The organism is Nocardia stercoris, assembly GCF_003696265.1.
GTDB classification, from domain to species: Bacteria; Actinomycetota; Actinomycetes; order Mycobacteriales; family Mycobacteriaceae; genus Nocardia; species Nocardia stercoris.
This window is the reverse complement of the sequence record NZ_RFFH01000012.1, coordinates 16,895-130,476: the sequence shown is the minus strand read 5'-3', so window position 1 is coordinate 130,476 and position 113,582 is coordinate 16,895. Positions and strand designations below refer to the sequence as shown.

Sequence of the window (113,582 nt, the reverse complement as noted above, 5' to 3'; positions counted from 1 at the left end):
CGGGCGCGCCCATCCCCCGCTCGCACACCGGAGAACCGTTGAACGACACCGAAACCCGGTCCTGTTCCAGCGTGATGGGCGCGATGCCCATGGCCGCCAGCACCCGGCCCCAGTTCGGGTCGGAGCCGAAGAACGCGCACTTGACCAGGCTGTCGCGGGCGACCGCGCGGGCGGCGGTGAGCGCCTCGTCCTCGTTCACCGCACCGGTGACGGTGATCGTGACCTGCTTGGTGACACCTTCGGCGTCGGCCATCAGCTGGGCGGCCAGATCGTCGCAGACCGCGAGCACGGCGGCGTTCAACTCGTCCTGCGAGGCGGTGAGTTCGCTTGCGCCGCTGGCCATCAGGAGCACGGTGTCGTTGGTGGAGCAGGAACCGTCGACGTCGAGCCGGTCGAAGGTGAGCCTGGTGGCGTTGCGCAGCGCGAGATCGAGCTGTTCGGCGGTGGCGACCAGGTCGGTGGTGAGCACGACCAGCATGGTGGCCAGCGAGGGGGCGAGCATGCCGGCGCCCTTGGCCATGCCGCCGACGTTCCAGCCGTTGTTGTGCACGGCCGCCTGCTTGGACACCGTGTCGGTGGTCATGATCGCCTGCGCCGCCTCCGCGCCGCCGGACAGGCCACCGGCCATCTCGTGCACGATGGCGGTGACGCCGGGCAGCAGCTTGTCCATCGGCAGCCGGTCACCGATGAGACCCGTGGAGCAGACGGCGATTTCGCCGGCGCCGGTCTCGGTTCCCCAGTTGCTCAACGCCTTCGCCAGTTCCTCGGCGGTGGCGTGGGCGTCTTGGAAGCCGCCGGGCCCGGTGCACGCGTTGGCGCCGCCGGAGTTGAGGATCACCGCGCGCAGCCGGCCGCCGGTGAGCACCTGCTGCGACCACAGCACGGGCGCGGCCTTGACCTTGTTGCGGGTGAACACGCCTGCCGCCGCGTATTCGGGCCCCTCGTTGAAGACCAGCGCCAGGTCGGGCTTGCCGCTGACCTTGATGCCCGCGGCGATCCCGGCGGCCCGGAAGCCGAGCGGAGCGGTCACGCCCTGGGTGCGGATCAGTGTCACGGTGCCACTCCTACGGTCGAGAGTCCGGCGGTCTCGTCCAAGCCGAGTGCCAGGTTCATGGATTGCACCGCGGCGCCCGCGGTGCCCTTGGTCAGGTTGTCGATGGCGCCGATCACCACGAGCAGGCCGGCGTCGGCGTCGACGGCCACCTGCAGGGTGACGGCGTTGGAGCCGAGCACCGAACCGGTTTGCGGCAGTTGGCCTTCGGGCAGCAGGTGCACGAACGGCTCGTCGGCGTAGGCCTTTTCGTAGACGGCGCGGGCCTGTGCGGCGTCCACGAGGACGGGGGCGGTGCAGGTGGCGAGGATGCCGCGGGGCATCGGCGCCAGCACCGGAGTGAAGGAGACGGCGATGTCGGCTCCGGCGCAATCGAAGTCGCGGTTCTCCGTGGAGTTCGTCGCGGCGGCCTTCAGATTCTGGACGATCTCCGGGGTGTGCCGGTGCGCGCCGGCGATATTGTAGGCGCGCGCCGAACCCAGCACCTCCGAGGCGAGCAGGCCGACGTCGGGCTTGCGCCCGGCCCCGGAGGTGCCGCTGACGGCGACCACGTGCACGGTCGGTTCGATGATCCCGGCGGCCACCGCCGGCGCGAGCGCGAGGCTGGCGACGGTCGGGTAGCAGCCCGGTACCGCGATGCGGGTCGCGCCCCGCAGCCGGTCCCGGCCGCCCGGCAGTTCGGGCAGCCCGTACGGCCAGCTGCCGGCGTGCGGCGACTTGTAGTATTTCTCCCAGGCGGCGGCGTCGGTGAGCCGGAAGTCGGCACCGCAGTCGATGATGACCGTCGACTCGGGCAGGGCCTGCGCGATGGCGGCGGACTGGCCGTGCGGCAGCCCGAGGAACACCACGTCGTGCCCGGCGAGGATCTCCGGGGTGGTCTCGGTGAGGATCCGGTCGGCCAGCGGCAGCAGATGCGGCTGCAACGAGCCCAGCGCGGTACCCGCGTTCGACCCGCCGGTCAGCGCCCCGATCTCGAGCCGACCGGCACGGTATTCCGGATGCGCCAGCAACAGCCGCAGCACCTCACCGCCCGCGTACCCGCTCGCACCAGCGACCGCGACCCGCAATACGGGTCCACCCGATGTATCCGCCATGTGATGATTATGCACGATGATGCAAGGCCATGCAGAAGCGGGGGACCTTTCCGACCGCCCTCAGGCGCGATAGCGGTCCATGAGCTCGACCAACTCGTCCGGCAGCTCGAAGCCCAGGGCACCGTCGCGCAGCTCGGTCAGGCGCGTGAGGTTGCCGTTTCGCCACCAGTACAGATGGGGGCTCAGCGGGCCGACGGCCGCGCCGAAGCGGTGGACGGTGAAGTCGGCCAGCGCGTACACCGCCGGGGCGAAATGCGATCCGTCGATCGGCCGGAACAGCAGTTCGTGGCGATTCGGCAGCGACACCAGGATGCCGTCCGCGGTGAACGGAATCCGCAGCCGGGTCAGGACCTCGTCGAGGATGAGGACTCGGGTCGCGTGGAAGAAAAGGGGGTCGACCGTCGCGTGAAACCACCCGCCGTCCCGGCCGAAGGTCTCGTGCGCCGGCACCGGGACCGCACGCAGATTGTCCATGGCGCGGGCCCAAACCCGTTCCGGCACACCGAGTTCGGGAATGGTCGCCTCGGGGATCGACACCACGATGTCGGGCCGGTCGAACGCGAGCACGATCCGCAGCCCGTCGACCAGGACTGGCGCGTAGCCGTACGAACCGGCCGCGACCGGGGTCAGCGCCAGCGCCTCCGCCGGCATGATGCGCGGATACACGGTGGCCAGACGTTCCTCGAGCGCGAGTCCGTCCGCGAGGTCGGCCGCCATCACTGTGCGGAAGTGCTTGCGCAGCAAGGTTCGCCAGTTCCGCGGGTCGGCTTCGCGGCAGCGGACCGCGATGTTGTGGAGAATGAACCGATCGCGGTCGATCGTCATGAAATCGGGCCCGACCTCGGACACCCGCCCGCCGAGCTCGACCAGCACCCGATAGGCGGAAGCGCGGAACTGCCGGGCTTCGCCGAGCGAGAAGAACGGGAAGATCAGATCCGGTTGCTCGTCGTCCGGATCCCGCGTCGAATCACCCAAGGCCCATCCCCCGCCGATACCTAGCCGTCGTCAGGACCCTAGCGCGAGCCGCCCACCGCCGCTCACCGTCCGGATGCGACCGACCGACCACCGGTGCGGCGAACGGCGACCTGCGCGCAACACGCCCTCTGCCCCTCCCGAACGAGCCGGGCGGTGCGCCGGGGTCGATAGAGTGGGCCAGATGTCCACCATCGACGAGTCCGCGCGCCGAGTGGCCGCGGTCGCCGTGCGGTCGAAACAGACTGTGGCGATCGCGGAATCGTTGACCTGCGGGCAGTTGTCGTCAGCGTTGGGCGCAGCACCGGACTCGGCGCAGTGGTTGCGGGGTGCGGTGGTCTCCTACAGCGCGGATGTCAAGCGGCAGGTGCTGGGCGTACCCGATGTCCCGGTGGTGTCGGAGACCGCGGCCCGGGCCATGGCGATCGGCGTGCGGAAATTGCTCGGCGCCGACGTGGCTGTGGCTGTGACGGGGGTCGGCGGCCCCGATCCCCAGGACGGTGAACCGGCGGGTTCGGTGTGGCTGGCGGTACACCGTGAGGATCGGACCTGGTCGCGGCACGAGCAGTTCGATGCCGATCCGGAAGAGGTGCTGCGGCGGACGGTCGAAGTCGCGCTCGAGATGGTGCGGGCGGCGATGGACGAAGGCGCGCGCTGACCGAAAGGCGGCGACAACCGGGCAGGCTTGGACACACACAGATAACTGTGCGATAGCTGGGTAGCCCGCCTGTATCCACCGCCGAGCGAGGAGGAGCACCGTGACCCGATTCGGATACACCCTGATGACCGAGCAGAGCGGCCCGCGTGAGCTCGTCCGCTACGCCGTGGCCGCCGAGGAGGCGGGATTCGACTTCCTGGTCTGCAGCGACCACTACGCACCCTGGCTGGCGGAGCAGGGACACGCACCGCATGCGTGGACCACCCTCGGAGCGGTCGCGCACGCGACCCGGCGGATCCCGTTGATGACATACGTGACGTGCCCGACCATGCGCTACCACCCGGCGATCGTCGCCCAGCAGGCGGCGACACTGCAGATCCTCGCCGAAGGCCGGTTCACCCTCGGTCTCGGCAGCGGCGAAAGCCTCAACGAACATGTGATCGGTGCCGGCTGGCCCGGGCTCGAGGAACGGCAGGAGCGACTCGCCGAGGCCATCGAGATCATCCGCGCCCTGCACGCGGGTGGGCCGGTCAGCCGGCTCGGTGACTGGTATCGAGTCGACGCCGCCAAGATCTGGGACCTACCGAACCAGCCGGTGCCGATCGCGGTAGCGGTGTCCGGGCCACGGTCGGTGCAGCGATTCGCCCCGCTCGCCGACGAGATGGTCACCACCGACCCCGATCCCGAACTCGTCCGCTCCTGGCGTCGCGCCCGGCCGGACACGGCACCGTCCCGCGTCACCGGACAATTGCCGATCAGCTGGGACACCAACCGCGACAAAGCAATTCAGCGCGCCCACGAGCAGTTCCGCTGGTCGGCCGGCGGCTGGGACGTGAACTCGAACCTCCCGACGCCGGCAAGTTTCGCCGCCGCGACACAGTTCGTGCGCCCCGACGACGTCGCCGAGCAGATCTCGTGCGGCCCCGACCTCGACGCCGTAGTGTCCGCCGTGCGCCCCTACCAGGACGCCGGCTTCACCGACATCGCACTGATCGAAATCGGCGACGAACAACAAGACCGCTTCCTCGCCGAAGCCGCGGAACCACTCCTGGCGAAACTCCGTGCCGCCGACCCCGATTCCTGAGGCCACGCCACCCATGACCGACCGGATCGACGGCTCGAACCACCCTCGACCCGGTGCGGGCCCGCTTGTCATTCCAAATCGGCTCGCCGACACAGCACGTCGGCGATGGCTTGCGTGGACGCCGGGCTGACGATCGTGTCGTCGTTCGCAACTTCGATAAGGTACCGACCCGCCGCGGAGGCGGGATCCAGCACGTCGATCCAGCTCAAGAACTCGCGTGAGGCAGGATGGCCTTGGTGGATACCCCGTTCGATGCGCAGGTAACCGTCCAGACCACGTGGAGCGCGGAGCAGGTCGCGGATACGTTCCTCGACCGGCCCGTCGCCGAAGTCGTCCTGAAGCCACGAAGTCGGCGACTCCTCGCCACGGACTCGCGGGGTATAACCGTGTAGCGGACCGGCGGCGCCCGGCGCCGCAATCGGCATGGTGGCGGCCATCAGACGTCCGATTCGACGACGCTGTGTCACGACAACTCGGAGGTCCCCGCCGAATTCCACTGCGGCGCCGGGTTTCTGGTGCACCACTACACCGAGGTCACCACTCGCCACCGCGCACGACCGCACCCTTTCCTCGGTGATGTGCGACCACCCGTTGCATACGATTCGCAATTCCGGATTGGCCAACACCTGTAGAGACATAGTCAGGTCGCGGTCGGCGTGTGGTGGATAGCGAACAGCGAGATCGGCTTGAAGGCGGTCGTACTCGCTAGTGGTCAGCGGGGATTCGATGAGGTTGATCGGATGGGGGTAGTCACCGACCAGGCCGGTCTCCGTCGACCACACATGTACGAATTCATCCGGGGTGAACGTCCAAGAAGTCAGCGTCATCGACCGCCGGCGCCCTCGTCTATATCGTCATCCATGACAGGGCCGGTTCCGGTCAAGGTCACCTGTGTGACCGCCTTCTCGCCTGCGGCTGAGCTCGTTCCAGGGTCCTCGGATTCAAGGTCCTTTCCCTGTCCGTCGGCGTGCGGACCCGATGCCGGCTTCTCGGCACTGACCGATGTCATTCTGAGCGAAATCCCCGATTCGGCCAGTTTGGCGGCAATTGCCGTCGGCGACAGAGGCTTCGACGGTGGTGGTGGTGCTGGTTCGATCGACGGGCTGGTATCGACGGCAGTGTCGGTGTTCTCCGGCGGGCCGGCTTCGATCGGCGGCAGATCCAGAAGAGAAGGCCGGCGCTGGGAAGCTGGTGAGGCTGATTCGATCGAAACCGGTTGCGCCCAGTCGTGGCGACCACCGAAGTCCGGGTTGGCGCCCACGACTCCGTTCCACCCTTCCAGACCATCGGTCCAGTCCGATTGGACGCGCTTCAGATAGTCGGGACTGAAATGTTCCTTGTCCTCGTCCTTTTCGCCTTTCCCAGCACCGTGTGGCAGCTGCCCCAGCTGCCCCGGCGCGGACCCTGGACGGCTGGTCCCGAGTCGAGCCTGCGCCGCTGCCGCATCCTCGACTGCTCCCGGAACCGAAAGCCCCGGCGAGGGCAGACGCGGCGACCCCGGCCCACCGGGACCGGTGTCGGTCGGCGAACCCAGATTCGGGCCGAGACCGATCGGAGCACCAAGGTCGGGCTGGGCACCCGGCGCGAGACCCGCCGGTGCGATCCCCGCCGGTGTAGTACTCGCCGGCGATGGCTCCGCCGGATCGGTTCCGGTCGGCGTCCCGGTCGACAGTGGTTGCGTCTGAGTTCCGCTGGGTTGCGAGGCCGGGCTGTCACCAGGGTTGTCGGCACTGGGCGTATCCGGGGACGGAGCGGCTGTATCCGGCGCCCCCGGAGCAGGCGTTCCGGGGCCGACCGAGGAAGGCCCGCCAGGTTGCGCAACCGAGGGCACATCGATATAACTGGGTACCCCCGTACCCGATGGCGGGAACGCCGGCGAATAAATTGCGCGCAGTGCTCGAATTGCGTCTTGCCGTGCCTGTTCCTGCGCGGCAGCCGCCTGATCGGTTACCTGCGGGTTCGCCAAACCCGGCAGTAATGAGGCAGCCAGATTGTCAGGGTGCGGGGTAAGCACGACCGGAGCTGCCGGCGCAGGCACTGCGGCCCGTACCGCCTCCGCCGAATAATGCAGGCCGTTCATCCGATCGGCGAGGTCCATGAACACCTGCCCGATCTGATTTCCCGCTGCGGTGAACGCATCGGAAGCCGCTTTGGCCGCGTTCGCGGCGCCGCCCTCCCAAAGTCCGTGCCCGAAGATGGCATTCAGCCCCATGGGCAACGTGAGTCCAGTGATGGTATCCAGCTTGCCGGCACTGTCCGACCATGTCTGTGCCATGGTCAGCAGGCCCGCTGGGTCCAATCCGGCTGGGCCGTGCACAGCGTCATACAGCTGTTGGTGAGTCATGCTCTCGAACTGATCGGAACCCGAGGAGTAAGGCGGATCAGTGCCCGCCCCCAGAGCAGACAAACTCGTTTCGATCTGCTGCACGTGCATCCACGCCGTCGATGCCTGGTCGACAGAACGGGCAGCGTCGGCGCCGGCGGCTGTCTGCTCCATCCCAGGAAGAACCGCGGAAACCTGCGATGGAAGAACTGTTCCGTTCGGCACGGGGTCATTGGAACTACCCACCGTCAAACCCCCACACGAAATCCGAAACCCCGCCCGCCAGAACGGTTTCCCCTATCGGTTCGGCGCAGCCTAGCACAGCCTGGGCCGCGCCTTCAGGGGCCACACGCCCTGCGCGCGGCTGGCACAATGATCCGCGAAAACGAAGTGTCGGAGGAATCATGCCGACTCGATCCGCCGCCTGACGACGGATCGATCTCGAACAGAAGGGGGGACGGACATGCTGCAGGCAGACCTCGACCAGCTGAGCAAGCTCGCGGACACGCTGACCGATGTGGGCAAGTCCATCGGAGAGATGCAGATCCACGCCTTCAGCGACCAGGTCGCCGATGCGCTGCCCGGCTGCCTAGTCGGACCGGCGTGCAAGCAGGCAGGCAACTCCACCGAGCAGGCGTGGAAGAACATCGCCGAGCGGATCAACAAGCTCGCGAAATTGGTGAAGGATTCATCCACCAACTACCAGATCAGCGACGACGACTTCGCGACGAAACTTCAGGCCTTCAACTTCCGGCCGGAGGGTGCGAACTGATGCCCACCCGCAAGCAAGTCGAACAGTGGGACTTCAGCAAGCTGGATCAGCTTGCCCAGCACCTCGTTTCCGCAGGGGGCGATCTGGAAGCACAGCTCGGGCGGATGGTCACCCAGTTCAGTGACACGACCTGGACCGGAGTCGCCCACGACGCGGCCTGCGACCGGTTCACTCAGGAAAACGACGACGACCGCAGGCTCGGCGCGGACATCAAAGACCTGGGCACCGCCGTCACCGCCGCGAGTTCCGGCCTCGCGAACGAAGTGCGCGTACTGATGGGGAAGGTCGCCGATGCAGAACACGACAAGGACCCGTATCCACTCACGGTCAGCGACAAGTGGGAGGTCCAAGCAACATTCTCAGCCAGCCATCCCACCGAAGCCCAGATCAAGTCAGCTCAGGATCAGATCAATCGCCATCAGGGCTTGATCAACGCCGCATACACATCCCTCGCCCTTGCAATCGTCGTGCAGACGAAAGGAATCAACGATGCTGCCGCGAAGATTGTCGCTCGCGGCGAGCTGATCGCCCGAGGCATCGACGACACACACCTCTCCGACGCCGACATTTCGAAATACGGAATGAATGACGATCCGGCCGGCACCGCGGCACAAGACGTCAAGGCGCTCGAGGACGGAACCGCGACCCCGGAGCAGATCGCACGGCTGCAGGCGCAGAGCACACTGACTCCGGATGAACTCGAAAGCATCAAGGATGGCAAGCCGGCCAACATCACGCCGGCCCAATTCCAGTACCTTCAGGGAGTCATGCAGGCCGAGAACGGCATGTCGCCCAAGGAAATTGCCGATCTCGGATCCAAACTATCACCCGGTGATGCCACCACCGTCCAGTCGTCCATGTCCAATGCCATGCAGATCATGTCGAACCCGAAGATCACTGCCGACGGCGGGCTGACCGGCGGCATGCCTCAACTACCCAAGAACGTGCAGGATATTCTCAAGAATTCGAAGCCACTCATGGACGCGAACGATGGTACTCAGCGGAATGCCTTGGGTGACATTGCACAGCGGGGCGACTCAGCCTTGAGACAGGGCACGGACTTCGACCGCGGTCTGCTCAAACAGGGTTCCATCTTGGCGGACTCGAACAGCTGGCTGGCGGACAGCGATGGCGCGATAGCAAATAAGCTGCTCGACGCTGCCTCGGGTGACCATCAAGCGGACTCCGACTTCATCTCCGGGCACGGCATGGACTCCACACTCGGAACTGGCGAGAAGTGGGGGAAGGACCACATGATGGCCGTCCTCTCCCACCAGTGGACTCCGGAACAACACGGGGCGCAGACAATGTTCAGCTGGATCGGCCCCGACGCGAGCAGCACCGACGACAACGTCAGCAAGCTCGCCGGCCAAACCAGCAACAGCCTTGCCCAATTCCTGAGCGACAACTCCGACAATCTAGCGAAGAACTTGCCAGGCCACGACGGCCAGTCCCTCGGCGCCGTAAACCCTGCCCTCACACAGACATTGGCATCGACGATGGTCCCGTATCTCGGAAACTTCGTCGGCGCGGATCCCCATATGCTGATAAACCAGACAACAGGCGGTCTCCAGCACCCCGACGACCTGTCCAAGATGTTCGCGGTTCTTGACTCGGACCCTGCGGCCGCAAAGTCGCTCAATGCGGCCGGTGCAGAGTGGAACGACTACTTCGCCTACCAGGCCGGAATGGACCCGCCTTCGGCACCTTCCATCGGCATTCATTCCGGCCAACTCTCGGCAGCTATGGGGCAGGGACTGAATCAACAGCTGCAGGACCTGACCGCTCAACAACAGTGGAAGTACACCGAGCAATACAACCACTCTACGGAGATGAGCGACATTACTGCAGCCTGGCCGGCCGCGTTGCCAGGTGTCGGAACGATACTCGGCCCACTGAGCGCTACAGCGGATTCCATATACAAGGCAGATCTGACACCTCCCGGCGATCCGACCCACCCACTGCCACCCGACAAAACTGCCAGCGCACTTCAGAGTCAGGTGCAAACCATGATCCAGCCCGATGCCATGCGAATGGACTGGAATTACACCAACGGATATGCAACCCACGATCAAGATATTCTATCCCGGTTCAATATCACCGATAGCAGCGGGAATACGCAGAACCTACTTCAGAACTGGAATATTGCAACCCAGACGCCGGACCCGGGAATGAAATCAAACGCAGATATATTCATCGACGAAGCAAACAATGCCGGAATACCCGGTTTGAGCAATTACAATTCATTCTTCCAATACGGCATGACCATCCCGATAGGCACAACCCACGGTTCCCAGCCAGCCCCCGGGGCCCCTCGATGAGCAAGGTACATTCGGTTGCGACATCGGTTACCGCTATTGCCATAACAGTACTGACTTCGAGTTGCGGACAAACGACACAGCAACCGGCCACAACAACTCCCGCCGGTCCGCGCGCATCGCAGTCCACACCATCCCCCGGCCCGCTGGAACTTCATTTTTACTGGACAAATCCACCAAGCGAGCTGAATACGCCGGATGCGACCTTCATTCGCGCCTTCACCGAGTCCTTCTATTCACTGGTCAGCACCGGCTCAACCGCATACCCCGGCCTTCGCGCTGCCGATCGAGGAGCCTTCGATATAGATAACTATCAATATGCCACCCACACCAGGCAGGGGCACCAGATCCTGTCGCTGCTCGATATCGAATCGGGAGACAACGGATCACAGACCGCCCACATCTGCCAAAGGGAGACTGTGACGCAAAACTATATGCCACTTGATATGGAGCTCCACTATTACCGGACCGGGGCGCAGCCCCCGGACAGTCAGAGCGGGCCATCGAATCGCCCCGAAAAGAACGTATTCGGCGATTGGTATGCAGTGTCGTACAAGTTATCCGAGGACGGTGGGGCATCCCTGAAGAAGTGTCAGAGCATCAAAATTCCACCGGACACCCCGGAGGACGACACCTCACCATCCGTTCCAGGTTGGCCATCGCCGTAGTCCGCTGCCACTTCCCACCAAGGATTGACAGCGGACCGAACCCCGAGGCGACTATTTCACGGCGAGTGATGCCTGAATTTCCGAGGCAACCGCTTCGATGTTATCGCATGGGCGGTCGTGAGAGTACACACTCATAACCGTCTGGCCGATATCGAGCACGCCTCCACTGGACATGGGCAAAGTTACGTAGCATTCTTCCGCAGATGCATGCAGATACTCGATGCCGTTGTGCCCGTTGATCGTAACGTCCTTGGCTCGGGCGCCTTCGCGTCGGCGAAAGTCATCGATCGAAAGGCCCGCCACTGCGACATCCAGTGAGCGATCAGTGACCGTGACGCCAATGTCAGAACTGATCTTGTGGTCGAAACTACAACCAATGAATGAGTACGTCCCGAACACGGAATCCGAGCGCCTGCGGGTCGCGGGGTCGAACCCTGCCTTTGTGACAGCTGCATCCGGCAGGCTGGTGCACGGATCGAGTCCGATTGCACCGTGGCCTGATGGTGCCGGACTGACCGAGACCATATTGTTGGGCACAGCGGGCAGCGTCGGAGCGGAGGTACCCCCCGCAGACGACACGGAAACTTCGCATCCTGCCAGCAGCAGCGTCGCACCGACCAGGGCGTATGCACAAATCTGCTTCATAAACGCGAACCGTCATTCTGACGCAATGCTATCTGGGCTTGCTGCAGCGCCGCAGCGTGCGCAGCGTCGGCCTCCTCGATCAGACTGCCGGACCTGAGATATGCCTCTTTCAAGGAGAGCGCTCCTTCGATCAGACTGGTGATCGCATCGATTCCGTCTTGGGCCTTGTTGGAGAACCCAGTCGCCAGTTCCTTTCCGGTCGAAAAGTCACCGAAACCGCCCCGTTGGATAAGCTTCTCGAGTCCGGTCCGAACTTGAAGCAAGGTTGTGACCGTTTCCTCGTAGAGATGTGCTGCCCGTAGGGCAACGTCCCTGTCGTACCGAATCTGGCCAGACCGTGCGGCCTCATTGAAAGCGCTGATCTGGGATTGCCCGTAGTCCAGGCTGATCTTGCCCATCATTCCCCCCACTCTGCGTTCTTCAGCGATCTCACACTACCGCTCGACGCGGGTCGCGCCTATCGGTCCTGATGGCCGGCATACGCGGTTTCGGTAATCAGCGTTTCGCGTACAACGCCGGTGCATCCACCAGGATCACCTCGCCCCTCTCCGCTGCCAATTGGGCCTTGTCGTTGAAACCTGCTCCGCTGCAACACATCAGACGCGTCTGCGACACGTCGTAGCGGCCGGCCCGGCCGATCAGGTCGCGCAGGTGGCGTAACCGGTCGATGTGTCCGACGCCCATGGTGTCGTTCCATTTCGCCTCGCCGATAGCCAGCAGCGGCGGCTTTCCGCCGTCGGATGCTCCGATCACGGCGAGGTCCAGTTCGTGGCCGGTGCGGGTCGCGGGGTCGTGCACTGTCCCGTTCGCCACCCTGGCCGGTAGGCCGTCGAACAGTGCGGGGTCTGCATCGTGGAGTGCCCAATCGCGGCACAGTTGTTCGAAGTGCGGGCCGAGGACGTTGCCGGTGAATCGGCGCCGGCTGCCGGCCCATACTCGATGGGCACTGCCGGGCCGCTCCAACTGGTCCCATACCGGGCGCATGATGGTCTGATAGAACCGGATCAGCGGCTCGGTGATCCGGTACGTGGATCGGTTGTCGCGAAACGCATCCGCGTCGCGGCGGAGCAGACCGGCGTCCTCCAGGACGGTGATCGGATGGGCGACATCGGCCGCCTTGCGCTCCAAATAGTTGGCGATGCCACCGCGGGTCGCGTTCCCACAGGCGACCGCGCCCAGCACCGAAAGATACAAGGCGGTGTCGCGCAGGTCCGGCTCCTCGGCCAGCAGGTATCGCGGTTCGCGGAAAAGTGGTGTCTCCGGGTTCAATACGGTTCGGGCAACCCAGTCGTCGAAATCTTCCGGTCCGTTCGGGACGTCGCCGCGGGCGAACTCACGCCGGTATGCCGGCGTGCCACCCACGATCGCATTCACCTGAATCGCGAGCCGCGGGTCGTCGATGCCCCAAAATTCCGCGGCGAGCCGGAAATCCAGCGGTCGCACCACAAGTTCGAGACCGGCACGGCCGCGCAGCGGCGCACTGCCCGACAGCAAGCGACTCATGAACGACAGGGCCGAACCGCACAGCAGTAAGCGGGTCCGGGATCCGGTGCGTTGTTCCCGTAGCGGACGAAAAGCGTTCTGGATGATCGACGGGAGTTCGGGATTCGCCTTGGCCAAGTAAGGGAACTCGTCGATGACTACCGGGATCGGACGTTCGGCGCCCAGCGACAGCAGTGTGTCGACGACCTCGGACCAGTTCTGGAAATGGAACGGGCTCGCAGGTTTACAGTGCGCGGTCAGCGCCCGGCTGATGTGCCGCAACGATTCCGGGTCGGCAGCTTCTATCGCACCGAAATAGAAGCCGCCCGCAGCTCGGCAGACAGCCTCGAGCAGGAAGGTCTTGCCCTGCCGCCGACGGCCGGAAACCACTCCGAGTGTGGCTCCGGGCTGCTCGTCGGACACGAACCTGGTCAGCGCCGCCCACTCGTGATCACGATCGAACATGTCAGGGGGTTTACGCACGCCGCCTCCGGCTTATAGGGGTGCAGTTATCATAACTGTACCCCTATAAGCCACAGCCGCTCGGCGGTCAGCTGGCTGACAGGATGCCGAGCGCCCCTTCACCCAGGTAGAACGGCTCGAGGCGCTCGCGGATCAGCTTGGCCAGTACTCCGTCGGCCTTGGCGGCCTCGATGACGGCCGGGCCGAAGCGCAGGATCTCCTCGGCGATGTCGTCGCGGTCGGCGCCGAGTTCGGTGACCAGTTCGCCGAGGGTGTGGTCGCCGTAGCGGGCGAAAAAGACGTCGACGGCGTCGTCGAGGAGGATGCCGGTGAATTCCTTGTTGCGGGTGGAGACGATCAGGTCCTGAATCATGACCGCGAAGTCGCGGACGTCGGCCTGGGTGAGGTAGGCGCGCAGGCCGGCGACGGGTTCGGCGGCGTGGACGTCCCAGACCTGCATGGCGGCGACATGGACCGGGGCCACACGCAGGGTTTCGCGCAGGGCGTTGGTGACGCGCTTGAGGCCGTACATAGTGCCCTTGCCGGCGGCGTCGCCGAGGAAACTGTTGTCGGCGGCCTTCTTCGCGGTCTTGACGGCGCTCTGCCCCAGCGACATCAGCGAACCCACGCCGGGGACCTTGCCGGCGATCTTCTTGTTCGCCTCCAGGATGTCGTCCACGAGACGGTCGACGAAAGTGGAGGCGACCGGACCGGCTTCGGCGGCCTCGCTGAGGCGGTCGAGCAGGCGTTCGTGCGCGGTGTGCAGGCCGAGCAGCTTCTGGACCAGGACGTCGACCTTGGCGCGGTCGACGACGGTGCTGAGCAGGCGGTCCTGGGTGGCGGCCACGCGGTCGTAGAGCGATTCGGCCAGGGCCGGGGTGAGCACGCCGACGATCGGCGCGGCACCGGCCCGGTCCACGGCCTTGCGCAGGGCGGCCTTGGCCTGGTCGGGGGTGACCACGTCGCGGAAGACGATGCCGTCGGCGACGGCGAGCACCGCCGGGACGTCGCGTGCGACGACCTCGGCGAACCGGTCGCCCGACAGTTCGCCGATCAGGTATTCCACCTGGGCGTCGAGCAGCTTTTCGGCGATCTCCCGGGATCGGTCCATTGTCGTCCACCTCGTCCGTCATGGAACGTCGGCGCCGGAGCCGTTGTCGTGCAACAATTTCCGCGTACCGCCGCAGCGCTCCCACGCGGCGGGCGCCGCGCATGCCAGCTGTTGTCCGCGTCGCGGGCCGGCCGGACCGGCACGACGACACGGGTTCGACCCTATATCGCGAACTGACTCGAAAGTAAGTACCGGCGGCGAACAAGTTACCGCGGCACGCCGCGGCCCCGGCCGCAGATCAGTCGGTTTTATTGTCGCGCAAGGACTTCCGGATCTGCTCCAGACGATCCCGGGCGGCCTGCTCGCGCGCCTCCCACTGCTCCTCGGTGCTGCGCCCGGCCGGAGTCTGCCGGTCCAGCTCCTCCATGCCCTGGGCGGTTCCGAAGCGGCGCTCCACCTTCTCGCGCACCGAATCGAAGGTCGGGACGCCGCCGGAGGTGTAGCCGCCGAACACCGGAGCCGAACCGGCGAAGCCGCCCGGAGCGACCGGCGTGCCGATGCTGGGTGCGATCGTGTCGGGCACCGGAATTCGACCGGACTCGGGCGCGTCCATCGGTGACGGCTCGGGTGCATCCGGCACCACATCGGCGTCGATGGCATCTCCTTGGCGCAGGATCTCGGTCGCGACGACCTGCAGCGCATCCAGTCCGGGGCGGCCGCGCACCGCGGACGCGACGACGGTCGCCAGTTCCTTGTCGGGCAGGCTCGCCAACAGTGCCGCCAGCTCGTCGAGTTCACTCATCGCCGCCCCGCCCGTCCGCAACAGTCACGGACCCCAGGCTACGCGGGCCGGCCGACATCCGGCCGGAGCGTTCCGGCACGCCGGTCAGGGCGCCGCCGTGCCGCGGGCCGGGGTCCCGTCGACCGCGGCGAGCACCTCGCGCGCCCAGTCCGCCACCGCCGTGTTCCAGCCCGGCTGCAGCGGCACGGTGTTGTGCATGGCGCGCGGATAGATGTGCAGCCGTTTGGGTTCCGGTGCGGCCGCGAACAAGTCGCGGCCCATGCCGACCGGGACCAGCTCGTCGCGCTCGCCGTGCATGATGAGCACCGGCGACCGCAGGGTGCGCACCCGCCGCAGGCTCGGGAACGCGTCGGGCATGGTGAACGCCGGCAACAGTGGATACAGCGAGCGCACCACATCCCGCAGACCGGTGAACGTGGACACCAGGATCAGGCCCGCGGGCGGATGGGCCTGCGCCAACTCCAGCAGCACACCGCCGCCGAGCGACTTCCCGAAGTACAACACCCGTTCCGGGTCCACCTCCGGCTGGGCGAGCAGCGCCGCCCGGGCCGCCCGCGCGTCGAGGTACATGCCCTGCTCGCTGGGCCGGCCGGTGCTGCGGCCGTAGCCGCGGTAGTCGAAGACCAGGACGTCGAATCCGGCGTCGGCCAGCAGCGCGAGGACCGGCATCCGGCCGCTGATGTTCCCCGCGTTGCCGTGCGCGTAGAGGATGTGTCCCAGCGGTGCGCGCCCGCCCCGGGCCCGCACGAACCACGCCGACAGTTCGCACCCGTCGGCGGTCACGACCGGGACATCGGTGTAGTCGAGGCCGTAATCGGCCGGCGTACCGGTGCCGCCGGCTTCCGGCCGGAACACCAACAGTTCCAGCACCGGACGTACGGGGTGGATCAGGTCCATGTCGTCACCCTGTTCCTTCCGGCCCGCGGTCTCGGGCCGCGCTCACCTCGTCCTCGGTGAGATTACGCGCCGGTAGGGCACTTCGGCCATACCGGACCGTCGTTTCCGACATGATCGAGGCGGCGCGGGTCCTTCGACCGCCGCCTCGAACGACCGCCGGACGTGCCGCGTCTCCGGCACCTGGAGTCACGATGTACCTGCGCACCTCGGCCCTGGTCCTGCTCGCCGCCGTCTGCACGATCGCGGCCGGTCCCGCCGCCGCCGACCCGATCTTGCCGACTGGGAACGGGCTGCCCGACCCGGTCGCACCGCCGGGCACGGTCACTGTGGCCGACGGCGTCGTACCGCCCGCCCAGGCCGCACCCGTCCTGCTGCCCGGCACGATCGACCTGCCGTGTGCCGGTTCGACCCTGCGGCAACACGCGACCTGGTACCTGCCCGAGGGCCGCCCGCGCGGCCTGGTCTGGGTGCAGCACGGGTTCGCGCGCGCCGACGGCAATGTCGCGGAACTGGCCGAATCCCTCTCCGCTGCTGGGTATCTCGTGTTCGCGCCGAGCCTGCCGTTCCTGAATCTCGACGGCTGCACCCTGCAGAACCTCGGCGACAACACCGCATTCCTCGACGGCGTGGCCGAACTGTTCGCCACCGCGGACGATCCGGCGGGCCCGCTGGCCGCCGATCTCGCCGCGGCGGCCGCCGCGGCCGGGCGGATCGCGCCGCCACTGCCCCGGCAGTTCGTCTTCGTCGGGCACTCGGCGGGCGCGGAGGCTGTCGAATACGTTGCCCACCACCTGCACACCGACTCCCCCACCGGCTGGACGGGACTGCGCGGCCTGATCCTGCTCGACCCGGTGAAGTCCTTCCTGGGCAACAACACCGACGTCGCGCTGACCGACCTCGATTCCACCGCCCTGCCCATCCACGCAGTCGCGGGGCCGCCCGGGCTGTGCAATAACTTCGGCAGCGGCACCACCGCCCTGCAGACCCTGTTGCACCGCGATATCGTCGGCGTCCGGCTGCCCGCCGGGGAACACACCGACGCCGAAGGGGCCAGCTCGGACCTGGTCGGCGAACTGGCCTGCGGGGCACCGACGCCCATGAATACCGTTGCCGTGCGGTCGTTGACGACCGAATGGGCCGGCGACTACTTCGCCGGCACAGCGTCCGCACCGAACGATGCCGCCGCAGCCGCCGGCGCACAGGTACTCACCGGCGCTAAGTGACTTGCACGCCCACAAGAACTTTCACCGTCGAGCGTTGAAAATGAATGGACGGCAACGACACCGGGGACCGTCGATATCGGCCAGGTCGCCTGAGCGCTCGGTAGGCGTCGGCGCGGCCGGACAAGGCCGCTATCGGTAAGCATCGGCACGGCCGAACAACGCCGCTCTCGGTAGGTGTCGGCGCGCCGAACGACGCCGCACCTGCGCGACCGGAACACAAGCTCACCGGCACACCGTCGTGACGAGAGCCCGGGAGGTTACTCCCGGGCTCTCCGAACCGCTACGCCCGCAGGCACCCTCGTCGCGGCACTACACCGAAACGACCTAATCGCTCACGCGCGCAGCACTGCTCCCACCGCCCCGGCGGCCGCCGCCACCGCCGCGTCACGGGCGGCGCTGGCCTCGTCCTCGGTCAGGGTGCGGTCGGCGGCCCGGAAACGCAGCGCATAGGTCAACGATTTGCGGCCCTCACCGGCCTGGGCACCCTCGTACACGTCGAACAGCGCGATGTCCTCGAGCAGTTCGCCGGCGCCGCCGCGCAGCGCGGATTCGACGGCGACCGCGGGTACCGCGCGGTCGACACTGATCGACACGTCCTGCAGGACCGCCGGGAACACCGAAACCAGTGGGGCGGGCCGGGATTCGACCAACGGCAGCGCGTCCAGGTTCAGTTCCAGGGCGCAGGTGCGCGGGGGCAGGCCCGAGCGCTCCAGGACCGCCGGGTGCAGTTCGCCGGCGTGACCGACGACGACGTCGTCGACGACGAGTTCGGCGCAGCGGCCCGGATGGAAGGGCAGGTAGGCGGCGGCACGGCGCTCGATCCGGACGCCGGCGGCGGCACCGATGGCGTCGGCCAGGGCGAACGCGTCGGCGGCCTCGGCGGCGCGACCCGGCCCCCACGGTCCGCGCGGCTCCCGCCGGCCCGACAGCACCGCCGCGACGTGCACCGGCTGGTCGGGCAGCGAGCCGATCAGCTGCGCGATCTGCTCCTCGGTGGGCCGACGGTCCACCGGCAGCGGCGCGACCGGGGCGGTCTGCGGCGTGGGCAGCACCACCTGCGCGATGCCGTACACCGCGAGGTCACGGGAACCGCGAGAGATGTTGCGGGCGGCCACTTCCAGCAGCGCGGGCAGCAGAGTGGTGGCCAGCTCGGCACGCTCGACATCGAGCGGGTTCAGCACCCGCATGGTTTTGCGGCGCGGGTCGTCGGCGTCCAGGCCCCAGGTGTCGAACACACCGGCCTGCATGAAGATCGACGCCGGCACCTCGGCGCAGCCGGCGAAGGCCAGCGCCCGGCTGACCGCGCGGCGGCGACGCTGGGTGGCGGTGAGACCGCGACCGGCGGGAGCGGCGGGCAGCACCGACGGAATGGACTCCAAGCCCTCCAGGCGGAGCACCTCTTCCACCAGGTCGGCGGGCTGGGTGAGGTCGGGCCGCCAGCTGGGCGGGGTGACGCTCAGCAGACCCTGGCCGCTCTCGCTGACGTCGATGTCGACCGCGCAACCGACCTGCGCGAGCCGCCGGGCGGAGGTGCCGTTCGGGTAGGTGACGCCCGCGACCCGGTCGGCCAGATCCAGCGGCATCCGGATCGGTTCGACCGCCGGAACCGGCAGCCGCACGTCGGTGAGTACGGGTTCGACTGTGCCACCGGCGATCTCGGCGAGCAGCGTGGCGGCGCGATCGAGCGCGGCGACGTTCAGTTCGGGGTCGACGACCCGCTCGAACCGCTTGCCCGCCTCGGACACCAGCTTGTGCCGGCGGGCGGTGCGGAACACGGCGAGCGGGTTCCAGGTGGCGGCCTCGAGCAGGATGTCGGTGGTGGTCGCGCCGACCTCGGTGCTCGCGCCGCCCATGATGCCGGCCAGCGAGATCACGCCCGACTCGTCGGCGATCACCACGTCCTCGGCGTCGAGGGTGCGCTCGGTGCCGTCGAGGGTGCGCAACGTCTCGCCCGCCGACGCCCGGCGCACGGTGAGCGCACCGGAGACGGTGGCGGTGTCGAAGGCGTGCAGCGGCTGGCCCAGCTCGAGCATCACATAGTTGGTGACGTCGACGGCGGGCGAGATCGGCCGCACCCCGGACAGCAGCAGCCGGCGCTGCAACCACCACGGGCTCATCGCGTTCGGGTCCACACCGGTGACGCGGCGCAGCGCGAACCGGGTGCAGCCCGACGCCGGGTCCAGGTTCACCTGGTGGGCCGGGGTCTCGTGGTCGGGCAGCAGACGCTGCGCCGGGTCGGCGTATTCCAGGTCGAAGCCGCAGGCCAGTTCACGGGCCAGACCGCGCACCGAGAAGCAGTAGCCGCGGTCGGGGGTGACGTTCAGCTCGATCACCGTGTCGGAGGTGCCGAGCAGCGCGTTGGCGTCGGTGCCCGGCTCGGCGGTGCCGGGCTCGAGCACCAGGATCCCGGAGTGGTCCTTGCCGATGCCGAGTTCGGCGACCGAGCAGATCATCCCGTTCGAGGTGTGGCCGTAGGTCTTTCGCGAGGTGATGGTGAACCCGCCGGGCAGGGTGCCGCCCGGCAGCACCACCACGACCAGGTCACCGACCGCGAAATTCCTTGCGCCGCAGACGATCTCCTGCAGCTCGGGCTTGCCGATATCGACCTTGCAGAAACGGATCGGCTTCTTGAACTCGGTGAGCTCGGTGATCTCGGCGACCCGGCCCACCACCAGCGGGGTGCCGTCGCCGGTGATCGGCTGCAGCCGGTCGAGTTCCTCGACCTCCAACCCGACCCGGACGAAACCGGCGTCCAGCTCCTCCGGTGTCACCTCCCAGTCCGGGGTGGTGCGCTGCAGGATTTCCGTCAGCCAGGACTGCGCTACTCGCACTGTGTCGTGTCGCTTTCCGTGTATCGGTACAGGTGATCAGGACTGGATGCCGAAGGGCAGCGTGAACCGCACGTCGCCCTCGACGATGTCGCGCATATCGGGAATGTGGTTGCGGAACTGCACCGTCCGCTCCAAACCCATGCCGAACGCGAAACCGCTGTACACCTCGGGGTCGATTCCGCTGGCGATCAACACCTTCGGGTTGACCATGCCGCAGCCGCCCCACTCGACCCAGCCCGGGCCGCCCTTCTTGCCGGGGAACCAGACGTCCACCTCGGCCGACGGCTCGGTGAAGGGGAAGTAGTTGGGGCGCATACGGGTTCGGGTCTCGGGACCGAACAGCGCGCGCGCGAACGCGTCCAGGGTGCCGCGCAGGTTCGCCATGGTCAGGCCCTTGTCGACGGCCAGACCCTCGACCTGGGAGAACACCGGGGTGTGCGTGGCGTCCAGCTCGTCCGTGCGGAAGGTGCGCCCCGGGCACACCACATAGATCGGGAGCTCGCGCGACAGCATGGACCGCACCTGCACCGGGGAGGTGTGGGTGCGCAGCACCTGCCGGCTCGGGCCCGCACCGCTCATCGGCGCCACGTGGAAGGTGTCCTGCATGGTGCGCGCGGGGTGGTCGGGCAGGAAGTTGAGCGCGTCGAAGTTGAAGTGCTCGGTCTCGACCTCGGGGCCCTCGGCGACCTCCCAGCCCATGGCCACGAACACATCGGCGATCTGCTCGGAGATCACCGTGATCGGGTGGCGGGCGCCGACCGGCTGCCGCTGCGCCGGCAGCGTGACGTCGATCGCCTCGGCGACCAGCACGGCGGCGTCGCGCTCGGCGAGCAGGGTGGCGCGGCGGGACTCGAAGGCCTCGGTGACCCGGCCACGCGCCACGTTGACCCGCTTACCGGCCTCGGACTTCTCCTCCTTGGGCAGCGCGCCCAGCGAGCGCTGCGCCAGCGAGATCGGCGATTTCCCGCCCATGTGGTCGACCTTGGCGGCGGCGAGCGCGTCCAGGTCGGCGGCCGCGGCGAACGCTTTCTCCGCGGCGGCGGCTGCGGCGGCGAGGGATTCCTCGGTCAGCGCCTGGGTGTCGGCTCGTCCGGTGTCGTCGGCCACGATCGCTCGTTTCTCCCCTGTATCCGGTTGCGGCTGGTCTGTCGGCACTATTCTCGCTGGTCGCATCGTAGGCGATGCACCCAGCCCGACTCATCCGCATTTCGGCAGGTCGCGGTTGCCAGGGACGCCCGCGCGGCCCGTGACATCTGTCATGGCCGAATCATGATGAACGGCAAAGGTTCCGCGCGCTCGAGCGCCGTAGCGTCGTAGACAGCAACGGCACACCGAGTCAGGAGCCCTCCGATGAGCACCGACACCCGCACCCCGCAGACCACCGATCTCACCGGCCCGGCGGCCACCACCGGCGTCACCCTCCGCGGGTACGGCGCGCCCGAGAGCGGCATCACGTCCGGCGCGGCGGCCACCGGTACCGAGCACACCACCGGCGGCACGCCCAGCGCGGACACCGCCGGCACCTCCGCGGCCGGGTTCGACCGCCGCCGGATGCTGCTGACCACGGCCCGCGACGTCGCACTGCCCACGCTGGCCTACTACGGCCTGCACGCGCTCGGCGTCGGCGACGTGCTCGCACTGGCCGCCGGTACGGCGCTGGCCGGTGTGACGCTGGTCGTGGACATGGTCCGCACCCGGCGCGTCGACGTGTTCGCGGGCATCATCCTCGCGGTGTTCGCGTTCGGCCTGGTCACGACGTTCATCAGCGGCGACGCCCGGATGATGATCGTGAAGGACTCGCTGGGCACCGGCCTGGTGGGCCTGGCGTTCCTGATCAGCACCCTCACCGCGAAGCCGCTGTCCTACCTGGCCGCGGTGCGCACCCTGAGCTCGACCGCCCCCGCGCAGGCGGCAGCGTTCCAGGCCCGCTTCGACAGCACTCCGGCCATGCGCCGCACCTTCCGGCGGGTCACCGCCATGTGGGGTGCGGGCATGACCGGTGAGGCGGTGCTGCGGATCGTGCTGGCCTACCAGTTGCCGGTGTCGACCATGGTCTGGTTGAGCCAGGTGCTGATGGTGGTGTGCTTCGGCACCCTGGGCACCATCACCGGCTTGTTCGTCCGCCGCATGCGCCGGGCGCGCTGACCCACACGAAACGCCGCACCGATGACGACCGGACCCGCATCCAGCGACGCGGGTCCGGTGCCGTGCGGGCGCCTTACGGCTTGCGGACGTGGCTGAAGTCGCATCCGCCGGTACATACCGTGACCAGCGCGGTCCAGTTGTATGTGGTGCGACCCTTCTTGTGGCGGAGGGCGATCTTCTTCTCCTGCAACCCGTTCCGGCCGCATTGCGGGCACGGCGTCGGGATCGGGGTCCCCCACGGCTTCGCCGGGTCCAGGCGGAGGAAGACGGGAACCACCAACGCCACGGCCAGCGCCAACACCACGTATCCGAGGATCATCGTGAACTGACCGTCCGAGTGGCCGTTGTGCACCATCTGGTCATAGGAGTAGGTATTGCTGGAGCCGTGGCTCGTGATCACGCAGCGGTCACCGCGCGCCATCACCTGACCGTCGCACTGGGGCGCGGCGGTCGAATTCTGCCTGTCGGGCCCCCAGATGAAGGCGAGGAACGCCCCCACAACCGCAGCTACCGCCAGCCAGACCAGGCCGACGATCCGGGACCTGCCCGTTTCTCGGCGACGACGCAGGTCCGCTGCCCGATGGACCAGGTTCGCGGTCACGTCGCTGTTCTGCATGTACGGCACTTCCCCTCCCGAGCAACAACTCCCGCCCTGGTCGATCGCGTCGGCCCTGGGCGGACCGCGCCCGATGCTAGCCGAGCGATAACGTTGCAGGCCAACCGGTTTGCCTGCGCCGATCCCCGCGTGACGGCCCGTCCGAAGCGAGCCGCCATGGGACCGGGCGGCCCCATCCGCCGCAGGCGATGCTCCCCAGCGCATCGCCGGCCGAACCCCGAACCAGCACTGGATGATCCGGCCGCGGCGCCGATGACCGCACCCGGCGAGCCGGCGGCGGCCCATGCCATGCTCAGGGCGCACTCCCGAGTCCGGCATCCGCCGATCTCGAACCCGCACTGCGCAATCCGCAGGTACCGCTGACCCGGAAGGGCCGACCTGCTCCTATCCAGCGCTCAGCGCGGTGCTCTCGAGTCCGGCATCGGCCGATCCCGAACCTGCACTCGACAATCCGGCCGCTGAGCCGGCGGCCGAGACCGACGAGCCGGCACCCGCCGAACCGGTCGACGTGGTGTCGCCGGTGGCGTGCAGGATCGTGTCGAGGTAAGTGTCGACGGTGGAACGGGCCGTAGTGAGGATGGTTTCGTGGTCGTCGGCGACATAGTTGTGCACGTCGGGGTTCACACCGTGGGCGTACAGCTGGACGACCAGGTTGTAGACCAGTGGCGCGGGGACGTCGGTGTCGGCGTCGCCCTGGGCGATCAGGATCGGCCGGTCGTAGCCGCTGGTGGGAACGTCCATGACCGGCCGGGCGATGGCCTCGAAGTCGCCCTCGGCGAGCGGGCGGGCGAACATGGCGGCGATGTCCACGCCGTCCAAGGCGGTGACGGCGGCGTCGAGGCACAGCGGACGGATCCGCGCGAGCACCTGCTGCCCGTACGGGGTGAGGTAGCTGTTCAGATCGAAATCCGGTCGCGCCGCGGACAATCCGAGCAGCGCGTACACCCCGTAGGCCTTCATGTCCGGCGACAGCACGTCCGGTAGCCCGGGCCGCCCGACCAACAGCATCAGATCGACGACGCTGGCGCCGGGAGCGTAGGTGGCGGTGCCGCGGAAATCGAGTTCCGGGGCCCGGCTCGACGCCTCGGACGCGGTGAACAGCGCGGCCTGACCACCCTGCGAGTGCCCGACGACGGCCCAGCGGGTCGACAGTCCGGGCGTCGTGCCGTGGGCGGCCCGCACGGCGTCGACGGTGGCGTTGCCTTCGGCGTGACCGTCGAGGTAGGCGTGCGGGCCGGGGGTGCCCAGGCCGATGTAGTCGGGTGCCACGACCGCGTATCCGTGGGCCAGCCAGGTGGAGATGAGCGTCGGGTAGGTGTCGTCGCCCAGCCCGGCGAGGGAGGGCGCGCAGTTCTCGGCGACCCCGACGGTGCCGTGTTCCCAGGCGACGACCGGCCAGCCGCCGGCGGGGGCGGCCCCGGGCGGGGTGTACACCAGGGCGCCCGCCGTCGCGGGCTGGTTCAGCGAGTTCTGGGTCCGATAGGTGACGTACTGCACGGTCGCGGCGCCGGTGACGCCCTCGGCGGAAGTGGCGGGCCGCGTGGCCACGACCGTGCCGGGCGGGGCGTCCGCGTGCGCGACGGCCGGGACTACCAGAGCGGCCGCGGCCGCGGCGGACACGAGGGCGTTGCGAAGCGATGGTGCTGACATGGAAAACCTCGGAACGTAGTGGCGACCCGAGCCACGATAACTTACAGAACAGACGTACGTGTTGTTTTCTCCGCGACCCGGCCTCGGGCACAATGGACGCGGTGAGGACCCGATCATGACCAGCACCGAGACCGACGGCCGCCGCATCCGCGGACAGCAGCGCTACGCCCTCGTGCTCGACGCCGCCGTCGAACTGGTGCAGCGCGACGGCCTGCCCGCCCTCACCACCCGCGCGCTCGCCGCGGCCGCCCACGTCTCGCTGGCCTCGATCACCTACCACTTCCCCACCCGCGCCGACCTGGTCCTGGCGACCTGCACCGAGGCCGCCCGCCGCGACATCGCCGCCACCCACGACATCCTCGACCGCCTGCGGACCGTCCTCGACCCCGCCACCGTCACCCCCACCCAGCTGGCCGACGCCTGGCTGCACGAACTCACCGCGCCCGGCGGCCGCATCATGTCGGTGTTCACCCTCTACCTGGAGGTAGCCCGGCAGCCGGAACTGGCCGCGGTCGCCGCCGCCTGGTCCGCGGGCACCCGCGACGCGCTGGCCGCGATGCTCACGGAATTCGGTGTGGCCCAACCGCTCTCGGCGGCCGCCGTGCTGGGCTCGGCACTGGACGGGCTGCGGCTCCCGCTGCTCGCCCACCCGGATACCGCGCCGACCGCACAGGACCGGGCGGACCTGATCCTGCTGTTCTCCTGGGTTCTCGGCCGCGACACCGCGCCGGACCCGCGCTCAGCGCCGAAATAATTCTTGCCGACTCCAGGCAGTAGCCGACCGTTCTCTGCTTTCCGACGGACCTCGGCGCAGGTGCGCGCCGATACCGACCGCGGTGGGTGGCCGCGGGTATTCACTCGTCGGCGACGACCGGGGTGGTGGTAGCGGTCGGCTGGGTCACCGGGCGCAGCCGCTGCAGGAGCAGCAGGACGACAGTGCAGCCGAGCGCGATCGCCAGACCGGCGATGGCGGGCGCGGCCGATCCGGCCGGGGGCGCACCGGTGATGGACCCCCGGTCCGGGTTCAGGTCGTTCGGGCCGAAGACCGGCTGCCGGCCCGCGCGCAGGCCGCTGGTCACCGATGGCAGGTACATGACCGCGAGGGCGATGACGCGAACCGGCCGGAACGTCACCCGGCAGGAGCCGAAGGCGTAGCCGCCGGCCACGGACATCGCCACACCCAGGAGGATGGCGTGCAACCGGTTCTCCGGCGACGCGCTGTAGGTGAGCGCGCTGAACACGGCCACGGCCAGGCCCAGACCCATCGCCAGGTTCGGGTTCTGCCGGCGCAGGGCCAGCAGCACCGCCGCGGCCGCCAGCGCGGCGAGACCGACGGCCACCACGCCCTCCGCCAGCGGTGCCTGCACCGCGTAGGCACACGCCGACATGGCACCCACGACCAGTACCAGGCAGCCGTCGCGGCCCGGAAGGAGCAGGGCCGCAATCGATATCGCGAGTATCTCGGCGAGGACCGCGAGCGCGATCGCCAGGTCCGAGTGGCTGTGCCGGGTCAGCCAGTCGGGCACCGTCGTCGCCTGGGTCACGATCGCCACACCGGCCAGCAGCGGCGCCACCGGCAGCTCGTAGGTCGGCGGGGTCAGATCGGCGCGGAGCCGGTCGAACCAGGCGCAGACCAGGATCAGCACGATAGTCAGCACCATCAGGCTGCGCGGCGGCGACTCACCACCGGCCCAGTCCACGAGTCGCGAGGTGGGGCTCGGGCCGACGAAATGTGTCCCCGGTGGCGTGCCACCGGCCCAGATCGCGCCGATCGCGCCGACCACCCAGCCCGCGAATTGCGCTCGTCCGGGCCGCATTCCGATCGTCACCCCGGCCAGCAGCAGGCCGCCCGCGGTCGAGTCCAGGTAATTCAGGCTCGTGAGCGAGGTGCCGAGCGTTCCGGCCACGAAGACGGTGTGATTGGCCAACATGATCGCGGCCCCGGCGAGCGCCGACCCCCACGAGATCAATGCCCGCCGCAGGTTGGCCAGCACGAGCGCCGCCCCGAGCGCGACACTGATGCCGACCGCCGTGGACTGCGGTAGCGCGAACACCACCACCGTGCGGGTCGCGGCCGTCGAGCGATCGGCCGGCACCCCGACCGGGAAGATGATCGCCAATCCGGCCAGCAGCGTGCCCGCCACCGCGGTGGCGGTCAGGACGACACGGGCGAAGGTGCGGACCATGGCCTGGCCAGGCTACCGAGATATGTCCGATTTCCGGGGAGCGACAGACTTACCCGAGTCAGTATCGCAAGTGAACTTACTCGCGTACGCTGCCCCTATGACCGAACAGTGGCAGCCCTCGGCGTGCATTCTCTGCGAGTGCAACTGCGGCATCCAGATCCAGCTCGGCGCCGACGGCCGCAGCTTCGACAAGATCCGCGGCGACAAGCTGCACCCCACCTCCGCCGGCTACACCTGCAACAAGGCGCTGCGGCTGGACCACTACCAGAACGGCCGCACCGGCCGGCTCACCGCGCCGCTGCGGCGGCGACCCGACGGCACGTTCGAGGAGATCGACTGGGACACCGCGATCGGCGAGATCTCCGCCCGCCTGACCGAGATCGGTGACCGGTACGGCCGGGAGACACTGTTCTACTACGGGGGCGGCGGCCAGGGGAACCATCTCGGCGGCGCCTACGCCCCGGCGACGCTGGCCACCTACGGTGTCCGCTACCGCTCCTCGGCGCTGGCGCAGGAGAAGACCGGCGCGTTCTGGGTGTCGGCCCGCATGCTGGGCACGCCCGTGCGCGCGGAGGTCGAGCATGCCGAGGTCGCGGTGTTCATCGGCAAGAATCCGTATCAGTCGCACGGCTTTCCGCGCGCCCGCACGATTCTCAAGCAGATGGGCCGCGATCCGCGGCGTTCGATCGTGGTGATCGACCCGGTCCGTACCGAGACCGCCGAACTGGCCGACTTCCATCTGCAACTGCGGCCGGGTACCGACGTCTATCTACTTGCCGCGATGGCGGCGATTCTGGTGCGCGACAACCTGATCGCGGCGGACTGGCTCGCCGCCCACACCGACGGCCTCGCCGAGGTGCTCGACGTACTGCGTGCCGTCCCGATCGAGAAGTACTGCGCCACAGCCGATGTCGACCTCGAGCTGGTCACCGCGGCCACGCACCGGATCGCCCGGGCCGCCTCGGTGTCGGTGCTCGAAGACCTCGGCGTGCAGATGAACCGGCACTCGACCCTGGTCAGCTATGTCGGCTCGATGTTGTGGCTGCTCACCGGCCATTTCGCGGAACCCGGTTCGCAGTACGCGTTCTCGGGCCTGGTACCGCTCGGGCACGACCGCGGCCACCCCGCCGACACCGGTCCGCGCAGCCCGGTCGCGGGCGCGCGGATCGTGAGCGGGCTGGTGCCGTGCAACGTGATCAGCGAGGAGATCCTCACCGATCATCCCGCCCGCTACCGGGCGATGCTGATCGAGACCGCGAATCCCGCTCACTCGCTGGCGGATTCGCACCGGATGCGCGCGGCCCTGGCCGCGCTCGACCTGGTCGTGGTGATCGATGTGGCGATGACCGAGACGGCCCGGCTGGCCGACTACGTGCTGCCCGCGCCCACCCAATTCGAGAAGTACGAGGCCACGTTCTTCAATCTCGAGTTCCCTCGCAACATCTTCCACCTGCGCCACCCGGTGGTGCCGGCGCCGGCCGGAGTGCTGCCCGAACCGGAGATCCACGCCCGGCTGGTGGAGGCGGCCGGGCTGCTCGGCGAGGACGACTACGCGCCGCTGCGCGCGGCCCTGGAACAGGGGCGGCAGGCGTTCGCCTTCGCCTTCCTCGGGGTGGTGGCCGACCCGGCGAAGGCGAAACTGGCGCCGGTGCTGCTTTATCGGACCCTGGGACCGACGCTGCCCGGCGACGCGGCCGCGGCGGCCGTGCTGTGGGCCGCGGCGCACAACTGTGTGCGAAAGTACCCGGCCGGCGTCGAAAAGGCCGGATACGGTACCGGTTTCGAGGCCGGCGAGGCACTGTTCGAGGCGATCCTGAGCGGTGCGCATGGCATCGTGATCACCGACGACGAGCACGACGCGTCGTGGGAGCGGGTGCGCGGGGGCACGATCCACCTGGCGCTGCCCGAGCTGCTCGCGCAATTGGCGAACCTGCCCGAACCCGAAACCGATACCACCGCATGGCCGTTCGTGCTGGCCGCCGGTGAGCGCCGCGCCTTCACCGCCAACACGATCATGCGCGACGACGGCTGGCGGACCCGGGACGCGAGCGGTGCCCTGCACATCAGCCGCGCCGACGCCGACGAGCTGGGCGTGAGCGCGGGCGACACCGTGCGGCTGACCACGCAGCGCGGCAGCGCGCAGGTGCGGGTCGAACCCACCGACCGGATGCGGCCGGGCCACCTGTCGCTGCCGAACGGGTTGGGGCTCACCGATTCCGACGGCGGTCCGGCCGCCGGGGTGGCGCCCAACGAGCTCACCTCCTACGACCACCGCGACGAATGGGTGGGCACCCCCTGGCACAAGTTCGTCCCGGCCCGGCTGGAGGTCTGCGATCCGGAACGTGACGGGGCCGCAACGGTCGTGGCGTCGTGAAGCGGACCTCGTTCTCCCGTTGGCCGTGTTCGGTGGCCCGCACCGTCGACCTGATCGGCGATTGGTGGACCCCGCTGGTACTTCGCGAGGCCTATTACGGCACAACCAGATTCGACGACTTCGAACGCACGCTCGGCCTGAGCCGCAACGTCCTGACCCAGCGGCTGGGCCGTCTGGTCGACGAGCAGATGCTCGAACGCGTCCCCTACCAGCAGCGTCCGGTCCGCTACGAGTACCGCCTCACCGCCAAGGGCCGCGACTTCTTCGGTGTCGTGGCCGCGATGATGGCGTGGGGCGACCGCTGGCTCACCGGCCCCGAGGGTCCCCCGATCACGTTGCACCACACCAGCTGTGACCACGACACCCACGCCGAAGTGGTCTGCGCCCACTGCCGCGAGCCGCTGCGCGCGGGTGACTTGCGGGCCACCCTGGGCCCGGGCTTCCCGGCCCATCTGATGAGCGAGACCGTCACCGCCCGATTCGGCGACGGCTGACGACACTCGGCCTGCGCGCCGCACACGCGAACGCACCCCCGGGTCGGCCCGGGGGTGCGTTCGTGGATTTCTCGCTAGGCCCGCGCCTTGCGGCCCGGCAGCAGCAGCGCCACGACCGCACCGACGGCGACGATCACCGCGCCGGTGCGAACGGCCGGAACCAGGCCCGCCACATACGTGGCACCGGTGAAGTACGCACCGTACGAGGCGAATACGGAAGCCAGAACCGCCACACCCATCGCCACACCGACCTCACGGATGGTGTTGCTGGTACCGGACGCGATGCCCTGGTCGGCGCTGCTCGCCGAGTCCATGACCACACTGGAGATGGGGGCGAAGGTCAGGCCCATGCCGACGCCGCCGAGCACGAAGGCCGGTGCGATGGCGAGGTAGTCGGTGGAGACATGGGTGACCGCGGCCATCCAGGCCAGGGCGATCGCGATCAGGGCCTGACCGGCACCGATCAGCACGCGGGGCCCGACCCGGTCGACGACCAGGCCCGCGACCGGCGCCACGAACATCGGCGCGAGCGTCCAGGGCAGGGTCGCGATGCCCGAGCCCAGCGGGGTGTAGTGCTCGACGACCTGGAAGTACTGGGCCAGCAGGAAGATCGCGCCGAAGGTGCCGACCGAGAAGGTGAAGGTCACCAGGTTCACCGCGCTGAAGGAGCGCGAGGAGAACAGCCGCAGCGGGAGCATCGGGTGATCGGTGCGCAGTTCCCAGCCGATGAACAGCGCCAGCAGCACGCCACCCGCGATCAGCGTCGACAGCACCGTCCGCGAGGTCCAGCCGTCACCGGCGCCGTGCACGACGCCGTACACCAGGCTCAGTACTCCGGTCGCCGAGAGGACCAGGCCGACGAGGTCGAGACGCTTCGCGCCACCGAACGATTCGCTCAGCACGGCGGCGGCGAACGGCACCACCAGCAGGCCGATCGGCACGTTCAGCCAGAAGATCCAGTGCCAGTTCAAGCCTTGGACGACGGCACCACCGACGACCGGGCCGACCGCGACGCCGAGGCCGGAGATGCCACCCCAGATGCCGATGGCGGCGCTGCGCATCTTCTCCGGTACCGCCGCCGACAGCAGGGTCAGCGACAGGGGCATGACCGCGGCCGCGCCCGCTCCCTGCACCGCGCGGGCGGCGATGAGCTCGGCGGGCCCGGTGGCCAGCGCGCAGGCGGCCGACGCGAGGGTGAACAGGGTGATCCCGGCCAGGAACACGCGCCGGCGACCGAACCGGTCGCCCAGCGACGACATGGTGAGCAGCAGGGAGGCGAAGGCCAGGGTGTAGGCGTTGACGAACCAGGCCAGGTCGGTGAGCGAGGCATGGAGCTGGGTCTTGATGACGGGTAGCGCGTTGGTGACGACGAGATTGTCGAGCGTGACCATGAAGGTCGGGATGCCGACGGCCGCGATGACCAGGCCGAGCGGGCGCTGTCGCGTCGGAGCCGCATCGGCCGGCGCGTCGAGGACGGGAACGGTGGACGGAGGTTCGAGTGTGGCGCTCATGGCGAAAGTCCTTTTGTTGTTATCGACTGATAACTTGGTATCTCAGAGAGTATGCATTCGCTGATAACATGTCAACAGATACGGTCCCCGAATCCACGGACCGGCGAGGAGGATCCGATGACCACGACGCGCACCCGGCTCACCGCGCAGGAGCGCATCACCCAGGTGGTCTGCGCCGCGATTCACGAGTTCGCCGAAACCGGTTACGCCGCAACGAAAACCGACGACATCGCGCGTCGCGCCGGCGTCTCCCAGCCGTACGTGATCCGGCTCTTCGGCAGCAAACAGCAGCTGTTCATCGCCGCCTCCACCCAGTCCTGCACCCGGATGGAGGAGGTGTTCCGGGCCGCCCACGCCGACATCCCGCCCGACACCGAGCCCGACGAAGCGCTCCGCATCCTCGGCGAGGCCTTCAAGGTGCTGCTGGACGAGCGCGAAGTGCTGCTCATGTTCCTGCACGGCTTCACCGCCAGCTCCGACCCGGCGATCGGCGACGCCGTCCGGGAACGCTTCGGCGAGATCTACCGCCTGGTCCGCGAGCTCACCGGCGCCGACGCGAACCAGGCTCGCCGCTTCATGGCCTCCGGCATGCTGCTGGCCGTCCTGGCCGCCATGCAGGTGGTGGGCGCCGGCGCGCTGCCCACCGACTGGGCCCAGGAACTGATGGACAGCTTCGAGAACGACAGCGTCTGCTGACGCGACAGCACTAGCTACCCGCGGCCAGCGCCACGCCCGGCACCCGCTCGGCCGCCACCCGCACCGCGTTGCGGCCCGAGGTCTTGGCCGCGTACATGGCCCCGTCGGCCGCCGACAGCAGGCCGTCCGCGTCGAGATCACCGCTGTCCGGGAGCGCGGCCACCCCGATACTCACCGTCAGCGGGACCGGCCAGGTCCGGGAGGTCCGCTCGATCACGGACCGCAGCCGCTCGGCGCGCCGGGTCGCTTCCGCCAGCGTTGTCGCGCACAAGACCGCGGCGAACTCCTCACCCCCGGTCCGGGCGACCAGATTGCCGGGGCGCATCCGGCCGCGGAGCAGTTCGGCCAGGCGCTGCAGCGTGTCGTCACCGGCCGCGTGGCCGTGCAGATCGTTGATCTGCTTGAAGTGATCGATGTCGAGAAAGCACAGGGCCAGCGGGGAACGGTCGCGCTCGTAGGCCTCGATCGCCGTGTCGAGCCGGGAGATCAGCGCGCGGCGGTTCGCCAGCCCGGTCAGGGAGTCGGTCTTCGCCTGCGTGCGCAGCGCGGTGAGCAGGCGGTTCACCCGCCGCCGCACGGCCACCGTCAGGACGCAGCTGAGCAGCAACGTCGCCTCGACCTCGACGAACACGGCCACCGACGCGGCACCCCAGGAGCGCAGGGTGGCGAAGCCGAACAGGGCCATGGCCAGGACGGCCGTGGTGTAGGCGACCGCTTCGGGCAGGAGATAGCCGGCGTAGAGGACCGGCCAGATCAGCAGCACCTGACCGGTGGGCGTGGTCTCGCCCGCATACAGCGACGGCAGGGTGATCAGCACGCACATGGCCGCGGGGAGTAGGTAGAGGAACCAGCGCGGGACTCGCGGTCCGGCGACGGCCAGCGCGGCACCCAGCACCATCGACACCCCCGCCGAGCCGAAGACCAGCGGCCCGCCCCGGGAGGCCAGCGCCAGGGGTCCGGTACGGCCCGCTCCTCCGGCCAGCCCGAAGTCCATGGTAACCAAGAGCAGCAGGGTCAGCGAACCACCAGCTACCAACATCCAGCCCGCCGCCCGCCCGGCGAGCCGGTCGGTGGTCGTGTGATGAACGCGCAGATTGTGCTGCATCAGCCCGGCCATTCGACCATTAGAACATCGGGGCCTAGGAGCTTAAATGGGAGCTGGCCAATTACCAGCTATGACCGCTGTTGTTTTGTGGCGGCATACAGGCAGATGGCGGCCGCGGCCGCGAGGTTGAGACTTTCGGCACGCCCGTGGATCGGGATCCGGATCCGATGATCCGCCGCGGCCGCGACCGCCGGATCCAGACCGTGTGCCTCGTTGCCGAACAGCCACGCGATCCCGGTCGAACCGCCCGTCCCGCGCAGGATCTCGTCGGCGTCGTCGAGGTCGACCTCACCGCGCGCCGTCGTCGCCAGCACGGTGATCCCGGCAGCACGCAACGCGGCGAGCACCGCCGCGGTATCGCGGTCGCGCGCGATCGGCACGTGGAACAGGCTCCCGGCGCTGGACCGGACACATTTGCCGTTGTGCGGATCGACCGAATCACCGGCCAGCACCACACCCTGGGCGCCGACCGCGTCCGCCACCCGGATCAAGGTGCCGGCATTACCCGGGTCCGACATCTCCACCGGAACGGCGAGCATGCGCGGCCGCCCGGACAGGATCTCACCCAGCGGCACATCCACCGACCGGCACACGGCCACCAGCCCGGGCGGAGTGACCGTCTCCCCCAGCTGCGCGGCGGTCCGCTCGGACACCAGAGACGTGCGCACGCCCTGCGCCGCGGCACTCGCGACCAGCTCGTGCTCGCGCCCGGCGGCCCGCTCGGAGTAGAACAGCTCCTCGATCCGGCCGGTATCCAGCGCCGCCGCCACCGAATTGGCGCCCTCGGCCAGGAACAGGCCCGAACGCTTGCGAGCCGCGCCGCGATGGAGCTTCACAGCCGAAACGACCCGCGGATTGTGTTCGGACAGCACCGGATTCGACCGGTCGCCGTCCGAACCGCGATCCGCGGGTCGTCCGGAAAACTGCTGCGCCAATTAGGCGGCCGGCGCGTTCACGTCGGCGGGCAGGGCGGCCTTGGCCACCGCCACCAGGCCGGCGAACGCCTCGGCGTCGGAAACCGCGAGCTCGGCGAGGATCTTGCGGTCCACCTCGACACCAGCGGCCTTCAGGCCCTGGATGAAGCGGTTGTAGGTGATGTCGTTCGCGCGGGCCGCCGCGTTGATGCGGGTGATCCACAGCTGACGGAAGTCACCCTTGCGCGCCCGGCGGTCCCGGTAGGCGTAGGTGAGCGAGTGCAGCTGCTGTTCCTTGGCCTTGCGGTACAGCCGCGAGCGCTGCCCGCGGTAGCCCTTGGAGGCCTCGAGAACGGTACGGCGCTTCTTCTGCGCGTTGACGGCCCTTTTGACGCGTGCCACTGGTCAGTCCTTGGTTGATGTAGCGGGCGCGTGATCCGCGCCCGGAAGCGGTTGGGGAAGCCCGGAGGCCGTGCAGCTCAGAGACCGAGCAGCTTCTTGACGCGAGGCACGTCGACGGCGGCCACGTCCGTGGTGCCCTCGAGGCGACGAGTGCGGCGAGACGACTTGTACTCGAGCAGGTGGCGGCGGTTCGCCTTCTCGCGCCGCAGCTTGCCGCTGCCGGTCACCTTGAATCGCTTCGAGGCGCCGCTGTGGCTCTTCATCTTCGGCATGATTTCCTCAACTTTGGTCGTGCCGAAGGCGCGCGTCAGCGCGCCACCGGCGATATCGAATTACTGCGGCGTGGCCGCTTCGGCCGCCGCCTCCGGCTGGGCCGGAGCGGTGGAGGCCGCAGCCTGCGGTGCCCGCTGCGGGGCTTCCTGCGGCTGCTGGGCCTTCGCCCGCGTCTTCGCGCCCTTGTGGGGCGCGAGGACCATGGTCATGTTCCGGCCGTCCTGCTTGGCCGAGGTCTCGACGAAGCCGAACTCGGCCACATCGGACGCCAGCCGCTGCAGCAGCCGGAAACCCAGTTCCGGACGCGACTGCTCACGACCACGGAACATGATCGTGACCTTGACCTTCGAGCCCGCCTGCAGGAACCGCAGGACGTGGCCCTTCTTGGTCTCGTAGTCGTGGTCGTCGATCTTCGGCCGGAGCTTCTGCTCCTTGATCACGGTCTGGACCTGGTTCTTCCGGGACTCGCGCGCCTTCTGCGCGGTCTCGTACTTGAACTTGCCGTAGTCCATGATCTTGCAGACCGGCGGACGCGCGTCCGGTGCGACCTCGACCAGGTCGAGGTCGGCCTCCTGGGCGACGCGCAGTGCATCTTCAACACGCACGATCCCAACCTGCTCGCCGCCAGGTCCGATGAGTCGAACCTCGGGCACGCGGATGCGATCGTTGATGCGGGTCTCAGTGCTGATGGGGCCTCCTAGGTCAAGCGGTGTCGTCCAACGACCGCATAACTGCAACCCCGTAATCCAACACGAAAGCCCCGGTGCGATGCTCGATCGCCACGGGGCCCGATGTCGACCGGTCACGACGCATGCGCAAACACGCCTCGGCTCACCCGGACAGGACCGGGACGAGTTCCACCCATACCATTCGGGCGGATGACCGGACCGTGCAACCTGACCTCCGGCCGGCCGACGGTGGGAGCGGGCTCCACTTATGGCCCCGGACAGTTTCCGGGGCGGTCGTCGCCGGATAGCTTAACACCTGATAGCCACAAGCTCCCAATCGCGGCCCCCCGCACCCGCGACCGGCCCGGACGGTGCGAAGCTGGGGCCGTGACCGAAGAGAACGTGCGCGAGCTTGCCGACGTCCCCGCCATCGAGGTGATCAGCCGGGCCGCCGTGATGCTGATGAGCTCGGCCGCCGAGAAGCTCGGCCTGGCCGACCCGGACCCGGCCGCCAGCCCCCAGCTGGACCTCGACGAGGCCCGCCGCGTCATCACCGCGCTCGCCGGACTGATCACCGCGTCCGTGGAATACCTCGGACCGCACGCCGGACCGTTGCGCGACGGCCTGCAGTCGCTGCAGCGCGCCTTCCGCGAGGTCTCCGCCTACCCGGACGCCCCCGGTCAGGGCCCCGGCGAGAAGTACACCGGCCCCGTCTACTGACCGGCACCACCCGTCCCGCCCTCCTCGGGTGTGCCACATCGGGATTCGGGTAACACCGTCGGCAGACCTACACCGTTAGGATGCGACGGAACACCGGCCAGTGTGTGGCCGATGCGGGCTTGACCGAGGAGACGATGACCGCCAGAAGCGAATTCGAGCGCGAGCTGCACGGGCCGGTGGCGGCGCTCGACCTCCTCACCGAGACGGAGATCGCCGAGTTGCTGCACCTGTTCCGCACCGTCCAGGAACAGGAGCGGGCGGGACTGGCGGCGGCCCTGGACCGCATCGGGCACGCGGTGCCGCGCCCGCTGCGCGGCCTCGGCCGACGGATCATGTTCGGGGACAACGTAACCCGATGACCGATCTGGTGACCCGGGCCCAGCTGGTGCTACTGGCCCGAACCTTGAACGTGGCCCCCGAACGACTCGCGCACCTGGAACGCCTCGGCGCCGCGCCGCTGCACGAACTGCAGCAGCGCATCGCGGCCGCCCTCTACGCGCAGCACGGCGAAACCTACGCCCGAGTGAGCCGGGCCGTCCCGAGAGTGCCGCTCTCCCTGGTGATGCCGATCGTCCAGCGCAATGTGCCGCCCGCGCTCACCGGCCGGGTGGCCGGTGCCGTCGGATCAGAGCACCCGGTGCGCGCCGCCGAGGCGATCGCGATCCTCGACACCCGCTACGCCGCCGACTGCGCGCCCTACCTCGACCCGCGGACCGTCGGGCGCCTCGCCGACGTCGCCCCACCGGGACCGGTCGTCCGGGTGGTCAACGAACTTCTGCGCCGCCGCGACTACGTCACGGCCGGGCCGCTGCTCGACTACGCGACGCCGGCCCTGATCAGCGCCATCGAAGAGGGCGTCGCCGACGACCAGGGCCTGATCTATTCGGCCGCCTACGCCTATTCGGCGCAGAGCGTGAGCACCGTCATGCGGCACCTGCTGACCAGTTCGCCGTACCGGATCCCGCGCATGGTGCACACGGTGCTCACCGGCACCCGGGAACTGCAGCTCGCGACCCTGTCGATGCTGTCGCGCTGTGCCGCCGACGTTGTGGAGCCGGTGTGCGACGTCCTGGTCGAGGTCGGATCACCGCCCGCCATAGGACATCTCGTCGGCTCCGGGCTGCGCGGTGGCGCGATCCACGACCTGCTGATCCTGGCCGGGCACATGTCCGCCCGCGCGCTCGCCGTCTTCGGGGAGAACCCGGTGTTCGCCGAGCCGCCGACGATCCCGGCCATCATCGGCACGCTCGACGCCGACACCCCGGCCGGTGCCTGGCGCGGCCTGTTCGCCCTGATCCCCGCGCTCGGTACCGAACTCGGGGTCAAGGTGGTGGAACAGATTGCGACACTGCCGGATTCGACCCTGACCGTGGTGCCGGCGCGAGCCACCGAAACCGATCAGTGGCCCGCGCTGCTGTGGCTGCTGGCCGCGGCCTCCCCCGAGGCACAGATCCGGGTCGCCGCCACCTGGCACACGCTGCCGCCGGAGCGGCGGGCCACGCTGCAGTGGCACCTGCGCGAGCACCCGATGCGCGACCAGCTCACCGCCCTCGCCGAGGAATCGCAGCCACTGCACCTGGACAAGCTGTTCTTCGAACGTCGCCACCGGGCCCGCCGCCGCGGCAGCGACGACGGGTGGGGCTGACCCCGGCTCGGTGATTCAGCGCCCGACGGCCCCGGTGGTCAGCGCAGCGCGGCGGCCTTGCGCCGGGCAGCGGCCGCCCGTTTCGGATCCGCTTCGGCCGCCTTGGCGACCGTCTTCTTCGCGGTCGCGGCCTTCTTCACCGCCTTGCGCGGCGCCGGCGCCGAATCCCGCTGCGTCGCAGCCGGTTCGGAGGCCGGCGGCGCGTCCAGCACCGCGCTGAGGAACTGACCGGTGTAGCTGCCGGACACCGCGGCGACGTCCTCCGGGGTGCCCTCGGCCACCACCGTGCCGCCGCCCGAACCACCTTCCGGACCCATGTCGATCACCCAGTCGGCGGTCTTGATGACATCCAGGTTGTGCTCGATCACGACGACCGAATTGCCCTTGTCCACCAGGCCGTTGATCACAGCGAGCAGCTTGCGGATGTCCTCGAAGTGCAGGCCGGTGGTGGGTTCGTCGAGGATGTAGATCGTGCGGCCGGTCGAGCGTTTCTGCAGTTCGGCGGCCAACTTCACGCGCTGCGCCTCACCGCCGGACAGGGTCGGCGCGCTCTGGCCCAGCCGCACATAGCCCAGGCCCACGTCGACGAGGGTCTTGAGATAGCGGTGGATCGAGGTGACCGGCTCGAAGAACTCGGCCGCCTCCTCGATCGGCATGTCCAGCACCTCGGCGATGGTCTTGCCCTTGTAGTGCACCTCGAGTGTTTCCCGGTTGTAGCGCGCGCCGTGGCAGACCTCGCACGGGACGTACACGTCGGGCAGGAAGTTCATCTCGATCTTCAGCGTGCCGTCACCCGAGCACGCCTCGCAGCGGCCGCCCTTGACGTTGAACGAGAACCGCCCCGGCTGGTAGCCGCGGACCTTCGCCTCGGTGGTGGCGGCGAACAGGGTCCGGATCTTGTCGAAGACGCCAGTGTAGGTGGCCGGATTCGACCGCGGGGTGCGGCCGATCGGCGACTGGTCCACCTGCACCAGCTTGTCGAGCTGATCCAGGCCGTTGATCCGGGTGTGCCGGCCGGGCACCTGCCGGGCGCCGTTGAGCTTGTTCGCCAGGACCGTGGCCAGGATGTCGTTGACCAGGGTCGACTTGCCGGAACCCGAGACGCCGGTGACCGCGGTCAGCACGCCGAGCGGGAACGCGACGTCGATGCCGCGCAGATTGTGCTCGGTGGCCCCGACCACGGTGAGGCGGCGCTTGCGGTCCACCGGGCGACGGACCAGCGGGACCTCGATCCGCTCCCGGCCCGACAGGTAGGCGCCGGTGAGCGAGCGGCGGTCCTGCAGCAGACCCGGGTACGGGCCGCTGTAGACGACGTGGCCGCCGTGCTCGCCGGCCAGCGGGCCGATGTCGACCACCCAGTCGCTGGCGTGGATGGTGTCCTCGTCGTGTTCGACCACGATCAGGGTATTGCCGAGATCCCGTAGCCGCGTGAGGGTTTCGATCAGGCGACGGTTGTCGCGCTGGTGCAGGCCGATGGACGGCTCGTCGAGCACGTACAGCACGCCGACCAGCCCGGAACCGATCTGGGTGGCCAGCCGGATGCGTTGCGCCTCACCACCGGACAGCGTGGCCGCGGCGCGCGACAGCGTGAGGTATTCCAGGCCGACGTCGAGCAGGAAGCCGAGCCGGGCCTGGATCTCCTTGAGTACCTGGGCGGCGATCGCGGCCTCACGCTCTCCCAGCCGCAGGCCGTTCAGGAAGTCGGCGCAGTCGCGGATGGACAGGTCGCTGATCTCGGCGATCGAGCGGTGCCCGCCCGCCGAAGGCAGTGTGACGGCGAGGATTTCGGGCCGCAGCCGGGCGCCCTGACAGACCGGGCACGGTACGTCGCGCATATAGCCGTCGTAATGCTCCTTCATCTGCTCGGATTCGGTGTTCTCCATGCGCCGCTGCAGGAACGGCATCACGCCCTCGAAATCGGCGTAGTAGGAACGCTTGCGGCCGTAGCGGTTGGTGTAGGAGACGTGCACCTGCTCGGAGCTGCCCTCCAGCACCGCGGTACGAGCCTTGGCGGGCAGGCGATTCCACGGTGTGTCCATCGAGAAGCCCAGGGCGTCGGCCAATCCCGACAGCAACCGGGTGAAGTACTCGGCGGTCTGCCCGCGCGACCAGGGTGCGATGGCACCGTCGTTCAGGCTGAGTTCCGGATCGGGCACCACCAGGTCGACGTCGACCTCCTTGCGGATACCGAGGCCGGTGCAGTCCGGGCAGGCGCCGTAGGGCGAGTTGAACGAGAACGAGCGCGGCTCGAGATCTTCGATGTCGAGCGGGTGGCCGTTGGGGCAGGCGAGCTTCTCGGAGAAACGGCGCTCGCGGTCGTGCGCGTGCTCGTCGCGGTCGACGAAGTCGAGAACGACGATGCCGTCGGCCAGCCGCAGTGCGGTCTCGATCGAATCCGTCAGGCGCTGTTTGGCACTCGGCTTGGCGGTGAGTCGGTCGACGACCACCTCGATGTCGTGCTTCTCCTGCTTCTTGAGCTTCGGCGGGTCGGTGAGCGGGTGGACCACGCCGTCGACCCGGACGCGGGCATAGCCCTGCGAGTTCAGCTGGTCGAACAGGTCGACGAATTCGCCCTTGCGGGTGCGCACCACCGGCGCGAGCACCTGGAACTTGGTGCCCTCGGGCATCTCCAGGACCTGGTCGACGATCTGCTGCGGGGTCTGCTTCTCGATCAGGTGACCACAGACCGGGCAGTGCGGTGTGCCGGCGCGCGCGTACAGCAGCCGCAGATAGTCGTAGACCTCGGTGATGGTGCCGACCGTCGAGCGCGGGTTGCGGTTGGTGGACTTCTGGTCGATGGAGACCGCCGGGGACAGCCCCTCGATGAAGTCGACGTCGGGCTTGTCCATCTGCCCGAGGAACTGGCGCGCGTAGGCCGACAGCGACTCGACGTAGCGGCGCTGGCCCTCGGCGAAGATCGTGTCGAAGGCCAGGCTCGATTTACCCGAGCCGGACAGCCCGGTGAACACGATGAGGCTGTCGCGGGGTAGGTCGAGATCCACTCCCTTCAGGTTGTGCTCCCGCGCTCCGCGCACCGTGAGGCGATCCGCCACCAGCCGTCCTTTCCCTGTGTCCCGTCCCCCGCATGACCGTCCGCCACGATGGAAACCCCCGACGCCATGCTAGGCACACCCACCGACAAGTTCCGGCGACGACGGTGGACCACCCCGCCCGGGCGGCCCCGGACCTTGCCGCCGGGACGCCGCCGATCCCGGTCCGCACCCGAAGAACCGGCCGGACGGTATGGCACCGGATCGGGCGTTCCGAGCCGGTAGCGACGACCGGCAGTGCCGCTCACCTGCGGAAACGAAAGTGCGCCCGCTACCTGTCGGTATGGCGGCCTATGATTGTGAGACACGATCGCCGGCCCGGTGACCCACGATCGAGTTCTTCGCCACACGAGTTGTTCTGCACGGCTAGTTCTGCCCAGCGCACCCAGACGCCAGGACCGACCGACGTGAGCAAGGGGGTAGCAGTGGTTGACGACACACCCGGCACACGGACCGACCCCACCCCGCTCGACGGACGCCCTGCCGCACCCGGCGACCGCCCCGCCCGCCTCGGCGACCGCTTCCCCGGTCGCGGCGACCATTCCGCCGGACTCGGCGACCATTCGACCGCATTCGGCGAGTACGCGGCCACCCTCGCCGACCATCCCACCCGCGAGCGCCACCGGCCGGAGGACCGCTACGCCACGCTGCTGGACCACCATCCCGACGGCGTCGCCGTCCACGTCAACGGCCTGATCGCCTACGCCAACCCGGCCATGCTCCGCCTCGCGGGCGGCCAGGCGGGGCACAGCCTGATCGGCACACCCCTGGTCAGCTACCTCGACCTGGGCTCGGTCCCCGAGCTGGCCGAGGGCATCGCCGGCCTGGCCGAACCCGGCGACAGCTGCGGGCCGATCGGCGTCACCATGCAGCGGCTCGACTACCGCACCGTCGACGTCGAAGTAGTCGTGGTGCGTACCCGCTGGGGCGACAGCCCGGCCTACGAGATCATCGTGCACGACCTGACCGCGCTGCGGACTGCCCAGGCCGCCCAGCGGCAGGCCGAGCAGTACTTCACCTCGGTGGTGTCGCAGCTCGAGGAGGCGGTGGTCGTCTTCGACCGGCGCGGCATCATCCAGTCGGCCAACGCGGCGGCCAGCCGGATCTTCGGCCGCACCAGCCTCAACGAGACGCTGATGGGCATGTCGATCTTCGACGTCCCGATCGGCCTGCTCGACGCCAACGGCTACCCGGTGCCGGTGTCGCGGCATCCGGTGGCACGCACCCTCGCCACCGGAGAAACCTACTCCCGCTACGTCTTCGGCATCGACCGGCCCGACGGGCAGCGCCGCTGGCTCACCGGCACCAGCCGATTGCTCACCCCCGGCGACCCGCAGTCACCGGCCGTGTCGTCGTTCATCGACATCACCGAATACCGGGCCAGCCGCACCCAACTGGAGTTCCAGGCCACCCACGACCCGCTCACCGGGCTGGCCAACCGGGCGCTGGTGCTGTCGCGGCTGTCGGCGGCGCTCAGCAGCGAGGACCAGTCGGTCTTCACCGTGCTGTTCATCGACCTCGACGGCTTCAAACAGATCAACGACACCCTCGGGCACGCGATCGGCGACACCGTGCTGCAGATCGTGGCACAGCGGCTCGAGCGCGGGCTGCGCGAGGACGACGTGGTCGGGCGGATCGGCGGCGACGAGTTCCTGGTGTTGCTCAGCGGCCCGGAGACCCCCGCCGACGTGGACGCACTGATCTCCCGGCTGCGCCAGACCATGGCCGAGCCGATCATCGCGCGCGGGCACCGCATCCACGTGAACGCCTCGATCGGCGCCACCCCGCTGATCCGCGGCGACCGGCGCAGCCCCGCCGCCGTACTGCACGACGCCGACGAAGCGATGTACCGTGCGAAACCGGCTGGTCGCCGCGAAAGTGCCACGCGCGGACGACGATCGGATACGACCCACGCTTCCTGAAAGACCGCCCGCACATGATTCTCGAGCACGCGCTGCTCCCCGTCCGTCCCGAGCTGACCGCGGAGTTCGAGCACGCGTTCGAGCAGGCCCGCCACATCATCGCCGCGATGCCCGGGTTCGGGTCGCTGACACTGTCGCGGTGTGTCGAACGGCCGGGCGGATACCTGCTGCTCGTGGAATGGGATACCCTCGCCGACCACACCGAGGGATTTCGCGGTTCGCCGGAATACCTGCGATGGAAGGCGCTGTTACATCACTTCTACGAGCCCTTCCCCGTGGTCGAGCACTACACGACGGTGATCCGGGCCGACAAGCCCGTGGGCCCGGCGGAGCCGACGGTGTCGCACTAGACTCGACAACCCTGTTCTTTCTGTGCCGCCGTGTGACAAGGAGCCAGTTTTGCCCGACCGCCTGACCGAGGACCGCGCCCGTACCGAGGACGCCACCGAAATCGGTCGTGAGCAGCAGCATCTGACCCGGCTGTACCAGCGTCTGGACGAGATGCGCAGCTATGCGCAGCACCGGCTGCGCACAGTGCTGCTGGAGACCGGCGGCACACCGCAGGCACGCAGCGAACGCGAGTCGTTCACCACGCTGTACCACGAGGACCTGGCCAAATACGACGCCGCCGAACACGGCCTGTGTTTCGGCCGGATCGATCTGGCCGACACGGCCGACGGCGACGGCAGCGAACCGCACCGCTACATCGGGCGCCTGGGCATTCTCGACGAGGACGACGACTACGCCACGCTGCTGCTGGACTGGCGGGCGCCGCTGGCCCGGCCGTTCTATCTCGCCACCACAGCCGCGCCCGACGGCGTGACCCGCCGCCGACACATCCGGTCCCGGAACCGGGCCGTCACCGCGGTCACCGACGAATACCTCGACCTGGACGCCGCCCGGGCGGCCGGCGCGGTCACCGACGACGGCGGCGTGGGCAGCGAGAGCGCCCTGCTGACCGCGCTGAACGCCGCCCGCACCGGCCACATGAGCGACATCGTGGAGACGATCCAGAGCGAGCAGGACGCGATCATCCGCTCGGACCACAAGAGCGTGCTGGTGGTGCAGGGCGGGCCGGGAACCGGAAAGACCGCGGTGGCGTTGCACCGCGCCGCCTACCTGCTGTACACCTACCGCCAGCAGCTGGACAAGGCCGGTGTGCTGATCATCGGCCCGAACAGCACGTTCCTCGACTACATCGGGCAGGTGCTGCCGTCGCTGGGTGAGACCGGGGTGCTGCTGTCGACCATCGGCGACCTGTATCCGGGCGTGCGCGCGACCCGCACCGATTCGCTGCGCGCCGGCGAGATCAAGGGCGCGCTGAGCATCCTCGACGTGCTCAAGAGCGGGGTACGCGACTGGCAGCAGGTGCCGCCGGAACCGATTCCGCTGCGGTTCGACGGCTACGACCTGACCCTGGACCGCAAGATCGTCACCCGCGCGCGCGGCCGGGCCCGCTCGTCGCGCCGGCCGCACAACCTGGCCCGGCCGATCTTCGCCGCGTCGGTCGTCGACGCGCTCACCGACCAGTTCGCCCAGGTGATGGGCCGGGACCTGGCCGGCAACCGAAACCTGCTCAGCCAGGCCGATCTCACCGAGATCCGCGACGAGATGCGGGCCGACGCCGGGATCCAGCGGGCCATCGCGCGGCTGTGGCCGATCCTCACACCCGAGGAGGTGCTGGCCGGACTGTGGGCCGACCCGGACCGGCTGGCCCGCGCGGCGGGCAGCCTGTCGCCGGCCGACCGGGCCGAACTGTATCGCCCGGACGACGGCACCTTCAGCCCGGCGGACGCGCCGCTGCTCGACGAACTGGCCGAACTGCTCGGCGTCGACGACTCCGAGGAACGCGACCGCGCCAAGCGGCGCTGGCGGGCCCAGCTGGCCGAGGCGCAGGACGCCCTCGACATCCTGACCGGGTCGGCACCCCAGGATCTGGAGGACGATCTGGATCCGGAGATCCTGATGGCCTACGACCTGATCGACGCCGGGCAGCTGGCCGAACGACAGCAGGTCCGGACCCGGCAGACCACGGCCGAGCGGGCCGCGGGCGACCGCACCTGGACCTACGGGCACGTGATCGTCGACGAGGCGCAGGAGCTCTCGGAGATGGCCTGGCGCATGGTGATGCGGCGGATCCCGAACCGCTGGGTGACCGTGGTCGGCGATGTGGCGCAGACCGGTGATCCGGCGGGCGCCTCGTCGTGGCAGGCGATGCTCGAACCGTATGTGGCCAACCGCTGGAAGCGCACCGAACTCAGCGTCAACTACCGCACCCCGGCCGAGATCATGGCGGTGGCCGCGGATGTGCTGGCGGTGCTCGATCCGCTGGCACCGGCGCCACGGTCGGTGCGGGAGTCGGGGTTCCCGCCGGAGGCGGTCCGGGTCGAGCCCGGTGCCGGACCGGCGGCGGTGAAGGAGCTGGTCGACCGGGAGGCCGACCGGCCCGGCCTGACCGCGGTGCTGGTGCCGCAGGCGGTGCTCGACGACTACCGGGATCTGGCCGCCGACGACGTCCGGGTGCTGACCGTCCGCGACGCCAAGGGGCTGGAATTCGACACCGTGGTCCTGGTCGATCCGCAGTCGGTGCTGGACGAATCACCGCGCGGGATGAACGACTTGTACGTGGCGCTCACCCGGGCGACGCAGCGGCTGGCTGTCGTGTTCTCCGGGGAGCTTCCGCCGGTGCTGCGCGCACTGGACAGGGCCTAGCCAAGGGCGCGGGAGCCGTCCGCGAGCCGTCATAGAGCCGCGAGTCCTGACTGCCGCGCACCGGGTTCGCTCAGCCGCGCCGCAGGTTCGGCGTCCCGCAGGTTCGGCGTGCCACGCCGCAGGTTCGGCGTCCCGCGCCGCAGATTCGGCGTCCCGCGCCGCAGATTCGGCGTCCCGCGCCGCAGATTCCGCGTGCCACGCCGCAGATTCCGCGTGCCACGCCGCAGATTCACGCTGCTGCACAACGGGTTCCCTCCGCCGCGGGCGGGTTCCGGATACAGCACAGCCCCGGCGTCGGGGACGACGCCGGGGCTGTTGCGATCGGGACGAATCAGCGCACGGTGTGCACGATCAGCACGTCCGAGGTCGACTTGCGGGCCACGTCGGAGGGGACCGAGCCGAGCAGACGGCCGGCCAGCGTGTTCAGACCCCGGTTACCGACGACCAGCAGGTCGGCTTCGACCTCCTGGACCAGGGCGAGCAGGGAGTCGACGGGCTCGCCGACGATGGCCCGGTCCACGATGTCGGTCGCGCCCGCGGCGGTCGCGCGCTCGGTGGCGGTGCGCAGGATGTCGGTGGTCGGCGCGGAGCCGCGCACCTGGTAGGCGTCCTCCTTGAGGACGTCGGCGGCGGCCGCGACGTCGCGGTCGTCGGTCGGGTAGTAGGCGCAGGCGATGTACAGCGTCGCACCGGCGGCGGCCGCGAGAGCCGCGGCCTTCGCCACGGCGACATACGACGAGTCCGAGCCATCGGTACCGACGACTACAGTCCGGTAGGCGGTCATCTCTCCTCCAAGCGTGCAGTAGGGGTTACCCGGCGCGGCAGCTGGACACCGCACGGCGCCGGACGGCAACTGCGAACGACCATATATCCACTCAGCCCGGAAAAATCTGAAACTGCAACACATCACAACTTCCCGGCGACTGCTTCGTGGTGAAATACACCGCATTTTCACGCGGGGTTCGCAGGTCATCCGCTGCCTCACCCTCGGCGCAGGTCCGGGCGCGATGTTCACCACAGCGCTAACCATATTGCCGCCCTGGGATTTTCGTCACAGGGCCGACGACGCCGAGCCACCCGCACTACCGGACGCGGCGCTCTCGGCGGTCCGAGCATATTCCAGCGGCGCGGTACCGATCTCGCGGGCGAACTCCCGCGAAAAATGCGCCTGATCGAAATAACCGAGTTCCAGCGCCAGCGTCGCGAGATCCGCGGTCCGCCCGGCGGCCAGCAACTGAGCGCCGTCGAGCAGGCGATATCGGCGCAGCACCCATTTCGGGCCGACGCCGACATAACGGCGGAACAGCCGCTGCAGGGTACGGATCGGGATGCCGAACCGTTCGGTGACCTGGTCGACCCGGGTGAGATCCCGGTCGTCGGCCATCGCCGCGACCACGGACAACACCGAACGGTAGGCCTCGTCGTCGGCGGCGGCCCGGGCCGGTCCCGCCAGCCGGGCCTCCACCAGCTCCCGCCGCTGTACGTCGGTGTCCGCCGCCAGCACCCGATCGGTGAGATCCGCTGCCTCCGGCAGGATTTCGGCGAGCGGCAGCACCCGGTCGCGCAACGCCCCGACATCCACGCCGGTGAACGCGCCGAATCCGCCCGGCCGGAACTTCACCCCGAAGGTCTCGCCCTCCCCCGCCAGCTCCCGCGAGAATTTCCGGGTGACCACGCCGGTCACGAAACCACCTGTGCGCGTGTGGCTTCGCTCGAAGGTGAGATGAACTGCGGGAAACGGCAACACCTCCGCGACATAGGCCGGGCGGCCGCGCAGGTCCCAGCGCACGATCCAGTACCAGTCGACGAACCGCTCGACGTCCGGCCCGGCCGGCAGCCGGGACAGAGTGCGGTGACGAGCCTGCTCGACCGGGTTCAGGACCCCCTTGGCCACCTCCGGTGGCACCCGGATCGGTTGTGCCGCTGCCGCTTTCGACCGGTCATCCGCCTGCGTCACCGCCGCCACCCCTTCCCCGTCCCGCACTGTCGCGTTCTTCCAAGACCCCGCCGCCGCGGTTCGGCAGGGTGAGAGCCATGACATCCACCGTGAACCCGATCCCCGACGGCTACCACTCGATCACCTGTTTCCTCGCGGTCCCCGACGCCAACGCCGCCATCGATTTCTATGCCGCGGTCTTCGGCGCGAAGGTGCTCAGCCGCAACGACGGCCCCGACGGGCAGGCCGTGCACGCCGAACTCGCGATCGGCGACTCCACCATCCAACTCGGCATGCCGCTGCCCGACCACGGTGTGCTGGCTCCCGCCGACGACTGGGTACATACCAGCATCGTGCACTACTGCACTGACACCGACGCCGTCGTCGCGGCCGCCCGCGCCCACGGCGCCCGCCGCACCGAGGAACCGCAGACCTTCGTGACCGGCGACCGCTACGGCCTGGTCATGGACCCGTTCGGGCACCGGTGGGTGGTGATGACGCGGGTCGAGGACGTCTCACGCGAGGAGGCCGAACGCCGGGTGAACGAATGGATGGTGAGCCAGGCGTCGTGAACGCGCGTGGGCGCTACCGGCGGGGTACCGGTAGCGCCCACAGGTCGATCACCCGATTACGGTAGCGCGCACATCGCGCTGTGGATGCCGGTCACGAGGGCGTTGGCACCGGGCAGATCCCCCGTACCGTGATACTCGTTCGACGTGTAGACGACAGACTTGTGACCGTCCTCGCTGACCATCCAGCGGGAGTTGTAGCCCAGGGTGTCACCGCCCATACCCCAGACCCACTTCGTGGTGCCCGAGCAGTTCAACGGGTAGTGCACGACGCCCAGGCCGAAGCGGTTGCCGGTGGTCTGACCGCTGGGGTCGATGGGGACGGTGGTCTCGAGTTCGGTCATCTGCGCCGCGGGCAGCAGCCGGCCCTGGATCAGCGATTGAGTGAAGGTCATCAGGTCCTGCAGCGTGGACACCATCGCACCGGCCGTCCACAGCATCGACGGCGCCTGAACCGACACTTCCACGGTCCCGAGGTTGAAGCCCGCGACGACGGTGAAGTAGTACCCGTGGATGTAGTTGCCGTACAGGTTGGGATCGGTGGTGGGGAAACTGGTTCCGGTCAGGTTGAGCGCAGTGATGATCCGGTTCTTGATCTCCAGGCCCGGGTCGTTGCCGGTGATCTTCTGGATCACCATGCCCAGCAGGATGTAGCCGGTGTTGATATAGCGATAGGGCGCCGGCGGATCGGCGGTAGTCGGCGTGTTCTCCCCCGGCTGCACGGTTCCCGGATGGGTGAGCAGCGCGGAGTTGACCAGGTCCTGCGGCGCCATCACCCGGGTGGCGTTCGCGCCGGTCACATCCGGATACCCGAAGGCGTAGTCCGGCAGGCCGGATGTCTGGTTGGCCAGCTCCCGCAGGGTGACCTTGCTGCCGTCGTAACCGGTCGAGGCCGGGATGGCGTTCGGCAGCCACTTGGCGACGGTGTCGTCCATCGACAGCTTGCCCTCGGCCTCCAACTGCAGCACGACCGTGATGGTGAACTGCTTGGTGATACTGCCGATCCGGAACTGCGCGGTCGGATCGATCGGAGCATGCGTGCCGAGGTTGCCGGTGCCGGCGATCGTGTACTGGCCACTGACACCGTCGGTGACGAGCGCGGCGACGCCGGGGTAACCGGCACTGAGACCCTGCTGTTCCGCGCCCTGCATGATCTGGGCGGCGCCGGCGACATCCCCGTGCGCGGCGGTCGTCGCACCGGGAATCAGGGCCATCGCCACGGCAGCCAGGGTCATTGTGCGAAGGGTTCGCATGTACATCCTCGAAATCGGAACCGGCGCTGACAGCCGCCGGATAAGCCCCCCGGGCGAAAAATGTTCGCGCCGAAACGGTTCCGATCCTAAAATGCGAAATGCTTGAACTTCACTTTACCGATGATTAACCACCGGTCAGGGTGCGATGCGGGGTGAGCCGCTGCGGAGAGTTCGCGCCGGGCACGACTCGCTCACGTCGAGGCTCACCCCACCCGTGCCGAACCGGCTACAGCGCACACATCGCATTCATGGTGTTGTCCAAGAGGTTCTTCTGACCCGTCGTCCCTCCGATGTTGTGGAACTCGTTGGAGACGTAGGCGATGGTCTTGCGTCCGTCCTCGCTGGTCATCCAGCGGGAGTTGTAGCCGGGAACGTCACCGCCGAAGCTCCAGACCCATTTCGTGGTGCCCGAGCAGGTCAGCTTCAGGTGGGTAATGCTCAGGCCGTACTGGTTGGCGGTAGCCGAGCTGATCGGGACGGTTGTCTCGAGTTCGGCCATCTGCGCCGGGGGGAGCAACGTGCCCCGGACGAGTGACTGCGTGAAGGTCATCAAGTCCTGCAGGGTGGACACCATCGCACCCGCCGTCCAGAACATCGACGGGGCCTGGACGGTCGCATCCGTCGTCCCGAGGTACACGTTGATGATGGGGATGAGGTTGTACCAGTATCCGTGCAGGTAGTTCCCGGTCAGATTGGGATCCGTGGTCGGGAAGCTCGTATTGCTCAGATTGAGCGGATTGATGATGCGGTTGGTGATCTCGACGGCCGGGTCGTTACCGGTGATCTTCTGGATGACCATCCCCAACAGGATGTAGCCGGTGTTGATGTAGTTCCAGGTCGCCGGGGGATTCGCGGAGGTGGCCGCATCCGCGCCCGGCTGTGTGGTGCCGGGCGGAGTCAGCAGGGCGGAATTGACCAGGTCCTGCGGCGCCATGACCCGGGTGGCGTTGCTCCCGGTCATATCCGACAGCTGGGCGAAGTAGTTCGGCAGCCCGGAGGTGTGGTTCATCAGCTCACGCAGCGTGACCTTGCTGCCGTCGTAGCCGGACGATGTGGGGATCGCGTTCGGCAACCACTTGGCGACCGTGTCGTTGATCGACAGCTTGCCCTCGGCCTCCAGCTGCAGGATGACCGTGGCGGTGAAGTTCTTGGTGTTGCTGCCGATCCGGAACTTCGCGGTCGGATCGATCGGCGTCTTGGTGCCGAGGTTGCCGGTACCCGCGCTGACGTACTGACCACTGACACCATCGCTGATCAGGGCGATGACCCCCGGGTAACCATCCGAGACGCCCTGCTGGGCAGCGCTCTGCATGGTCTGGGCCGCGCTGGCGGTATCCGCGTGCGCGGTGGTTGCCACACTCTGCACTGCGGCCACCGCCAGAGCCACGGCCATGGTCAGCTTGCGAACGGTTCTCATCCCATCCCCCTCACTAGACGCCCAGGACGTAATCGCTTCTGGGCGTACACAATTCGACCGAGGTCGGTCCCCCCGGATCAGCCTCGAGCCTACTGTGAGAAACGTGTGAATTTCACTATTACAGCAAGATCGCCGAATGACGGCCCGGCCCGAGCCGGCTGAACGCCCACCGCATCGGGCGGGCATTCAGATCCGGCCACCGACCTCAGCTCAGCCCGGCCGCGTCCATCCCCCGCAGCTCCTTCTTGAGGTCGGCGATCTCGTCGCGGAGGCGGCCGGCCAGCTCGAACTGCAGCTCGCGGGCCGCGTTCATCATCTGATCGGTCATCTCCTTGATCAGGTCGGCCAGCTCGGCCCGCGGCATGTTCTTCACGTCGCGACCCTCGTAGACACCGGCGCTGACCGCGCGGCCCGGCTCACCTTGGGCGCGGCGGCCGCGGCTGGCGTTGCGGCCCGAGCCGCCGACCTCGACCTCGGTCTCCTCGGCCTCGCGATAGACCTGGTCGAGGATGTCGGCAATCTTCTTGCGGAGCGGCTGCGGATCGATGCCCCGCTCCTCGTTGTAGGCGATCTGCTTGGCGCGACGGCGTTCGGTCTCGTCGATGGCCTGCTGCATCGAGTCGGTGATCTTGTCGGCGTACATATGCACCTCGCCCGAGACGTTGCGGGCGGCGCGGCCGATGGTCTGGATGAGACTCTTCGACGAGCGGAGGAAGCCCTCCTTGTCGGCGTCGAGGATCGCCACCAGCGAGACCTCCGGCAGGTCGAGACCCTCACGCAGCAGGTTGATGCCGACCAGCACGTCGTACTCGCCCAGGCGTAGCTGGCGCAGCAACTCCACCCGGCGCAGGGTGTCGATCTCGGAGTGCAGGTAGCGCACCCGCACACCGAGGCCGAGCAGATAGTCGGTGAGGTCCTCGGCCATCTTCTTGGTGAGGGTGGTGACCAGGACGCGCTCGTCGCGCTCGACGCGGCCGCGGATCTCGTGGACCAGGTCGTCGATCTGGCCCTTGGTGGGCTTCACGATCACCTTCGGGTCGACCAGGCCGGTGGGCCGGATGACCTGCTCGACCACCTCACCGCCGGCCTGACCCAGCTCGTAGTCGCCCGGGGTGGCCGACATGTAGACGGTCTGGCCGATCCGCTCGGCGAACTCCTCCCAGGTGAGCGGGCGGTTGTCGACCGCGGACGGCAACCGGAAGCCGAACTCGACCAGATTGCGCTTGCGCGACATGTCGCCTTCGAACATGCCGCCGATCTGCGGGACGGTCACGTGCGACTCGTCGACGATCAGCAGGAAGTCGTCGGGGAAGTAGTCGAGCAGCGTGGCCGGCGCCGACCCGGCCGGGCGGCCGTCGATGTGGCGGGAGTAGTTCTCGATTCCCGAACAGAACCCGACCTGCTTGATCATCTCCAGGTCGTACTGGGTGCGCATGCGCAGCCGCTGGGCCTCCAGCAGCTTGCCCTGCTTCTCCAGCTCGGCCAGCCGCTGTTCCAGCTCGACCTCGATATCGGCGACCGCGCGCGCCATGCGCTCCGGGCCGGCCACGTAGTGCGTGGCCGGGAAGATGCGTACCACGTCGACCTGGCGGACCACGTCGCCGGTGAGCGGGTGCAGGTAGTACAGCGCCTCGATCTCGTCACCGAAGAACTCGATCCGGACGGCCAGCTCCTCGTAGGAGGGAATGATCTCCACGGTGTCGCCGCGGACCCGGAACGAGCCGCGGGTGAACGCCATGTCGTTGCGGGTGTACTGCACGTCGACCAGCAGGCGCAGCAGCCGGTCGCGGTCGACCTCGGTACCGACCTCGAGCTGGACCGAACGATCCAGATACGACTGCGGCGTGCCCAGGCCGTAGATGCATGACACCGACGCCACCACCACGACGTCGCGCCGCGAGAGCAGGCTCGAGGTGGCCGAGTGCCGCAGCCGCTCGACATCGTCGTTGATCGAGGAGTCCTTCTCGATGTAGGTATCGGTCTGCGCGATGTACGCCTCGGGCTGGTAGTAGTCGTAGTACGAGACGAAGTACTCGACCGCGTTGTTGGGCAACATCTCTCGCAGCTCGTTGGCCAGCTGCGCGGCCAGCGTCTTGTTCGGCGCCATCACCAGGGTGGGGCGCTGCAGCTTCTCGATCAGCCAGGCCGCGGTGGCCGACTTACCGGTACCGGTGGCACCCAGGAGTACGACGTCGCGCTCGCCGCCGCGGATGCGGCGTTCCAGCTCGGCGATGGCGGCGGGCTGGTCGCCGGCGGGCTTGTGCTCGCTGACCACCTCGAACCGCGCATCGGACCGCTCGATCGCGCCGATCGGCCGGTGCTCGGAATGCGCCAGCGGCGGTTTGCCCTGCCCGCGGTCCTCGTAGCCTTCCGCCGGGATTTCGGTTGCGAATGCCATATGCCCAGAGTAGGACGGGGCACCGACAAGTTCCGGCGCGCCGAGCGGCGGGCCCGAACACCCGGACACGCGGGAAAGATGTGCATTGTCCGAAAAGTTCTTTCCCGCAGCGTAGTTCGCGAGATGGCGAACCGATCACGGGACGAATTCTCTCTGTTCACAACCTGCCCATAGCAGATGTCCGGGTGTACTCTCGATCCGGTCCGGCGGGTGCGTGCCGGCCGAAGCCGGAACGGAATGTGACGACGACGACACAGGCCCGCGCACGTCGCTACGACACGGATTCCAGAAGGGCAGTGCGGTGACCATATTCCATCCATTGCGCAGCACCACGGCCCAGCCTCCCGCGGCCGCCTCTGCCACGCAGACCACGGCAATCGACGGGAAGACGCCGATCACGGCCCACCGGCCCCGTGTCGAATACTTCGACACCGCCGATCTGACCGGGACCGACGCCCACGGCTATGTCCACTCGGTCGAGGACTGTCACGCCACGCCGTGGGGTCTCAAGGTGACCCTGCGCACGCCGGCCCCACCGCACCGGTACACCGAGTCGTGGCTGCTACCCGCGCTGTCGCTGCGGGTGACCGTGCAGCACGCCGGCGCCGCGCACGAACGTGACCAGGCCCATCACCTGGAGATCGGCGAGATCACCCAGGTCGAGCCGCATCGCTGGCGTGCGGTCGACCACTATCTGCGCATCGAGGCCCGCAACGGCCGGGCACCGCGGATGAGCGGTGTGGACGAGCTGCTGGCCGCGCACGCCGCCGGCTACGTCGACAGCGCCCAGACGCAGCGGATCATCGAGCATGGCAATGCCGTGGTCGCCGGGATCGCGGCCCACGGGCACAATCTGGACCGCTGGCTGGCGGGTCACAAGGTCGCGCTCACCTGGCTGTAACCACGGCCCGACCGGCCGCTCGTCCGTCGTCTCGGTGGAGGCCCGGGCGGGCGGCCGCTACATTCGGTACATGACGCGCGCAGCGGCCGTGGACCTGCACAAGCCGAAGGTCGAGTACTTCGACCTCGCGGCACTCACCAATACCGACCCGAAGGGCAACGTCCGGCAGGTCGAGGAGTACCGACTGGAACCGTTCGGCCTGTACATGGCCCGCCCGGCACCCGGCCACCCGAACTTCCACTACCTCGAGTCCTGGTTCCTGCCCGGACTGTCCTTGCGCGCCACCATCTTCCACTTCACCCAGCAGGAACGATGGGACCAGGACTACTACCTCGACATCGGCGAGTTCGGCCCGGACGGTGACGGCCACTGGCGCTCGGTCGACCACTACCTCGACATCCTGGTGCGTACCGGCCGCACGTCGGTGCTGCTCGACGTCGACGAGCTGCTCGCCGCGCACGCCGCCGGCTATCTCGACGCGGCGGCCGCGGAACGGGCGGTGAACGTGGCCACCACCGCGATCGAGGGCATCGCGAGCCATGGGCACAGTTTCGAGAACTGGCTGGCCGCCCAGGGCATCACCCTGGACTGGAAGCAACCGCCGAAGCCGGTCTCGAACTAGCGCGTGTCAGCCCAGGCCAGGACCCGCGGGTACACCTCGTCGAACCAGGGTCCCTCGACGGCCAGATACTCCGCGATCGCCGCGGACCCGGTCAGCCCGGCCGCCGCGGCCTCGGCCTTGCGCTCGACGGCCGAATACTCCTCGCGGGCCGCCGGATCCACGCGCAGCCAGTCCCGGAACTCGAGCGCGAAGCGCTGGCCCGGCGAACCCTCCACGCGCACATGCACATTCACCGCACGGCCCGGGTCGGCGTTGACGTGCACGCGCTTCTCCCACGCCGCCGGGTCGGTGCCGGGCTTCGGGTCGTCGGCGCGGATGTCGTCGAGCCGCGGGAATCCGGCGGCGGCCAGCGCGTCCGCGATCCCGTCGGCGGCGGCCCAGTCGGCGACGGTGATCTGCAGGTCGATGACGTCCTCGGCCGCCAGCCCGGGCACCGCGGTCGACCCGATGTGGTCGATGCGCCGGGCCTCGGCGCCGCACACCAGCGCGATCCGCCCGCGCAGCCGCTCGGCCGCGTCCGGCCAGGCCGGGTCCGACGCCACCAGCCGGATCGCGCCGCGGGGCGCCCGCTCCCGGTTGCGCAGGTTGCGTTCGAACGGCACCAGCCGCTCGTGCCACAGCGCGTCCACCTGCGGCAACAGGTCGTCCGCGCCGGCGTTGTTGTCCAGCAGCACGTCGGCGGCGGCGCGGCGCTGGTCGTCGGTGGCCTGGACGTCGATGCGGGCCATGGCGTCGGCGGGGCTGATCCCCCGGAACTCCTCCAGGCGCCGCAGGCGCAGCGGCAGGTCCGCCTGCACGATCACCACCAGGTTCATCAGCGCGCCCAGCCGGTTCTCCACCAGCAGCGGAATGTCCTGCACCACAATCGCGTCCGCGGGGGCGGCGGCGATCAGCTCGGCGGTCCGCTGCCCGACCAGCGGATGGGTGATCCCGTTGAGCGTGGCGCGCGCCTCGTCGTCGGCGAAGGCGACCGCGGCCAGCGCGGGCCGGTTCAGGCTGCCGTCCGCGGCGAGGATACCGGCACCGAACGCGGACACCAGGGCGGCCAGCCCGGGCGTGCCGGGGGCGACCACCTCGCGGGCGATGGCGTCGCCGTCGACGAGGATCGCGCCTCGTTCGACGAGGGCCCGCGCCACGGTCGATTTGCCCGCTCCCATGCCTCCGCTGAGGCCGATTCGCAACATGCGGTCCAGTCTCGCATCCGACCGCCGGGCCGAAAACCGTGGGCGGTTTGCCCGAAGGTTCCGGATTATCAGACCGACGGTCGGAATACACTCCGACACGCCCATAGAACAGTTGCCCAATATGCGCTGAGTCGCACTTTTGTTCCGCTAGTGTTCGCGGCAGGCGATCCTTGCCCAACCACAAGCAAAGGAACACCATTGCGTACCAAAAACATCCAGACGGGTCGCCACCGACTGGGCTACCCCGGAACCAGGCACTGCATCGAAATCCCTTTCGTCGCGGCACTGTTGGCCGCGAGCCGCGGTCGACTACACCTACGCACCCTGCTCAACCGGTCCCGGCATCGGGTCGTCAACCGGCGCATCGCCTTCCCGGTGCGCCGCTGGGTTCCGCACCCGGCTGGATGAGCGAAAACCCGCCTCGAGCATTCGAGGCGGGTTTCGCTTTTTTCGACGGTCGATCGCTCAGGCCCGGCCGAGTCCGCTCGGGCGGCGGCGGGTCCCCGGGTCCTGGATCGGCATCTGGTTCGGCGGAACCGGATACGGCGCACCGGCACCCGCGGTACCCAAGGCGATGTTCGGACCGCACTGCGCCCACGCGTCGTTCGCCTTCGGTCCCGGATCGGTGATCACCGGCTTGGCGGCATCGGGCGCCGAACCGAAGTCGAAGGCCGAGGTCATATCGCCGGTGACGCTGCGACGCCAGGCGGTCAGGTTCGGAACATCCACGCCGAAGCGGGTTTCCAGCAGCCGCAGCTGCGAGGTGTGGTCGAAGGTCTCCGAAGCCACCAGGCCGCCACGGGAATAGGGCGAGATCACCATGCACGGCACCCGGTAGCCCAGGCCGATCGGGCCCGGGTTGCCCTTGGCGGCCGGGACCCGGCCCAGGTCGACGGTGAGGAACTCGCCCGGGGTACCCGGCGGCGGGGTCGGCGGGGTGACGTGGTCGAAGAAGCCGCCGTGTTCGTCGTAGCTGACGATCAGCGCGGTCTTCTCCCACACCGCCGGGTTCGAGGTGAGGATGTCGAGGACCTGCATGATGCCGACCGCGCCCAGCGCCGAGGGCAGTGCCGGGTGCTCGCAGTTCAGCAGCGACGGGATCACCCACGACACCGACGGCAGCGTGCCGGCGGCGACGTCGGCGGCGAAGTCGCTCGGGTACACCGGCGCCTTGCCGCGGCGAGCCAGCTCGGAGGCCGGGTCGGCGGCCTGCTTGAAGCAGCCCATCATGCCGTCCATGATCACCGACGAGATCGGGCCGGCGTCGCGGTTGTTGTAGATCTTCCAGCTCACGCCGGCGTCGGAGAGGTTCTCCGGCATGGTCCGCCAGCTGTAGGCGTTCTGCGGGATGAGCGCGGGGGTCTCGACCAGCGGGCCACCGGCCAGGCCGTCGGGGTCGATGGTGCCCGACATCCAGTACAGGCGGTTCGGGTCGGTGGGGCCGAGCACCGAGCAGTGGTAACCGTCGAGCAGGGTGAAGGCGTTGGCGAGGTCCCAGTGCACCGGGATGTCGGCCTGGGTGTGGTAGCCCATCAGCGCGGGCGCGTTGCCGGCGCCGACGCTCTCGATGGACATCGGCATCCAGCCGTCGTTGGCGCCGTTGTTCCAAGCGGCGTGGGTACCGGCCCAGCTGTGGTCGGGGTCGTTGATGCATTCGCCGTCGAGGGTGGCACCGCGGGTGGTGTCGAGGCGGAAGGGCATCACGTAACCGTCGGCGGTCGGGCCGACGCCGGGCGCCCAGCCGCGCTGCTGCCACGACGGCGACGGGTCGTCGAAGCCACGCACACCGGACATGGTGCCGAAATAGTGGTCGAAGGAACGGTTCTCGTTCATCAGCAGCACGAAGTGCTCGATGTCGCCGAGACCGCCCATGCCGGCCGGATCGGCGGCGTAGGCGCGCTCGATGATCGGGCCCGCGAGCGAGTACAGCGAGGCAGCCCCGCCGGCCACCATGGCCTTGGCCAAGAAATCGCGCCGGTTGATGCCGTCGAAGACGCCCATGTTCGCGCTCGAATCCTTCCGGGAAAAGTGGTGGAAGTCCGGAACATTCCACAGAGTCGCGGCAGACGCTACCGGACGGTTCGTCGAGTAGCCACTGCTTGCGGCACGATTCGGCAGAATTTGGTCAGCCGTCCACTTTCCCGAGACTTTTTGGTTCGCAACGACAAAGAGCCCCGGTCCGTTCGGACCGGGGCCTTCGTCGAAGCTATGCGATCAGGCGATCACGCGAATTACGCGTTGCCCGACAGCTTCTCGCGCAGGGCGGCGAGCTGCGCGTCGCTGGCCAGCGAACCGCCGGTCGACTCCGCGGCACCCGACGACGCCGCCGGGGCGCCGCTCTCGGAGGAGTAGTTGCCACCGGTGGGACCACCGTTGGCCGCCTCGGCAGCCGCGTCGGCCGCCATCTTCTCCATCTGAGCGGTGTGCATCTTGTGGCGACGCTCCGCCTCGGCGTAGCGGCCTTCCCACTCTTCGCGCTGCTTGTCGAAGCCCTCGAGCCACTCGTTGGTGTCGGGGTCGAAGCCCTCGGGGAAGATGTAGTTGCCCTGGTCGTCGTAGCTGTCGGCCATGCCGTACTTCGACGGGTCGAACTCGGCGTGGTAGTCCTCGTTCGCCTGCTTCAGCGACAGCGAGATCCGGCGACGCTCGAGGTCGATGTCGATGACCTTGACCATGGCGTCGTCGCCGACGGCCACGACCTGGTCCGGCACCTCGACGTGGCGCTCGGCCAGCTCGGAGATGTGGACCAGACCCTCGATGCCCTCCTCGACGCGCACGAACGCACCGAACGGAACGAGCTTGGTGACCTTACCCGGGACGATCTGGCCGATCGCGTGGGTCCGGGCGAACTGACGCCACGGGTCTTCCTGAGTCGCCTTGAGCGACAGCGAGACACGCTCGCGGTCCAGGTCGACGTCGAGCACCTCGACGGTGACCTCCATGCCGACCTCGACGACCTCGGACGGGTGGTCGATGTGCTTCCAGGACAGCTCGGAGACGTGCACCAGACCGTCCACGCCACCCAGGTCCACGAAGGCACCGAAGTTGACGATGGAGGAGACCACACCCTTGCGGACCTGGCCCTTCTGCAGCTGGTGCAGGAACTCGCTGCGGACCTCGGACTGGGTCTGCTCGAGCCAGGCGCGGCGGGACAGGACCACGTTGTTGCGGTTCTTGTCCAGCTCGATGATCTTGGCCTCGATCTCCTTGCCGACGTACGGCTGGAGGTCGCGGACCCGGCGCATCTCGACCAGCGAGGCCGGGAGGAAGCCACGAAGGCCGATGTCGAGGATCAGACCGCCCTTGACGACCTCGATGACGGTGCCCTTGACGGCTTCGTCCTTCTCCTTGAGCTCCTCGATGGTGCCCCACGCACGCTCGTACTGCGCCCGCTTCTTCGAGAGGATCAGGCGGCCTTCCTTGTCCTCCTTGGTGAGAACGAGGGCCTCGACCTCATCACCCACGGAAACGACCTCGGACGGGTCGACATCGTGCTTGATGGAGAGCTCGCGGGACGGGATGACGCCTTCGGTCTTGTAACCGATGTCGAGCAGGACCTCGTCCCGGTCGACCTTGACGATCGTTCCTTCGACGATGTCGCCGTCGTTGAAGTACTTGATGGTCTTGTCGATGGCGGCGAGGAAGTCCTCGGCGGTGCCGATGTCGTTGACGGCTACCTGCGGCGAGGTGACGGTGGTGGGCATATGTGGGGTTGCTCCGGACGGATTGTGGTCGGCAGTGGACATGTGGGCTTTCAGTTTTTGCTGTGATCGCCACAGCGAGGAACTAACGTCGGTCATGCGCAGCGCAACGTTGCGTTAGCCGAACGCAGCTCATGGCATGGGTTCACAGCACGCAGGTGAACTCCAGCGTTCCGATACCAGTACCCAGAAGTACTGAAGACACTCGCGGAATCAGCGTACGCGACGGCCGTTCGACCAAGCAAACACGGGTACCGGCGGGTCGACCGCTAGCCTTTTCGCATGCCGGATGCACAGACACCCCTCACTCCCGAGGACCGCCACGCCGAGGCGAACGCCCTGCTCGGGACCATCGGCGGTGCCCGGGTCCGGGTCGATTCGGACGACAGCCGGCGCGCCAGCCGTCTCTGGTGGGACGCGGACGCGAATGCGTACCACGAGACGCACGCCGAATTCCTGGGCGTGGACTCCCCCGACGGCGAGTTCGTATGGTGCCCCGAGGGCATGCACGAGGGCGACTGGCACCTGCTCGGCGAGGTCGCCGGCCGCCGGGTGCTCGAGATCGGCTGCGGTTCGGCGCCGTGCGCGCGGTGGCTGGCCGCCCAGGGCGCGCATCCGGTCGGTCTGGACCTCTCGCGCGGCATGCTCGACCGGGGACTGCAGGCCATGGCACAGGGCGGCCCGCGGGTGCCGCTGGTCCAGGCCGACGCCGAGGCGCTGCCGTTCGCGAGCGAGAGCTTCGACCTGGCGTGCTCGGCCTTCGGCGCGGTCCCGTTCGTGGCCGACCCCGGGCAGGTGATGCGCGAGGTCGCGCGGGTTCTGAAGCCGGGCGGGCGCTGGGTCTTCTCGGTCAACCATCCGATGCGCTGGATCTTCCGCGACGACCCGGGCCCGGACGGGCTGGTCGCGGAGTTCCCGTACTTCGACCGCACGCCCTACGTCGAGGTCGACGGCGACGGCGTACCGACCTATGTCGAGCACCACCGAACCGTCGGCGACCGGGTGCGCGACATCGTCGGGGCGGGCCTGGTGCTGGTCGATTTGATCGAGCCGGACTGGCCGGAGTGGCTGGACCGGGAATGGGGTCAATGGAGTCCGTTGCGCGGCAAGATCTTTCCCGGCACCGCGATCTTCGTCACCGAGAAGCCGGCCTGACCGGCCGGTCGGTCACTGCAGTGCGGCGGCGGATCGCAGCGTGGGCAGCACGGCGGTCGAGTCGCCGAGTCCCGGCGCCGGTTGCGATTCGGCCGCCGCGTCGTCCTCGGCGTCGGCGGCCACGTTCGCCATCTCCTGGGTGGCGGCCTCTTGCTCCGCGCTCTCGGGCGTGGCGGCGGCCTCCGGGCCGGTGAATCCGGGGAGTGCCGCGAACCACGGGTCGATCTTGACGGTGCGGCTCAATTCGAGAATCCAGGCCCGCGCCCGGGTGAGCGGATGCGTCGGGAACATCGGGTCCCATCGCATGTCGTCGGCGGCATTGAACGGCAGCCGGCCGCGCAGCTCCGGTGCGTAGGGATGCGGCCGGAACATGTTCGCGAAACCGATCCGCGGGACCAGCGCGGCCTCCCGGGTCCCGGAACGACCGGTTTCCAGGCAGCGCAATTTCACGACCGCGCTCGCGGTGGCCTTGGGGATCACCAGACCGGCGGTGAATTGGAGTCCGCCGGGCGCGGGCGACTTCTCCAGGCGGAGCAGTGCCGGCTGGCCGTCGACGGTGATGACGTGCGCTTCGATCAGGCAGCCGGTCTCCGCCTGCTGGTGCGCGAGCGCTCGACGCAGCGCGTCGACGTCGTCCAGCGAGGCTGGGAGATCGGGCGGCAGATCGAAGAATGCGGTCGCGATCAGATCACCGGTGACGGGATTCCGCCAGGTGTCGCGATCGACCTGCTGCAACCCCCCGGTTTGAAACGCAATCGGCACAAGCCCACGGTACCCACTGTCGTGCGGAAAGAAACCGCCGGTTCGACGGGTGGAGAATCACATGTCTTCGCGACTGTGATTCGCGTTAAATTCGTAACTCCCATCCGGCGCCGCGGCTATTTGTGAATTACTTCCATTTCACAAATATCGCCGCATCGGCGCTCGGACGAGACCGTCGCACTGGCGCACGCGAGACGCGGCCCGCGAAACCCTGTCCCAGCCGGTCAGCATGTGAAATACTCCCGTTCCGAACGCGCCGGATGCAGGGAGAGACACCGCACGATGAACAATCAGCACGCCGCCACCCGCCTCCTCGGGCGGAGCGGCGCCACCTCGGCCGTAGCCATCCTGGCCGGGCTGGCCATGAGCGGCGCCCCCGCCGGCGCCTCGCCGCTGGACCCGACCCTCACCGTCGAGGGCACCCCCGAGGTCGGCTGCCCGCTGCTGATCACCGGACACGTCCCCACCGGCCCGTCGGACATGCTCATCGTCTTCGACAACGGCACCGAGACCATCGGCACCGCAACACCACCGATCGCCCGGCTCGTCGGCAGCCCCAACTTCGAGTGGACGCCCACCGAGCCCGGCACCCACGTGCTGACCTCGGTCATCAACGGCTATCTCTTCTCGGCCGCCGAGATCCCGGCGCCGGTGACCCTGGAGATCGCCCCGGCCGGCACCGAACCCTGCGCGGCCGTGCACCCCGGCCTGTCGCTGTCCTGACACAACCGTTTCGACCAGGAGAAGCTCGCCATGACCACCCGTAACACCCGCATCCTCGGCCTCGGCGTGCTCGGTGCCGCTGCCGCGCTGACCTCCGTCGTCGCCGCGCCCGGCGCCGACGCCGCGATGACCATCGGCCTCGCCCCCAACGCCGTCGCCACCTCGGGCTGCGCCACCACGATCGTCGCCTCGGGCGGCACCCCCGGCCAGACGCTCACCGTCACCGACAACGGCACCCCGCTCGGCGGCGTCAGCGCCGGCATCATCAGCCTCACCGGCGGCCTGACCCTCACCTGGCTGCCCGAGGGCGCGGGCGTCCACAACCTGGTCGCGACGTCCAACGGCGTCTCGGTGACCACCCCGATCACTGTGGCCGCCAACACCGGCGCCGGCAGCACCGGCTGCGGCCCGGCCAGCATGCTCAAGACCGGCCTCGCCTTCATCGGCTTCGGCAGCGTCGCCCCGTTCCTGGGCCTCTGATCGAGCACCGCCGGTGGGCCCGACCCACCGGCGGAACATGTTCCGGTACAACAGGTTTCGTGGTGAGCGGGACCGGCCCACTCACCGGATCGTGCGGTTGAACCGGAACAGGCTGGCCGGGTCCAGTTCCGACTTCAGCGCCACCAGGCGATCGTAGGTCCCCGCGTCGTATCCGGCGCGGGTCTGCGCCGGGCTCGCGTGCTCGGCGCCGCCGTAGACGAAGTTCAGGTGGTGGCCCAGAGTCCGCGGCGCCAAGGTCTTTCCGAGCAACTCGCGCCGCGACCACTCATCGGCGCTGGGCGCCGTGATCGCCCGCGCGACATACGCCACCGCCCGATGCCCGACCACGGTCTCGTGCTGCCCGGGCCGGCTCGGTGGGCCGAGTGTCCCTAAATCCACACGCCCCCAAGGAATCCACCGCCGCAGGGTGTGCTCTGGCTCACGCTGGTCAGCCCCAACCACGCAGACCAGAGAGTCCCTTTCGCCCTGTTAGCCTCTCTCCCATGGGCACACCAGGGGGAGCCACCGATCTGTCGATCGTTCCCGCGGAAGTTACGAAGCTCGGCAAGTTCGCGTACGACCTTGCGGACGTCTTGCGGAGTGCGCTGAGCACCGCGGGCCGCAAGGTCGACACCGTAACCACAAACAGCTGGAAGAGTCCTGCCGCCCAGAGTTTTGCCGCTGGATGGAGCGACTGCAGCGATGGTGGACACAAGATCATCGACGCGCTGGCAGACATGGCAGAGGCACTGGGGGTGACAGCGGCAACCTATGGCGCTCAAGATAATCAGTTCGCGGCCGATGTATCCAGCCTGAACCTGCCGCCGATCGAAGGGCCTAGGCTGCGGCCCGCAGCCCCCACGAACGCATCGCTGCTCGATCTTCCGGAGTCCTGATGACCGACAACATCGCCTACGATCTCGACGAACTCGACGATCTGGCTACACAGCTACACAATCTCGCCACATTCATCACCGAACATCTCGACACCCTGGACGCGAACGTTGCCGCCGTCCACACGGGCGGCGCCTGGGACGGCGCCGCAGCCGACGCCCATCACGATGCGCATGCCAAGTGGGCAGTGGCGGCAAGGGAATTCAACACGGGGATCGAGTCGATGCGGGATGCCGTCCGCAACGCACATACCCAGTACGCCGGCGCGCTGACAGCGAATACCTCGATGCTCAAGCTGTAGTCCGATGACCGTACATGTGAACCTACAGATCTATACGGACGCTGCAAATAGTCTGACGAAGATCGGCACCGGACTAGAGACCGCAATCGACAAGCTGTGGAAGGCGCTGCAGAAGACCGACGGAATGGCGGGCACGAGCGATGCGGCCAAAAAATGGGCTACCAGCTACGATTCGCGTGCTGCGAGCGTCCTGGACAACGCCCATAAACTCGCGCAGACCCTTCCTTATTTTGCATCACTGATAGCAACAGCCGGATACAACCATGCTATTTCAGACTATAACTCTACCAACCCGCCCCAAGGAACGGCGCCGACACCGCCACCGACCGTCGACCAACCTGTGCCTCTTTGCTGGACCCCACCACCATCCGCAGGTGGTCCGGGAAACGGGCTGGTCTCGATCTCCCAGCTTATGCAGTATATTCACGTCCACATCCCGGACGGCGATACCGATAAGCTGACGAAGGCTCACGATGCCTGGTACGGGTTCAACCAGGACACTATCGTTTCGAATATCCACTCCGACATACAAAAGATCATAGATTCGTTCAAGACCGTTCAATCACCAGAGATTGAAGATCTGATGGAGGGGCTCAGTCGCCTAGCCGATGCAGGCTGGAAACTGTGCGGAGGCTCGAATCAGCTCCTTAGTGAATGCGCCTCACACAAGAACGCACTGAAAGACCTTCGTGACCGGATCGATCGAGCAGTCCGGCAGTTGGACGAGATGTTGGCAGGCCAGCTCGCAGTCACTATCCTCGCTGCCGTCGTCACCGCCGGCGCTGGCCTGGCTCTGAGCGGTGCGGATGCGGCGCTCTCTGCGGACGAGGTGATCGCTACCGCGGGTCGCGTGACCGAAGCGGTCGCAGCCGTCGACGTGGACTCGCTGATGACTACTGCCGCAGGTACAGAGGACTCCCTAGCCGATGTCGGTGGCAGCCTCGATAAATTAGGCGCTCTCACTCGGACAGAGATCGAAGCAGAAGTCGACGGCACATCGACCGCCGGGTCATTGCTACCCAAGTTGACCGCAGAGGACGAGGCGGTCATTAACAAGTATACTTTGGCAGATAAGACATCGCCTACCGGATATTACCAACTTAATGCCGCACTGAGAGGTGGAACGCTAGATGCGGATCAAGCAGCAATGACAAGCGATCTGAACGCAGCCCTGAGCAAGCTGCCGGACCACAGCGGAGTCGTATTTCGTGGCACCGACCTTCCACAGAGCGCAATCGATAACTACGTCGAAGGACAAGTCGTTACGGAAAAGCAGTTCTTTAGCACGAGCAGTGATCCAAATAAATCCTTCCCAGGGAACACGCAGTTCGAGGTAATCTCCCTTACAGGCAAGGAGATTTCCCCTTATTCGTCTTTCCCGGAAGACGAAGTACTCTTTAGATCGAACACAAACTTCTATGTCGCATCAAATGTAACCGATCCAGTCACCGGAATAACTCACATCAAGCTGATCGAGAGGTAGCCTAGATGAGCAAAGAAATCGCCGGAAAGATATTTTCCACCCCCGAGGAGGCCGGAGTGACACCTCCCACAGCAGAGGAGATGGAGAAATATAATCGCATGTTCCAAGAATCAGAGCGTATTCGAAACAGCACACCCCCGGAGAAGAGGACAATGGCGAGCCCGAAGTTTTGGGAGGAAACTCCCGGGACAGAGTTCGACCCGAACCGCAACAAATAGCAGTAACAACTTCAACCTCACCGCCGAGTCGGCGACGACAATCGGCTGATTACCTCGAGTTCGTCGCGAGCACTCGGTGCGTGAGTCCGATCAGATAGTCTTCGCGGCACCCCGGGTAGCCATGGACGATCTCGCGCCATCGCATCGGAATCGCCGATGCCCCATACCGTGCACCAAGCAGGCCACCGGCAATCGCTGCGGTGGTATCGGTATCGCCGCCGGCTCGAACTGCTGTAGTCAACCCGTCGGGAAGCGAATCTGTGTGTACGATCGCAGACCAGGCAGTTTGCAGGGCATGCACGACCCAACCGTTCTTGGAAAAGTCACTCGGCAAGCCGTTTTCCGCTTCGCTCAGCCGCACGTGCCATTCGTTGCTGACGTAGGCCAAGCCTTGGCGGATTCCATGGTATGTCCCGTCCAACACGGCGGTGCGGATCGCCAACGACCAGAGCACACACCCATCGATCGCGTGCGGGTCGTCATGCGTCAATCGGCTGACTTCACGAGCAGCGACAGCGCACGCACCTGCATCATCGAGGTGAGCCAGGGCCACCGGCGCGGTACGCATGAGTGACCCATTGCCCGCACGCAGCCCTGGGATGGCACCTGCCACCGCCCTCATCTCTCGCGCTGAAGCACTGCGCTCCCGCAGAACCATCCTGGTCTGATTGCCAATGTCCGTGGGGTGACTATCCCACCACTGCACAAACCCTGCTGCCACCGCGTCGAGGCCGGGCTCTCGGTCCAGACGCCCACCGGAAGCAGCACCTTCAGCCACCGCCACCGCCATCGATGTGTCGTCGGTCCATTCGCCAGGAGCCCAGTTGAACACGCCGCCGCCGATCATGTCGATAGCGGCGCTCGTCGTAGGGTAGGTGAATTCGTAGCCAGCTCCCAGAGCATCGCCAACTGCTGTGCCGAGGAGCACTCCCTCAGCCCGATCTAACTGTGCCGCTGTAAGTTTCATCAAGTTCCCTCTCACCGTCCCCAGCTGAGACATCGCTATCCTAGGGACTGAGAGACAGCGCACCCTCAGGCACCGCGTCGAATATTGCGGTTGAACCGGAACAGGCCGGCCGGGTCCAGTTCCGACTTCAGCGCCACCAGGCGATCGTAGGTCCCCGCGTCGTATCCGGCGCGGGTCTGCGCCGGGCTCGCGTGCTCGGCGCCGCCGTAGACGAAGTTCAGGTGGTGGCCCAGGGTCCAGGGGGCGAGGGTCTTGCCGATCAGGTCGTGCTGCGCCCATTCGGCCGCGCCGGGCGCCGTGATCGCCCGCGCGACGTATTGCGCGGCCCGGTGGCCGACCGCGGTGTCGTGCGGTCCGGGCCGGCTCAGCGCACCGCCGAGGTGACGGAAGCCCGCGACCACCGGGACCGGGGCGTCCGGGCCGGTCAGGGTCCGGAATTCCGCTGCCGCCGCACCGGTCAGCTCGCTCAGCATGGCGTTGGTGGCGGTGTAGGCGTGCGGGAAATCCGGGTCGCGGTAGATCGATTCGGTCTCCGCGTACGGCATGGTGCGCAGGGTGTCGGCGAGGCGCGGGCCGACCGCGCGCAGCGGTGCCACCAGCGCCTCCCCCGCCTCGGCCGGGCCGTCGAAGGCGATATTGATCGTGGCCAGGTAGCGGCCGCGCAGCGGTGCGGGGACGCCCGGCACATCGGGCATGGTCATCATGGTGATCGCCGAGGTCAGTTCCTCCGGCAGGTCGATCGTCCACGCCCGCCAGGCCTCCAGCGCGGCGGGCACCAGGGCGGTATCGAAAGTCATTGCGCCGCCGTACACCTCGGTGATCGGGAGCAGGGCGAGTTCGAGCGCGGTGACCACGCCGAAGTTGCCGCCGCTGCCCAGCACCGCGCCGAACAGGTCGTCGCCGGGGACGAGCCGGCGCATGCGGCCGTCCGCGGTCACCAGTTCGATCGCCCGGACGTGATCGGCGGCGTAGCCGTAGGTCCGGCCCAGGATGCCCAGGCCGCCACCCAGGTGATAGCCGACCACGCCCACCGACGGCGACGATCCGTTCAGCGGCGCCAGGCCGTGGGCCACGGCCGCTTCGATCAGGGCGCCGGCCCGCACGCCGGCCCCGACCCGCGCGGTGCGGGTGAGCGGGTCCACCGACACGGTGTCCAGGCGCCGGGTGCTGATCAGCACACCCGACTCGGCCGGAACCGACAGCCCGTGCCCCGTCGCCTGAACCGCGATCGGAAGGCCTTGCCGGGCAGCGTATTCCACGGCCGCACGCACATCCTCGGCGTGCGCGGCGCCGACCACGAGGTCCGGGCGGTGCGGATTGTCGGTCTGGAATCCGGCGACCTCGGCGTCGTAGCCGGCATCACCGGGGACGAAGACCGGGCCGGTGAATGCGGGAAATTCGTTGTGCGTCATGCCTTCACTCTGGGCTCCCCGGACCCAGAAGTAAAACAGATAGATCTTCTGATTGCTAGAATGTTCAGTTATGGAACTGCGGCAGCTGCGCTACTTCGTCACCGTCGTCGAGGAGGCGAGTTTCACCAAGGCCGCCGCCCGTCTGCACCTCGCCCAGCCCGGCCTGTCCGCGCAGATCCGGCAGCTGGAGAAGGAGCTGGGGCAGCCGCTACTGGATCGCTCGGGCCGTACCGTCGTCACCACGCCTGCCGGCGCCGCGGTGCTGCCCCAGGCTCGCGCGGCATTGGCTGCCGCACAACAGATCTCACACACAGTCGACGAATTCAGCGGGTTGCTGCGTGGCCATGTCCGACTCGGCGCCGTCTCGGGTGCGGCCACCGGCGACTACGACATGGCGACCGTGCTCGCCGACTTCCACACCGATCACCCGCAGGTCGGTATCAGCCTCACCGAGGACACCAGCGACCGCATGCTGGACGCGCTGCGCCGCGGCACCCTGGATCTCGCGCTGGTCAGCCTGACCGGCACCGAATCCGACCCCGGCCTGGGCACGGCGGTGATCCTCGAGACCCGGGTGGACGCCGTCGTCGCGCTCGGCGACACCGAACTCGGCCCGACCGCGCCGATCGCCGCACTGCGCGACCGCCCGCTGATCTGCCTGCCACCCGGCACCGGAATCCGATCCCTGCTCGAACAGGCCTGCGCCGCAGCAGGTTTCGAACCACGCGTCGAATTCGAGGCGGCTGCTCCCCCGTTGCTGATCCGGCTCGCCGCCGGTGGTCTCGGCACCGCCGTCGTCCCCGCCCTGACCGCCGCCCAGGCGGCCGCCGCCGGCGTGCGGACCGTCCGGCTCGTCGACCCGGAACTGCACGGCGCACTGGCGCTCGCCTGGCGCACCGACCGGCCCACGGCCCCGGCCACCAAGGTCCTGCTGGGCCAGTTGCGAGTCGGCCTGAGCCACAAGGGCTGACGCCGGTGCACCGATCGACACACCCGCCTCACGAGCGGTGCGTCACAGGATCGCGGAAAGGAATTCGCGGGTCCGCTCGTGTTGCGGATTCTCCAGCATCCGGCGTGGCGCACCGGATTCCACCACCACGCCGCCGTCGAGGAACACCAGCCGGTCGGCGACCTCGCGGGCGAAGCCCATCTCGTGCGTGACCACCACCATGGTCATGCCCGATGCCGCGAGTTCCCGCATGACGGCCAGCACGTCCCCGACCAGCTCGGGGTCCAGGGCCGAGGTCGGCTCGTCGAACAGCATCAGTTTGGGATCCATCGCCAGCGCTCGCGCGATCGCCACCCGCTGCTGCTGGCCGCCGGAGAGCTGCGACGGATAGGCATCGGCCTTGTCCGCCAAACCGACTCGGGCCAGCAGCTCCCGGGCCCGTTCCACCGCAACCGATCTCGCGAGCTTCTTGACCTGGATCGGCGCCTCGACGATGTTCTCCAGCGCGGTCCGGTGCGGGAACAGATTGAAATGCTGGAACACCATGCCGATATCGCGGCGCTGCCGCGCGGCCTGGCGTGGATGCAGCTCGTAGAGCTTGCCGCCGGACTCCCGGTAGCCGATCAGGTCGCCGTCGACGTACAGCCGCCCGGCCGTGACCTGATCCAGGTGGTTGACGCAGCGCAGAAAGGTCGACTTCCCGGACCCGGACGGCCCGATCAGGCACATCACCTCGCCCCGCGCGACCTCGAGCGACACCCCGCGCAGCACCGGCACCGAACCGAAGTTCTTGCACACCTGTTCCGCCCGGATCATCGGCACGGCATCCGTCGCGGTCACTCGAGCTCTCCCCCGTCCGGGATGCGGGCCAGGGCGCGGCGCTGCCGGCCGGTCAGCTGCCGGGTGGCGCCCTTGGCGAAGTAGCGCTCCAGATAGAACTGGCCCACCATGAGCACACTGGTGATCACCAGATACCAGGTCGCCGCCACCAGCAGCAGCGGGATCGGCTTGAAGTTGGCGGCGTAGATGTCGCGGGCGCGGCCGTAGAGATCCGTGGTCAGCGGCAGCGCCGCCACCAGTGAGGTGGTCTTGAGCATGCTGATCACCTCGTTGCCGGTGGGCGGGATGATCACCCGCATCGCCTGCGGCAGTACAGTTCTGGTCATCGTCTGCCCCCACGACATGCCCAGCGCGATCGACGCCTCCCGCTGTCCCTCGCCGACGGAATCGATTCCGGCGCGCATGATCTCGGCCATATAGGCGGCCTCGTTGAGACCCAGGCCGAGCATCGCGAACAGGAACGGCGCCGACAGGTTCTGTACGTCGAGGTGAAAGAACTGGGGCCCGAACGGGATTCCCAGCGCGATCGCCTTGTACAGCGACGGGAACAGCCCCCAGAACACCAGCTGGACGTAGACCGGCGTACCGCGGAACAACCACAGGTAAGCCCAGGACACGATGCGCAGCACCGGATTCGGCGACAGCCGCATCACCGCGAGCAGCACGCCCAGCACCACGCCGATCAGCATGGCCGCCACGGTGAGTTCCAGGGTGACCACCGCGCCCTGCGCGATCCTGGTGTCGCCCAGGTACTGCCGGTAGACGTTCCACTGGTAGTTCGGGTTGGTGGCGGCGCCGTAGAGGAACAGGCCCAGGAGCGCGAGCAGGATCGCCGCGGCGATCCACCGCCCCGGATGCCGCAACGGGACGGCCCGAATCGGTGCGGGCAGTTCCGTTGCGCCGCTGGTGAATTCGGTATCGCTGTCCGGCATCAGCCCGCCGCGCCGTTGATCACCGACTTGGCGATCGCGCCGTCCTGCACGCCCCAGTTCTCCGCGATCTTGCGGTAGTCACCGGAATCCATCAGATGCTGGACCGCGGCCTGCAACACGGGCCCGAGCGGCGACTTCTTCGGCACCGGCCACCCGTAGGGCGCCGAGTCGAATATCGGGCCGGCGAACTCGATCTTGTCCGGCTGCTGCTTGATCGCGTACGCGGTGACCGGCGAGTCCGCCGACATGGCATCGACCTGGCCCAGCACCAGCGCGTTGGCGGCCGCGCTCTGCTCGTCGAAGGCCACGATCGAGATCGCGGGCTTCCCGGCGTCGGTGCAGGCCTTGCTCTTCGCGGGCAGCTCCTTGGTCTCCTCGTCGGTGGTGCGCTGCACCGAGACCTTCTTGCCGCAGGCGTTGTTCGGGTCGACCGGCTTGCCCTTCTGCTGCGCCCAGCGCATCCCCGCCGAGAAGTAGTCGACGAAGTCGACCTCCTGCTGCCGGTCGGCGGAGTCGGTGAACGAGGACATGCCCAGGTCGACGGTCCCGGTCTGGATGCTCGGGATGATCGAGTCGAACGACGCCTCCCGGTAGTCGGCCTGCACGCCGAGCACCGAGGCGACGGCGTTCATCAGGTCGACGTCGAAGCCGACGATCTTGCCCGCGGAATCCTTGAACTCGTTGGGCGCGTATGGAACGTTCACCCCGACGGTCAGTTTGCCCGACTGCTTGATCTTGTCCGGCAACTGGGCGGCGATACTGTCCACCTTGCTCACCGCGACCGTCGTGCCGGACGGCCCGCTGTTCTCGGAATTACTGGTGCAGCCGGCCAGCAGCAGCGCGCCGCATGCCACGACACAGGCAACTCGAACCTTCACGCCATGCCTTCCGTTGTGGGGTACCGGGCCCCGCCGCCCGTTGCAGACATTGTGGGCGATGCGCCGTCACGGCGCCTGCCGGATACCGAAGGTTAACGCTGAGGGTGGACCGCGTCGGCCCGTACACGCCGATTCCGGGCGGGCCCGCGCTACGCCGGGGTGACCGGACACTCGGCACGACTGCAACCCACTCCCACCACCGGCAGGCCCGTTCACCAGCCGGGAAACCGAACCCGCAACCCGCCCTCGGCCGCGCGGATCACCACCGATGCAGCCGGGCCCGCACCTGCTCGGTGAACTCGCCGGTCGACGCCTGACCACCCAGATCCCCGGTAGCGACCCCGGCCCCGATGGTGGCCGCGACCGACCGCTCGATCCGCTCGGCCGCCCGCGCCGGCCCGGAGTCGTTGTGCCGCTGCGATATCCAGCGCAGCAGCATTGCCGCCGACGAGATCGCCGCTACCGGATTCGCCCGGTTGTGCCCGGCCAGCGTGGGCGCCGCGCCGTGCACGGCCTGCGCCATCGCCTGGGTCTGCGAGCAGTTCAGCGACGGCGCCAGACCCAGGGATCCGCTCAGTTCCCCGGCCAGATCCGACAGGATGTCGCCGAACAGGTTCTCGGTGACCAGGACGTCGTAGTCCGCGCCGGCGCGCACCAGATGCGCGGCGGCCGCGTCCACGTGCTCGTCGTCGACCACCACCCCGGGATAGCCGGCGGCGACCTCGTAACAGACGTCCCGGAACAGCCCGGTGGTCAACGGCAGCACGTTCGCCTTGTGCACGATGGTGAGCCGCTTGCGCCGGGTCGCCGCCAGTTCGAGCGCGGTGTGGGCGATCCGCTCGCAGGCGGTGCGCGTGATCAGCCCGACCGCCAGCGCCACATCCGGGGTCGGCTTGAACTCGCCGGAGCCCACCGCCATATTGCGGTCGGCGTAGAAGCCCTCGCTGTTCTCCCGCACGATCACCAGATCCAGTTCCGGTGCCACCGCCCGCACCCCGGCGAACGCGCGGGCCGGACGGATATTGGCGAACAGCCCGAACCGCTTGCGGATCGCGCCACCGGGCGGCGCGCCGGTGCGGTATCGCGGTGCGTAGGAGGCGTTGTCGTGCGGGCCGAGGATCCAGCCCTCGAGTCCGTCGAGTGCCGCGAGCGTGGATTCCGGTAGCGGATCACCGAATTCGTCGATCGCCCGCTGCCCCATGGGCAGCGGCACCCAGTCCACCGGCGGCAGTTGCTCGGCGGCCATGGCGTCGTCGACGACCACCCGCGCCGCCCGCACCACCTCCGGGCCGATGCCGTCACCCTCGATCACACCCAGCCGCAGCGCAGTGGTGGCCTCTGCCATACCGTTATCTCCTCCCGTACCCGCCGAAGCGCCAACCTCGCGTGGCGGCGTCCACGGCAGCGTATGTTGCCAGCATCATGGTTCAGTCCGTCGAATTACTCCTGGACGACACGGCCGACGCGGAGATCCGCCGGCAATGGGATCTGCTGGCCGTGGCCGGCGTCGCCGCCCCCGCCCCCGAACACCGCCCGCACATCACGCTGGCTGTCGCCCGCCAGATCTGGCCGCGGCTCGAACACGCGCTGGCCGCCACCGAGTTCCGGCCGCTGCCGATCACCCTGGGCGGACTGCTGGTGTTCGGGTCGCGCAGCCCGATTCTGGTCCGCTCGGTCGTGCCGAGCGAGGCACTGCTGCAGCTGCACCGCCGGATCCACGCCGTGCTGGCCCAGTGCCCGGGGGTGCCGGCCACCGTCCGGCCGGACGGCTGGTCGCCGCACATCACCCTGGCCCGGCGGCTGCGGCCGCAACAATTGGCCGAGGCGATCCACGCGGTCGCCACCGATCACGACACAACGGCTACCGTGGTAGGAATCCGGCGATGGGACGGCGACCAGCACCGCGCGTGGAACCTCACCCGGCCGAACGGAAGATAACCGCCCTACCCGGCGTTGCACCCGGCAACACATCGACAGGAAGGGGACCCCATGGCCACCCAGACGCTGACTACCGAAAACTTCGACGAGGTCGTCACCAGCAACAACGTCGTCCTGGTGGACTTCTGGGCCGAGTGGTGCGGCCCGTGTAAGTCCTTCGCCCCCACCTTCGAGGCCTCCTCGGAGAAGCACCCCGACGTGGTGTTCGGCAAGGTGGACACCGAGGCGCAGCAGGGCCTGGCTGCCGCCGCGAACATCCGCTCGATCCCGACCATCATGGCCTTCCGCGAGGGCGTGCTCGTCTTCGCGCAGCCCGGCGCCCTGCCGCCGGCGGCCCTGGAAGACCTGGTCACCCAGGTCGAGGCCCTGGACATGGACGACGTCCGCAAGCAGCTCGCCGAGCAGCAGAAGGGCTGACCCGCCACCGACTCACCGCGCACCCGCCCGGACCGCCGGTCCGAACGGGTGCGCAGTGCGTTGTGGTCAGTTCAGGGTGCTCAGGCCGGCGATCATGGCCCGGACGATGGACTCGGCGCCGTCGTCGGCCAGTGCGGCACCCCAGCCCCGGCGGCCGTTGGTCTCGCACTGCACGAACGTAGCGGTGCCGGACTCGGTGCGGCGCTGGTGGAACTGCAGGATCTCGACGGCGTAGCCCTCGTCGTAGAGCGCCGAGGTGATGGCCGCGACCGGGCTGCCGGCCGCGGTCACCGTCCGATGGTGGTCACCGAAGGTGATGGTGGCCGTCGAGGCGGCACCGTCGCGGTGACCGGCCGGGTTCCAGCCGCTCAGTTTCACCGGGCCCGCGTGCTCGCAGTACCGGTCGTAGAATTCGGCCGGCGTCAGGCCGGCGGATTCGGTGCGCAGGCCCTTGGGGGCAGCGTTGATGAAGTCGTGCGTATCGATCGTGATCGTCATTGGACCAGGTCTTCCCGAGGAATGTGGTGTCGTAAGTGACAGGCGCGTCTCCAGCGGAGACGGGGGACCAGCGCAAGCAATCAGTACGGCCGCAGCGAGGGGCCGGCCCGGAATCAGACCCCGCTACGGCGAAGAACTACGTGTACTCGATCGGCGGCTACCGCTGCGGTCAGCGGAAGCGCGGCACGGATCATCGGCGCGCGGGCGGTGGCTCGCGATGCCAGGAGGAACGGCTCGGTGAGCGCCGCCGACAGCACTGCCACACGCTCGAGGTCGGTGACCCGGGGTGCGGTGTGGAAGTCGGCGGGGTTCGGCACGGCATCGAGAATATGGACTCGGACAGAAGATGGCAACCATATTCACTCGTAACCGATGGGTAACTTCGTCACAATCTCCTGTGAACTCCGATGGAATGCCAGATGACCTGCACCGGGCTGCTACCCGACCCGAATTTGCGGGCCGTTCGCGCGCCACGCCGCAAACTTGCAGACAACCCTGCGGGCAACCGCGCTGTGCGCCGAGTCGGCTGTCCGGAGACACCACCCGGAACAGCGAAGATACCGACCGGGCGGACGTATCCTCGGCTGTATGGGCAAGATGACGCGTTTGACCGTAACTCTCGACCCTGCCGTCTACGAATGGGTCACCCGCGCGGCCGCGGCCGAGGGCCGCTCCGTTTCCCAGGTGATCAACCGCGCCGTGCGCAGTGACCTGGTCCGAAACAGCCTCGCACAGCTGCCGATCCAGCCGGAGGAGGATGCCCTGGCCGCCGTCGCCGCCGAAGCCGAGCTGCGCTACAGCGACGGAGGCGGTTCGTGAAACGGGGCGAGGTGTGGACGTGCGCGCCGATGCGCCCCAGCGGTGAGCCGATGCCGGGCCGGCGGCCGGTCATCGTCGTCTCCGACACCTCCGTCATCGACTCGCCCTACCGGTGGCTGCACGTGGTACCGCTACACGACAGCGACCCCGGCCATCTGCTCGCCACCAAGACCGCCCACGGCTGGGCCAACGCGCTGGAGATCCACCCGGTCTACCGACCGTGGCTGACCGAGGCCGTCGGCGCCCTCACCGAACACGAGGCCGAGTCGCTGGACGCCCGGCTGCGGGCCACCGTCGGGCTGTAGCACGCAGCAGCCGGTGATTCCCGCCGCCGCCCGGTGTGTCCGGTGGCCCGCCGGTCGCTCACTCGGGGTTCGTCACCCGGGCCAGCACCACCCCGCCGACGACCATGGCCAGGGCCAGCACTCGGCCGGCGCTGAGCGGATCCTTCTGCACCACCACCCCGAGTCCGATCGCACCGACCGCCCCGATCCCGGTGAACGCCGCGTAGGCGGTACCGACGGGCAGGGTCTGCATGGCCAGCGACAGCAGATAGATCGCGGCGGCCGCCAGCAGGAAGCAGATCAGCGTCGGCAGCGGACGGGTGAATCCCTGGGTCGGTTTCACACTCTGCGACCACGCGATCTCGATCAGGCCGGCGAAAAGCAACAGTAGCCAATTCATTTCGGATTCCTCAGCACTCGGCACCGAGCAGCCCGGCGGTGCGCAGCGCCTGCTCCCATGCGGTCTCGTGCGCGGCGCGCAGGTGAGCCAGGTGCGGATCCAGGCGGGAGTTCGCCAGCTCCGCGTTGACGAACGCGACGTCGGTCACCGCGAAGTGTCCGGCGAAGAAGTCGCGCAGATACCGCTCCTGATAGTCGAAGGCGGCCTTGGGCGCGCCGGGCGAATACGCCCCGCCGCGGGCAGTGACCACGACGAATCTGGTGGACGGCAACGACATTCGCGGGAAGGTCACCTGATCCAGCCAGGCCTTCAACGCGGACGGGATCGAGTAGTTGTACATCGGTGTGCCGATCAGCACCAGGTCGGCGGCCCGCAGTTCGGTCAGCAGGGGTTCCACCACCGCCCAGGCGGCTCGCCGGGCCGGTGTGTCCGCCAGCTCCGGGAGCCGGTCCAGGTCGGTCTGCCCGGCCGCCAGGACCGCATCGCAGAGCTCGGTCCAGCCCTCCTGGATGTGCGGTACCGGCACGGCGGCCAGATCGCGGTAGCGATATGTGCCGTCGATGTGGCGAGCCCGCCAGGACTCGGCGAACGTCGCGCTCAGGGTCCGGCTCAGCGAATCGCGCCGGGCGCTGGCGTCCAGATGCAACAGGGTGGGCATGCGTTCGACCTCCATCGTAAGTGGACAATCTGTCCACTTGTCGACCATAGATCGAACTGGACACGATGTCCATTTGTTTCCGATGTGGGCTAGAGTGACGCCATGGAACCGCACGCCGACCTGCTCGTCCCGGCACCGGCACCGGGCGAACGCGCCGACGCCGCCCGCAACCGCGCGCGGGTACTCGCCGCCGCGGCGGAACTGTTCACGGCCCGGGATCCACGGACCGTCACGATGGACGACATCGCGAAAGCGGCCCAGGTCGGACGGGGCACGCTCTATCGGCGCTATCCGGATGTGCGGTCGATCGCCGTGGCGCTGCTCGACGAACACGAACGCGCACTACAGGAACAATTGCTCCGCGGCGCACCACCGCTGGGCCCCGGTGCCGCGCCGGCGGCACGCCTCGGCGCCTTCTACACCGCGATGGTCGAGCTGCTGGAGACACACGCCGCGCTGGTACTGGGCGCGGAAACCGGCGGCGCCCGATTCGGCACCGGCGCTTACGGATTCTGGGCCGCGCACGTGCGAGCACTCCTGCGCGCGGCGAACGTCCCGGATCCGGACGCGCTGACCGACATCGCACTCGCGCCGCTGGCCGCCGAGGTGTACCTGCACCAGCGCGCCGCCGGGCAGACGCCGGACCGGATCGCGGCAGCACTGCGCCGGCTGGCTACCGGACTGACAGGGCCGATCGGGGACCAGCCCCCCTAGTGTGCCGCGGCATCCCAGCTGCGGCCCACGCCGACCGAAACCTCCAGTGGCACAGACAGTTCGATGGCGGCGGCCATGTGTTCGCGGGCCAGGGCCTCGAGCTGTTCGCGCTCGCCGGGCGCCACCTCGAAGAGCAGTTCGTCGTGGATCTGCAGCAGCATGCGAGATTTCAGGCCCGCGGCAGCGATCGCGCGCTGCACGTCGATCATCGCGACCTTGATGATGTCGGCCGCCGTGCCCTGGATGGGGGCGTTGAGGGCCATGCGTTCGGCGGCCTCACGGCGCTGCCGGTTGCTGGAGTCCAGGTCGGGCAGATAGCGGCGGCGGCCGAAGAGGGTTTCGGTGTAGCCCACCTTGCGCGCGTCGTCGACCGCGTCGGCCAGGTAGTCGCGGATGGCGCCGAAGCGGTCGAAGTAGACCTCCATCTGCGCTTTGGCCTCCTCGGCGCTGATCTTCAGCTGCTGCGACAGGCCGTAGGCGCTCAGCCCGTACGCCAGACCGTAGGACATGGCCTTGATCCGGCGGCGCTGCTCGGGCGTCACCTCGGCGAGCGGGATGTCGAACGCCTTGGACGCCACGAAGGTATGCAGGTCCTCGCCCGAGTTGAACGCCTCGATCAGGCCGGCGTCCTTGGACAGATGGGCCATGATCCGCATCTCGATCTGGCTGTAGTCGGCCGTCATCAGCGACTCGTAACCGGGACCGACCACGAAGGTGTCGCGGATGCGGCGGCCCATGTCGGTGCGGATCGGGATGTTCTGCAGGTTCGGCTCGGTCGAGGAGAGCCGGCCGGTAGCGGCCACGGTCTGGTTGAAGGTGGTGTGGATGCGGCCGTCGTCGGCCACCGCCTTCAGCAGGCCGTCGACGGTCACCTTCAGCCGGGTCGCGTCGCGGTGCGCCAGCAGATGTTCCAGGAACGGGTGCTGGGTCTTCTCGAACAGCGATTCCAGCGCGTCGGCGTCGGTGGTGTAGCCGGTCTTGGTGCGCTTGGTCTTCGGCATGTCGAGCTCGTCGAACAACACCACCTGCAACTGCTTGGGCGAGCCGAGGTTGATCTGCTTGCCGATCACCGCATAGGCCGCCGACGCGGCATCGGTCACCTTGTCGGCGAACTCCTGCTGCAGCTGCCGCAGCTGGTCGATGTCGACGGCGATCCCGGCCGCCTCCAGCTCGGTGAGCACGCCCAGCAGGGGCAGTTCCATCTTCGTCAGCAGGTCGGTCGACTCGATGGTCCGCAGTTCGGCGTCGAACGCGTCGGCCAGGTCGGCTACCGCACGTGCCCGCAGCATCTCGGTCTCGGCCAGCGCGGCGTCGGCCTGGCCCTCCTCGTCGAGCAGCGAGAGCTGCGCGTCGGCGTCGGACTCGACGCGCAGTTCGCGCGACAGATAGCGCAGCGACAGATCGTCGAGATTGAAGGTGCGCTGGCCCGGGCGGACCAGGTAGGCGGCCAGGGCGGTATCGGTGGACAGGCCGGCCAGCGTCCAGCCGCGCCCGCTCAGGGCGTGCTGCGCGGCCTTGGCCTCGTGCACGGCCTTGGGTGTGGCCGGGTCGGCGAGCCAGGCACCGAGCGCCTGTTCGTCGGCCGGGGTGGCACCGACCAGGTCGATGTAGCCGCTCTCCCCGTCACCGGCGGCGATGGCCAGCGCGGTGGCGTCACCGTGGATCGGAGTGCCGGTACCGACGACCGAGACACCGTGCCGCACACCGGCTTTCGCATGGTCAGCGAGCCAGTCGGCGACCGCGCCCGGCTCGATCGCACCACCGGAGATCTCGAAACCGGACTCGGCTTCCGGCTCCGGCGGGGCCAGCGTCTCGAACAGTCGGTCGCGCAGGACCCGGAACTCCAGGTCGTCGAACAAACGGTGGATGCGATCGCGATCCCAGGGCTGCTTGGCCAGTTGGTCGGGCGTGTAGGGCAGCGCGACGTCCTTGACCATCTCGGTCAGCTGCCGGTTGAGCACCACGCTGGACAGGTTCGCGCGCAACGCGTCCCCGACCTTGCCCTTCACCGTGTCGACCCGGTCGACCAGGCTCGCCAGGTCACCGTATTCGCGGATCCACTTGGCGGCGGTCTTCTCCCCCACGCCCGGGATGCCGGGCAGGTTGTCGCTCGGGTCGCCCCGCAGAGCCGCGAAGTCCGGGTACTGCGCCGGGGTCAGGCCGTACTTCTCCTCGACCGCCTCCGGCGTGAACCGCGCGAGGTCGGATACACCCTTCTTCGGGTAGAGCACGGTGACGTCCTCGGTGACCAGCTGCAGCGCGTCCCGGTCACCGGTGACGATGAGCACCCGGAAGCCTTGCGGCACAGCCTGAGTCGTCATGGTGGCGATGAGATCGTCGGCCTCGTAACCGTCGATGGCCAGCACCGGGATGCCCAGCGCGTCGAGCACCTCCTTGGTGACGTCGACCTGGCCGCGGAACTCGTCCGGCGTCTGACTGCGATTCGCCTTGTACTCCGGGTACGCCTCGGTGCGGAACGTCTTGCGGCTGACGTCGAACGCCGCCGCCACATGGGTCGGCTTCTCGTCCCGCAGCAGGTTGATCAGCATGGCGGTGAACCCGTACACCGCGTTCGTGGTCTGACCGGTGACAGTCTTGAAGTTCTCCGCCGGCAGCGCGAAGAACGCGCGATAGGCCAGCGAATGCCCGTCCAACAACAACAGAGTCGGCCGCTCACCCTCGGCGGCGGCGGTGGCGGTGCTCGGACGCTGATCAGTGGTGGCTGGGGTCACCCGACGAGTGTAAGGAGCCACACCGACAGGTTCGAACCGCGGTCTCCCCGGCCCTGCGGAGCCGGGGAGACCGCGCGACTCAGGCGGTGTCGATGGCGCCTGGACCGGGCGGCCTGCGTGGTTACGCTCCGCTGCCGCCTTCGTCCGCTGACCGACTCAGGTCGCGTCTGGCACCGCGAATGCGGCCTCGAGGGGCGGGAGCATCGCTCGGGCGTCCGCGCCGGCGAACCACAGGCCGACGACGAAGGCGGTGGCGGCCTCGAGGTAGCGGGCGTGCCGCAGGCCGCCGGCCGGTACCGCGGCGAGGTCGAGGTCCGCGGCGAGGCCCGCGACCACGGCGACGGCGGCCGGGTCGTCGCCGCAGATCGGGACGAGCAGCCGGCGGTCGTCGAAGACCCGGGCGGGCGCGGCCCATACCTCGGCCGCACACGTGTTGAACGCCTTCACCACTCGAGCGTCCGGCACCGTCGCGGCGACCCGCTCCGCGACCGCGGCCTCGGTCAGCGCGAACGACCCCGCGTCCGGGGCGAAGGCGTTCGTGGGGTCGACGACCACCTTGCCGGCCAGCGGTCCCGCGTCCGCCAGGACTTCGGCCAGCGCCGCCGGCGGTACCGCCAGTAGCACCACGTCACCGAATTCCGCTGCGGCCCGGATACTTCCGCTGACCGCCGCCGACCCGATCCCTTCCGCCGCCGCGGCGCCGCGCGCTGCGGTCCGGGCGCCGACGAAGACCTCGTGCCCGGCTCGGGCCCATCCGGCCCCCAAGGCTCGCGCCATGGCGCCGGCACCGATGATTCCGATTCGCATATCGACTCTCCTGCTCGCCGAGAACCCGCGTCCGATGTGGACCGCGGGGTTCCCGCCGACGGCACCGGATCCGTCCGTCCGCGAGAACGATGACGACGCTAGGGATTCCGTGGGGCACACCGGGGTGCCCTACGGCGGTGGCAAGCTGGATCCGTGACCACACCGGACCTGATCGAACCCGTCGAGTTCCCGCCCTACGGCGACTTCGAGGCCGACTGCCCGGCCCGCCTCGCCGTCGACCTGTTCGCGAACTCCTGGCTGGCGGTGATCGCGTACACCCTTCGTGACGGCCCGATGCGGCACAGCGAACTGCGCACGGCCGTCGGCGGCATCAGTCAGCGGATGCTCACCCGGACGTTGCGCCGGATGACGGCAGCGTCCTTGGTCGAGCGCCGCCGCTACGCGACTGCTCCCCCGACCGTCGAATACGAATTGACCACCGCCGGAAGGGATCTGCTGGTTCCGCTCCAGGCGCTGGGTGCTTGGGTGGACCGGCACGGCGACACCGTGCGCGCAGCCCTCGCCGCCGACGACGGCGACGACGAGGTGTGACCGGTCGGACCCGCGCCTGCATGCCCGGCCGGACCCGCGCCAGCACGCCCAGCCGGACCCGCGCCAGCACGCCCAGCCAGACCCGCGCCAGCACGTCCGGCCGGACGTCTTACGCCACGCCGAGATACGCCGCCTTGACCGCCGGGTCGTGCAGGAGTTCCCGTCCCCCACCGGTTTTGGTGACCGAACCGGTCTCCAGGATGTAGGCGCGATGGCTGCGGGTGAGAGCCTGCTGGGCGTTCTGCTCGACCAGCAGCACCGTGGTGCCCTGGTCGTTGATCTCGCTGATGATGCGGAAGATCTGCTGGATCACCATGGGCGCCAAACCCATCGACGGTTCGTCGAGCAGCAGCAGCTTCGGGCGGGCCATCAGCGCACGACCGATCGCCAGCATCTGCTGCTCGCCACCGGACAGCGTGCCGCCGACCTGCTTGCGGCGCTCCAGCAGGCGCGGGAACAATTCGAACACCCAGTCCAGGGTCTGCGTGTACTCGGCCTTCTTCTTGAAGGGCCGGGCGTGGCAACCCATGTCGAGGTTCTCCTGCACGGTCATGCCGGGGAACACACCGCGACCCTCGGGCGCCTGGATCAGGCCCTGGATCACCCGCTCGGGCGCCTTGATCCGGGTGATGTCGGTGCCCTCGAACAGGACCCGGCCCTGCTGCAGCGGCAGCAGACCCGACAGGGCCCGCATCGTGGTGGTCTTGCCGGCCCCGTTGGCACCCAGCAGGGTCACCAGTTCGCCGTGCGCGACGTGCATCGAGATGCCGTGCAGCGCTTCGATTCTGCCGTAACCGACGATCATGTCCTCGACGACCAGCAGCGGCTCGCCCGCGCCGTCGGGCGCCGTCGCGGCGGGCTCGGGCACCGGTTCGGGTTCCGGTGGCGGCCCGCCCTGCTCGTACACCGGCAGGTAGGTGGTCGCCGCCTCCGCCGCGTGGTTGGTGAACAGCGACGGCTCGTTCGGGTCCAGCTGCGGCGGGCCGTCGGGCGCGACCAGGGCCGCGGCCTCCGCCTCGTCGGGCACACCCAGGTACGCGGCGATCACCGCCGGGTCCTGGCGGATCTGCTCGGGCAGCCCGTCGGCGATCTTGCGGCCGAACTCCAGCACCACGATCCGGTCGGTGACCCCCATGACCAGGCGCATGTCGTGCTCGATGAGCAGCACGGTGTAGCCGTCGTCGCGGATCTTGCGGATCAGGTCCATCAGCGCCGACTTCTCGCTGGGGTTGAACCCCGCGGCCGGCTCGTCCAGGCACAACAGTTTCGGTTCGGTGGCCAGCGCGCGGGCGATCTCCAGCCGGCGCTGATCACCGTAGGAGAGGTTGCGCGCCTTCTCCACCGCGCGCGGCGCGATGCCCACGAACTCGAGCAACGCCATGCCGCGCTCGACCGCGTCGCGTTCCTCCCGGTGGAACCGCGGGGTCCGCAGGATCGCGCCGGGCACCGAGGTCTTGTGCCGCGCGTCGGTGCCGACGACCACGTTCTCCAGCGCCGTCATCTCCCCGAACAGGCGAATGTTCTGGAAGGTGCGGGCGATGCCGAGCCGGGTGATCGCGTTGCGTGGCTGCTTGCCCAGCTGCTTGCCGTCGAAGGTGACGGTCCCGGCGGTCGGCTTGTACACGCCGGTGATGGCGTTGAAGCAGGTGGTCTTGCCGGCGCCGTTGGGTCCGATCAGGCCGAGGATCTCGCCGCGACGGATGTCGAAACTCATGTCGTCGAGCGCGGTCAGACCACCGAAACGCATGGTCAGGTTCGACACCCGCAGCAGCGGCTCGCCGACCGCGGTATCGATCTCCCGTTGCGGCGCAACCACATCCGCGACCGTGCCCGGGTCGGCCAGCGCGGGCAGCACGGCGGTGACATCGACCTCCCCGGCCGGTTCCTCGGACGGTGGCGGCACGTAACCGGCCGCGAGATCCTCGTTGTCGAACAGCGCGTCCCCGGCGCCCGGCCCGGTCATCCCCGCGCTCCCACCGGCACGCGCACCGGGCGGACCGCCCGATACACCTGCCTGCCGTAGGCCAGCAGTTTCTGCCGGACCGGGAACAGGCCCTGCGGACGCAGGATCATCATCACCACCAACGCGATACCGAAGTACAGATACTTGAGGTCACCCAGGTTCTGGGCGCCACCGGGAAGCAACACCAGCACACTGCCCAGCAGCAGCGCGCCCGCCAAGCCGACCAGCACCACCACGGTGCTCAGCACGAGTTGCGCCCAGCGCGGCAGCCGCTGCGCGACCAGCGAGCGAACCACCAGCAACGCCACGAACACCGCGACGCTGATCGCCACGAAGATCCAGCCGGTGGTGGTGTCGTGCACCAGATGCACCGAACTCAGCCGCAGCGGCACATAGGTGATGATGAAGGCGCCGACCAGCACACCGAGCTTGTTGCCCTGGCCGCCGATCACCACCGCGCACAGGAACAGCATGGAGTTGATGACGTCGAATTTGGTCGGGTTCACGAATCCGACCTGGCCGGCGTACATGGCGCCGGACATGCCGCCCACGGCCGCGCCGATCAGGAACGCCCACAGCTTGTACTTGAAGGTCGGCACGCCCATGATCTCGGCGGCGTCCTCGTCCTCGCGGATCGCGACCCAGGCGCGGCCGACCCGGCTGCGCTCCAGGTTCCCCACGATCAGCAGCATGCCGACCACCAGCACGATGCCCAGCCAGTACCACCAGGTGCCGTAATTGGCCCGCTCCAACGGGTTCAGGCTGTCGTGCTTGCCCAGGTTGCCCTGCGAGAACAGTCCGCCCGGCTTGGCCGCCGACTGCCCGACCTCGGGGTGCGCCACCTCGGACAGGCCCAGTGAGCCGTTGGTGATCTCGTTCAGGTTGTCGGCGAGCAGCCGCACGATCTCACCGAAACCGAGGGTCACGATGGCGAGGTAGTCGCCGCGCAGCCGCAGCGTCGGCATGCCGAGCACGACCCCGGAGATCGCCGCCACCGCCACCGCGATCGGCAGGCAGGCCAGCCACGCCCACCGCGAATCCAGCCAGCCACCCGGGCCGGTCGCGTTCCACGGGCTGTTCTTGCTGGTCAGCAGCGACACCGTGTAGGCACCGACCGCGAAGAAGCCGACATACCCGAGGTCGAGCAGGCCCGCTTGTCCCACAACGACATTCAGGCCGATCGCCACCAGGCAGTACATCGCGACCTGGGCCATGACGACACTGAAGTCGTTGTTGGTGGTGGCGATACCGGGCGGCGGGAACAGCGGCAGCAGCGCCAGCAGCAGGATGATCGGGACACCCACGGCCCACTGCGCGGGCCGGGTCAGGCCCTCCCACCAGCCGCGGATACGGTCGCCGAGCGGTGGGCGCGGGTCGTCGGGCAGGACCGGCAGGATCGCGGTCGGCGCCGGAGTCGAACGGGTCATGCGCGGGCCCTCCCCAGGCTCTCGCCGAGGATGCCGGTCGGGCGGATCATCAGCACCAGGACCAGCACCACGAACGCGACCACGTCCCGCCACTGGGTGCCGAGCAGGATCTGGCCGTACTGCTCGACCACGCCGAGCAGGATCCCGCCCAGCAGCGCGCCGCGCAGGTTACCGATCCCGCCGAGCACCGCGGCACTGAACGCCTTGATGCCGAGAATGAAACCGCCGGAGTAGATCACGCCGTTGGGGATCTTCAGCGTGTACAGCATTGCGGCGCACCCGGCGAGCACACCGCCGATCAGGAAGGTCGCCATAATGACCCGCTCCCGCGAGACGCCCATGAGCATCGCGGTGTCGGGGTCCTGGGCGACAGCGCGGATGGCGCGCCCGAATTTCGTTCGGTTGATCAGCAATTCGGTGCCGATCGCGAGCGCGATCGCGGCCGCCACGATGATCACCATGATGTTGGTGATCGAGGCGGTCGCGAAGTGGAACAGTTCGGTGGGCACGACCAGGATGACCGGCTCCTGCGCCGAACTACCGCCCAGGTGCACGGTGGTCCCGGCCAGCGGCAGTCCCAGCTTGGGCAGGATGAACTGCACGAACTGCTGCAGGAAGAACGAGACACCGATCGCGGTGATGAGGAAGCTCAACGGCCGGGCCCCGCGTTTACGCAACGGCCGGTAGGCCACTCGTTCCATGCCGACCGCGGCCCCGCCGGCGACCAGCGCTCCCACGACCATGGCCAGGCTCAGATAGAGCACGGTCAACCCGACACCCTGGGAGTACGGGTCGGCCTGCGCCGCGAACCCGAACAGCATCAGTCCGACCAGCTGCCCGAACATGCCGAGCATGAAGATTTCGGAGTGGGCGAAGTTGATCAGCCGGAGTACGCCGTAGACGAGGGTGTATCCCACCGCGACCAGGGCGTAGATGCAGCCGTAGGTCACACCGTCGGCGGTCAGCCGCCAGAAGTCGTGGAACACGCCCTGGTAATCGAAACTCACCGACGACGCCAGCACGTGCACCGAATCGGCCATGGCCGTTGTTCTCATCAAACTCTCGTCCTCGAAATCTCCCGGAACGCCGGGACGCGTGAACTCCGCACGCGTCCCGGCGGCGGGCCGTCAGTTGTCTCGGCGGGCCCGTGGTGGTGCGGCCCGCACGCCGTCACTTGACGGAGTAGATCCAGATGTTCGCGCTCGCGAGCTCACCCGTCGGGCCCCACTGGTAGTGGTGCCCCTCACCGTAGCCGTCGTAGTGCTTGACGAAGTCGACCAGATCGGCGCGGGTGGTCTTACCCGAGTCGATGCCCTTGGCGAGGATGGTCGCCAGGTCGTAGGCCTCGACCGAGTACACGCCGGGCGCCTGGCCGCCGTTGTCGGCCTTGTAGGCCGCGGCGAACTCGTCCGACGCCGGACCGCACGGGCAGGTCAGGATCGCGCCCTTGGCGGCGCTGCCGGCCTGCTGCACGAAGCGCGGGTCGTTGACGCCGTCCGGGCCGACGAAGGTGCCCTTCACGCCGCCGGAATGCAGCTGCGAGACCAGCGGGGCGGCCTCGGCGTAGTAGCCGGAGTAGAAGATCGCGTCGGGGTTCGCGGCAGCCACCTTGGTGACGACGGCCGAGAAGTCTTTGTCACCGGTCTTGACACTGGCGCCGCAGGCCGGGTCGGCGGCAGCGCCCAGACCCTCGGTGATGCTCTTCGCCAGGCCGACACCGTAGTCGCTGTCGTCCTGGATCACGCACACCTTCTTGTAGGTGGCGGCCAGGTACTTGCCGACCGAGGGGCCCTGCACGTCGTCGTTGGGCAGACCGCGGAAGAAGCTGTTCCAGCCGTTCTGGGTGAGGGTAGCGTTGGTGGCCGACGCGGTGAGGAACGGCACGCCGGCGTCGCTGAGCACCTTGCCGGTGGCCTTGGTCTCGCCGGAGAACGCCGGGCCGATCAGGCCGACGATGCTCGCGTCGCTGGTGATCTGCGGGATCACCGAGGTGGCCTTGTCGGGCGAGCCTTCGGTGTCGAACTGCTTGATCGTGATCTGGCAGCCCGGGTTGGCCTTGTTGTGCTTGTCGATGGCCAGCTTCGCGCCGTCGGCGATATTGATGCCGAGCGCGGCGTTGCCGCCGGTCAGGGCACCGGCGAACGCGATGGTGGTGGGTGCGCAGGTGGCTTTGCCGTCACCGGCCGGGTCCGCGGGAGTGCCGCCGGCGCCCGCGTCGGTCACCATCTTGCCGTCGGTGTCCACCGGACCGACCTTGCTGATGGTCAGACCGCCGGCGTTTCCGGAGGTGTCGGTTCCGTTGCCCGAGGACGATTTGGAGCTGCAGCCTGTGAGAGCGAGCACCGCGACGGTCCCGGCCACCAGCAGGCCTCGTGTCACACGCCCGCGCCTTGTCGAACTAAGCACGTTTCACCTCTGAGTTCTGCGCTCCCCCCGGATCGCGCCGAGAGGGGACCGACCTCCCGTCGACCCGGTGAGAACATAGCCGGGCTACGTTGCGAGCGCATCTCATTCGTATCACTCGGCGTGGCGGGAAATTTCCGGTTCAGGACTTCGGCGTGAGGTTTTCCAGGACCACCTCGGCGACCGCTTTCATGGTGGTGCGCCGGTCCATCGCAGTGCGCTGAATCCACTTGAACGCCTGCGGTTCCGAGAGTCCCTGCGTCTGCATCAGCACACCCTTGGCCCGCTCGACCAGTTTCCGGGTCTCGAGCCGGTCGGACAGGCTGGCGACTTCGCTCTCCAGCGCGGTGATCTCGTGGAAGCGGCTGGCCGCCAGTTCGATCGCCGGCACCAGATCGGATTTGGTGAACGGTTTCACCAGATATGCCATGGCGCCGGCGTCACGCGCGCGCTCGACGAGGTCGCGCTGACTGAATGCGGTCAGGATGACCACGGGCGCAACCCGTTTCGACGCGATCTCGGCGGCGGCGTCGATCCCGTCGCGGCGCGGCATCTTCACATCCATGATCACCAGGTCGGGGCGATGCTGCTCGGCCAGGTCGACAGCCTGCTGACCGTCACCGGCCTCACCGACGACCTCGTACCCCTCTTCGGTGAGCATCTCGACCAGGTCCATCCGGATGAGGGCCTCGTCCTCGGCGACCACGACCCGCTTCGCCGTGGCCACGGCATCCTTCTTCGCGCCCCCAGCTGACGTTCCCATACACAGACCCCTCGACTTCTTCCGATGCCCGACCACTCGCGCGAAGCGGGGCGCGACCCCGACTGCCGCACCCGGCGTCGCCGAGTTTCTCAAACTGTACCGGTGCGCACGGCCGAGAACCCATCTGCCCAGCGCATTCCATACACCCGCGCGTCGGCAATCCGGGCGGTTTCGTCTTCGGCGGATCACCGACTATCATCGTCAACCGGTGCGCCGAGTTGGCGGAACAGGCAGACGCGGCGGTCTCAAAAACCGTTGTCCGAAAGGACGTGTGGGTTCGAGTCCCACACTCGGCACCAGGTCGGGGCCATTTCTTCCCCACATCTTCCCACCGCTCCCCCGCGGCCGTTCGCGGATATCTGCCGTCTGCGTCACACCACCGGGCCACGGATCCGGACGGATACCGCAAATCACACCCACGGCACCGTTCCGTCCGCGAACTGTGTGCCGCCCTTGATGTTTCACATTTCGACTACCGCCGTCCGCGTACTCTTTTGTTCGGCGAATGAATTCTTTGTTTCGGCGATGTCGATAGAGTTTCCGGCAGCTCACCGACCCGGTCGGCGTAGCCTCGAAACAGAGCGAATCGTCAGTTACGCCGCCATGATCGGGAGGTCGGAGCCGTGCGGGTGCAGCGATCTACTGCCGACCTGTCGCAGTATCCGGACCTGGTCGTCGTCTATCTCGGCATGCGGGTCCGCAAACCGCGCGGCATGCTGCGCCTGCTCGGGATCGGGCCCGACCTCTACCGCTCCCACCACGACCGGCCCGACGGCCTGCTGCTGCACGAGGACATCGTGTGGTCGCTGTTCCCGCCGCACTGGGGCGCCCGCCAGTACTGGCGCGACCTCGACAGCCTCGAGAAATGGACCCGATCACTGCCGCACAAGCAGTGGTGGGCGCGGTTCCTGCGCGACTCCGGCGGCACCGGCTTCTGGCACGAGGCCTACTTCGCCCGCGGCGGCATCGACACCATCTACGACGACATGACCACCCCGACCGGGATCGCCCGGTTCGCGCCGACCCGGCCCGCCGACGGCCGCCTGCGCACCACCCGTAGCCGGGTATTCGGCGCCGGCACCGCGCCCGAGCCGCCGGCCGCCGAATCCGCGCCCGATTCCCGGTGAAAGGTCGAAGCTTCCAGCGACCGACCGGCTACACCCCGCGAAACGCCCGGCGCCGGAAGATGAACAGTTGGAACCCCGGCTGTGATCTGCTCGTGTTCGGCTTTCAGCGGCCGTTGCCGCCCCGATACCGTTCGGCGTATGCACGTCTTGTTCGTCTGCACCGGCAATGTCTGCAGGTCGGTTATCGCCGAACGACTCACCCGCGCCTTCGCCGACCGGCACGGCCTCCACGACCTCACCGCCGAAAGCGCCGGCGTCCGCGCCCTGGTCGGATTCGGCGTGGAACCCCTTGCCGCACAGACGATCACCGGACTGGGCGGCGACCCGGACAACTTCAAGGCCCGGCGCTTCAAGCCGGAGATGGCGCAACGCGCCGACCTGGTGCTGGCCATGACCGAACAGATCCGCGACGACGTCGCGCGCCAGGCACCCGACACCGCCCACTACTGCTTCACGCTGCTCGAGGCGTTCCGGATCGCGAAGGTCAGCGGCGCCCGGACCATTCCCGAGATGGACCGGGCCCGTAACGATCTCGCCTTCGTCGGCCGGGAGAACATCGCCGACCCGAGCAGCCTGTCGCCCCAGCGCTACCTCGAGGTCGGCGACGCCATCGCCGAGGCGCTACTCCCGCTGCTGTTCGCCCTGCACCTGCACCAGGGCCGCAGCACCGACGCACAGGGCCGGCCGCAGCTGATCGTCCTCGACGGCGGCAAATCGACCCGCACGGCACCCGCGCCGCAGGTCGCCTTCTACGACTCGGGGCGGATCGGCCGGCACGCCTGAGCCGGATCGGCGTCGGGGGCCCTTGGCCGCCGGGCGCGCGACCGATTACACTCCCCCGCGAACGGCACGACAATCCACCGCCGCTGGTTCGACACAGAAACGGGATTCGAGCACATGCCGAAACGCATTTCGGATGTTTCGCTCCATGTTTACGTGACACCGGAGATCTTGGATCGCGTCGTCGCCGCGGTCCGCCGAGTCGTCGACGACCATGTCGCGCACCGGGATCTGTCCGCCTGGCGCTTCACGCTTCCGGTCGACCCCGACCGGCCCGCCCACACGCTGCTCGAGAGCCAGTGGCGGCAGGACAATCCCGGTGCGGACCCGGGCGACCGCCGCACCTACGAGATCGCGTTGAGCCTGGTCGGTGAACAGGAAGACCTCACCGAGGCCGACCTCGACGCGCTGGAACGCCGCCTGGTACTGCGGATCTCCGCCGCCGACGCGGTGCCCTACTCGATCCACGCCCTGTTCCACGACAGCTTCGACCTCGAGGAGAACCACGAGCGGATCTGACTCCGCTCGCGGTTCCCGGTCAGCCGCGGGTCGGGAAGTGCCGGACCAGACCTTCCTGCACCACCGTCGCCAGCATCTCGCCCGAGCTGGAGTAGAAATGACCCGTCCCGAGCCCACGGGTGGCAGCCGCCACCGGTGACTCGGTCGCCCACAGCACCCAGTCGTCGAAGCGCACCGGCCGGTGGAACCAGATCGAATGATTCACCGTGACCGCCACGATCCGGTCGAACCCCCACGACAGCCCGTGCCGGGTGATGATCGGGTCCAGCACCGCCGTATCCGACGAGTACGCCAGCAGCGCGGTGTGCAGCAGCGAATCCTCGGGCATCGGGCCCTGCGCGCGCAGCCACACCCGGTTGTGGTCCAGCGCCTCGCCACGCTCCTTGAGGATCCACGCCGGGTCGTTCGCGTAGCGCATGTCCACCGGATGCGGCGCCTTGACGAACATCTCCAGCTTGTCCTCGTAACCGGCCAGCACGTCCTGCAGGGTCGGCAGACCCTCCGGGCCGGGTACCTGCGGCGCGTCCGGCGCGTGCTCCAAACCCTTGGCGGACTTGAGGAACGACACCAGCGACACGACCAGTTCCTCGTCGTTCTGCACGGCGGTCACCATGCAGTTCGCGAACGACTTGGCCTCGCGCATGATCTGCACCCGGTATTCGATCGGCTGCGCCGGGTCACCACCGCGCACGAAGTGGGCGTTGATCGCATGGATCGGCACCGGATGCGCGATCGAACGCCCGGCGGCCATGATCGACTGGGCGATCAGCTGCCCGCCGAACGTCCGCGACCACACCTTCTCCGGGTGGTGCCCGAGGAAGGTGCCCGGCCCGGCCGGCTCGAGGTCGAGCAGGCCCAACAGCACCCGCAGGTCCTCGGCCGGTTCATGCAGGGTAGAGCTCACTCAGTGGTCCTCTTCGCCGATACGGTGCACGTGGATCAGGTTGGTGGAGCCTACGGTGCCCGGCGGGGAACCGGCCACGATCACCACCAGATCACCCTTGTTGTACCGGTTCAGAGCGAGCAGTTCCTTGTCCACCTGGCCGATCATCTGGTCGGTGGTGTGCACGGTCGGCACGATGAACGTCTCCACACCCCAGGTGAGCGCCAGCTGGCTGCGCACCTCGGGCAGCGGCGTGAACGCCAGCAGCGGGATCGGAGTGTGCAGGCGGGCCAGCCGGCGCACGGTGTCACCGGACTGGGTGAACGCGACCAGCGCCTTCGCGTTGAGCCGCTCGCCGATGTCGCGGGCAGCGTAGGAGATGACCCCGCGCTTGGTGCGCGGCACGTGGGTCAGCGGCGGCACCCGGGTGGAGGATTCGCTCTCCACCGCGTGCACGATGCGGGCCATGGTGCGCACCGCCTCGATCGGGTAGTCACCGACCGACGTCTCACCCGACAGCATGACCGCGTCGGCGCCGTCGAGCACCGCGTTGGCGACGTCGGACGCCTCGGCGCGGGTGGGCCGCGAGTTGGTGATCATCGATTCCAGCATCTGGGTGGCCACGATGACCGGCTTGGCGTTCTCCCGGGCCATCTGGATGGCCCGCTTCTGCACCAGCGGCACCTGCTCGAGCGGCAGCTCCACACCCAGGTCGCCGCGGGCGACCATGATGGCGTCGAAGGCCAGCACGATGGCCTCGAGGTTGTCGATCGCCTCGGGCTTCTCCAGCTTGCCCACGACCGGCACCCGGCGGCCCACCCGATCCATGATGTCGTGCACCAGCTCGACGTCGGCGGGCGAACGCACGAACGACAGGGCGATGAAGTCGACGCCCAGTTCGAGCGCGAATTCCAGGTCCGAGATGTCCTTCTCCGACAGTGCCGGCACCGAGATGTCCATGCCCGGCAGCGACAGGCCCTTGTTGTTGGAGACCGGGCCGCCCTCGGTGACCTCGCAGATCACGTCGTTGCCCTCGACGTCGGTGACGATCAGGCCGACCTTGCCGTCGTCGACGAGCAGCCGGTCGCCGGGCTTGGCGTCGTCGGCGAGGTGCTTGTAGGTGGTCGACACCCGGTCGTGGTCGCCCATGATGTCGTCCACGGTGATCCGGACCGTCTCCCCGGTGGCCCACATCGTCTTGTTCTCGGCGAACCGGCCGAGGCGGATCTTAGGGCCCTGCAGGTCCGCGAGGATACCTACGGCACGACCGGCGCTGTCCGCCGCCTTGCGCACCTTGTGATAGTTCTCCGCGTGGTCGGCGTGCTCGCCGTGGCTGAAGTTGAGCCTCGCCACGTCCATACCGCTGTCGACCAGCTCGCGGATTCGTTCCTCGGAAGCGGTTGCCGGGCCGAGCGTGCACACAATCTTCGTCCGTCGCATCACTCGGCTGAGCCTAGTCCTGTACCGAACGGTAGGCCGTACGGGCACACCCGCACGGCGCCTTCGCCAAACATGACTCCGGTCACCGGATCACGATCGGCCGACGGCAGATCACGGATTCGGAAACAGCAGGCGAACACGGTGGTACGAAAGGAACGCCCGCGTCCGGAAACCGGACGCGGGCGTCGTCCCCCCGAAAGCCGGGGTCAGGATTCCTGCAGCGGCAGGCCGTTGGCGTCGCGGACCGAACCGGTCAGCATCATGATGCCGTCGATCAGCGGCCACAGACCGCCCAGACCACAGGTCAGCCAGGTGACCGCGATCTGCGCGACGGCGATACCGGGGTAGCCGAGGTAGAACCGGCCGACACCGAAACCGCCCAGGAAGATCTGCAGCAGGCCGGCGGCCAGCTTGGTCTTGTCGGAGTAGGGCTCACCGAACTGGTTGCGGCCGTAAGGCGCACTCGGGTCGTAGCCGGGCGCGAACTGGCCCGGGGCACCCATCGGCTGCCCGTAGGGCTGCTGGCCGAACGCGTCCTGCGGTGCGCCGTACGGCTGGCCCGGGCCGGTGCCCGGCGCACCGTACTGGGGCTGGCCGTAGGGCTGCGGCTGCTGCCCGTAGGGCTGCTGCTGGTAGGGGTCGGTCACTCACGTCCTCCTCGATCGTGCGGGCCGGGTTCGCTCGACCGGCCCCCACGAGTGACGACCCGGACGATCAATTCTTGCCCGCGTCAGCTGGTTCCGCTGACTCGGTGGTTTCGTCGGGTACCGACTCTACGGCCGCCGCCGCCGGGTCCGCCACCGCGTTGTCGTCGCCGTCCGCTGTGTCCGGCTTCGGGTCGGCCGGCTCGGCCGGGTCCGAATCGGCTTCCGTATCCGGGGTTTCGGCGTCGGCCGGGCCGGATTCCGATGGCGCGGCATCGGATTCGGGTGCGGCGGCCGCGGATGCGCCGGCGGCGCGCAGGGCGCCGAGCTGCCAGGGCCACGGGCGGTCCGGGCGCGGCTGCAGGTCCGCGGGCTGCTCCCGGCCGCGGGTCGCGAGCAGGAAATACGCAATGGCGCACACGAATACGATGGTCGAGGTGTAGGTGTTGACCCGCAGCCCGAAGATGTGGGTGGCGTCGTCGTCGCGCAGCAGCTCGACCCAGAACCGGCCGAAGCAGTAGATCGCGACGTACAGCGCGAACAGCCGGCCGTGCCCGATCCGGAACCGCTTGTCCACGTACAGCAGTAGGGCGACCCCGATCAGGTTCCACAGCAGCTCGTAGAGGAAGGTCGGCTGCACGATCATCGAGTGATCGACCACACCGTTGGAGACACCGTTCATCATGTCCAGCCGGCCGTCGGCGTCGAAGCGCTGGAAGATCTCCAGACCCCAGGGCAGATCGGTGCGACGCCCGTACAGCTCCTGGTTGAAGTAGTTGCCGAGTCGGCCGATCGCCTGCGCCAGCAGCACGCCGGGGGCGATGGCGTCGCCGAAGGCGGGCAGCGGGATCTTGTAGAACCGGCAGCCGATCCAGGCGCCGATACCGCCGAGCAGCACCGCACCCCAGATGCCGAGACCGCCCTCCCACACCTTGAACGCGTTCATCGGGTGGCCGCCGTCGCCGAAGTACTTCTCCCAGTCGGTGGCGACGTGGTAGAGGCGGCCGCCGACCAGCCCGAACGGCACCGCGAACATGGCCACGTCCATGACCGAGCCGGGCCGGCCGCCGCGGGCGGTCCAGCGGCGCTCACCGAGCCAGATCGCGGCGATGATGCCGGCGATGATGCACAGGGCGTACGCGCGGATCGGGATCGGGCCGAGATACCAGACGCCGCGAGGCGGGCTGGGGATGTAGGCGAGCACCGACGCCGAGGCGCCGTGGGCAACAACAGTGTCAGCCAGGACTGGGAAGGTCACCGGCCCACCGTAACGGACCGACCTGAGAACACCCGATCCGACGGCCCGCCGCTCGTGCCGAAAACGGCCGCCGACCGGCCGTACGGCCCGGCGAGATCAGTTCCGGCTCAGGACGCGACAGCCGCCGAACGCACGCCGCGAGCCAGGTCCTCGGTCAGTGCCCGCACCGCGTCCAGGCCCTGACCGGCCGCGGTGACCAGCGCCGAGCCCACGATCACGCCGTCGGCGTAGGCCGCGATCTCGGCGGCCTGCGCGCCGTCGCGCACACCGAGGCCGACCCCGATCGGGATGTCTGAGTGCGCGCGGATCCGGGCCGACAGTTCCGGTGCGGCCGAGGAGACGACGTCGCGGGCGCCGGTCACGCCCATCACCGAGGAGGCGTAGACGAAACCGCGGCTCACGTCCAGGGTCATGGCCAGCCGCTCCTCGGTCGAGGAGGGCGCCACCAGGAAGATGCGGTCCAGGTCGTGGGCGTCCGACGCCGCGATCCACTCGCCGGCTTCTTCCGGGATGAGGTTCGGCGTGATCAGCCCGAGCCCGCCGGCCGCGTTCAGGTCGCGCGCGAACCGGTCGACTCCGTACTTGAGCACCGGGTTCCAGTAGGTCATGACGACCGCGGCGCCACCGGCGCTGCTGATCGCCTCGACGACGGTGAACACGTCGCGGACCCGCACCCCGGCGGCCAGCGCCTGTTCGGTCGCGTGCTGGATGGTCGGGCCGTCCATCACCGGGTCGGAGTAGGCGATGCCGACTTCGACGATGTCGCAACCGGATTCGACCATGGCCACGCAGCTGTCGATCGAGGCCTGCAGATCCGGGTAACCGGACGGCAGGTAGCCGATCAGCGCGGCCCGGTCCTCGGCCTTGCAGCGCGCGAAAGTGCTTGCCAGACGGCTCATCAGCCCTGTGCCCCCTCGTCGAACAGCCCGAACCAGCGAGCAATCGGGCTGCGCATGTCCTTGTCGCCGCGGCCGGACCCACTCATTCGGCACTCACCTCTTCGTCGAACAGCCCGAACCAGCGAGCAATCGGGCTGCGCATGTCCTTGTCGCCGCGGCCGGACCCACTCATTCGGCACTCACCTCTTCGTCGAACAGCCCGAACCAGCGAGCTGCGGTGTCCATGTCCTTGTCGCCGCGGCCGGACAGGTTCACCAGAATCACTGCGCCCTGGCCCAATTCGCGGCCGAGCTGCAGGGCGCCGGCGACGGCGTGGGCCGACTCGATGGCGGGAATGATGCCCTCGGCGCGGGACAGCAGCAGCAGCGCGTCCATGGCCTCGGTGTCGGTGACCGGGCGGTACTCGGCGCGGCCGACATCCTTGAGGTAGGCGTGCTCCGGGCCGACACCCGGGTAGTCCAGACCCGCGGAGATGGAATGGGATTCGATGGTCTGGCCGTCCTCGTCCTGCAGCAGGTACGAGTAGGCGCCCTGGAAGGCGCCGGGGCTACCGCCGGTGAAAGTCGCTGCGTGGCGGCCGGTTTCGACACCGTCACCGGCGGCCTCGTAGCCGAGCAGGCGCACGGCCGGGTCGTCGATGAAGGCATGGAAGATGCCGATCGCGTTGGAGCCGCCGCCGACACAGGCCGCGACCGCGTCGGGCAGCCGCCCGATCGAGTCGAGCATCTGCGCCCGCGCCTCCAGGCCGACGACGCGCTGGAAGTCGCGCACCATCAGCGGGAACGGGTGCGGGCCGGCCGCGGTGCCGAAGCAGTAGTAGGTGCGGTCGGCGTTGGTGACCCAGTCGCGCAGCGCCTCGTTGATGGCGTCCTTGAGGGTCTGCGAGCCGGTGGTCACCGACACCACCTCGGCGCCGAGCAGCCGCATGCGCGCCACGTTGAGCGCCTGCCGGGCGGTGTCGACCGCGCCCATGTAGACCACGCACTCCAGGCCGAGCAGCGCGCAGGCGGTCGCGGTGGCGACGCCGTGCTGGCCGGCGCCGGTCTCGGCGATGACCCGGCTCTTGCCCATGCGCTTGGCGAGCAGCGCCTGGCCCAGCACATTGTTGATCTTGTGGGAACCGGTGTGGTTGAGGTCTTCTCGCTTGAGGAAGATCCGTGCACCGCCCGCGTGCTCCGCGAGTTTCGTGCACTCGAACACCGGCGAGGGACGCCCGGTGTAGTCGCGCTGCAACCGGTCCAGCTCCTGTAGGAACCCCGGGTCGACCCGCGCCTTGCCGTACTCGGCGGTGACCTCCTCGATCACCGCCATCAGCGCCTCCGGCACGTGCCGGCCGCCGAAGATGCCGAAATGACCGCCCTCGTCGGGTTCGTGACTGGGGTGCGAGACCCCGTCACTCATCTGGGGCAGGGTGGTCACTAGCGAGCTCCTCTACGTAGCGGGCGCGGGCAGGACGGGTGGGTTCCGGCGGTGACCAGCTCGGACACCGCGGCCCGCGGGTCGCCGCTGGTGACCAGGCTCTCGCCGACCAGCACGGCGTCCGCGCCGGCGCCGGCGTAGGCCAGCAGGTCGGCGGTGCCGCTGATGCCGGACTCGGCGACCCGGATGATCTCGCTGGGCAGGCCGGGCGCGATCCGCGCGAACACGTCGCGGTCGACCTCGAGTGTCTTGAGGTTGCGGGCGTTCACGCCGATGACCTTGGCGCCGGCCTCCAGCGCGCGGTCGGCCTCCTCCTCGGTGTGGACCTCGACCAGCGCGGTCATGCCCAGCGATTCGGTGCGGTCGATCAGCGAGGTCAGCACGTCCTGTTCCAGGGCGGCGACGATCAGCAGGATGACGTCGGCGCCGTGCGCGCGGGCCTCGTGGATCTGGTACGGGCCGACGACGAAGTCCTTGCGCAGGATCGGCACGTCGACCACCGCGCGCACCGCGTCCAGGTCGGCCAGCGAGCCCTGGAACCGGCGCTGTTCGGTGAGCACGCTGATGATCCGCGCGCCGCCGTCGGCGTACATGGCGGCCAGCTTGGCCGGGTCCGGGATATCGGCCAGATTGCCCTTCGACGGGCTGGCGCGCTTCACCTCGGCGATGACCCCGATGCCGTCGGCGTGCAGGGCGGCCATGGCGTCCCGCGGCGAGGGGGCGGCCTTGGCGGCGGCCTTGACGGCCTGGAAATCCAGGAGGGCTTCCCGAGCGGCCACATCCGCGCGGACCCCGTCGAGAATCGAGTCGAGTACCGTCATCTGGCTCGAATCCTTTCTGGGGAGACGGACTTTCCACCTGAGAATCCCCCCAGGTGTTGTCTCACCGATGCTGTTAAAGAGTAAAGGGCGGTACCGCCGGTACGGACGGCGGGGTGTCGTGCGCGGCGCGCCGCCGGTCGGGCGCGGCGGTCATTCTTCCGAATCGAAGGAAGTGACCGGCGACACTCGGCCCGAACGGTCGGCAGTGTCGCGCCGTCCAGGGTCGGCACCGGATCGGTGCCCGCGGTCGGTCGCGCCGTGATCGCGCCGCCCGGCCGCAGCGGGATCACGACGCGTCGCCCCGGTCGGCCGGATCGGGGTCGCGGCGCTCGGGCGCGCCGGAACCGATGGTCCCCGCGCTCGGGTCGTCGGGTTCGGCAGCGTCCTCGACACCGGCGGTCGGGTCGGTGCCGGCGTCCAGCGCATCCCACAGCACCCGCTCCGGCAGCGCCGAATCGCCTTCCGGCACAGCCGAATCCGCCGCAGCGGCGACCTGCCCCGCGGCGTCCGCGCGCCGGAACACCGGGTTGTCGTACTTACCGGACAGCTGCGGGTCACCCTGCGGCATCCGGGCCAGCAACAGGCCCGCCGCGAACGCGGCCAGCGCCCCCGCCAGCGACAGCCACACCGGAAACGCGGACGTGCTCACGTGGTCGACGTGCGCGCGCACCGGCAGCTCGGCCAGCTTCGCGGCCCGGTCGGCGGTGGCACTGTGCCCGGAGACGATCGCGAACCACGGCACCGCGGCGAGGGCGGCCAGCACCGCCACCACGATGCCCACCCCGCGCCGTAGCCAGCCGCGGGTCACGTACACCGCCGCGACGGCCGCGAGCAGCACCAGCGCCAGCGGGGTCATCGCACCGAACCAGGTGCCGCCGTCGAGTTTGTGCGTGCGCGGCTCGGTCAGGCCGTCCGAGGACACCACGGTCACCCAGATCATGCGCGAGGAGCCCCACAGGCAGGCCGCGGCCACCACCAGCAGCAGCGCCGCCCCGGTGGGCCGGCGCGCGGCCTGCCGCGGTGCGGACTGCACGGTGTCGGTCATCGCTCCACCGCGGCGTCCGCCGCGTCCTCGGCCGGGGTGTACGCGCGCAGCGTGCCGGCCGCCGCGACGGCCTTGAGCACGGCCATCGCCTTGTTGCGGGCCTCGGTGTCCTCGTAGACCGGGTCGGAGTCGGCGACCACGCCCGCGCCGGCCTGCACGTAGGCCACGCCGTCCTTGAGCAGCGCGGTCCGGATCGCGATCGCGGTGTCGGCGTCCCCGGCGAAGTCCAGGTACCCGACCACGCCCGCGTAGAGGCCGCGGCGGGTCGGCTCGAGCTCCTCGATCAACTCCATGGCCCGCACCTTGGGCGCGCCCGACAGCGTCCCGGCCGGGAAGCACGCCTCCACGGCGTCGAGGGCGACCCGGCCCGGCGACAGCCGGCCGGTGACCGTCGAGACCAGGTGCATGACATGGCTGTAGCGCTCGACGTGCCGATACTCGGTGACCCGGACCGTGCCCGGCTCGCACACCCGGCCCAGATCGTTGCGGCCCAGGTCGACCAGCATGAGGTGCTCGGCGTTCTCCTTCGCGTCCGCCAGCAGGTCCTTCTCCAGCAGCAGGTCGTCCTCCTCGGTGGTCCCGCGCCACCGAGTGCCCGCGATCGGGTGCGTGGTGGCGAGACCGTCGGTGACGGTGACCAGCGATTCGGGGCTGGAACCCACGATGGAGAACGCGGTGCCGCCGGATCCGTCCGGGACGTGCACGAGATACATGTACGGGCTCGGGTTCGACGCCCGCAGCATGCGGTACAGGTCCAGCGGGCTGCCGTCGTAGTCCATCTCGAAGCGCTGCGAGAGCACCACCTGGAAGGCCTCACCGGCCTCGATCTCCTTGATCAGGCGGCGCACACCCGCCCCGAACTCCTCGGTGGTCCGGCAGCGCCGATAGTCCGGTTCGGGACGCTCGAAGGTCGACACCGTGGACTGGGCGGGCGTGGCCAGCGCGGCGGTCATCCGGTCCAGGCGGGCGACGGCGTCGTCGTAGGCCTCGTCGACCCGTTCCGAGGTGCCGTTCCAGTTGACCGCGTTGGCGATGAGGGTGATCGCACCCTCGTGGTGGTCGAAGGCGGCCAGGTCGGTGGCCAGGAGCAACACCATCTCCGGGATCCGCAGATCGTCGGTGGTCAGCTCGGGCAGCCGTTCGAGCCGGCGCACGATGTCGTAACCCAGGTAGCCGACCAGGCCGCCGGTCAGCGGCGGCAGGCCGGGCAGCCGCTCGGTGCGCAGCAGCTGCAGGGTGTCGCGCAGGGCGCGCAGCGGGTCGCCGCCGGCGGGCGCGTCGGCCGGGGCGGCGCCGAGCCAGGCCGCTTCCCCGTCGACGACGGTCAGCGCGGCCGGGCTGCCCGCGCCGATGAACGACCAGCGCGACCACGACCGGCCGTTCTCGGCCGATTCCAGCAGGAAGGTCCCGGCGCGGTCGGCGGCCAGTTTCCGATAGGCCGACAGCGGCGTCTCGGAATCCGCGAGCACCTTGCGCACCACCGGAACGACCCGGTGATCCGCTGCGAGCGCGCGGAACTGTTCACGGGTAGTGGTCACAGAATCATCGCCGTGCATTCGCCCATCATTCCAGCCCGTGGCAACGGGAATTACCCCGGCCGCTCGCGCGGGTGTCGGGCACCCCGGGTCCTACCGGTCGATCACCGCATGTCGATACCGCGCCGCGCCGATTACGACTGCGAATATCAAGCATCCGTGTTCGTCGCCCGCGAAGGGAGTTCGACTCGATGTACCCACCGAAGGCGCCGGAGGCCCCCCGCCACGGCGGCCGCCAGCAGACCGCCGCCCCGCAGCACCGGGGCACGCCGCACTCGAACCCGCAAGCGCCCGTACTGAACTCGGTGAGCGCCTTCGTCACGCACGCCAAGGCGCTGGAGAGCCTGGACCGTACGCGCTATCCCGAGGAGTTCGAGATGCTCAGTGATCGCATTCGGGAACTCGAACCGTTACTGCGGGTGCACGGGATTCTCGATGTGATGCAGGTGAAGAACCCGGAAGTGGCCGCGCTGATCGGCGCGTAGCACTCGCCGGCGGTATCGGGGAGGGTGGTTTCCCGGTACCGTCGGCGGCATGAAGGTTGGTGACCTAGCCCCGCAGTTCGAACTTCCCGATCAGGCGGGTACCGCCCGGTCGCTGGACAGCCTGCTGTCCGGCGGGCCTCTGGTTCTGTTCTTCTATCCCGCAGCCAATACCCCGGTGTGTACCGCCGAGGTCTGCCATTTCCGTGATCTGGCAGCCGAATTCGCCGCGGTCGGCGCGTCCTGCGCCGGGATCAGCACCGATGCCGTCGATACGCAGGCCGGATTCGCCGGCAAGCACGGTGTCGGCTACCCCCTGCTCTCCGACGACGACGGCGCCGTCGCCGAACTGTTCGGTGTGAAGCGCGGGCTGCTGGGCCGGCTCTCGCCGGTCAAGCGCCACACGTTCGTGATCGACACCGACCGCCGGATCCTGGCCGTGATCACCGGTGAGCTGCGGGCCAACGTCCACGCGGACGACGCGCTGAAGGTGCTCCGAGACCGCTGATTCCAGCCGGACAGATCGGCCGAACCGCCCGCGCGTGGTGCCGACAACCGACCGGCCGTTCTGCATACGCTTGGGCTATGACCGCGAACCAGGCAGATCCGACCGGCCGGTCCCCCCGAACCGTCTTCGGCGCCACCGGGCGGCAGTGGCGCAACCGGACCATCGTGGCCCTGACCGCGATCCTGCTGCTGGTCATCGCCTATTTCATTGTGGCCGCGTTCATTCCGCGCTGGTGGGCACATCGGGTCGGATCGATGTCGGGGAACGGCAGTTTCACCAAGGGCATCGCGTCCGGATTCGGGATCGGGTTCCTGTGCACCCTCGTCCCCCTGCTCTTGCTGGCCTTCTGCCTGATGGTGTGGCAGCGGCGGGGCGGGCGGTTCATGGCGGGCGCCGCGGTCGTCCTGGCGATCGCCGCCGCGCTGCCGAATCTGATGACGCTGTCGATCGTGTGGGGGCGCAGCGATGCCGCGCACGCCGGCGAGCGCATTCTCGATGTCGAGGCGCCCGGTTTCCGCGGGGCGAGCCTGGCCGGCGCGATCCTCGCGCTGGCGCTGCTGCTGATCGTGGCCTTCACCGTCATACGGCACCAGATCACGGCGAAACACGAGGCCAGGGCGGCCGCCGAGCAGGCGCAGGCGGCGAACCGGACCGCCACCGACCCCGGCACACCGGATCCCACCATCGAGCGCTGACCGGACTTCCGCAGCTCGCCCGCACGGCGGGTGAATCGGGGGTGATAGCTGTCACGTCATTTGCCACTCTTCATGCCAGGTGAGCGAAGTCATGGCAAACTGAGACATGGCGGGTGACAATCCACGACCGTGTCACTTGGCGGCAGGAGAGGGCGCGGAGTGACGGAACGGCTGAATCCCGGCGAGGAGCAGGCATGGCGGGCGCTGGTTGCGCTCACAACGCGGCTACCTGCGGCGATGGATACCCAGCTACAGCGCGAAGCGGGTATGACGCATTTCGAGTACCTGCTGCTCACCGCGCTGGCCGAGCAACCCAATCGCAAGCTTCAGCTCAGCGAGCTAGCCGCTAGAGCAAACGCCTCGCTATCACGCCTGTCGCATGTGGTGACCAAACTCGAACGAGTCGGCTGGGTCCGCCGCGAGGCCCTGCCCGGCCGCCGCGGCGCCCACGCCGTGCTCACCGAATCCGGATACGCCAAGGCCGTCGCCGCCGCGCCCGGCTATCTGGCAGCTGTGCGCGGACTGGTGTTCGACGGATTCGACCGGTCCGAGGTGGAACAGCTCAGCACGATCGCCGACGCGATCATCGCCCAGCTGGAGGCCGGTCAGGCCCGCGGCATCGGACGTACCGGGGGCAACAACCTCCAGCCGGGCGAGACCACCAGCCGCTAGTCAGGCGGGCTGCGGCACGGCGATTTCCGTGGTCACCCGTGCTGCCGTGCGGCCTACCGTGAACGTGCCCGCCACGACCAGGATGGCGACCACGAAACACGCCGCGGTGTACGGAAGATTGCCGATCGGGTCACCGTTCGGCGTCAGCCCGCCGACCGCCTTGCGGAAGTCCGGCAACGCCGACGCCCACAACCCGGCGAACACCACCAGGTACAGCACGCTGTACCAGCGAACCAGGCTGTCGGAGTAGCGGGCATCGCCGGAACGCCGCAACCGCGCCCAGCTCTGCGCCAGCACCACCGTGGCCACGATCGCGACCACCACCAGTTCCGCCGCGTAGATCCAGCCTCGCACCGTGTCGCTTCCGGCCCCGAACACGGTGGCCGGCAACGGAAGCACGAACGTGCCCACCGAGGCCAGCAAACCGATCACGACGGTCCGGCCGACCAGCTGAGGCCCGCTGAACTGCCGGCCCGCGTCGACGTGCCGGCCCACGAAGAACCGCACACACCAGGCCAGCGACACCGGCCACAGCGCCGCGAACACCACCACACTGGGCAGCGGCACCGAATCGAACATCGGCTGGTTGAGCGGGTTGTGAATCGTCCACTCCCACCAGCGTTCCTGCGGTCCGATCTGGTCGAAGATCTCGTAGAACGCGTGGTGGACGAAACCCACGCAGACCGCACCGACGAACGGGCCGCGGTAGCGGAACACGCCCAGCATGCGGACGATCTCGTAGGCGATGGTCGCGTTGAACGGGTAGATCGCGACGATGTAGAGCGGTAGCCGGCCCCACAGGAAGTCGACGCTGAACACGTTGTGCGCGAACATCGTGTCGACCTGGCCCGAAATACCGAATGCCGCGGGGAAATACAGTGGCGGCTCGATCACGAACAGGTAGGCCAGGGCGCCGAACCACAGCACCAGGTTGGTGGGGTCCTTGTCCCGGCGCAGACGCACGATCGCCAAGGCCAGCATGAGCACCGAGCCAACGACGACGGTGGTCTCGAGAACCGGCAGGGTCCAGTTCTCCAGGTGGGTCGGGTTACGGAATTCGACCAGCCCGCCGGCGGTGTCGCAGGAGAAACCCAGCGAATGAGCGAGCTGATCGAAGGTCGCTGCGCAGTGGTCGGCCATCAGTTCGCACCCGCGGATTCGGCGGTGTACCAACGGGTTACGTCGTAACCGTCCTCGTAGCGCCGGAACCACACGTCGGCCAGGGCCGGCAGCTTCTCGTGTGCGGGATCGTGTTTGGGCAGCTGGCTGCGGATCACACCGTTGAGGGCCGTGAGCTGCTCGCGCATCGGCAGTTTGCCGAAGCCGCGGTTCATCGGCCCCTCGTCGGGCCAGCTCGACACGGGCAGCAGCTCACGCAGCCGCTTCTCCCACCGGTAGGTGGCGAACATCGCCATGGCGTCGACCTGGCGGTCCTCCTTGGGAACATGCTTGTTGAAGCCCGCCGAGGCGATCCGGATCACCTTCATCACGTGCCGGAAGATGGAGGGCGCCATGCGCATTCGGTACAGATCGCTGCCGACCAGGGAGTTGAAGATGATCAGCCCCGAGCTGCGGTGCTCGACCTCTTCGACGAAGTGCCAGATGAACAGGGAGGCCACCCGGTCGTCGCCGGGAGCGAACAGGGTGTCCTCGTTGTCCAGCATCAGCTTGAAGACCGGGGTGAAGGTGGCCTCCAGGTCCGCGGTGTAGGCCAGCCGGTACTTCAGCGACTTCTCGGCGGTGAGCTTGTCGAATTCGGCGATGACGGCGTCGAGGGTCTCCTGCAGACCCGGGTACCGCCGGATGAGCCCACGGACGTGCTGGCGGTGTCCGGTGGAATGCTGGCCCTCCTGCCGCATGAAGGCGTCGGACTCGGCGGCGGCTTCGGGATCGGTGAACAGCGGCTTGGCCTCCATGCACGCCTTCACGATCATCTTCTCGAAGCCGATGGCCAGGAACGAGATGGCGTTGGTCATGCTCGACCAGGCCGGATTGTTCTCGTTCCACAGGAACGGAACGTCGTAGTCCTCGAACGCGAAATCCATCTTCCGGATCTTCAGATCGGTCATGCCGCAATCCCTCGCACTTCATGGTTGGGCCGCCCCGGCTGTGTTCCGGCTGCCCGCGATGAACCAAACATACACCCAAGCGTTCGTTTGTATGATTGGAATCGGACAGTCAGCCTCCCGGCAGCTGTCCTGGTAGCGTCAACGGTCGATTCGCCGACCACGACAACGGGAAGAGGGCAGTGGCACGCAGGCGCGGGTGGGGCGGCAGTCCGCCCGCCGACGACGAAGAGGCCGCACGCCGGATCGTCGGCGCCGCAGTCGATCTCATCGCGCGCACCGGCGCCGAGATCAGCATCGCCGACGTCGCCGAATCCCTCGGCGTCATCCGCCAGACCGTGTACCGCTACTTCCCCAGCGCCGACGCGCTCATGCGCGCCGCCGCCATCGCGTCGGTGGACGGCTTCCTCGACCGGCTGGCCCAGCAGGTCAAGGGCCTGACCGACCCGGTCGAGGCGATGACCGAGGGCGTCGTCTACACCCTCACCGAGGTCCGCGGCACCCCCCACCTGGGCCTGCTGCTCACCACCAACTACTCCGGCGAATACGCCGACGGCATCACCTCACCGCAGGCCCAGGACTTCGGCATGTCGGTGATCCGCCGCTTCGAAGTCGACTGGGCGAGTTACGGTTACGACGACGCCGCCCTCCGCGAACTCGTCGAGTTCCTGCTGCGCACCATGCAGTCCTTCTTCATCTCCCCCGGCCATCCCCCGCGCGAGGGCGACGACCTGCGCCGCTACCTGCGTCGGTGGATGGGCACCGCGATCAGCGCCCAACCGGCCCCGAACCCCGCCGGCGAGAGCGCGCGGGCTCACAGCTGAGCGGCGCGGGCTCCGCGTCGCCGTGGCCGCATCTGGACCAGGCGGTACCACGCCAGCCCGACGAAGATCACCGCGAGACCGGCGACGACGCCCATATCGAGCAGCCAGGCGCCGGTGGTGTGTTTCCACAGCGGGTCGGGGGCGCCGTCGTGCGGCGTGATGGTGTCGAGGTCGATGCTGGCCGCCGCGGCGCCGAAACCCCAGCGGGACGGCGACAGGAACGACAGCTGCTGCAGCACCGGCGTGCCGGGCAACCGCACCAGACCGCCGGTGAGCACCAATTGCGCCATGGACAGCACGATCAGCAGGGGCAATATCTTGTCCACGGTGCTCACCGAAGCCGACACCAGCAACCCCAACGCCAACGACGCGATGCCCAGCATCGCCATCGCCAGAACCAATTCCAGCTGGGCCGAGGTGAATATCCCGCTCGGCGGGAAACTCGTACCGATGGCGCCGATCGAGAACATCACCGCCGTCTGAACGATGGTGATCACACCCAAAACCAGCAGTTTCGACATCAAATAGACCCCGGCGGACAATCCGGCCGCGCGTTCTCTCCGGTAGATCGTCCGTTCCTTGACGATCTCGCGAATCGCGTTGCCGGTGCCGACGAAACAGGCACCGAAAACCAAGATCATGAGCTTGGAGGAGGCATCGGTGTTGGTTCCCGGCGCCCCGGTGAAGCCCGCACCCGCCGGCACCGCGGCGATCAAACCGCCCAGCAGCAGCGGCATCACACCGAGCAACGCCAGATAACTGCGGTCCGAGGCGATCACCGCCAGATATCGCCGGCACAGGGTGCTGAGCTGACTGAGCTTGGACTGTGGTGCGGGAGGCGGCACGGCCGGGGTGCGTTCCTCCGCCGGTCCGCCGTCGCCGGTCAGCCCGACCGCGACATAGTGCTCGAAGCGCGGTGAGTTCCGGAACTCACCGGCCCAGTCGCGGTCCTCCTCCCGGTCGAAGGCCTGGAACACTTCGGCCCAGGTGCGCTGCCCGAACTCCTGCAGGCCCTCCGCGGGCGGTCCGTAATAGGCCAGCTTGCCACCGGGCACCAGCACCAGGAGACGGTCACAGGAATCGAGATTCGCCACGCTGTGGGTGACGACGATGACGGTCCGCTTGTCGTGGGCGAGTTCGGACAGCATCTCCATGACCGTCTTGTCCAGGCCCGGGTCCAGGCCGGAGGTCGGTTCGTCGAGGAACAGCAGGGACGGTTTGGTCAGCAGTTCCAATGCGACGCTCACCCGTTTGCGCTGCCCGCCGGAGAGCCGATCGATGCGGGTGTCGGCATGCCGCGACAAGCCGAGTTCGTCGAGGACCTCGTCGACGCGCTGCTCGCGTTCCTCGGGGCGGGTGTCACCGGGGAAGCGCAGCTCGGCCGCGTAGAGCAGGGCGCGGCGCGTCGGGAGCTGGTTGTGCAGGATGTCCTCCTGCGGAACCAGCCCGATCCGGTGTCGCAGCTCGTCGTAATCGGTGTACAGGTCGCGTCCGTCGTAGCGGACGGTCCCCTCGGTCGCGGGCCGCAGCCCGGTGACCGCGCCCAACAGCGTCGACTTGCCCGCTCCACTGGGTCCGATCACCCCGACCAGTGAACGCTGCGCGATCGGGAAGCTCACCTCGTCGAGCAGCACTTTGCCGTCCGGTGTGCGCACGATGAGGTTCTGCACCGAGACCGAGATGTCACCGGTGTCGACGGACTCGCGCAGTTCGTTGCCGACCAGCCGGAAATTGGTGTGCCCCATGCCGATCAAGTCGGATTCGGACAGGTCCGCGGTGTCGATCCGCCGGCCGTTGACATACGTGCCGTTGTGACTGTCGAGGTCGACGACTCGATATTCACCGTCGGCGATCACCTGGATTTCGGCGTGATGGCGGGACACCATGAGGTCGGGCACGACGATGTCATTGTCGACGGCGCGTCCGATCCGGAGCATGCCCGAGCCGATCCGTACCACCGCGGTGGGCGGGGACGACCGCGACACTCGGCGTGGCAGGTCCGCCTCGTACTTGGTGACCGTGGCTTCGTCGCCCAAGTCGTAGCCGGGATTCGGGACGACCATCGTGTCCCCACCGGGATCGTCGCCGGCTTCGGATGCGGGGCGGGGTGAGGTTTCGAGCGAGCAGGACAACCGCGCACCGTCCTTGGCGTGCCCCAATTCGAAGGTCTCGTCGTGGTCGATCAGCATTCGCTCGACGCGACGACCGTCGAAAAAGGTGCCGTTCAGACTGTGCGCGTCCTCGATTTCCCACCCCTGCGATCCGCGCTCCAGCACGGCATGCAAGGACGAAACACGCGGATCGGTGACCACGATGTCGGCGGCCGGATCACGGCCGATGTTGTACGCACCCCCGGCCTGTAGCCGGTAGACGTGTTCTCGGGTCTGCACCACGAGAACGGGCGACTCGGGGAATTCGGTGGAGGACCGCTCATCCGCCATAACGGGAGTATACGACCGCGCCGAACAGCCCCGTGAAGATCGCCGGGAGTTGTTGCGCTGATCCGACAGAACTCGATGCGATATCGAAGCCGAATATTTCCCGATTTGTTTCGTGCACCGAATTCCGTTTACATCCCATATACGGATTCACCGGCACTTTACGCACCGGTTGCGATGTGCGCAATTTCCGGGCTCGAACATCCGGCACTTCGCCCGGCGGACGTGTCGGTCGGGGTGCGCGGGCGCGACGCTGTGCGATCCTGACCGTATGACGCCGCCAGAACCCGGCTTGTTCGGACGTGTCGTGGGCGCGGTCACGGGCAAGGTCGTCGAGATCGTGCCGGTCGAGCAGATCGTCGAGGAGATCGACGTCGACGCGTTGTTGGAGCGGGTGGACCTCGACCGGCTGCTCGACCGGGTGGACGTGAACCGGTTCCTCGATCGGGTGGACGTGGAACGGTTGCTCGATCGGGTGGACGTCGAGGAGCTGGTACAGCGGGCGGGGATCGCGGACGTGGTCGCCCGGACCACCATGGGACTGGCCGGGCGCACCCTCGATGTCGTGCGGCGCGAGCTGGCCGGACTGGATCGGATCGAGACCGGGATCGTCGACCGGGTGCTGCGCCGCCGCGGGCCGGCACCACTCGGCCCGCCCGCGCTCGTCGGCCGCGCGTCATCGGCGCAGCCGGACACCGTCGCACCATCGGGCCCGGCCGTCCACCCGCCCCCGGGACCGGACACCACGACGGTACGAAGGCCGAAAACCGCTGCGGCCGTTGGCCGTACCACCGTCAGCGGCCGGTACGCGGGCCCGGTCAGCCGGGCCGCCGCGGCGGCGATCGACGTCGGCGTCATCCTGGGCGCATACTCGCTCGCCTTCTGGCTCGTCGGCGTACTCGCCAAGGCACTGTTCGGCTTCTCGGTCGGGGAAGGCAACGGGATCGTGGCCTCCACCCTCCTCGCCGTCTGGGCCGCCCTGTACCTGACCACGACCACCGCGATCTCCGGCCGCACGGTCGGCAAGGGAATCATCGGACTCACCGTCGTCTCCCGCACCGGCTCCCCGGTCCGGCCACGCGCCGCCCTGGTCCGAACGCTGGCCTTCCCACTCAGCACGATATTCGCGATCGGCTTGGCCCTCATCGCATTACGCCGCGACCATCGCGCACTCCACGACCTGATCGCCCGCACCGCGGTCGTCTACGACTGGGGCGACCGACCGGCACAACTATCGGCCCCACTCACCGCCTTCCTCCGCGCCCACGACGCGGCGTGATCCCAACGGTCAGGTCGCGATGCCGGTGACGGTCGCCGCCACCGCCCACCTGCGACCCACCCGCTGGATATCGGATACCTCGAAATCCAGATTCCGGCCGAGCAGCAGTTCGTACTCGCCGAGCGTGGCCGACACGTCGCCGACATAGATCGCCGGAATTCCCGGCGGCACATCGAGTGTCACCTCGACGTTGCGGTGTTCGAGCCGCTGGAGGTCGAGGGTGCCGTCGGGATGCAGCGAGGTACTGACGAAGTCGTCGAACCGCCCCCGGTCGCCGGGACGGACCGCCGCGATGTCGGTGTCCGGGAACAGCCGGCCGGCTTGAATGGTCTTGTGGACCCGAACCCATTCGTGCGTCGGTTGCCGCGCCAGGATCGCGTCCAGATCTCGAACCTGCTGCTGTAGCGACGGCGGAAGGGGATACCGCATGCGCAGCATGTCGTTGATCCAGGTGCTCTCGCCGGCGGTGTAATCGGTCAGCAAGAAGCGTTGCTCCTGCTCGAGCCCGTCGACAGTGTCGCGCCAGACGCTCGAGCCGTAGGCATGAGCGTCAGCGGTGGTAACGAATATCCTCGGCGTCGGTCGAGCGCGACCGACCGGGTCCGAGCCCGCGGCGGCGTGTTCGACGACCGAGTCGAGGGTGGCCGCGCCGCCTCGCTCGGCATCGTCGAGCGCGGGCGACACCTGGTGCAGCGGCTCACTCAGCTTCCGCAGACCGCCGGCGTCGGCGACCCCGGCCCGTTCGGTCTCCTGGGCCAAACGCTCGACGAGGCGGCGCAGTGCTGCCGCCACCACCTCATCGTCCACCCGGTCCCTCTTCCGGCCGCATCGAGCACGGACCGGATCCGACTGTACGGCCCCCGCCCCGAGCCCGAGGGTGTCATCTTCCAGCGCTGGAAATACCGGGAGTCGAGATCCGGTCCGCCATCCCCTGCACGGTCGCCGGCGAACCGCACGGCGCCGACTTCAGCGCAATGCCCTTGTGTCACATCGCATGACAAATGGTCGACGATTCAGGCTCGAATGTCGTTTCAGCAGATGCCATTAGTAGGCGGGCATGCGCCGCCGACCGAACCGGCCCGCCAAGCCAAATCGGCCAGTACCCCGGCGATCAACTCCACGGCTTGCCCCGACGGCGACGCGGCACCCGCGGCCGCGAGCGACGCGACCGAACCCTCAGCCACTTGCCCCGACTGCGTGGAAGTAACCGCCGCCGAGACCGACCATGCCGAATTCGTACCCGCCACCCAGAGCGGCCAAGCCGAATCCGTGCTCGCCGAAGACGTGGCCGCAGCGGTGCCCGCGGTATCGACCGGCGTCAACGGCACGCCCGCGGCGGCGATACCGGCCGGACCTACGGCCGCAGCGATCGATACGGCGGCCATGACAGCCACGAAACTACCCTTGTTCATCACGTAGCGGATGCTAGTGAACCGCCGGCCACAGCCGAGGGGGAATTGTCCGGATCGAAGCGCCGGCTCTACCCGATAGCCAACCGCGACTTCCGAGTTCGTCGTCTACGCTCCGGCCGGGCCCAGCAGCTGGTCGCCGTCCCAGCAGCTGTGTGTGCCCGTGTGGCACGCCGCGCCGACCTGGTCGACGATCAGTAGCAGCGTGTCACCGTCGCAGTCGAGGCGGACCTCGTGAACGTACTGGGTGTGGCCGGAGGTCTCGCCCTTCACCCAGTACTGGCGGCGGGAACGCGAGTAGTAGGTGGCCTTGCGGGTGGCCAGGGTGCGGGCGAGGGCCTCGTCGTCCATCCAGGCCATCATCAGCACGTCGCCGGTGCCGCGTTCCTGCACGACGGCGGCCACCAGGCCGGCGTCGTTGCGTTTGAGGCGGGCGGCGATCGTGGGGTCGAGGCTCATCGCTGCGCCTCGCTGACGCTCGGCTCCGCGATGCGCCCAGCGCGCCGGCACATGATTCGCTCACTTCGTTCGCTCATCGGACCACGATCCCGTCCGCGCGCATGGCGTCCTTCACCTGCGGGATGGTGAGGTCACCGAAGTGGAACACGCTGGCCGCCAGCACCGCGTCGGCGCCGGTCTGCACGGCGGGCGCGAAGTGCTCGACGCTGCCCGCGCCGCCGCTGGCGATGATCGGCACCGACACCGCGGCCCGCACGGCGGCGATCATGGGCAGGTCGAAGCCGCCCTTGGTGCCGTCGGCGTCCATCGAGTTCAGCAGGATCTCGCCCACCCCCAGTTCGGCGCCGCGGATCGCCCATTCGACGGCGTCGATCCCGGTGCCGCGGCGGCCGCCGTGCGTGGTGACCTCCCAGCCCGAGGGCGTGGGTTCGTTGCCGGTGGGCACGGTCCGCGCGTCGACCGACAGCACGATGCACTGGGCGCCGAACCGCTCCGACATCTCGCGCAGCACTTCGGGTTTCGCGATGGCCGCGGTGTTCACCGACACCTTGTCCGCGCCGGCGCGCAGCAACCGGTCCACGTCCTCGACGGTCCGGACACCGCCGCCGACGGTGAGCGGAATGAAGATCTGCTCGGCGGTCCGGGTGACCACGTCGATCATGGTGCCGCGGTCGCCGGTGGAGGCGGTGACATCGAGGAAGGTGAGTTCGTCGGCGCCCTGCGCGTCGTAGACCTGCGCCAGTTCCACCGGATCGCCGGCATCCCGCAGGTTTTCGAAGTTGACGCCCTTGACCACCCGGCCCGCATCCACATCCAGACACGGAATCACCCGCACTGCCAACGTCATTGCTCCACCTCCTCCGACCCGGCCGGGGGCGTCACCGCGTCGGTCACCCGAATCACGGTGTCCCCGATCAGATCCAACAGTTCCTCGTGCACGCCGGGCGCGGCGGCCAGCACCGACCCGGAGTCGATCCGCCACTCCCGGCCCAGCAGATCGGTGACCACACCGCCGGCCGCGCGCACCAGCGCGACCCCGGCGGCGTTGTCCCACGGATGATGTCCGAACACCACCGCGCCGCCCAGAATTCCGGATGCGGTGTAGGCCAGATCGATTCCCGTCGAGCCGTGCATGCGCACGCGGCCCGAGAGCCGGCTCAGCGCGCCCAGCAGATTGAACCGGAAGATGCCCGGGATCCGGCCCTCCCCGTCGATATTGAAGGCCCCGAACCCGATCATGCTGTGCGACAACTTGCCCGGTTCGAGCGGCGGCTGCGGGACGCCGTCGATCAGCAGCGGCCCACCGGCCACGGCCGCGTATCGCCGGCCCAGCCCGGGCAGCCAGGTGAGGCCGATCACCGGTTCACCGTCGCGGACCAGGGCCAGCAGCATGCCCGAAAGCGGGTGTCCGGCCGAATAATTGAAGGTTCCGTCGATCGGGTCCAACACCCAGGCGGTGCCCGACGTCAGTTCGGGACCGCCGAATTCCTCCCCGTGCACCGGAATTCCGGTACGCGCCAGCAACTCCCGCGACACGGTCCGCTCCAGCTCGAGGTCGAGCTCGGTGGCGAAATCGCCGCGGCCCTTGTCCACCGCGCTCGGTGCGCCGACTCCCGCCACGAAACGCGGTGCGGCGTCGTCGAGTACGGTCGCCGCGGCGGCGAGCAGGTCGGGGAGGTCGGCGGTCATCGGCTAGCGGACCGCTTCGAGAGCTTCGGGCAGCGTGAACCGGCCCGCGTACAGCGCCTTGCCGATGATGGCGCCCTCCACCCCCTCGTCGACCAGAGTCGCGATGGCCCGCAGGTCGTCGAGCTCCGAGATGCCGCCGGAGGCGACCACCGGGGCGTCGGTGGCGTTGGCGACCTCGCTGAGCAGGGTCAGGTTCGGGCCGGTCAGCGTGCCGTCCTTGGAGACGTCGGTGACGACGTAGCGCGAGCAGCCGTCGCGCTCGAGCCGCTCCAGCACCTCCCACAGGTCACCGCCGTCGGTGACCCAGCCGCGCCCGCGCAGCCGCCACTCGCCGTCGATCAGCTTGGTGTCCAAGCCGACCGCGATCCGGTCGCCGTACTCGCCGATGGCCCGCGCGCACCACTCGGGGTTCTCGATCGCGGCGGTACCGAGGTTGACCCGCGCGCAGCCGGTGGCCAGCGCGGCGCGCAGCGACTCGTCGTCACGGATCCCGCCGGACAGCTCGACCTTGACGTCCAGCTCACCGATCACCCCGGCCAGCAGCTCGCGATTGGATCCCTTGCCGAAGGCGGCGTCCAGGTCGACCAGGTGCACCCATTCGGCCCCGGCGTTCTGCCAGGCGAGGGCGGCGTCGCGCGGCGACCCGTAACCGGTCTCGCTACCGGCCTCCCCCTGAACCAGGCGAACGGCCTCACCATTGGCGACATCGACGGCAGGAAGCAGCACAAGACTCACTTCGACGATCTCAGTGGGTGAGCGCCGCGGTCCCGGACCGGGCTACCGGCGCTCAGCCGTCTGGGCGACATCGACGGCAGGAAGCAGCACAAGACTCACTTCGACGATCTCAGTGGGTGAGCGCCGCGGTCCCGGACCGGGCTACCGGCGCTCAGCCGTCTGGGCGACATCGACGGCAGGAAGCAGCACA

At 68.5% G+C, this 113,582-nt stretch carries 111 protein-coding genes, 1 tRNA gene and 1 pseudogene (1 of these 113 cut by a window edge); 45 read left to right on the top strand and 68 right to left on the bottom strand.

The window, feature by feature from the left end:
* The 3 genes in view from argJ to EBN03_RS24200 are tightly spaced (at most 60 nt apart) and all read right to left on the bottom strand, a layout consistent with a single transcriptional unit that may run on beyond the window.
* Window positions 1-1,054, bottom strand: the 5' portion of a protein-coding gene (gene argJ, locus EBN03_RS24210; protein WP_233608593.1) for a bifunctional glutamate N-acetyltransferase/amino-acid acetyltransferase ArgJ. Its footprint begins 137 nt before the window's first position; only the first 1,054 of its 1,191 coding nucleotides appear in the window; the start codon lies at window positions 1,052-1,054; its stop codon lies beyond the left edge, outside the window.
* Entirely contained in the window at window positions 1,051-2,145 is a 1,095-nt protein-coding gene (gene argC, locus EBN03_RS24205; RefSeq protein WP_122190415.1) for an N-acetyl-gamma-glutamyl-phosphate reductase, read from the bottom strand. The genes argJ and argC overlap by 4 nt, the downstream gene beginning before the upstream one ends.
* Window positions 2,146-2,205: 60 nt before the next feature.
* The gene (locus tag EBN03_RS24200) at window positions 2,206-3,120 is read right to left on the bottom strand and encodes a hypothetical protein (protein ID WP_122190414.1); all 915 of its coding nucleotides are present in this window, start codon (window positions 3,118-3,120) and stop codon (window positions 2,206-2,208) included.
* Window positions 3,121-3,301: 181 nt separating this feature from the next.
* Here EBN03_RS24200 and EBN03_RS24195 point away from each other — a divergent pair, with 181 nt between their 5' ends.
* On the top strand, window positions 3,302-3,775 hold the full coding sequence (locus EBN03_RS24195; RefSeq protein ID WP_122190413.1) for a CinA family protein: 474 nt from the start codon (window positions 3,302-3,304) through the stop codon (window positions 3,773-3,775).
* A 100-nt stretch (window positions 3,776-3,875) separates the two neighbouring features.
* Complete coding sequence (locus EBN03_RS24190; RefSeq protein ID WP_122190412.1) at window positions 3,876-4,859, top strand: TIGR03557 family F420-dependent LLM class oxidoreductase; 984 nt, start codon at window positions 3,876-3,878, stop codon at window positions 4,857-4,859.
* Window positions 4,860-4,927: 68 nt separating this feature from the next.
* On the opposite strand, the gene EBN03_RS24185 is transcribed toward EBN03_RS24190, so the two are convergent.
* Window positions 4,928-5,686, bottom strand: coding sequence for an ESX secretion-associated protein EspG (locus tag EBN03_RS24185; RefSeq protein ID WP_122190411.1), 759 nt, complete (start codon window positions 5,684-5,686; stop codon window positions 4,928-4,930).
* Complete coding sequence (locus EBN03_RS33835; RefSeq protein WP_147471685.1) at window positions 5,683-7,356, bottom strand: hypothetical protein; 1,674 nt, start codon at window positions 7,354-7,356, stop codon at window positions 5,683-5,685. Before EBN03_RS33835 ends, EBN03_RS24185 begins: the two co-directional genes overlap by 4 nt.
* 289 nt (window positions 7,357-7,645) lie before the next feature.
* Here EBN03_RS33835 and EBN03_RS24180 point away from each other — a divergent pair, with 289 nt between their 5' ends.
* From EBN03_RS24180 to EBN03_RS33830, 3 genes are read left to right on the top strand one after another with little or no spacing between them, the layout of a single operon-like run.
* Window positions 7,646-7,954 carry a hypothetical protein gene (locus EBN03_RS24180; protein ID WP_122190410.1) on the top strand — a complete coding sequence of 103 codons (309 nt, stop codon included), beginning with the start codon at window positions 7,646-7,648 and terminating at the stop codon, window positions 7,952-7,954.
* Complete coding sequence (locus EBN03_RS24175) at window positions 7,954-10,275, top strand: TPR repeat region-containing protein (RefSeq protein WP_122190409.1); 2,322 nt, start codon at window positions 7,954-7,956, stop codon at window positions 10,273-10,275. The genes EBN03_RS24180 and EBN03_RS24175 overlap by 1 nt, the downstream gene beginning before the upstream one ends.
* The gene (locus EBN03_RS33830) at window positions 10,272-10,940 is read left to right on the top strand and encodes a hypothetical protein (protein ID WP_147471684.1); all 669 of its coding nucleotides are present in this window, start codon (window positions 10,272-10,274) and stop codon (window positions 10,938-10,940) included. The genes EBN03_RS24175 and EBN03_RS33830 overlap by 4 nt, the downstream gene beginning before the upstream one ends.
* 51 nt (window positions 10,941-10,991) lie before the next feature.
* On the opposite strand, the gene EBN03_RS24170 is transcribed toward EBN03_RS33830, so the two are convergent.
* The 6 genes from EBN03_RS24170 to EBN03_RS24145 all read right to left on the bottom strand — a co-directional run bounded on the left by EBN03_RS24170 (window position 10,992) and on the right by EBN03_RS24145 (window position 16,279).
* Window positions 10,992-11,585, bottom strand: coding sequence for a DUF3558 domain-containing protein (locus EBN03_RS24170; protein ID WP_122190408.1), 594 nt, complete (start codon window positions 11,583-11,585; stop codon window positions 10,992-10,994).
* The gene (locus tag EBN03_RS24165) at window positions 11,582-11,986 is read right to left on the bottom strand and encodes a hypothetical protein (RefSeq protein WP_122190407.1); all 405 of its coding nucleotides are present in this window, start codon (window positions 11,984-11,986) and stop codon (window positions 11,582-11,584) included. Before EBN03_RS24165 ends, EBN03_RS24170 begins: the two co-directional genes overlap by 4 nt.
* Window positions 11,987-12,080: 94 nt before the next feature.
* On the bottom strand, window positions 12,081-13,532 hold the full coding sequence (locus EBN03_RS24160) for an AAA family ATPase (protein ID WP_233608592.1): 1,452 nt from the start codon (window positions 13,530-13,532) through the stop codon (window positions 12,081-12,083).
* 85 nt (window positions 13,533-13,617) lie between these two features.
* Window positions 13,618-14,640, bottom strand: coding sequence for a hypothetical protein (locus EBN03_RS24155; protein ID WP_122190405.1), 1,023 nt, complete (start codon window positions 14,638-14,640; stop codon window positions 13,618-13,620).
* A gap of 238 nt (window positions 14,641-14,878) precedes the next feature.
* A complete protein-coding gene (locus tag EBN03_RS24150; RefSeq protein WP_122190404.1) occupies window positions 14,879-15,382 on the bottom strand; it encodes a hypothetical protein in 504 nt (167 codons plus the stop codon).
* A gap of 84 nt (window positions 15,383-15,466) precedes the next feature.
* On the bottom strand, window positions 15,467-16,279 hold the full coding sequence (locus EBN03_RS24145) for an alpha/beta hydrolase (RefSeq protein WP_122190403.1): 813 nt from the start codon (window positions 16,277-16,279) through the stop codon (window positions 15,467-15,469).
* Window positions 16,280-16,470: 191 nt separating this feature from the next.
* Between EBN03_RS24145 and EBN03_RS24140 the strand changes: the two genes are divergently transcribed.
* Complete coding sequence (locus EBN03_RS24140; RefSeq protein WP_122190402.1) at window positions 16,471-17,502, top strand: alpha/beta fold hydrolase; 1,032 nt, start codon at window positions 16,471-16,473, stop codon at window positions 17,500-17,502.
* Between the two features lie 332 nt (window positions 17,503-17,834).
* Here the strand turns inward: EBN03_RS24140 and pheT are convergent, their stop codons facing one another.
* Window positions 17,835-20,333, bottom strand: coding sequence for a phenylalanine--tRNA ligase subunit beta (gene pheT, locus EBN03_RS24135; protein WP_122190401.1), 2,499 nt, complete (start codon window positions 20,331-20,333; stop codon window positions 17,835-17,837).
* 36 nt (window positions 20,334-20,369) lie between these two features.
* Window positions 20,370-21,440 carry a phenylalanine--tRNA ligase subunit alpha gene (gene pheS / locus EBN03_RS24130; protein WP_199742941.1) on the bottom strand — a complete coding sequence of 357 codons (1,071 nt, stop codon included), beginning with the start codon at window positions 21,438-21,440 and terminating at the stop codon, window positions 20,370-20,372.
* 243 nt (window positions 21,441-21,683) lie between these two features.
* Between pheS and EBN03_RS24125 the strand changes: the two genes are divergently transcribed.
* On the top strand, window positions 21,684-22,478 hold the full coding sequence (locus EBN03_RS24125; RefSeq protein WP_122190400.1) for a VC0807 family protein: 795 nt from the start codon (window positions 21,684-21,686) through the stop codon (window positions 22,476-22,478).
* Window positions 22,479-22,551: 73 nt separating this feature from the next.
* Here the strand turns inward: EBN03_RS24125 and EBN03_RS24120 are convergent, their stop codons facing one another.
* Both EBN03_RS24120 and EBN03_RS24115 read right to left on the bottom strand, forming a co-directional pair.
* A complete protein-coding gene (locus tag EBN03_RS24120; protein ID WP_122190399.1) occupies window positions 22,552-23,103 on the bottom strand; it encodes a hypothetical protein in 552 nt (183 codons plus the stop codon).
* 375 nt (window positions 23,104-23,478) lie between these two features.
* Window positions 23,479-24,744 carry a lipase family protein gene (locus EBN03_RS24115; protein ID WP_158675728.1) on the bottom strand — a complete coding sequence of 422 codons (1,266 nt, stop codon included), beginning with the start codon at window positions 24,742-24,744 and terminating at the stop codon, window positions 23,479-23,481.
* Window positions 24,745-24,859: 115 nt separating this feature from the next.
* On the opposite strand from EBN03_RS24115, the gene EBN03_RS24110 reads away from it, so the two are divergent.
* On the top strand, window positions 24,860-25,498 hold the full coding sequence (locus EBN03_RS24110; RefSeq protein WP_122190397.1) for a TetR/AcrR family transcriptional regulator: 639 nt from the start codon (window positions 24,860-24,862) through the stop codon (window positions 25,496-25,498).
* A gap of 100 nt (window positions 25,499-25,598) precedes the next feature.
* Here the strand turns inward: EBN03_RS24110 and EBN03_RS24105 are convergent, their stop codons facing one another.
* Window positions 25,599-26,930, bottom strand: coding sequence for a hypothetical protein (locus EBN03_RS24105; protein ID WP_122190396.1), 1,332 nt, complete (start codon window positions 26,928-26,930; stop codon window positions 25,599-25,601).
* Window positions 26,931-27,027: 97 nt separating this feature from the next.
* Here EBN03_RS24105 and EBN03_RS24100 point away from each other — a divergent pair, with 97 nt between their 5' ends.
* Entirely contained in the window at window positions 27,028-29,304 is a 2,277-nt protein-coding gene (locus EBN03_RS24100) for a molybdopterin-dependent oxidoreductase (RefSeq protein WP_122190395.1), read from the top strand.
* Window positions 29,301-29,798 (top strand): winged helix-turn-helix transcriptional regulator, encoded by a 498-nt coding sequence (locus EBN03_RS24095; protein ID WP_122190394.1) that lies wholly within the window; start codon window positions 29,301-29,303, stop codon window positions 29,796-29,798. The genes EBN03_RS24100 and EBN03_RS24095 overlap by 4 nt, the downstream gene beginning before the upstream one ends.
* Window positions 29,799-29,872: 74 nt before the next feature.
* Here the strand turns inward: EBN03_RS24095 and EBN03_RS24090 are convergent, their stop codons facing one another.
* Entirely contained in the window at window positions 29,873-31,309 is a 1,437-nt protein-coding gene (locus tag EBN03_RS24090; protein ID WP_122190393.1) for a DHA2 family efflux MFS transporter permease subunit, read from the bottom strand.
* A 117-nt stretch (window positions 31,310-31,426) separates the two neighbouring features.
* On the opposite strand from EBN03_RS24090, the gene EBN03_RS24085 reads away from it, so the two are divergent.
* Complete coding sequence (locus EBN03_RS24085) at window positions 31,427-32,005, top strand: TetR/AcrR family transcriptional regulator (RefSeq protein ID WP_122190392.1); 579 nt, start codon at window positions 31,427-31,429, stop codon at window positions 32,003-32,005.
* Between the two features lie 10 nt (window positions 32,006-32,015).
* Here EBN03_RS24085 and EBN03_RS24080 read toward each other — a convergent pair whose 3' ends face one another.
* The 5 genes from EBN03_RS24080 to infC form a co-directional block, all read right to left on the bottom strand.
* Window positions 32,016-33,122: a GGDEF domain-containing protein gene (locus EBN03_RS24080; protein ID WP_122190391.1), complete on the bottom strand. Its 1,107-nt coding sequence runs from the start codon at window positions 33,120-33,122 to the stop codon at window positions 32,016-32,018.
* A gap of 56 nt (window positions 33,123-33,178) precedes the next feature.
* Window positions 33,179-33,982, bottom strand: coding sequence for a TrmH family RNA methyltransferase (locus EBN03_RS24075; RefSeq protein WP_122190483.1), 804 nt, complete (start codon window positions 33,980-33,982; stop codon window positions 33,179-33,181).
* Between the two features lie 63 nt (window positions 33,983-34,045).
* Entirely contained in the window at window positions 34,046-34,426 is a 381-nt protein-coding gene (gene rplT / locus EBN03_RS24070; RefSeq protein WP_122190390.1) for a 50S ribosomal protein L20, read from the bottom strand.
* 77 nt (window positions 34,427-34,503) lie between these two features.
* Window positions 34,504-34,698 (bottom strand): 50S ribosomal protein L35, encoded by a 195-nt coding sequence (rpmI, locus tag EBN03_RS24065; RefSeq protein ID WP_122190389.1) that lies wholly within the window; start codon window positions 34,696-34,698, stop codon window positions 34,504-34,506.
* A 60-nt stretch (window positions 34,699-34,758) separates the two neighbouring features.
* Entirely contained in the window at window positions 34,759-35,436 is a 678-nt protein-coding gene (gene infC, locus EBN03_RS24060; RefSeq protein ID WP_122190388.1) for a translation initiation factor IF-3, read from the bottom strand.
* A 318-nt stretch (window positions 35,437-35,754) separates the two neighbouring features.
* Between infC and EBN03_RS24055 the strand changes: the two genes are divergently transcribed.
* The 3 genes from EBN03_RS24055 to EBN03_RS24045 all read left to right on the top strand — a co-directional run bounded on the left by EBN03_RS24055 (window position 35,755) and on the right by EBN03_RS24045 (window position 37,732).
* Window positions 35,755-36,087 (top strand): DUF1844 domain-containing protein, encoded by a 333-nt coding sequence (locus tag EBN03_RS24055; RefSeq protein WP_122190387.1) that lies wholly within the window; start codon window positions 35,755-35,757, stop codon window positions 36,085-36,087.
* Window positions 36,088-36,167: 80 nt separating this feature from the next.
* Complete coding sequence (locus tag EBN03_RS24050; protein WP_122190386.1) at window positions 36,168-36,446, top strand: hypothetical protein; 279 nt, start codon at window positions 36,168-36,170, stop codon at window positions 36,444-36,446.
* Window positions 36,443-37,732: a hypothetical protein gene (locus EBN03_RS24045; RefSeq protein ID WP_122190385.1), complete on the top strand. Its 1,290-nt coding sequence runs from the start codon at window positions 36,443-36,445 to the stop codon at window positions 37,730-37,732. The genes EBN03_RS24050 and EBN03_RS24045 overlap by 4 nt, the downstream gene beginning before the upstream one ends.
* Before the next feature lie 38 nt (window positions 37,733-37,770).
* Here the strand turns inward: EBN03_RS24045 and uvrA are convergent, their stop codons facing one another.
* On the bottom strand, window positions 37,771-40,785 hold the full coding sequence (gene uvrA, locus EBN03_RS24040; RefSeq protein ID WP_122190384.1) for an excinuclease ABC subunit UvrA: 3,015 nt from the start codon (window positions 40,783-40,785) through the stop codon (window positions 37,771-37,773).
* A 422-nt stretch (window positions 40,786-41,207) separates the two neighbouring features.
* Here uvrA and EBN03_RS24035 point away from each other — a divergent pair, with 422 nt between their 5' ends.
* The 3 genes from EBN03_RS24035 to EBN03_RS24025 are packed head-to-tail and all read left to right on the top strand — an operon-like array spanning window position 41,208 to window position 45,416.
* Complete coding sequence (locus EBN03_RS24035) at window positions 41,208-42,704, top strand: sensor domain-containing protein (RefSeq protein ID WP_233608590.1); 1,497 nt, start codon at window positions 41,208-41,210, stop codon at window positions 42,702-42,704.
* A gap of 14 nt (window positions 42,705-42,718) precedes the next feature.
* Window positions 42,719-43,054, top strand: a complete 336-nt coding sequence (locus EBN03_RS24030; protein WP_122190382.1) for an antibiotic biosynthesis monooxygenase family protein — start codon at window positions 42,719-42,721, stop codon at window positions 43,052-43,054.
* Between the two features lie 49 nt (window positions 43,055-43,103).
* Window positions 43,104-45,416 carry a HelD family protein gene (locus EBN03_RS24025; RefSeq protein WP_122190482.1) on the top strand — a complete coding sequence of 771 codons (2,313 nt, stop codon included), beginning with the start codon at window positions 43,104-43,106 and terminating at the stop codon, window positions 45,414-45,416.
* Between the two features lie 331 nt (window positions 45,417-45,747).
* On the opposite strand, the gene EBN03_RS24020 is transcribed toward EBN03_RS24025, so the two are convergent.
* Together EBN03_RS24020 and EBN03_RS24015 are read right to left on the bottom strand one after the other, a co-directional pair.
* On the bottom strand, window positions 45,748-46,200 hold the full coding sequence (locus EBN03_RS24020; protein WP_122190381.1) for a universal stress protein: 453 nt from the start codon (window positions 46,198-46,200) through the stop codon (window positions 45,748-45,750).
* A 267-nt stretch (window positions 46,201-46,467) separates the two neighbouring features.
* The gene (locus tag EBN03_RS24015) at window positions 46,468-47,373 is read right to left on the bottom strand and encodes an AraC family transcriptional regulator (RefSeq protein ID WP_233608589.1); all 906 of its coding nucleotides are present in this window, start codon (window positions 47,371-47,373) and stop codon (window positions 46,468-46,470) included.
* A 77-nt stretch (window positions 47,374-47,450) separates the two neighbouring features.
* On the opposite strand from EBN03_RS24015, the gene EBN03_RS24010 reads away from it, so the two are divergent.
* The gene (locus EBN03_RS24010; RefSeq protein ID WP_122190379.1) at window positions 47,451-47,924 is read left to right on the top strand and encodes a VOC family protein; all 474 of its coding nucleotides are present in this window, start codon (window positions 47,451-47,453) and stop codon (window positions 47,922-47,924) included.
* 56 nt (window positions 47,925-47,980) lie between these two features.
* On the opposite strand, the gene EBN03_RS24005 is transcribed toward EBN03_RS24010, so the two are convergent.
* The 3 genes from EBN03_RS24005 to uvrB form a co-directional block, all read right to left on the bottom strand.
* Window positions 47,981-49,156, bottom strand: a complete 1,176-nt coding sequence (locus tag EBN03_RS24005) for a serine hydrolase domain-containing protein (protein WP_158675727.1) — start codon at window positions 49,154-49,156, stop codon at window positions 47,981-47,983.
* Window positions 49,157-49,400: 244 nt separating this feature from the next.
* Window positions 49,401-50,591: a serine hydrolase domain-containing protein gene (locus tag EBN03_RS24000; protein ID WP_158675726.1), complete on the bottom strand. Its 1,191-nt coding sequence runs from the start codon at window positions 50,589-50,591 to the stop codon at window positions 49,401-49,403.
* Window positions 50,592-50,796: 205 nt separating this feature from the next.
* Window positions 50,797-52,989, bottom strand: a complete 2,193-nt coding sequence (gene uvrB / locus EBN03_RS23995; protein WP_122190376.1) for an excinuclease ABC subunit UvrB — start codon at window positions 52,987-52,989, stop codon at window positions 50,797-50,799.
* A gap of 319 nt (window positions 52,990-53,308) precedes the next feature.
* On the opposite strand from uvrB, the gene EBN03_RS23990 reads away from it, so the two are divergent.
* Window positions 53,309-53,890: a hypothetical protein gene (locus tag EBN03_RS23990; RefSeq protein ID WP_233608588.1), complete on the top strand. Its 582-nt coding sequence runs from the start codon at window positions 53,309-53,311 to the stop codon at window positions 53,888-53,890.
* A 94-nt stretch (window positions 53,891-53,984) separates the two neighbouring features.
* Window positions 53,985-54,512 carry a DUF402 domain-containing protein gene (locus EBN03_RS23985; protein ID WP_199742947.1) on the top strand — a complete coding sequence of 176 codons (528 nt, stop codon included), beginning with the start codon at window positions 53,985-53,987 and terminating at the stop codon, window positions 54,510-54,512.
* On the opposite strand, the gene coaE is transcribed toward EBN03_RS23985, so the two are convergent.
* From coaE to rpsA, 3 genes are all read right to left on the bottom strand, one after another.
* Entirely contained in the window at window positions 54,509-55,696 is a 1,188-nt protein-coding gene (gene coaE / locus EBN03_RS23980; protein ID WP_122190374.1) for a dephospho-CoA kinase, read from the bottom strand. The genes EBN03_RS23985 and coaE overlap by 4 nt on opposite strands.
* Before the next feature lie 465 nt (window positions 55,697-56,161).
* Window positions 56,162-57,697 carry a phospholipase C gene (locus tag EBN03_RS23970; protein WP_122190372.1) on the bottom strand — a complete coding sequence of 512 codons (1,536 nt, stop codon included), beginning with the start codon at window positions 57,695-57,697 and terminating at the stop codon, window positions 56,162-56,164.
* Window positions 57,698-57,927: 230 nt separating this feature from the next.
* Window positions 57,928-59,400, bottom strand: a complete 1,473-nt coding sequence (rpsA, locus tag EBN03_RS23965) for a 30S ribosomal protein S1 (RefSeq protein WP_122190371.1) — start codon at window positions 59,398-59,400, stop codon at window positions 57,928-57,930.
* Window positions 59,401-59,679: 279 nt separating this feature from the next.
* On the opposite strand from rpsA, the gene EBN03_RS23960 reads away from it, so the two are divergent.
* Entirely contained in the window at window positions 59,680-60,552 is an 873-nt protein-coding gene (locus EBN03_RS23960; protein WP_122190370.1) for a class I SAM-dependent methyltransferase, read from the top strand.
* Window positions 60,553-60,564: 12 nt separating this feature from the next.
* Here EBN03_RS23960 and EBN03_RS23955 read toward each other — a convergent pair whose 3' ends face one another.
* On the bottom strand, window positions 60,565-61,314 hold the full coding sequence (locus tag EBN03_RS23955; RefSeq protein ID WP_199742940.1) for a hypothetical protein: 750 nt from the start codon (window positions 61,312-61,314) through the stop codon (window positions 60,565-60,567).
* Between the two features lie 282 nt (window positions 61,315-61,596).
* Between EBN03_RS23955 and EBN03_RS23950 the strand changes: the two genes are divergently transcribed.
* Window positions 61,597-62,037 carry a hypothetical protein gene (locus EBN03_RS23950; protein ID WP_122190369.1) on the top strand — a complete coding sequence of 147 codons (441 nt, stop codon included), beginning with the start codon at window positions 61,597-61,599 and terminating at the stop codon, window positions 62,035-62,037.
* 30 nt (window positions 62,038-62,067) lie between these two features.
* Window positions 62,068-62,517, top strand: a complete 450-nt coding sequence (locus EBN03_RS23945) for a hypothetical protein (protein WP_122190368.1) — start codon at window positions 62,068-62,070, stop codon at window positions 62,515-62,517.
* An 81-nt stretch (window positions 62,518-62,598) separates the two neighbouring features.
* Here the strand turns inward: EBN03_RS23945 and EBN03_RS23940 are convergent, their stop codons facing one another.
* On the bottom strand, window positions 62,599-62,916 hold the full coding sequence (locus EBN03_RS23940; protein WP_158675725.1) for a BBE domain-containing protein: 318 nt from the start codon (window positions 62,914-62,916) through the stop codon (window positions 62,599-62,601).
* A 104-nt stretch (window positions 62,917-63,020) separates the two neighbouring features.
* On the opposite strand from EBN03_RS23940, the gene EBN03_RS23935 reads away from it, so the two are divergent.
* Genes EBN03_RS23935 through EBN03_RS23920 form a run of 4 tightly spaced genes read left to right on the top strand, consistent with a single transcriptional unit; the run spans window position 63,021 to window position 65,413 of the window.
* A complete protein-coding gene (locus EBN03_RS23935) occupies window positions 63,021-63,413 on the top strand; it encodes a WXG100 family type VII secretion target (protein WP_122190366.1) in 393 nt (130 codons plus the stop codon).
* Entirely contained in the window at window positions 63,413-63,712 is a 300-nt protein-coding gene (locus EBN03_RS23930; protein WP_122190365.1) for a WXG100 family type VII secretion target, read from the top strand. The genes EBN03_RS23935 and EBN03_RS23930 overlap by 1 nt, the downstream gene beginning before the upstream one ends.
* A gap of 4 nt (window positions 63,713-63,716) precedes the next feature.
* Window positions 63,717-65,195, top strand: coding sequence for an ADP-ribosyltransferase (locus tag EBN03_RS23925; protein WP_122190364.1), 1,479 nt, complete (start codon window positions 63,717-63,719; stop codon window positions 65,193-65,195).
* Window positions 65,196-65,200: 5 nt separating this feature from the next.
* On the top strand, window positions 65,201-65,413 hold the full coding sequence (locus EBN03_RS23920; protein WP_122190363.1) for a hypothetical protein: 213 nt from the start codon (window positions 65,201-65,203) through the stop codon (window positions 65,411-65,413).
* Window positions 65,414-65,462: 49 nt separating this feature from the next.
* Here EBN03_RS23920 and EBN03_RS23915 read toward each other — a convergent pair whose 3' ends face one another.
* Together EBN03_RS23915 and EBN03_RS23910 are read right to left on the bottom strand one after the other, a co-directional pair.
* Window positions 65,463-66,380, bottom strand: coding sequence for an ADP-ribosylglycohydrolase family protein (locus EBN03_RS23915; RefSeq protein WP_122190480.1), 918 nt, complete (start codon window positions 66,378-66,380; stop codon window positions 65,463-65,465).
* A 65-nt stretch (window positions 66,381-66,445) separates the two neighbouring features.
* Entirely contained in the window at window positions 66,446-67,792 is a 1,347-nt protein-coding gene (locus tag EBN03_RS23910) for an FAD-binding oxidoreductase (protein WP_122190362.1), read from the bottom strand.
* A 70-nt stretch (window positions 67,793-67,862) separates the two neighbouring features.
* Here EBN03_RS23910 and EBN03_RS23905 point away from each other — a divergent pair, with 70 nt between their 5' ends.
* Window positions 67,863-68,762 carry a LysR family transcriptional regulator gene (locus EBN03_RS23905; protein WP_122190361.1) on the top strand — a complete coding sequence of 300 codons (900 nt, stop codon included), beginning with the start codon at window positions 67,863-67,865 and terminating at the stop codon, window positions 68,760-68,762.
* A 42-nt stretch (window positions 68,763-68,804) separates the two neighbouring features.
* Here EBN03_RS23905 and EBN03_RS23900 read toward each other — a convergent pair whose 3' ends face one another.
* From EBN03_RS23900 to EBN03_RS23885, 4 genes are all read right to left on the bottom strand, one after another.
* Window positions 68,805-69,557 (bottom strand): amino acid ABC transporter ATP-binding protein, encoded by a 753-nt coding sequence (locus EBN03_RS23900; RefSeq protein WP_122190479.1) that lies wholly within the window; start codon window positions 69,555-69,557, stop codon window positions 68,805-68,807.
* A 20-nt stretch (window positions 69,558-69,577) separates the two neighbouring features.
* Window positions 69,578-70,513, bottom strand: a complete 936-nt coding sequence (locus EBN03_RS23895) for an amino acid ABC transporter permease (RefSeq protein WP_122190360.1) — start codon at window positions 70,511-70,513, stop codon at window positions 69,578-69,580.
* Window positions 70,513-71,391 (bottom strand): ABC transporter substrate-binding protein, encoded by an 879-nt coding sequence (locus EBN03_RS23890; RefSeq protein WP_122190359.1) that lies wholly within the window; start codon window positions 71,389-71,391, stop codon window positions 70,513-70,515. The genes EBN03_RS23895 and EBN03_RS23890 overlap by 1 nt, the downstream gene beginning before the upstream one ends.
* Before the next feature lie 259 nt (window positions 71,392-71,650).
* Window positions 71,651-72,736 carry an isocitrate/isopropylmalate dehydrogenase family protein gene (locus tag EBN03_RS23885; RefSeq protein WP_122190358.1) on the bottom strand — a complete coding sequence of 362 codons (1,086 nt, stop codon included), beginning with the start codon at window positions 72,734-72,736 and terminating at the stop codon, window positions 71,651-71,653.
* A 77-nt stretch (window positions 72,737-72,813) separates the two neighbouring features.
* Between EBN03_RS23885 and EBN03_RS23880 the strand changes: the two genes are divergently transcribed.
* Together EBN03_RS23880 and trxA are read left to right on the top strand one after the other, a co-directional pair.
* Window positions 72,814-73,329, top strand: a complete 516-nt coding sequence (locus tag EBN03_RS23880) for a 2'-5' RNA ligase family protein (protein ID WP_122190478.1) — start codon at window positions 72,814-72,816, stop codon at window positions 73,327-73,329.
* A 51-nt stretch (window positions 73,330-73,380) separates the two neighbouring features.
* The gene (gene trxA / locus EBN03_RS23875; protein WP_122190357.1) at window positions 73,381-73,746 is read left to right on the top strand and encodes a thioredoxin; all 366 of its coding nucleotides are present in this window, start codon (window positions 73,381-73,383) and stop codon (window positions 73,744-73,746) included.
* A 66-nt stretch (window positions 73,747-73,812) separates the two neighbouring features.
* On the opposite strand, the gene EBN03_RS23870 is transcribed toward trxA, so the two are convergent.
* Entirely contained in the window at window positions 73,813-74,244 is a 432-nt protein-coding gene (locus EBN03_RS23870; protein ID WP_122190356.1) for a 2-isopropylmalate synthase, read from the bottom strand.
* A gap of 113 nt (window positions 74,245-74,357) precedes the next feature.
* Entirely contained in the window at window positions 74,358-74,561 is a 204-nt protein-coding gene (locus tag EBN03_RS23865; protein WP_122190355.1) for a hypothetical protein, read from the bottom strand.
* Between the two features lie 271 nt (window positions 74,562-74,832).
* On the opposite strand from EBN03_RS23865, the gene EBN03_RS23860 reads away from it, so the two are divergent.
* Both EBN03_RS23860 and EBN03_RS23855 read left to right on the top strand, forming a co-directional pair.
* Window positions 74,833-75,063, top strand: a complete 231-nt coding sequence (locus EBN03_RS23860) for a CopG family ribbon-helix-helix protein (protein ID WP_122190354.1) — start codon at window positions 74,833-74,835, stop codon at window positions 75,061-75,063.
* Window positions 75,060-75,368, top strand: coding sequence for a type II toxin-antitoxin system PemK/MazF family toxin (locus EBN03_RS23855; protein ID WP_122190353.1), 309 nt, complete (start codon window positions 75,060-75,062; stop codon window positions 75,366-75,368). The genes EBN03_RS23860 and EBN03_RS23855 overlap by 4 nt, the downstream gene beginning before the upstream one ends.
* 58 nt (window positions 75,369-75,426) lie before the next feature.
* Here the strand turns inward: EBN03_RS23855 and EBN03_RS23850 are convergent, their stop codons facing one another.
* Together EBN03_RS23850 and EBN03_RS23845 are read right to left on the bottom strand one after the other, a co-directional pair.
* The gene (locus tag EBN03_RS23850; RefSeq protein WP_122190352.1) at window positions 75,427-75,747 is read right to left on the bottom strand and encodes a DMT family transporter; all 321 of its coding nucleotides are present in this window, start codon (window positions 75,745-75,747) and stop codon (window positions 75,427-75,429) included.
* A 10-nt stretch (window positions 75,748-75,757) separates the two neighbouring features.
* Entirely contained in the window at window positions 75,758-76,405 is a 648-nt protein-coding gene (locus EBN03_RS23845) for an FMN-dependent NADH-azoreductase (RefSeq protein ID WP_122190477.1), read from the bottom strand.
* A gap of 102 nt (window positions 76,406-76,507) precedes the next feature.
* Here EBN03_RS23845 and EBN03_RS23840 point away from each other — a divergent pair, with 102 nt between their 5' ends.
* Window positions 76,508-77,119: a TetR/AcrR family transcriptional regulator gene (locus EBN03_RS23840; protein WP_122190351.1), complete on the top strand. Its 612-nt coding sequence runs from the start codon at window positions 76,508-76,510 to the stop codon at window positions 77,117-77,119.
* Here EBN03_RS23840 and polA read toward each other — a convergent pair.
* Window positions 77,116-79,851: a DNA polymerase I gene (polA, locus tag EBN03_RS23835; RefSeq protein WP_122190350.1), complete on the bottom strand. Its 2,736-nt coding sequence runs from the start codon at window positions 79,849-79,851 to the stop codon at window positions 77,116-77,118. The two genes, EBN03_RS23840 and polA, sit on opposite strands and share 4 nt — an antisense overlap.
* 156 nt (window positions 79,852-80,007) lie before the next feature.
* Complete coding sequence (locus EBN03_RS23830; RefSeq protein WP_122190349.1) at window positions 80,008-80,658, bottom strand: NADPH-dependent F420 reductase; 651 nt, start codon at window positions 80,656-80,658, stop codon at window positions 80,008-80,010.
* Window positions 80,659-80,811: 153 nt separating this feature from the next.
* Between EBN03_RS23830 and EBN03_RS23825 the strand changes: the two genes are divergently transcribed.
* Window positions 80,812-81,210, top strand: a complete 399-nt coding sequence (locus EBN03_RS23825; RefSeq protein ID WP_233608587.1) for a winged helix-turn-helix transcriptional regulator — start codon at window positions 80,812-80,814, stop codon at window positions 81,208-81,210.
* A 109-nt stretch (window positions 81,211-81,319) separates the two neighbouring features.
* On the opposite strand, the gene EBN03_RS35230 is transcribed toward EBN03_RS23825, so the two are convergent.
* From EBN03_RS35230 to EBN03_RS23800, 6 genes and pseudogenes are all read right to left on the bottom strand, one after another.
* Window positions 81,320-82,015: an ABC transporter ATP-binding protein gene (locus EBN03_RS35230; protein ID WP_233608602.1), complete on the bottom strand. Its 696-nt coding sequence runs from the start codon at window positions 82,013-82,015 to the stop codon at window positions 81,320-81,322.
* 210 nt (window positions 82,016-82,225) lie between these two features.
* Window positions 82,226-83,173: pseudogene (locus EBN03_RS35225) on the bottom strand (ABC transporter ATP-binding protein); the annotation flags it as partial.
* Entirely contained in the window at window positions 83,170-84,600 is a 1,431-nt protein-coding gene (locus tag EBN03_RS23815; protein ID WP_122190347.1) for a branched-chain amino acid ABC transporter permease, read from the bottom strand. The gene EBN03_RS23815 and the pseudogene EBN03_RS35225, both read right to left, overlap by 4 nt.
* Window positions 84,597-85,655: a branched-chain amino acid ABC transporter permease gene (locus tag EBN03_RS23810; RefSeq protein ID WP_122190346.1), complete on the bottom strand. Its 1,059-nt coding sequence runs from the start codon at window positions 85,653-85,655 to the stop codon at window positions 84,597-84,599. The genes EBN03_RS23815 and EBN03_RS23810 overlap by 4 nt, the downstream gene beginning before the upstream one ends.
* A gap of 115 nt (window positions 85,656-85,770) precedes the next feature.
* Window positions 85,771-86,979 (bottom strand): branched-chain amino acid ABC transporter substrate-binding protein, encoded by a 1,209-nt coding sequence (locus EBN03_RS23805; protein WP_233608586.1) that lies wholly within the window; start codon window positions 86,977-86,979, stop codon window positions 85,771-85,773.
* Between the two features lie 166 nt (window positions 86,980-87,145).
* Window positions 87,146-87,766, bottom strand: coding sequence for an ANTAR domain-containing response regulator (locus tag EBN03_RS23800; protein WP_122190345.1), 621 nt, complete (start codon window positions 87,764-87,766; stop codon window positions 87,146-87,148).
* 212 nt (window positions 87,767-87,978) lie between these two features.
* On the opposite strand from EBN03_RS23800, the gene EBN03_RS23795 reads away from it, so the two are divergent.
* The 4 genes from EBN03_RS23795 (at window position 87,979) to EBN03_RS23780 (ending at window position 90,192) form a co-directional block, all read left to right on the top strand.
* Window positions 87,979-88,065, top strand: a tRNA-Leu gene (locus tag EBN03_RS23795).
* Between the two features lie 324 nt (window positions 88,066-88,389).
* Window positions 88,390-88,893, top strand: a complete 504-nt coding sequence (locus EBN03_RS23790; protein WP_122190344.1) for a phenylacetaldoxime dehydratase family protein — start codon at window positions 88,390-88,392, stop codon at window positions 88,891-88,893.
* A gap of 138 nt (window positions 88,894-89,031) precedes the next feature.
* Window positions 89,032-89,676, top strand: coding sequence for an arsenate reductase/protein-tyrosine-phosphatase family protein (locus EBN03_RS23785; protein WP_122190343.1), 645 nt, complete (start codon window positions 89,032-89,034; stop codon window positions 89,674-89,676).
* Between the two features lie 153 nt (window positions 89,677-89,829).
* On the top strand, window positions 89,830-90,192 hold the full coding sequence (locus EBN03_RS23780; RefSeq protein WP_233608585.1) for a hypothetical protein: 363 nt from the start codon (window positions 89,830-89,832) through the stop codon (window positions 90,190-90,192).
* A 19-nt stretch (window positions 90,193-90,211) separates the two neighbouring features.
* On the opposite strand, the gene EBN03_RS23775 is transcribed toward EBN03_RS23780, so the two are convergent.
* The 9 genes from EBN03_RS23775 to EBN03_RS23735 form a co-directional block, all read right to left on the bottom strand.
* Window positions 90,212-91,096: an acyl-CoA thioesterase gene (locus EBN03_RS23775; protein ID WP_233608584.1), complete on the bottom strand. Its 885-nt coding sequence runs from the start codon at window positions 91,094-91,096 to the stop codon at window positions 90,212-90,214.
* On the bottom strand, window positions 91,097-92,518 hold the full coding sequence (pyk, locus tag EBN03_RS23770) for a pyruvate kinase (RefSeq protein WP_122190341.1): 1,422 nt from the start codon (window positions 92,516-92,518) through the stop codon (window positions 91,097-91,099). It abuts the gene before it with no gap.
* A 203-nt stretch (window positions 92,519-92,721) separates the two neighbouring features.
* The gene (locus tag EBN03_RS23765; protein ID WP_122190340.1) at window positions 92,722-93,162 is read right to left on the bottom strand and encodes a TM2 domain-containing protein; all 441 of its coding nucleotides are present in this window, start codon (window positions 93,160-93,162) and stop codon (window positions 92,722-92,724) included.
* A gap of 67 nt (window positions 93,163-93,229) precedes the next feature.
* On the bottom strand, window positions 93,230-94,417 hold the full coding sequence (gene lgt, locus EBN03_RS23760; RefSeq protein ID WP_122190339.1) for a prolipoprotein diacylglyceryl transferase: 1,188 nt from the start codon (window positions 94,415-94,417) through the stop codon (window positions 93,230-93,232).
* A gap of 107 nt (window positions 94,418-94,524) precedes the next feature.
* Entirely contained in the window at window positions 94,525-95,316 is a 792-nt protein-coding gene (trpA, locus tag EBN03_RS23755; RefSeq protein ID WP_122190338.1) for a tryptophan synthase subunit alpha, read from the bottom strand.
* A 168-nt stretch (window positions 95,317-95,484) separates the two neighbouring features.
* Window positions 95,485-96,717 (bottom strand): tryptophan synthase subunit beta, encoded by a 1,233-nt coding sequence (trpB, locus tag EBN03_RS23750; RefSeq protein WP_122190473.1) that lies wholly within the window; start codon window positions 96,715-96,717, stop codon window positions 95,485-95,487.
* Between the two features lie 17 nt (window positions 96,718-96,734).
* Window positions 96,735-97,556 carry an indole-3-glycerol phosphate synthase TrpC gene (gene trpC / locus EBN03_RS23745; protein ID WP_122190337.1) on the bottom strand — a complete coding sequence of 274 codons (822 nt, stop codon included), beginning with the start codon at window positions 97,554-97,556 and terminating at the stop codon, window positions 96,735-96,737.
* A gap of 286 nt (window positions 97,557-97,842) precedes the next feature.
* Complete coding sequence (locus tag EBN03_RS23740) at window positions 97,843-98,601, bottom strand: TIGR02234 family membrane protein (protein ID WP_122190336.1); 759 nt, start codon at window positions 98,599-98,601, stop codon at window positions 97,843-97,845.
* Window positions 98,598-100,157: an anthranilate synthase component I gene (locus EBN03_RS23735; RefSeq protein ID WP_122190335.1), complete on the bottom strand. Its 1,560-nt coding sequence runs from the start codon at window positions 100,155-100,157 to the stop codon at window positions 98,598-98,600. The genes EBN03_RS23740 and EBN03_RS23735 overlap by 4 nt, the downstream gene beginning before the upstream one ends.
* A 170-nt stretch (window positions 100,158-100,327) precedes the next feature.
* Here EBN03_RS23735 and EBN03_RS23730 point away from each other — a divergent pair, with 170 nt between their 5' ends.
* From EBN03_RS23730 to EBN03_RS23715, 4 genes are all read left to right on the top strand, one after another.
* The gene (locus EBN03_RS23730; protein WP_122190334.1) at window positions 100,328-100,621 is read left to right on the top strand and encodes a hypothetical protein; all 294 of its coding nucleotides are present in this window, start codon (window positions 100,328-100,330) and stop codon (window positions 100,619-100,621) included.
* 49 nt (window positions 100,622-100,670) lie between these two features.
* The gene (locus EBN03_RS23725; protein WP_122190333.1) at window positions 100,671-101,126 is read left to right on the top strand and encodes a peroxiredoxin; all 456 of its coding nucleotides are present in this window, start codon (window positions 100,671-100,673) and stop codon (window positions 101,124-101,126) included.
* A gap of 77 nt (window positions 101,127-101,203) precedes the next feature.
* Window positions 101,204-101,821, top strand: a complete 618-nt coding sequence (locus EBN03_RS23720; protein WP_122190332.1) for a permease — start codon at window positions 101,204-101,206, stop codon at window positions 101,819-101,821.
* Window positions 101,822-101,980: 159 nt separating this feature from the next.
* Window positions 101,981-102,493, top strand: a complete 513-nt coding sequence (locus tag EBN03_RS23715; RefSeq protein ID WP_233608583.1) for a MarR family winged helix-turn-helix transcriptional regulator — start codon at window positions 101,981-101,983, stop codon at window positions 102,491-102,493.
* Here EBN03_RS23715 and EBN03_RS23710 read toward each other — a convergent pair whose 3' ends face one another.
* Both EBN03_RS23710 and EBN03_RS23705 read right to left on the bottom strand, forming a co-directional pair.
* The gene (locus EBN03_RS23710; protein WP_122190330.1) at window positions 102,494-103,633 is read right to left on the bottom strand and encodes a hypothetical protein; all 1,140 of its coding nucleotides are present in this window, start codon (window positions 103,631-103,633) and stop codon (window positions 102,494-102,496) included.
* On the bottom strand, window positions 103,633-104,562 hold the full coding sequence (locus EBN03_RS23705; RefSeq protein WP_122190329.1) for a metal-dependent hydrolase: 930 nt from the start codon (window positions 104,560-104,562) through the stop codon (window positions 103,633-103,635). Before EBN03_RS23705 ends, EBN03_RS23710 begins: the two co-directional genes overlap by 1 nt.
* A gap of 179 nt (window positions 104,563-104,741) precedes the next feature.
* On the opposite strand from EBN03_RS23705, the gene EBN03_RS23700 reads away from it, so the two are divergent.
* Window positions 104,742-105,383: a TetR/AcrR family transcriptional regulator gene (locus EBN03_RS23700; protein ID WP_122190328.1), complete on the top strand. Its 642-nt coding sequence runs from the start codon at window positions 104,742-104,744 to the stop codon at window positions 105,381-105,383.
* On the opposite strand, the gene EBN03_RS23695 is transcribed toward EBN03_RS23700, so the two are convergent.
* Entirely contained in the window at window positions 105,374-107,824 is a 2,451-nt protein-coding gene (locus EBN03_RS23695) for an FHA domain-containing protein (RefSeq protein WP_122190327.1), read from the bottom strand. The two genes, EBN03_RS23700 and EBN03_RS23695, sit on opposite strands and share 10 nt — an antisense overlap.
* Before the next feature lie 268 nt (window positions 107,825-108,092).
* Between EBN03_RS23695 and EBN03_RS23690 the strand changes: the two genes are divergently transcribed.
* A complete protein-coding gene (locus EBN03_RS23690) occupies window positions 108,093-109,100 on the top strand; it encodes an RDD family protein (protein WP_122190326.1) in 1,008 nt (335 codons plus the stop codon).
* 9 nt (window positions 109,101-109,109) lie between these two features.
* Here EBN03_RS23690 and EBN03_RS23685 read toward each other — a convergent pair whose 3' ends face one another.
* Window positions 109,110-109,907, bottom strand: coding sequence for an ADP-ribosyltransferase (locus EBN03_RS23685; protein WP_122190325.1), 798 nt, complete (start codon window positions 109,905-109,907; stop codon window positions 109,110-109,112).
* Window positions 109,908-110,123: 216 nt separating this feature from the next.
* Here EBN03_RS23685 and EBN03_RS33825 point away from each other — a divergent pair, with 216 nt between their 5' ends.
* On the top strand, window positions 110,124-110,519 hold the full coding sequence (locus tag EBN03_RS33825; protein ID WP_158675724.1) for a hypothetical protein: 396 nt from the start codon (window positions 110,124-110,126) through the stop codon (window positions 110,517-110,519).
* Window positions 110,520-110,617: 98 nt separating this feature from the next.
* Here the strand turns inward: EBN03_RS33825 and hisI are convergent, their stop codons facing one another.
* From hisI to priA, 4 genes are all read right to left on the bottom strand, one after another.
* The gene (gene hisI, locus EBN03_RS23675; protein WP_122190323.1) at window positions 110,618-110,968 is read right to left on the bottom strand and encodes a phosphoribosyl-AMP cyclohydrolase; all 351 of its coding nucleotides are present in this window, start codon (window positions 110,966-110,968) and stop codon (window positions 110,618-110,620) included.
* A gap of 73 nt (window positions 110,969-111,041) precedes the next feature.
* Window positions 111,042-111,815 carry an imidazole glycerol phosphate synthase subunit HisF gene (hisF, locus tag EBN03_RS23670; RefSeq protein WP_122190322.1) on the bottom strand — a complete coding sequence of 258 codons (774 nt, stop codon included), beginning with the start codon at window positions 111,813-111,815 and terminating at the stop codon, window positions 111,042-111,044.
* A complete protein-coding gene (locus EBN03_RS23665) occupies window positions 111,812-112,657 on the bottom strand; it encodes an inositol monophosphatase family protein (protein ID WP_122190321.1) in 846 nt (281 codons plus the stop codon). The genes hisF and EBN03_RS23665 overlap by 4 nt, the downstream gene beginning before the upstream one ends.
* A gap of 3 nt (window positions 112,658-112,660) precedes the next feature.
* Complete coding sequence (priA, locus tag EBN03_RS23660) at window positions 112,661-113,392, bottom strand: bifunctional 1-(5-phosphoribosyl)-5-((5-phosphoribosylamino)methylideneamino)imidazole-4-carboxamide isomerase/phosphoribosylanthranilate isomerase PriA (RefSeq protein ID WP_122190320.1); 732 nt, start codon at window positions 113,390-113,392, stop codon at window positions 112,661-112,663.
* Window positions 113,393-113,582: the final 190 nt, after the last annotated feature.

Coding starts and splice junctions, on each gene's coding strand:
- argC (WP_122190415.1), bottom strand. CDS start 2,145: ATGGCGGATACATCGGGTGGACCCGTATTGCGGGTCGCGGTCGCTGGT.
- EBN03_RS24195 (WP_122190413.1), top strand. CDS start 3,302: ATGTCCACCATCGACGAGTCCGCGCGCCGAGTGGCCGCGGTCGCCGTG.
- EBN03_RS24185 (WP_122190411.1), bottom strand. CDS start 5,686: ATGACGCTGACTTCTTGGACGTTCACCCCGGATGAATTCGTACATGTG.
- EBN03_RS33835 (WP_147471685.1), bottom strand. CDS start 7,356: ATGGAGCAGACAGCCGCCGGCGCCGACGCTGCCCGTTCTGTCGACCAG.
- EBN03_RS24180 (WP_122190410.1), top strand. CDS start 7,646: ATGCTGCAGGCAGACCTCGACCAGCTGAGCAAGCTCGCGGACACGCTG.
- EBN03_RS24175 (WP_122190409.1), top strand. CDS start 7,954: ATGCCCACCCGCAAGCAAGTCGAACAGTGGGACTTCAGCAAGCTGGAT.
- EBN03_RS33830 (WP_147471684.1), top strand. CDS start 10,272: ATGAGCAAGGTACATTCGGTTGCGACATCGGTTACCGCTATTGCCATA.
- EBN03_RS24170 (WP_122190408.1), bottom strand. CDS start 11,585: ATGAAGCAGATTTGTGCATACGCCCTGGTCGGTGCGACGCTGCTGCTG.
- EBN03_RS24165 (WP_122190407.1), bottom strand. CDS start 11,986: ATGATGGGCAAGATCAGCCTGGACTACGGGCAATCCCAGATCAGCGCT.
- EBN03_RS24160 (WP_233608592.1), bottom strand. CDS start 13,532: ATGTTCGATCGTGATCACGAGTGGGCGGCGCTGACCAGGTTCGTGTCC.
- EBN03_RS24155 (WP_122190405.1), bottom strand. CDS start 14,640: ATGGACCGATCCCGGGAGATCGCCGAAAAGCTGCTCGACGCCCAGGTG.
- EBN03_RS24150 (WP_122190404.1), bottom strand. CDS start 15,382: ATGAGTGAACTCGACGAGCTGGCGGCACTGTTGGCGAGCCTGCCCGAC.
- EBN03_RS24145 (WP_122190403.1), bottom strand. CDS start 16,279: ATGGACCTGATCCACCCCGTACGTCCGGTGCTGGAACTGTTGGTGTTC.
- EBN03_RS24140 (WP_122190402.1), top strand. CDS start 16,471: ATGTACCTGCGCACCTCGGCCCTGGTCCTGCTCGCCGCCGTCTGCACG.
- EBN03_RS24125 (WP_122190400.1), top strand. CDS start 21,684: ATGAGCACCGACACCCGCACCCCGCAGACCACCGATCTCACCGGCCCG.
- EBN03_RS24115 (WP_158675728.1), bottom strand. CDS start 24,744: ATGTCAGCACCATCGCTTCGCAACGCCCTCGTGTCCGCCGCGGCCGCG.
- EBN03_RS24110 (WP_122190397.1), top strand. CDS start 24,860: ATGACCAGCACCGAGACCGACGGCCGCCGCATCCGCGGACAGCAGCGC.
- EBN03_RS24105 (WP_122190396.1), bottom strand. CDS start 26,930: ATGGTCCGCACCTTCGCCCGTGTCGTCCTGACCGCCACCGCGGTGGCG.
- EBN03_RS24100 (WP_122190395.1), top strand. CDS start 27,028: ATGACCGAACAGTGGCAGCCCTCGGCGTGCATTCTCTGCGAGTGCAAC.
- EBN03_RS24090 (WP_122190393.1), bottom strand. CDS start 31,309: ATGAGCGCCACACTCGAACCTCCGTCCACCGTTCCCGTCCTCGACGCG.
- EBN03_RS24085 (WP_122190392.1), top strand. CDS start 31,427: ATGACCACGACGCGCACCCGGCTCACCGCGCAGGAGCGCATCACCCAG.
- EBN03_RS24080 (WP_122190391.1), bottom strand. CDS start 33,122: ATGGCCGGGCTGATGCAGCACAATCTGCGCGTTCATCACACGACCACC.
- rpmI (WP_122190389.1), bottom strand. CDS start 34,698: ATGCCGAAGATGAAGAGCCACAGCGGCGCCTCGAAGCGATTCAAGGTG.
- EBN03_RS24050 (WP_122190386.1), top strand. CDS start 36,168: ATGCGACGGAACACCGGCCAGTGTGTGGCCGATGCGGGCTTGACCGAG.
- EBN03_RS24045 (WP_122190385.1), top strand. CDS start 36,443: ATGACCGATCTGGTGACCCGGGCCCAGCTGGTGCTACTGGCCCGAACC.
- EBN03_RS24030 (WP_122190382.1), top strand. CDS start 42,719: ATGATTCTCGAGCACGCGCTGCTCCCCGTCCGTCCCGAGCTGACCGCG.
- EBN03_RS24020 (WP_122190381.1), bottom strand. CDS start 46,200: ATGACCGCCTACCGGACTGTAGTCGTCGGTACCGATGGCTCGGACTCG.
- EBN03_RS24010 (WP_122190379.1), top strand. CDS start 47,451: ATGACATCCACCGTGAACCCGATCCCCGACGGCTACCACTCGATCACC.
- EBN03_RS24005 (WP_158675727.1), bottom strand. CDS start 49,156: ATGACCCTGGCTGCCGTGGCGATGGCCCTGATTCCCGGTGCGACGACC.
- EBN03_RS24000 (WP_158675726.1), bottom strand. CDS start 50,591: ATGAGAACCGTTCGCAAGCTGACCATGGCCGTGGCTCTGGCGGTGGCC.
- uvrB (WP_122190376.1), bottom strand. CDS start 52,989: ATGGCATTCGCAACCGAAATCCCGGCGGAAGGCTACGAGGACCGCGGG.
- coaE (WP_122190374.1), bottom strand. CDS start 55,696: ATGTTGCGAATCGGCCTCAGCGGAGGCATGGGAGCGGGCAAATCGACC.
- EBN03_RS23970 (WP_122190372.1), bottom strand. CDS start 57,697: ATGGGCGTCTTCGACGGCATCAACCGGCGCGATTTCTTGGCCAAGGCC.
- rpsA (WP_122190371.1), bottom strand. CDS start 59,400: ATGCCCACCACCGTCACCTCGCCGCAGGTAGCCGTCAACGACATCGGC.
- EBN03_RS23960 (WP_122190370.1), top strand. CDS start 59,680: ATGCCGGATGCACAGACACCCCTCACTCCCGAGGACCGCCACGCCGAG.
- EBN03_RS23950 (WP_122190369.1), top strand. CDS start 61,597: ATGAACAATCAGCACGCCGCCACCCGCCTCCTCGGGCGGAGCGGCGCC.
- EBN03_RS23945 (WP_122190368.1), top strand. CDS start 62,068: ATGACCACCCGTAACACCCGCATCCTCGGCCTCGGCGTGCTCGGTGCC.
- EBN03_RS23935 (WP_122190366.1), top strand. CDS start 63,021: ATGGGCACACCAGGGGGAGCCACCGATCTGTCGATCGTTCCCGCGGAA.
- EBN03_RS23930 (WP_122190365.1), top strand. CDS start 63,413: ATGACCGACAACATCGCCTACGATCTCGACGAACTCGACGATCTGGCT.
- EBN03_RS23925 (WP_122190364.1), top strand. CDS start 63,717: ATGACCGTACATGTGAACCTACAGATCTATACGGACGCTGCAAATAGT.
- EBN03_RS23920 (WP_122190363.1), top strand. CDS start 65,201: ATGAGCAAAGAAATCGCCGGAAAGATATTTTCCACCCCCGAGGAGGCC.
- EBN03_RS23915 (WP_122190480.1), bottom strand. CDS start 66,380: ATGAAACTTACAGCGGCACAGTTAGATCGGGCTGAGGGAGTGCTCCTC.
- EBN03_RS23910 (WP_122190362.1), bottom strand. CDS start 67,792: ATGACGCACAACGAATTTCCCGCATTCACCGGCCCGGTCTTCGTCCCC.
- EBN03_RS23905 (WP_122190361.1), top strand. CDS start 67,863: ATGGAACTGCGGCAGCTGCGCTACTTCGTCACCGTCGTCGAGGAGGCG.
- EBN03_RS23900 (WP_122190479.1), bottom strand. CDS start 69,557: ATGATCCGGGCGGAACAGGTGTGCAAGAACTTCGGTTCGGTGCCGGTG.
- EBN03_RS23895 (WP_122190360.1), bottom strand. CDS start 70,513: ATGCCGGACAGCGATACCGAATTCACCAGCGGCGCAACGGAACTGCCC.
- EBN03_RS23885 (WP_122190358.1), bottom strand. CDS start 72,736: ATGGCAGAGGCCACCACTGCGCTGCGGCTGGGTGTGATCGAGGGTGAC.
- EBN03_RS23880 (WP_122190478.1), top strand. CDS start 72,814: ATGGTTCAGTCCGTCGAATTACTCCTGGACGACACGGCCGACGCGGAG.
- trxA (WP_122190357.1), top strand. CDS start 73,381: ATGGCCACCCAGACGCTGACTACCGAAAACTTCGACGAGGTCGTCACC.
- EBN03_RS23870 (WP_122190356.1), bottom strand. CDS start 74,244: ATGACGATCACGATCGATACGCACGACTTCATCAACGCTGCCCCCAAG.
- EBN03_RS23860 (WP_122190354.1), top strand. CDS start 74,833: ATGGGCAAGATGACGCGTTTGACCGTAACTCTCGACCCTGCCGTCTAC.
- EBN03_RS23850 (WP_122190352.1), bottom strand. CDS start 75,747: ATGAATTGGCTACTGTTGCTTTTCGCCGGCCTGATCGAGATCGCGTGG.
- EBN03_RS23845 (WP_122190477.1), bottom strand. CDS start 76,405: ATGCCCACCCTGTTGCATCTGGACGCCAGCGCCCGGCGCGATTCGCTG.
- EBN03_RS23840 (WP_122190351.1), top strand. CDS start 76,508: ATGGAACCGCACGCCGACCTGCTCGTCCCGGCACCGGCACCGGGCGAA.
- EBN03_RS23830 (WP_122190349.1), bottom strand. CDS start 80,658: ATGCGAATCGGAATCATCGGTGCCGGCGCCATGGCGCGAGCCTTGGGG.
- EBN03_RS35230 (WP_233608602.1), bottom strand. CDS start 82,015: ATGATCGTCGGTTACGGCAGAATCGAAGCGCTGCACGGCATCTCGATG.
- EBN03_RS23815 (WP_122190347.1), bottom strand. CDS start 84,600: ATGACCCGTTCGACTCCGGCGCCGACCGCGATCCTGCCGGTCCTGCCC.
- EBN03_RS23810 (WP_122190346.1), bottom strand. CDS start 85,655: ATGAGAACAACGGCCATGGCCGATTCGGTGCACGTGCTGGCGTCGTCG.
- EBN03_RS23800 (WP_122190345.1), bottom strand. CDS start 87,766: ATGGGAACGTCAGCTGGGGGCGCGAAGAAGGATGCCGTGGCCACGGCG.
- EBN03_RS23785 (WP_122190343.1), top strand. CDS start 89,032: ATGCACGTCTTGTTCGTCTGCACCGGCAATGTCTGCAGGTCGGTTATC.
- trpA (WP_122190338.1), bottom strand. CDS start 95,316: ATGAGCCGTCTGGCAAGCACTTTCGCGCGCTGCAAGGCCGAGGACCGG.
- trpB (WP_122190473.1), bottom strand. CDS start 96,717: ATGAGTGACGGGGTCTCGCACCCCAGTCACGAACCCGACGAGGGCGGT.
- trpC (WP_122190337.1), bottom strand. CDS start 97,556: ATGACGGTACTCGACTCGATTCTCGACGGGGTCCGCGCGGATGTGGCC.
- EBN03_RS23740 (WP_122190336.1), bottom strand. CDS start 98,601: ATGACCGACACCGTGCAGTCCGCACCGCGGCAGGCCGCGCGCCGGCCC.
- EBN03_RS23735 (WP_122190335.1), bottom strand. CDS start 100,157: ATGCACGGCGATGATTCTGTGACCACTACCCGTGAACAGTTCCGCGCG.
- EBN03_RS23730 (WP_122190334.1), top strand. CDS start 100,328: ATGTACCCACCGAAGGCGCCGGAGGCCCCCCGCCACGGCGGCCGCCAG.
- EBN03_RS23725 (WP_122190333.1), top strand. CDS start 100,671: ATGAAGGTTGGTGACCTAGCCCCGCAGTTCGAACTTCCCGATCAGGCG.
- EBN03_RS23720 (WP_122190332.1), top strand. CDS start 101,204: ATGACCGCGAACCAGGCAGATCCGACCGGCCGGTCCCCCCGAACCGTC.
- EBN03_RS23710 (WP_122190330.1), bottom strand. CDS start 103,633: ATGGCCGACCACTGCGCAGCGACCTTCGATCAGCTCGCTCATTCGCTG.
- EBN03_RS23705 (WP_122190329.1), bottom strand. CDS start 104,562: ATGACCGATCTGAAGATCCGGAAGATGGATTTCGCGTTCGAGGACTAC.
- EBN03_RS23695 (WP_122190327.1), bottom strand. CDS start 107,824: ATGGCGGATGAGCGGTCCTCCACCGAATTCCCCGAGTCGCCCGTTCTC.
- EBN03_RS23690 (WP_122190326.1), top strand. CDS start 108,093: ATGACGCCGCCAGAACCCGGCTTGTTCGGACGTGTCGTGGGCGCGGTC.
- EBN03_RS33825 (WP_158675724.1), top strand. CDS start 110,124: ATGTCGTTTCAGCAGATGCCATTAGTAGGCGGGCATGCGCCGCCGACC.
- hisI (WP_122190323.1), bottom strand. CDS start 110,968: ATGAGCCTCGACCCCACGATCGCCGCCCGCCTCAAACGCAACGACGCC.
- hisF (WP_122190322.1), bottom strand. CDS start 111,815: ATGACGTTGGCAGTGCGGGTGATTCCGTGTCTGGATGTGGATGCGGGC.
- EBN03_RS23665 (WP_122190321.1), bottom strand. CDS start 112,657: ATGACCGCCGACCTCCCCGACCTGCTCGCCGCCGCGGCGACCGTACTC.